Origin of the sequence: Nocardiopsis sp. LDBS0036 (assembly GCF_041228755.1) — a bacterium.
GTDB lineage: Bacteria > Actinomycetota > Actinomycetes > Streptosporangiales > Streptosporangiaceae > Nocardiopsis > Nocardiopsis dassonvillei.
On record NZ_CP141103.1, the window covers coordinates 5,968,741 to 6,084,083 of the forward strand.

Annotated in this window: 91 protein-coding genes, 3 tRNA genes and 1 riboswitch (2 of these 95 only partly in view); of the genes, 63 read left to right on the forward strand and 31 right to left on the reverse strand. The window is 72.5% G+C overall.

Annotation, left to right across the window (positions count from 1 at the left end; translation table 11 throughout):
- On the reverse strand, positions 1-371 hold the 5' end (the start) of the coding sequence (locus tag UIS43_RS25385) for a CAP domain-containing protein (RefSeq protein WP_071621577.1). 496 nt of this gene lie to the left of the window's left edge; 371 of the gene's 867 nt are visible here — the first part of the coding sequence; the start codon lies at positions 369-371; its stop codon lies off the left edge, out of view.
- Between the two features lie 320 nt (positions 372-691).
- Between UIS43_RS25385 and recO the strand changes: the two genes are divergently transcribed.
- The 5 genes from recO (at position 692) to UIS43_RS25410 (ending at position 5,368) form a co-directional block, all read left to right on the forward strand.
- Positions 692-1,423 carry a DNA repair protein RecO gene (gene recO / locus UIS43_RS25390; RefSeq protein ID WP_013151781.1) on the forward strand — a complete coding sequence of 244 codons (732 nt, stop codon included), beginning with the start codon at positions 692-694 and terminating at the stop codon, positions 1,421-1,423.
- The gene (locus UIS43_RS25395) at positions 1,420-2,241 is read left to right on the forward strand and encodes an isoprenyl transferase (RefSeq protein WP_013151782.1); all 822 of its coding nucleotides are present in this window, start codon (positions 1,420-1,422) and stop codon (positions 2,239-2,241) included. The genes recO and UIS43_RS25395 overlap by 4 nt, the downstream gene beginning before the upstream one ends.
- Positions 2,241-3,038 carry an SGNH/GDSL hydrolase family protein gene (locus UIS43_RS25400; protein WP_013151783.1) on the forward strand — a complete coding sequence of 266 codons (798 nt, stop codon included), beginning with the start codon at positions 2,241-2,243 and terminating at the stop codon, positions 3,036-3,038. The genes UIS43_RS25395 and UIS43_RS25400 overlap by 1 nt, the downstream gene beginning before the upstream one ends.
- A gap of 95 nt (positions 3,039-3,133) precedes the next feature.
- Positions 3,134-3,946 carry an SGNH/GDSL hydrolase family protein gene (locus tag UIS43_RS25405; protein WP_026337915.1) on the forward strand — a complete coding sequence of 271 codons (813 nt, stop codon included), beginning with the start codon at positions 3,134-3,136 and terminating at the stop codon, positions 3,944-3,946.
- A gap of 129 nt (positions 3,947-4,075) precedes the next feature.
- Complete coding sequence (locus UIS43_RS25410; RefSeq protein WP_370011937.1) at positions 4,076-5,368, forward strand: hypothetical protein; 1,293 nt, start codon at positions 4,076-4,078, stop codon at positions 5,366-5,368.
- Positions 5,369-5,380: 12 nt separating this feature from the next.
- Here UIS43_RS25410 and UIS43_RS25415 read toward each other — a convergent pair whose 3' ends face one another.
- The 4 genes from UIS43_RS25415 to UIS43_RS25430 form a co-directional block, all read right to left on the reverse strand.
- On the reverse strand, positions 5,381-5,752 hold the full coding sequence (locus UIS43_RS25415; RefSeq protein WP_013151786.1) for a Fur family transcriptional regulator: 372 nt from the start codon (positions 5,750-5,752) through the stop codon (positions 5,381-5,383).
- Entirely contained in the window at positions 5,749-6,651 is a 903-nt protein-coding gene (locus UIS43_RS25420; protein ID WP_013151787.1) for a metal ABC transporter permease, read from the reverse strand. Before UIS43_RS25420 ends, UIS43_RS25415 begins: the two co-directional genes overlap by 4 nt.
- On the reverse strand, positions 6,644-7,477 hold the full coding sequence (locus UIS43_RS25425) for a metal ABC transporter ATP-binding protein (RefSeq protein ID WP_013151788.1): 834 nt from the start codon (positions 7,475-7,477) through the stop codon (positions 6,644-6,646). Before UIS43_RS25425 ends, UIS43_RS25420 begins: the two co-directional genes overlap by 8 nt.
- A gap of 72 nt (positions 7,478-7,549) precedes the next feature.
- Entirely contained in the window at positions 7,550-7,921 is a 372-nt protein-coding gene (locus tag UIS43_RS25430; protein ID WP_071621579.1) for a DUF6703 family protein, read from the reverse strand.
- A gap of 325 nt (positions 7,922-8,246) precedes the next feature.
- Between UIS43_RS25430 and UIS43_RS25435 the strand changes: the two genes are divergently transcribed.
- The 6 genes from UIS43_RS25435 (at position 8,247) to UIS43_RS25460 (ending at position 16,695) form a co-directional block, all read left to right on the forward strand.
- Complete coding sequence (locus tag UIS43_RS25435; RefSeq protein WP_013151790.1) at positions 8,247-11,936, forward strand: CDP-glycerol glycerophosphotransferase family protein; 3,690 nt, start codon at positions 8,247-8,249, stop codon at positions 11,934-11,936.
- A gap of 112 nt (positions 11,937-12,048) precedes the next feature.
- Entirely contained in the window at positions 12,049-12,345 is a 297-nt protein-coding gene (locus UIS43_RS25440) for an antibiotic biosynthesis monooxygenase (protein WP_026337919.1), read from the forward strand.
- Between the two features lie 244 nt (positions 12,346-12,589).
- Positions 12,590-13,978: a glycine--tRNA ligase gene (locus UIS43_RS25445; RefSeq protein ID WP_013151792.1), complete on the forward strand. Its 1,389-nt coding sequence runs from the start codon at positions 12,590-12,592 to the stop codon at positions 13,976-13,978.
- Positions 13,979-14,104: 126 nt separating this feature from the next.
- Complete coding sequence (locus UIS43_RS25450) at positions 14,105-14,665, forward strand: pyridoxamine 5'-phosphate oxidase family protein (RefSeq protein ID WP_071621580.1); 561 nt, start codon at positions 14,105-14,107, stop codon at positions 14,663-14,665.
- Between the two features lie 273 nt (positions 14,666-14,938).
- On the forward strand, positions 14,939-15,313 hold the full coding sequence (locus UIS43_RS25455) for a PadR family transcriptional regulator (RefSeq protein WP_013151794.1): 375 nt from the start codon (positions 14,939-14,941) through the stop codon (positions 15,311-15,313).
- The gene (locus tag UIS43_RS25460; RefSeq protein WP_370011940.1) at positions 15,313-16,695 is read left to right on the forward strand and encodes a permease prefix domain 1-containing protein; all 1,383 of its coding nucleotides are present in this window, start codon (positions 15,313-15,315) and stop codon (positions 16,693-16,695) included. Before UIS43_RS25455 ends, UIS43_RS25460 begins: the two co-directional genes overlap by 1 nt.
- Before the next feature lie 161 nt (positions 16,696-16,856).
- On the opposite strand, the gene UIS43_RS25465 is transcribed toward UIS43_RS25460, so the two are convergent.
- A complete protein-coding gene (locus UIS43_RS25465; RefSeq protein WP_013151796.1) occupies positions 16,857-17,663 on the reverse strand; it encodes a hemolysin III family protein in 807 nt (268 codons plus the stop codon).
- A gap of 420 nt (positions 17,664-18,083) precedes the next feature.
- On the opposite strand from UIS43_RS25465, the gene ppdK reads away from it, so the two are divergent.
- The 14 genes from ppdK to mmsB all read left to right on the forward strand — a co-directional run bounded on the left by ppdK (position 18,084) and on the right by mmsB (position 37,509).
- A complete protein-coding gene (ppdK, locus tag UIS43_RS25470; RefSeq protein WP_071621581.1) occupies positions 18,084-20,780 on the forward strand; it encodes a pyruvate, phosphate dikinase in 2,697 nt (898 codons plus the stop codon).
- A 371-nt stretch (positions 20,781-21,151) separates the two neighbouring features.
- Positions 21,152-22,264, forward strand: coding sequence for a YdcF family protein (locus UIS43_RS25475; protein WP_370011941.1), 1,113 nt, complete (start codon positions 21,152-21,154; stop codon positions 22,262-22,264).
- A 51-nt stretch (positions 22,265-22,315) separates the two neighbouring features.
- Entirely contained in the window at positions 22,316-23,566 is a 1,251-nt protein-coding gene (locus UIS43_RS25480) for a deoxyguanosinetriphosphate triphosphohydrolase (protein WP_013151799.1), read from the forward strand.
- 173 nt (positions 23,567-23,739) lie between these two features.
- Positions 23,740-24,750 carry a LacI family DNA-binding transcriptional regulator gene (locus UIS43_RS25485; RefSeq protein WP_041552309.1) on the forward strand — a complete coding sequence of 337 codons (1,011 nt, stop codon included), beginning with the start codon at positions 23,740-23,742 and terminating at the stop codon, positions 24,748-24,750.
- A gap of 89 nt (positions 24,751-24,839) precedes the next feature.
- Positions 24,840-26,513: a ribulokinase gene (gene araB / locus UIS43_RS25490; RefSeq protein WP_358168870.1), complete on the forward strand. Its 1,674-nt coding sequence runs from the start codon at positions 24,840-24,842 to the stop codon at positions 26,511-26,513.
- Entirely contained in the window at positions 26,510-27,202 is a 693-nt protein-coding gene (locus UIS43_RS25495; RefSeq protein WP_013151802.1) for an L-ribulose-5-phosphate 4-epimerase, read from the forward strand. The genes araB and UIS43_RS25495 overlap by 4 nt, the downstream gene beginning before the upstream one ends.
- Before the next feature lie 67 nt (positions 27,203-27,269).
- Positions 27,270-28,706 carry an L-fucose/L-arabinose isomerase family protein gene (locus UIS43_RS25500; protein WP_013151803.1) on the forward strand — a complete coding sequence of 479 codons (1,437 nt, stop codon included), beginning with the start codon at positions 27,270-27,272 and terminating at the stop codon, positions 28,704-28,706.
- A 90-nt stretch (positions 28,707-28,796) separates the two neighbouring features.
- Positions 28,797-30,116 (forward strand): extracellular solute-binding protein, encoded by a 1,320-nt coding sequence (locus UIS43_RS25505; protein WP_013151804.1) that lies wholly within the window; start codon positions 28,797-28,799, stop codon positions 30,114-30,116.
- 11 nt (positions 30,117-30,127) lie between these two features.
- Entirely contained in the window at positions 30,128-31,066 is a 939-nt protein-coding gene (locus UIS43_RS25510) for a carbohydrate ABC transporter permease (protein WP_013151805.1), read from the forward strand.
- 6 nt (positions 31,067-31,072) lie between these two features.
- Positions 31,073-31,942 (forward strand): carbohydrate ABC transporter permease, encoded by an 870-nt coding sequence (locus UIS43_RS25515; RefSeq protein WP_013151806.1) that lies wholly within the window; start codon positions 31,073-31,075, stop codon positions 31,940-31,942.
- Between the two features lie 27 nt (positions 31,943-31,969).
- Complete coding sequence (locus tag UIS43_RS25520) at positions 31,970-33,493, forward strand: alpha-N-arabinofuranosidase (protein ID WP_071621585.1); 1,524 nt, start codon at positions 31,970-31,972, stop codon at positions 33,491-33,493.
- A gap of 52 nt (positions 33,494-33,545) precedes the next feature.
- On the forward strand, positions 33,546-34,640 hold the full coding sequence (gene chvE, locus UIS43_RS25525; protein WP_013151808.1) for a multiple monosaccharide ABC transporter substrate-binding protein: 1,095 nt from the start codon (positions 33,546-33,548) through the stop codon (positions 34,638-34,640).
- Positions 34,641-34,684: 44 nt separating this feature from the next.
- Positions 34,685-36,214, forward strand: coding sequence for a sugar ABC transporter ATP-binding protein (locus UIS43_RS25530; protein WP_086000751.1), 1,530 nt, complete (start codon positions 34,685-34,687; stop codon positions 36,212-36,214).
- Positions 36,211-37,509, forward strand: a complete 1,299-nt coding sequence (gene mmsB / locus UIS43_RS25535; protein ID WP_013151810.1) for a multiple monosaccharide ABC transporter permease — start codon at positions 36,211-36,213, stop codon at positions 37,507-37,509. Before UIS43_RS25530 ends, mmsB begins: the two co-directional genes overlap by 4 nt.
- Positions 37,510-37,537: 28 nt before the next feature.
- Here the strand turns inward: mmsB and UIS43_RS25540 are convergent, their stop codons facing one another.
- The gene (locus tag UIS43_RS25540; protein ID WP_370011943.1) at positions 37,538-39,181 is read right to left on the reverse strand and encodes a substrate-binding domain-containing protein; all 1,644 of its coding nucleotides are present in this window, start codon (positions 39,179-39,181) and stop codon (positions 37,538-37,540) included.
- Between the two features lie 33 nt (positions 39,182-39,214).
- On the reverse strand, positions 39,215-40,381 hold the full coding sequence (locus UIS43_RS25545; protein ID WP_370011944.1) for a hypothetical protein: 1,167 nt from the start codon (positions 40,379-40,381) through the stop codon (positions 39,215-39,217).
- Positions 40,382-40,591: 210 nt separating this feature from the next.
- Here UIS43_RS25545 and dnaG point away from each other — a divergent pair, with 210 nt between their 5' ends.
- The 5 genes from dnaG to UIS43_RS25570 all read left to right on the forward strand — a co-directional run bounded on the left by dnaG (position 40,592) and on the right by UIS43_RS25570 (position 49,544).
- Positions 40,592-42,463 carry a DNA primase gene (gene dnaG / locus UIS43_RS25550; RefSeq protein ID WP_370011945.1) on the forward strand — a complete coding sequence of 624 codons (1,872 nt, stop codon included), beginning with the start codon at positions 40,592-40,594 and terminating at the stop codon, positions 42,461-42,463.
- 119 nt (positions 42,464-42,582) lie between these two features.
- Entirely contained in the window at positions 42,583-43,677 is a 1,095-nt protein-coding gene (rpoD, locus tag UIS43_RS25555) for an RNA polymerase sigma factor RpoD (RefSeq protein ID WP_013151814.1), read from the forward strand.
- Positions 43,678-43,846: 169 nt separating this feature from the next.
- Complete coding sequence (locus UIS43_RS25560) at positions 43,847-45,166, forward strand: glycoside hydrolase family 18 protein (RefSeq protein ID WP_370011946.1); 1,320 nt, start codon at positions 43,847-43,849, stop codon at positions 45,164-45,166.
- Between the two features lie 234 nt (positions 45,167-45,400).
- Positions 45,401-48,364: an FAD-binding and (Fe-S)-binding domain-containing protein gene (locus UIS43_RS25565; protein WP_117199073.1), complete on the forward strand. Its 2,964-nt coding sequence runs from the start codon at positions 45,401-45,403 to the stop codon at positions 48,362-48,364.
- Between the two features lie 292 nt (positions 48,365-48,656).
- Positions 48,657-49,544: an endo alpha-1,4 polygalactosaminidase gene (locus UIS43_RS25570; RefSeq protein WP_013151817.1), complete on the forward strand. Its 888-nt coding sequence runs from the start codon at positions 48,657-48,659 to the stop codon at positions 49,542-49,544.
- Between the two features lie 85 nt (positions 49,545-49,629).
- Here the strand turns inward: UIS43_RS25570 and UIS43_RS25575 are convergent, their stop codons facing one another.
- Together UIS43_RS25575 and UIS43_RS25580 are read right to left on the reverse strand one after the other, a co-directional pair.
- Positions 49,630-50,151, reverse strand: coding sequence for a hypothetical protein (locus tag UIS43_RS25575; protein ID WP_071621590.1), 522 nt, complete (start codon positions 50,149-50,151; stop codon positions 49,630-49,632).
- Positions 50,151-50,492 carry a hypothetical protein gene (locus tag UIS43_RS25580; protein ID WP_013151819.1) on the reverse strand — a complete coding sequence of 114 codons (342 nt, stop codon included), beginning with the start codon at positions 50,490-50,492 and terminating at the stop codon, positions 50,151-50,153. Before UIS43_RS25580 ends, UIS43_RS25575 begins: the two co-directional genes overlap by 1 nt.
- 155 nt (positions 50,493-50,647) lie before the next feature.
- On the opposite strand from UIS43_RS25580, the gene UIS43_RS25585 reads away from it, so the two are divergent.
- The 4 genes from UIS43_RS25585 (at position 50,648) to UIS43_RS25600 (ending at position 52,439) form a co-directional block, all read left to right on the forward strand.
- A tRNA-Asn gene (locus UIS43_RS25585) sits at positions 50,648-50,720 on the forward strand.
- Between the two features lie 166 nt (positions 50,721-50,886).
- Positions 50,887-50,959: transfer RNA gene (locus tag UIS43_RS25590), tRNA-Asn, on the forward strand.
- A 320-nt stretch (positions 50,960-51,279) separates the two neighbouring features.
- Positions 51,280-52,062 carry a hypothetical protein gene (locus UIS43_RS25595; protein WP_358455230.1) on the forward strand — a complete coding sequence of 261 codons (783 nt, stop codon included), beginning with the start codon at positions 51,280-51,282 and terminating at the stop codon, positions 52,060-52,062.
- The gene (locus tag UIS43_RS25600; RefSeq protein ID WP_197724871.1) at positions 52,035-52,439 is read left to right on the forward strand and encodes a hypothetical protein; all 405 of its coding nucleotides are present in this window, start codon (positions 52,035-52,037) and stop codon (positions 52,437-52,439) included. Before UIS43_RS25595 ends, UIS43_RS25600 begins: the two co-directional genes overlap by 28 nt.
- Before the next feature lie 382 nt (positions 52,440-52,821).
- On the opposite strand, the gene UIS43_RS25605 is transcribed toward UIS43_RS25600, so the two are convergent.
- Positions 52,822-53,709 carry an SAM-dependent methyltransferase gene (locus tag UIS43_RS25605; RefSeq protein WP_013151820.1) on the reverse strand — a complete coding sequence of 296 codons (888 nt, stop codon included), beginning with the start codon at positions 53,707-53,709 and terminating at the stop codon, positions 52,822-52,824.
- Between the two features lie 595 nt (positions 53,710-54,304).
- On the opposite strand from UIS43_RS25605, the gene UIS43_RS25610 reads away from it, so the two are divergent.
- Positions 54,305-55,009 carry a RibD family protein gene (locus UIS43_RS25610; RefSeq protein ID WP_013151821.1) on the forward strand — a complete coding sequence of 235 codons (705 nt, stop codon included), beginning with the start codon at positions 54,305-54,307 and terminating at the stop codon, positions 55,007-55,009.
- Positions 55,006-55,476 (forward strand): dCMP deaminase, encoded by a 471-nt coding sequence (locus UIS43_RS25615; RefSeq protein ID WP_013151822.1) that lies wholly within the window; start codon positions 55,006-55,008, stop codon positions 55,474-55,476. Before UIS43_RS25610 ends, UIS43_RS25615 begins: the two co-directional genes overlap by 4 nt.
- Positions 55,477-55,503: 27 nt before the next feature.
- Here UIS43_RS25615 and UIS43_RS25620 read toward each other — a convergent pair whose 3' ends face one another.
- The 3 genes from UIS43_RS25620 to UIS43_RS25630 all read right to left on the reverse strand — a co-directional run bounded on the left by UIS43_RS25620 (position 55,504) and on the right by UIS43_RS25630 (position 59,746).
- A complete protein-coding gene (locus UIS43_RS25620) occupies positions 55,504-55,848 on the reverse strand; it encodes a hypothetical protein (protein WP_013151823.1) in 345 nt (114 codons plus the stop codon).
- A 258-nt stretch (positions 55,849-56,106) separates the two neighbouring features.
- Positions 56,107-58,599 (reverse strand): RNA helicase, encoded by a 2,493-nt coding sequence (locus UIS43_RS25625; protein WP_041552316.1) that lies wholly within the window; start codon positions 58,597-58,599, stop codon positions 56,107-56,109.
- 157 nt (positions 58,600-58,756) lie between these two features.
- Entirely contained in the window at positions 58,757-59,746 is a 990-nt protein-coding gene (locus UIS43_RS25630) for a malate dehydrogenase (protein WP_013151825.1), read from the reverse strand.
- 267 nt (positions 59,747-60,013) lie between these two features.
- On the opposite strand from UIS43_RS25630, the gene UIS43_RS25635 reads away from it, so the two are divergent.
- Positions 60,014-60,087: transfer RNA gene (locus tag UIS43_RS25635), tRNA-Ile, on the forward strand.
- 656 nt (positions 60,088-60,743) lie between these two features.
- Positions 60,744-62,684 carry a GDSL-type esterase/lipase family protein gene (locus UIS43_RS25640; protein WP_370011949.1) on the forward strand — a complete coding sequence of 647 codons (1,941 nt, stop codon included), beginning with the start codon at positions 60,744-60,746 and terminating at the stop codon, positions 62,682-62,684.
- Between the two features lie 40 nt (positions 62,685-62,724).
- Here UIS43_RS25640 and UIS43_RS25645 read toward each other — a convergent pair whose 3' ends face one another.
- A complete protein-coding gene (locus UIS43_RS25645) occupies positions 62,725-63,345 on the reverse strand; it encodes a TetR/AcrR family transcriptional regulator (protein ID WP_013151827.1) in 621 nt (206 codons plus the stop codon).
- Positions 63,346-63,428: 83 nt separating this feature from the next.
- On the reverse strand, positions 63,429-64,148 hold the full coding sequence (locus tag UIS43_RS25650; protein ID WP_370011951.1) for a glycerophosphodiester phosphodiesterase: 720 nt from the start codon (positions 64,146-64,148) through the stop codon (positions 63,429-63,431).
- Between the two features lie 245 nt (positions 64,149-64,393).
- On the opposite strand from UIS43_RS25650, the gene UIS43_RS25655 reads away from it, so the two are divergent.
- Positions 64,394-65,164: a DeoR/GlpR family DNA-binding transcription regulator gene (locus UIS43_RS25655; RefSeq protein ID WP_013151829.1), complete on the forward strand. Its 771-nt coding sequence runs from the start codon at positions 64,394-64,396 to the stop codon at positions 65,162-65,164.
- Between the two features lie 107 nt (positions 65,165-65,271).
- Here the strand turns inward: UIS43_RS25655 and UIS43_RS25660 are convergent, their stop codons facing one another.
- Entirely contained in the window at positions 65,272-65,739 is a 468-nt protein-coding gene (locus UIS43_RS25660; protein WP_019606964.1) for a VOC family protein, read from the reverse strand.
- A 99-nt stretch (positions 65,740-65,838) separates the two neighbouring features.
- Complete coding sequence (locus UIS43_RS25665; RefSeq protein WP_013151831.1) at positions 65,839-67,101, reverse strand: MFS transporter; 1,263 nt, start codon at positions 67,099-67,101, stop codon at positions 65,839-65,841.
- 315 nt (positions 67,102-67,416) lie between these two features.
- Between UIS43_RS25665 and UIS43_RS25670 the strand changes: the two genes are divergently transcribed.
- The 3 genes from UIS43_RS25670 to UIS43_RS25680 are packed head-to-tail and all read left to right on the forward strand — an operon-like array spanning position 67,417 to position 70,431.
- Complete coding sequence (locus tag UIS43_RS25670) at positions 67,417-69,027, forward strand: histidine kinase (protein WP_358168810.1); 1,611 nt, start codon at positions 67,417-67,419, stop codon at positions 69,025-69,027.
- 40 nt (positions 69,028-69,067) lie between these two features.
- A complete protein-coding gene (locus tag UIS43_RS25675) occupies positions 69,068-69,730 on the forward strand; it encodes a response regulator transcription factor (protein ID WP_013151833.1) in 663 nt (220 codons plus the stop codon).
- Positions 69,731-69,774: 44 nt separating this feature from the next.
- Positions 69,775-70,431 (forward strand): metal-dependent phosphohydrolase, encoded by a 657-nt coding sequence (locus tag UIS43_RS25680; RefSeq protein ID WP_370011953.1) that lies wholly within the window; start codon positions 69,775-69,777, stop codon positions 70,429-70,431.
- 10 nt (positions 70,432-70,441) lie between these two features.
- Here UIS43_RS25680 and UIS43_RS25685 read toward each other — a convergent pair whose 3' ends face one another.
- Positions 70,442-70,723, reverse strand: coding sequence for a DUF4031 domain-containing protein (locus UIS43_RS25685; RefSeq protein WP_013151835.1), 282 nt, complete (start codon positions 70,721-70,723; stop codon positions 70,442-70,444).
- A 205-nt stretch (positions 70,724-70,928) separates the two neighbouring features.
- Complete coding sequence (locus UIS43_RS25690) at positions 70,929-71,402, reverse strand: Lrp/AsnC family transcriptional regulator (protein WP_013151836.1); 474 nt, start codon at positions 71,400-71,402, stop codon at positions 70,929-70,931.
- 208 nt (positions 71,403-71,610) lie between these two features.
- Here UIS43_RS25690 and UIS43_RS25695 point away from each other — a divergent pair, with 208 nt between their 5' ends.
- The 5 genes from UIS43_RS25695 to UIS43_RS25715 all read left to right on the forward strand — a co-directional run bounded on the left by UIS43_RS25695 (position 71,611) and on the right by UIS43_RS25715 (position 77,196).
- The gene (locus UIS43_RS25695) at positions 71,611-72,498 is read left to right on the forward strand and encodes a tryptophan 2,3-dioxygenase (protein WP_013151837.1); all 888 of its coding nucleotides are present in this window, start codon (positions 71,611-71,613) and stop codon (positions 72,496-72,498) included.
- A gap of 38 nt (positions 72,499-72,536) precedes the next feature.
- Complete coding sequence (gene kynU, locus UIS43_RS25700) at positions 72,537-73,775, forward strand: kynureninase (protein WP_370011954.1); 1,239 nt, start codon at positions 72,537-72,539, stop codon at positions 73,773-73,775.
- Between the two features lie 728 nt (positions 73,776-74,503).
- Positions 74,504-75,388 (forward strand): hypothetical protein, encoded by an 885-nt coding sequence (locus UIS43_RS25705; protein ID WP_013151839.1) that lies wholly within the window; start codon positions 74,504-74,506, stop codon positions 75,386-75,388.
- Between the two features lie 498 nt (positions 75,389-75,886).
- Positions 75,887-76,324 carry an Lrp/AsnC family transcriptional regulator gene (locus UIS43_RS25710; protein ID WP_013151840.1) on the forward strand — a complete coding sequence of 146 codons (438 nt, stop codon included), beginning with the start codon at positions 75,887-75,889 and terminating at the stop codon, positions 76,322-76,324.
- Positions 76,325-76,404: 80 nt separating this feature from the next.
- Positions 76,405-77,196, forward strand: a complete 792-nt coding sequence (locus tag UIS43_RS25715; RefSeq protein ID WP_013151841.1) for a PhzF family phenazine biosynthesis protein — start codon at positions 76,405-76,407, stop codon at positions 77,194-77,196.
- Positions 77,197-77,662: 466 nt separating this feature from the next.
- On the opposite strand, the gene UIS43_RS25720 is transcribed toward UIS43_RS25715, so the two are convergent.
- From UIS43_RS25720 to UIS43_RS25745, 6 genes are all read right to left on the reverse strand, one after another.
- Positions 77,663-78,886, reverse strand: a complete 1,224-nt coding sequence (locus UIS43_RS25720; RefSeq protein ID WP_013151842.1) for a beta-ketoacyl synthase — start codon at positions 78,884-78,886, stop codon at positions 77,663-77,665.
- Positions 78,886-80,991 carry an ABC transporter permease gene (locus UIS43_RS25725; protein ID WP_232051637.1) on the reverse strand — a complete coding sequence of 702 codons (2,106 nt, stop codon included), beginning with the start codon at positions 80,989-80,991 and terminating at the stop codon, positions 78,886-78,888. The genes UIS43_RS25720 and UIS43_RS25725 overlap by 1 nt, the downstream gene beginning before the upstream one ends.
- A gap of 32 nt (positions 80,992-81,023) precedes the next feature.
- Entirely contained in the window at positions 81,024-81,713 is a 690-nt protein-coding gene (locus tag UIS43_RS25730) for an ABC transporter ATP-binding protein (RefSeq protein ID WP_013151844.1), read from the reverse strand.
- Complete coding sequence (locus UIS43_RS25735) at positions 81,710-82,924, reverse strand: cyclopropane-fatty-acyl-phospholipid synthase family protein (RefSeq protein WP_013151845.1); 1,215 nt, start codon at positions 82,922-82,924, stop codon at positions 81,710-81,712. The genes UIS43_RS25730 and UIS43_RS25735 overlap by 4 nt, the downstream gene beginning before the upstream one ends.
- Entirely contained in the window at positions 82,921-84,291 is a 1,371-nt protein-coding gene (locus tag UIS43_RS25740) for an aminotransferase class I/II-fold pyridoxal phosphate-dependent enzyme (protein WP_117199296.1), read from the reverse strand. Before UIS43_RS25740 ends, UIS43_RS25735 begins: the two co-directional genes overlap by 4 nt.
- A 112-nt stretch (positions 84,292-84,403) precedes the next feature.
- Positions 84,404-85,591: a glycosyltransferase gene (locus UIS43_RS25745; RefSeq protein WP_370011958.1), complete on the reverse strand. Its 1,188-nt coding sequence runs from the start codon at positions 85,589-85,591 to the stop codon at positions 84,404-84,406.
- Positions 85,592-86,344: 753 nt separating this feature from the next.
- On the opposite strand from UIS43_RS25745, the gene UIS43_RS25750 reads away from it, so the two are divergent.
- The 3 genes from UIS43_RS25750 to UIS43_RS25760 all read left to right on the forward strand — a co-directional run bounded on the left by UIS43_RS25750 (position 86,345) and on the right by UIS43_RS25760 (position 90,522).
- A complete protein-coding gene (locus UIS43_RS25750) occupies positions 86,345-88,096 on the forward strand; it encodes an ATPase (protein WP_013151848.1) in 1,752 nt (583 codons plus the stop codon).
- Positions 88,097-88,429: 333 nt separating this feature from the next.
- Positions 88,430-89,356, forward strand: coding sequence for a proteasome assembly chaperone family protein (locus UIS43_RS25755; RefSeq protein WP_041552322.1), 927 nt, complete (start codon positions 88,430-88,432; stop codon positions 89,354-89,356).
- Positions 89,353-90,522, forward strand: a complete 1,170-nt coding sequence (locus UIS43_RS25760; protein ID WP_071621597.1) for a quinone-dependent dihydroorotate dehydrogenase — start codon at positions 89,353-89,355, stop codon at positions 90,520-90,522. Before UIS43_RS25755 ends, UIS43_RS25760 begins: the two co-directional genes overlap by 4 nt.
- Before the next feature lie 171 nt (positions 90,523-90,693).
- Here the strand turns inward: UIS43_RS25760 and UIS43_RS25765 are convergent, their stop codons facing one another.
- On the reverse strand, positions 90,694-92,253 hold the full coding sequence (locus tag UIS43_RS25765; protein WP_358455216.1) for a polysaccharide deacetylase family protein: 1,560 nt from the start codon (positions 92,251-92,253) through the stop codon (positions 90,694-90,696).
- A gap of 271 nt (positions 92,254-92,524) precedes the next feature.
- Entirely contained in the window at positions 92,525-94,114 is a 1,590-nt protein-coding gene (locus tag UIS43_RS25770) for a polysaccharide deacetylase family protein (protein WP_071621599.1), read from the reverse strand.
- A gap of 278 nt (positions 94,115-94,392) precedes the next feature.
- A riboswitch (cobalamin riboswitch) is annotated at positions 94,393-94,556 on the forward strand.
- 164 nt (positions 94,557-94,720) lie between these two features.
- On the opposite strand from UIS43_RS25770, the gene metE reads away from it, so the two are divergent.
- A complete protein-coding gene (metE, locus tag UIS43_RS25775) occupies positions 94,721-97,021 on the forward strand; it encodes a 5-methyltetrahydropteroyltriglutamate--homocysteine S-methyltransferase (RefSeq protein ID WP_071621600.1) in 2,301 nt (766 codons plus the stop codon).
- A 323-nt stretch (positions 97,022-97,344) separates the two neighbouring features.
- Here metE and UIS43_RS25780 read toward each other — a convergent pair whose 3' ends face one another.
- Together UIS43_RS25780 and UIS43_RS25785 are read right to left on the reverse strand one after the other, a co-directional pair.
- Positions 97,345-98,406, reverse strand: a complete 1,062-nt coding sequence (locus UIS43_RS25780) for a hypothetical protein (protein ID WP_013151854.1) — start codon at positions 98,404-98,406, stop codon at positions 97,345-97,347.
- 452 nt (positions 98,407-98,858) lie between these two features.
- Positions 98,859-99,908: a coiled-coil domain-containing protein gene (locus tag UIS43_RS25785; protein WP_370011959.1), complete on the reverse strand. Its 1,050-nt coding sequence runs from the start codon at positions 99,906-99,908 to the stop codon at positions 98,859-98,861.
- Between the two features lie 655 nt (positions 99,909-100,563).
- On the opposite strand from UIS43_RS25785, the gene UIS43_RS25790 reads away from it, so the two are divergent.
- The 7 genes from UIS43_RS25790 to UIS43_RS25820 all read left to right on the forward strand — a co-directional run bounded on the left by UIS43_RS25790 (position 100,564) and on the right by UIS43_RS25820 (position 107,183).
- The gene (locus tag UIS43_RS25790; RefSeq protein ID WP_041552331.1) at positions 100,564-101,520 is read left to right on the forward strand and encodes a methionine ABC transporter ATP-binding protein; all 957 of its coding nucleotides are present in this window, start codon (positions 100,564-100,566) and stop codon (positions 101,518-101,520) included.
- Entirely contained in the window at positions 101,517-102,257 is a 741-nt protein-coding gene (locus UIS43_RS25795; protein ID WP_013151857.1) for a methionine ABC transporter permease, read from the forward strand. The genes UIS43_RS25790 and UIS43_RS25795 overlap by 4 nt, the downstream gene beginning before the upstream one ends.
- 72 nt (positions 102,258-102,329) lie before the next feature.
- Complete coding sequence (locus UIS43_RS25800) at positions 102,330-103,190, forward strand: MetQ/NlpA family ABC transporter substrate-binding protein (protein ID WP_013151858.1); 861 nt, start codon at positions 102,330-102,332, stop codon at positions 103,188-103,190.
- 242 nt (positions 103,191-103,432) lie between these two features.
- Complete coding sequence (locus UIS43_RS25805; RefSeq protein WP_013151859.1) at positions 103,433-104,833, forward strand: GH1 family beta-glucosidase; 1,401 nt, start codon at positions 103,433-103,435, stop codon at positions 104,831-104,833.
- Positions 104,834-105,078: 245 nt separating this feature from the next.
- The gene (locus UIS43_RS25810) at positions 105,079-106,113 is read left to right on the forward strand and encodes a LacI family DNA-binding transcriptional regulator (protein ID WP_013151860.1); all 1,035 of its coding nucleotides are present in this window, start codon (positions 105,079-105,081) and stop codon (positions 106,111-106,113) included.
- 142 nt (positions 106,114-106,255) lie between these two features.
- On the forward strand, positions 106,256-106,474 hold the full coding sequence (locus UIS43_RS25815) for a hypothetical protein (protein ID WP_013151861.1): 219 nt from the start codon (positions 106,256-106,258) through the stop codon (positions 106,472-106,474).
- A 43-nt stretch (positions 106,475-106,517) separates the two neighbouring features.
- Positions 106,518-107,183: a hypothetical protein gene (locus UIS43_RS25820; RefSeq protein ID WP_370011960.1), complete on the forward strand. Its 666-nt coding sequence runs from the start codon at positions 106,518-106,520 to the stop codon at positions 107,181-107,183.
- Positions 107,184-107,354: 171 nt separating this feature from the next.
- Here the strand turns inward: UIS43_RS25820 and UIS43_RS25825 are convergent, their stop codons facing one another.
- Positions 107,355-108,437, reverse strand: coding sequence for a M15 family metallopeptidase (locus UIS43_RS25825; RefSeq protein WP_071623150.1), 1,083 nt, complete (start codon positions 108,435-108,437; stop codon positions 107,355-107,357).
- A gap of 804 nt (positions 108,438-109,241) precedes the next feature.
- Between UIS43_RS25825 and UIS43_RS25830 the strand changes: the two genes are divergently transcribed.
- From UIS43_RS25830 to UIS43_RS25850, 5 genes are all read left to right on the forward strand, one after another.
- Positions 109,242-112,484, forward strand: coding sequence for a nitrate- and nitrite sensing domain-containing protein (locus tag UIS43_RS25830; protein WP_358454892.1), 3,243 nt, complete (start codon positions 109,242-109,244; stop codon positions 112,482-112,484).
- Positions 112,485-112,716: 232 nt separating this feature from the next.
- Positions 112,717-113,118: a roadblock/LC7 domain-containing protein gene (locus UIS43_RS25835; protein WP_013151865.1), complete on the forward strand. Its 402-nt coding sequence runs from the start codon at positions 112,717-112,719 to the stop codon at positions 113,116-113,118.
- Between the two features lie 98 nt (positions 113,119-113,216).
- Positions 113,217-113,633: a DUF742 domain-containing protein gene (locus tag UIS43_RS25840; RefSeq protein ID WP_223839293.1), complete on the forward strand. Its 417-nt coding sequence runs from the start codon at positions 113,217-113,219 to the stop codon at positions 113,631-113,633.
- Between the two features lie 34 nt (positions 113,634-113,667).
- Entirely contained in the window at positions 113,668-114,261 is a 594-nt protein-coding gene (locus tag UIS43_RS25845; RefSeq protein WP_013151867.1) for an ATP/GTP-binding protein, read from the forward strand.
- Positions 114,262-114,382: 121 nt separating this feature from the next.
- Positions 114,383-115,343, forward strand: the 5' portion of a protein-coding gene (locus UIS43_RS25850; protein ID WP_370013276.1) for a DUF885 domain-containing protein. The gene runs 686 nt beyond the window's last position; only the first 961 of its 1,647 coding nucleotides appear in the window; it begins with the start codon at positions 114,383-114,385; its stop codon lies off the right edge, out of view.

Sequence of the window (115,343 nt, forward strand, 5' to 3'; positions counted from 1 at the left end):
TCCCCGCTGTCCTCGGGAACGGAGGAGGCCTGCGCGCTCTGCGGCTCGACGCCCTCCCCGGAGGGCGCGGGCTCGCGCTGAGGCGTCGCGGTGGGCGAGGCGAAGAAGTCGGCGTCCTCGGAGGCCTCGGGCACGAGCGAGTCGTCGGTGACCGCGGTGCCGAGCCCTCCCTCCCGCGCCTGGCCGTCCGCCGTGTTCCGGAAGGGGTCGAGGCCGGACTCCGCGCCGGTGAACAGCAGAGCGCCCGCCACGACCAGGCCGACGGGCACCGCGGCCATGGGTACCGCGAGCGGTATCGAGCGCAGTCCGCGCCCGGAACGGCGGTGTCGGTCGGCGCTCTTCCTGCGCCTGCCTCGGCGACCACGCGCCATGGGGCCCTCCTCGGGAAGTGGGACGTCGGGGCACGGGCGCGACGGGGCGCCGCTCGCGCGGGGTCCGCGCTCAGGCCGGCCCTCGCTCGTGCCCCGCGGGTCTCGGGTGAACCCGTGTCGGGGAGCGCGCGGGATGCGCGCGGCTGCTCCGGGAGAGTGCCGCGGGGGAAGGGCGGCGGGCCCGACGCGGAGCGCCTAGCGCGTGAGAGTAGAGCAAATGTCGCAAAAAGGGAAACCAAACTGTAATAAAGCTGGTCATAGAGGGGTTTCGTGCTCCACCGTCCGCGTGGACGGTCCGTGGTATCCGCGACAATGGGGATGTGAGTCTCTACCGCGACGAGGGTGTCGTCCTGCGCAACCAGAAGCTGGGCGAGGCCGACCGCATCATCACCCTCCTGACCCGGCGCACCGGCCTGGTCCGCGCCGTCGGCAAGGGGGTGCGCCGCACCAGGTCCCGCTTCGGCGCCCGCCTGGAGCCGTGCACCCACGTCGACCTCCAGCTGCACGCGGGCCGCACGCTGGACGTGATCACCCAGGCCGAGACCGTGCGGGCCTACGGCGAGGCGGTGGTGTCGGACTACTCCCGCTACACCGCCGCCACCGCGATGCTGGAGACCGCGGAGAAGGTCGTCTCGGTCGAGAAGGACCCGGCGCTGCGCCAGTTCCTCCTGCTCATCGGCGCGCTGCGTACCCTGGGTGAGGGAAGCCACGACTCCCGGCTGGTCCTGGACGCCTACCTGCTGCGCTCGCTCGCCGTCGCCGGGTACGCGCCCTCGCTGGCCGAGTGCGCCCGCTGCGGCAGCCGGGGGGAGCACCGCGCGTTCGCGGTCCACGCCGGAGGTATGGTCTGCACGGTGTGCCGTCCCCACGGCTCCGTGCACCCGTCCCCGGACACGCTCCGACTCATGTCGGCACTGCTCGGAGGGGACTGGGAGAGCGCGGACGCCAGCGAGGACAGGCAGCGCTCCGAGTGCAGCGGGCTGGTCGCGGCCTACCTACAGTGGCACCTGGAAAACGGAATCCGATCACTGCGCCATGTGGAGCGTTCTTGAGTCTGTTCAGCTTCGACACCGGTAAACGGCGGGAGTACGCCGCGCCCGTTCCGCACCCCAGCGGCGCGCGTCCCCCCGAGCTCCCCGCCCAGCTGGTGCCCCGGCACGTGGCCGTGGTCATGGACGGCAACGGCCGTTGGGCCAAGGAGCGCGGGCTGGCGCGCACCGAGGGGCACAAGGCCGGTGAGTCCTCGCTCTTCGACGTGATCGAGGGCGCCCTGGAGATGGGCGTGGCCAACCTGTCCGCCTACGCCTTCTCCACCGAGAACTGGAAGCGCTCGCCCGACGAGGTGCGCTTCCTCATGGGCTTCAACCGCGACACCATCCGCAGGCGCCGCGACGAGCTGCACGCGCGGGGGGTCCGCGTCAAGTGGGCCGGGCGCGCGGGGCGGCTGTGGAAGAGCGTCATCCGCGAACTCCAGGACGCGGAGGAGATGACCAGGGACAACACCGCGCTCACCCTCCAGTTCTGCGTGAACTACGGCGGACAGGCCGAGATCGTCGACGCCGCGCGCGAGCTGGCCCGCAGGGCGGCGGCGGGTCTGCTCTCCCCGGAGAAGATCACCGAGGACACCCTCGCCCAGCACCTCTACGCCCCCGACGTGCCGCCCGTGGACCTGTTCGTGCGCTCCTCCGGCGAGCAGCGCACGTCCAACTTCCTCCTCTGGCAGTCCGCCTACGCCGAGTTCGTCTTCCTGGACACGCTCTGGCCCGACTTCGACCGCCGCGACCTGTGGCGGGCCTGTGAGATCTACGCGAGCCGGGACCGCCGCTACGGCGGTGCCGTGCCCAACCCCGTGTCGGAGGAGAAGAAGTGATGGCAGGTTCGGACGGCCCGCTGCTCAGGCCGGGCATGTCGCTCGTCTCGGTGGGCGACAGCTTCACCGAGGGCGTGGGCGACCCCTACCCGGAGCCGGGCGCGGGCTTCCGCGGCTGGGCCGACCGGCTGGCCGAGCACCTGGCCGACGAGCTGGGCGAGGTCATGTACGCGAACCTGGCGGTGCGCGGCAAGCTCATGCGCCAGATCGTCACCGACCAGCTCCCGCCCGTCCTGGCTATGGCCCCGGACCTGGTCACCCTGAGCGCGGGCGGCAACGACCTGCTGCGCCCGGGCGGGGACCCCGAGCGGATGGCCAGGATCCTGGACCACACGGTGGGCCGCCTGCGCGCCGCGGGGAGCCAGGTCGTGCTCTTCACCGGCGTCAACATCACCACGGGTTACATGCGCGGCACCATCGGCCTGTTCGCGCGCTACTACATGCACGTGCGCGCCGTCGCCGACAAGCACGGCTGCCTCCTGGTGGACCAGTGGCCGATGAGGGTGCTCACCGACCCCCGGGCCTGGGACGAGGACCGGCTGCACATGTCCCCCGAGGGGCACCGCCGCCTGGCGCTGCGCGTGGCCGAGGTGCTGGGCGTGCCGGTGACGGAGCGCTGGGACGAGCCGTGGCCGCACAGCGAGCCGGTCGGCTGGACCCGTGCGCGCCGGGAGGACCTGACCTGGGTCAGGGAGTCGCTCGGCCCGTGGATCGGCCGCCGCCTGACGGGGCGCTCCTCCGGCGACACGGTCACGGCCAAGCGCCCGGAGCTGACCCGGATCACCAAGGACCGCTGACCGCCGCCGAACCGGTGTGAGGTGGCTCCCAAAACGCCGAAAACGATCAACCTACTGTCGCGTAACCCTGGCGCTGAGTTGGATGATCGGGCATTATGAGCGGTTTTGGGACGAACTTGGTGCACCAGGACATCCTGTCCTACGTCGCCCTCGGTGACAGCTTCACCGAGGGCATGAGCGACCCCTACCCGGACGGCGGCGGCGCGCCCGACGGCCGCTACCGGGGATGGGCCGACCGCCTGGCCGAGCACCTGGCCGACCACGTCGCGGAGGTGCGCTACGCCAACCTCGCGGTGCGCGGCAAGCTCATCGGCCAGATCGCCGAGGAACAGGTCCCCCGGGCGGTGGAGCTCTCGCCGGACCTGATCACGCTGTGCGCGGGCGGCAACGACATCATCCGCCCCGGCAGCGACCCCGACGCGGTGGCCGTGGCCTTCGCCGCGGCGGTGGAGGAGCTCAGCCGGACCGGTGCGCGCATCGTGGTCTTCACCGGGTTCGACACCAACTGGCAGCCCGTGATGCGCCACATGCGCGGCCGGATCGCCACGTACAACATGCACCTGCGGGCCATCGCCGACCGCTACGGCTGCGACGTGGTGGACGTGTGGAGCATGCGGGTCCTGGACGACGCCCGCGCCTGGAGCTGGGACCGCCTGCACCTGTCCCCGGAGGGCCACCGCCGCATGGCGCTGCGCGTGGCCGAGGTGCTCGGGGTGCCCGTGGAGGGCGACTGGAGGCAGCCGTGGCCGCCCGCCGACCCCCGCGACTGGCGCTCCGCCCGCCAGGAGGACCTGCACTGGGCGCGCGAGTTCCTGGTGCCGTGGATCGGCCGCCGCCTCACCGGTCGCTCCTCGGGGGACAACGTCAGCCCCAAACGCCCCAGCCTGGACCCGCTGCGCCGGGACTGACGCCCCGCGGGGCGCCGCGCGCACGACGCGTCGGCGCTCCGGGCGTGGACCCGCCGGGGCAGACAGCCCCGGCCGGGCCGGGATAGTGTTCCGCTCGACGGAGCCCACCGGTCCACAGCGGGGAACCCCATGCCCGACGAGTCCGCGCGGCGACGCGAGTCCGCACGCGTCCTCAGGACGGCGCTGCGCAGACTGCGTTGGGAGCGCCTGAAGTTCCGGTTGCGGCTCATAGGGCCGCTGCGGTACTACGAGTTCTTCGAGAGCCTCGGGACGGTCGAGGCCCGTTCGGACGAGTCCTACCTGCTGGTGATGGCCTCCCACCCGGGGAACGGGCGGCCCCCGCTCCTGCTGACGCCGGGCTACCACTGCCGCTTCGGGCAGTTCGTCAGGGGGACGGGGGAGGTCAGGTACGCCGAGATCACCCTGACGGTCGACGACGCGGGCAGGCCCCGGCTGCGCTCGGTCGGCCGCACCCACCCCGGCGACCGGGCCGGATGGCGCGCGATGGTCCGCGACATCCGGGCCCTGTGGAGCACCCGGGGGAGCGGCGCCGCCCACGAGGAGGACACCTTCGAGGCGGCCGTGCGCCGCTACCACGCGCGCTGGCCCTCGCCCCGGCGCGGATCGGGGGCCTCGGCGCGCTCCGGGTTCTCCGAACCGGGGGAGGGCAACGCCGACGGGGGGTCAGCCGACGGCACAGCCCGTACCCCGCGGGCGAGCGCCCTCGGCACCGCGCCCCCGCCCTCTTCCGCCCCGCTCGGCGCCGAGGCGTTCACCGCCGCCGCGGTGTGGGGTTCGGAGCGGCCCGCCGACCGGGACTGGCACGTTCGCGCCGTGGTGCGCGACGGGGCCGGGCAGACGTCGGTGGCCCGAGCCTGGGGCGGGGCCCGCCGGAAGCCCGACCTGGTGTGGTTCCAGGACAGGGGGGCGCCCAGACCGATCGCGGTGCGCAGTGTGCGGCGCGTGCTCGAGTGGGCTTCGCCCTGGGCCGCGGAGCCCGACCTGGTCCCGAACCTGTCCGGTCCGGCGGGCGGCAGACCGGTCTCCCGGCCGTCGGACCCCTCGCCGGAGGAGGGCCCGCTGACCGGTCGGGCGGCTCCCGCCCCCGCGAGCGGCCCGGCCTCCGACGCCCCGCCCTCCCCTTCCAGCGCGGTGCGGCGGGTGCGGGTGCGCCTCAGGTACCGGGACGCCGACACCGCGCTCATCTACGTGGACGGCGTCGAGCTGGGAACCCTGTGGCGCGGCGGCGGATACGGGTGGGAGCTGCTGGTGGAAGGCTCCGAGCCGGACCTCTTCGTGCCCCTGGAGTCCGCCTTCGACCGGACCGACCTCGGCCAGGCCCTGCCCGAGCTGCTGGCCGAGCACTTCGGCGAGCCGGTCACCGTGTTCTCGGTCATCACCGAACAGGCCCACCGGCCGTGACGACCGCTCCGCCTAGGAGCAGTTGGCGCAGGTCCCGAAGACCTCCACGGTGTGCGTCACACCGGTGAAGCCGTACCGGGCGCCCATCTCGGCGGCCCACTTCTCCACCGTGGGCCCCTCGATCTCCACCGCGGTCGCGCACACCCGGCACACGATGTGGTGGTGGTGGCTCTCGGTGCCGCACGCCCGGTAGACGGCCTCGCCCTCGTCGGTGCGCAGCACGTCCACCTCACCGGAGTCGCTCAGCGCCTGGAGCGCCCGGTAGACGGTGGTCAGGCCGATCTTGGAACCGTCGGCGCGCAGGTCCGCGTACAGGTCCTGGGCGCTGCGGAAACCGTCGGAACCGGTCAGCGCCTGGCGGACCGCCTCGCGTCGTGTACTCATGGTCTCACCTTCCCCCGCTCAGTCTGGGGCATCGTACCGGTCGAACTCCCACCGGCGGGATCGAAGACCGCCGCGGAGCGGCGCCCCGAGGTGCGGCGCAGCACGCCGCCGACCGCCACGGCCACGCCGAAGACGGCCAGGGCCAGCAGCACGATCGTCGCGCCGGGGGAGAGTTCGGCGTAGAAGGACGTGGTCAGGCCGCCCACCGAGGACAGCAGTCCGATCAGCACGGCCAGGAGCATCGTCACCCGGAAGCTCTTGGTGAGCTGCTGTGCGGCGGCGACCGGGACGATCATCAGCGCGCTCACCATGAGCACGCCCACGACGCGCATCGCGATCACCACCGTCAGCGCGGCGGTCACGGCCAGCAGCACGCTCAGGAAGCGCACCGGCAGCCCGTGGGCCCGCGCCACCTCCTCGTCCTGGCACAGCACGAACAGCTCGCGGCCGAACACCGCCACCACCGCGATCACCCCGGCGGCGAGCACGCCCACCACCCACAGGTCGGACTCCTCCACCGTGCTCACCGAGCCGAACAGGTAGGAGACCAGCGTGGCGTTGCTCGCCCCGGGCGTGAGCCCGATGAGCAGCACGCCACCGGCGATGCCGCCGTAGAACAGCAGCGCCAGGGCCACGTCCCCGCTGGTGCGGGCGCGTACCCGCACCAACTCGATGAGGACGGCGCCCAGCGTGGCCACCACGGCCGCGGTGAGCACCGGAGAGGTGCTGGTGAGCAGGCCCAGCGCCACCCCGGTCAGGGCGACGTGGCCGATCCCGTCGCCCAGCAGGGCCAGACGTCGCTGGACGAGGTAGGTGCCGATGATCGGGGTGACCAGGCCGACGAGCACCGCCGCGACCAGCGCGCGCCGCATGAACTCGTAGTGGAGCAGCTCAGTCACGGCCGGGTACCTCGAGTCGGATCATCTCCGCGGCCGTGGTGCCCGCGGAGTCGGGAGCGTTGGGGTCGGGGTGGGGGTGCTGGTGCTCGTGTCCGGGCCGCGCGCACTCGCCGGTGGGCGCGGGCGCGGCGCCGTCGTGCACCACGCGGCCCGACTCCAGCACCACGGCCCGCTCGATCACGTCCTCCAGCGGGCCCAGTTCGTGCAGGACCAGGACCACGGTCGCGCCGCGCTCGCGCAGGCGGGTGATGGTCCCGGCCAGCGCGCGCTGGTTCTCGGCGTCCACACCGGCCATGGGCTCGTCCATGACGAAGGTGTCGGGCCGACCGGCCAGGGCGCGGGCGATGAGCACGCGCTGCTGCTGGCCGCCGGAGAGCTCGCGTACCGCGTCGCGGCCCCGGTCGGCCAGCCCGACGGTCTCCAGGGCCTCGTCCACGGCCGCGCGGTCGGCGCGGGTGGGCAGGGACAGGCGGCGGCGCGAGGCGACCTGCCCGGAGGCGACGATCTCGCGGACGGTGGCGGGGACGGCGCCGCCGGCGGTGAGCCGCTGGGGCACGTAGCCGATCCGGCGCCAGGCGCGGAACCTGCGCAGCGGGACGCCGTGCACCAGGACCTCGCCGGAGGTCAGGGGCACGATGCCCAGCATCGAGCGCATCAGGGTGGACTTGCCGGAGCCGTTGGGGCCCAGGACGGCCATCGTCTGGCCCGCGGGCACGTCGAGACTCACACCGTCGAGCACAGGGACGCCGTCGTAGGCGACGCGTGCGTCGACGGCCTGGAAGGCGGGCGGCGCGTCGCCCGCGACGGCCTTGAACTGGTCAGACACCGTTCCATTATCACGAAAACGAAAATGATTGTCAAAATATGGCGGATTCGTGATCTTTTCGGTGTCGTCCTGTCAGTAGCCCAGGATCCGCGCCACCGCCAGCACCAGCACGACCACCACCATGAGCACCCGCGCGGCCCGCGGCTGGCCGCCGAGGGAGGGCCAGGTCAGGAACGCCAGCCACGCCACGAACGCGGCGACCAGCAGCAGGCACACCGCGCCGACCGGGCCGGGCGCCACCAGCCCCGCGATGAACAGGGCGCCCACCACCAGCGGCGCCAGCCACCGGGGGCCCTGGTGCAGCCACACGAGCGGCACCGCGCTGCGCTCCTCCACCGCCCTGCGCAGTCCGCCCGTCCTCCTCGCGCGGGGGGAGCCCCCCTCGCGCCGGGGTCGGTCCTGGTCTGGACGCCGCTTCTCGTCACCGTGTTCGGGAGGGGCCATGCTGTCCGTGTCCGCTTCTGGTCCGTGCCGCCGCCGGACAGGCCCGCGCGGGGGCGCGCCCATCCCGAAAAGGTGGGCGGTGGGGCCACCGGGCCTGTGATACTTGTGTCCTGAACCCTAGTGCAGGACCCCGGTCCGCCGCCGGGCGCCGGTGCGGCTGCGCCGAACACCCCCTCCCGTCTTCCGCGCGGCGCACAGCCATCGGTACCGTGTTGACTCTGAGCCACAAAATCCACACCCGCAGTCATCAATCGTCTGATGCACGCGGCCAGCGCGCCCAGTCGCCCGCGCGGCCCGTCGAACCCTCCGGAGGGTGTCAACTTCCGTGCCCGAAGCCACTGTCATCGTGACGTTCGACGTCACCGAGCCCCACCTGCAGCACTGCCTCGACTCCCTGGCCCGCCAACGCGACGACGGCGGGACCGGCGAGCCCCGGGCGGACGCGCAGGTGGTCCTGGTCCCCGTCCGCGACGGTGACCGCCTCCGCGCCGACGGCGCCGAGCCCGCGGCCGAGTCCGACCCCGAGAACACCGACGCCGACAACGGGGGCGACGAGGACGCCGCCGAGAACACCGAGGGCGACACCCGAGGGGAGGAGAACGAGCAGGGGGACGAGGCCGTCGAACCCGCCCGCGAGGACGCGCTCGCCCTCGCCGCCGCGTTCGCCGCCGCACCGCCGCCCGGCCTCGCCGCCACGCTCCTGACCGGCGAACCCGCCCCCGACCGCCCCGCCGCCCGCGCACGCGGCGCCGCCGCCGCGCACGGCACCCACCTGCTCTTCCTGGAGGGCTCCGACGCCCTCACCGGCTACGCCCTGGCCTACCTCCTGCGCAGCGCGGGCGACACCCGCTCGGACCTGGTCGTCGGCAACGCGTACAGGTTCGACGAGCTGGGCGCCTCCCCGTCCAAGGCGCACCGCAGGTACTGCGGCAGGCACCGCATGGCCGAGGACCCCCGCGCCGTCCCCGGACTCGCCGCCGACGCCACCCTGGGCAACAAGCTCTGGCGCAGGGAGTTCTGGAACTCCCTGCCCGACCACTCCCTGGACCCCGAGGACGCCGACCTGGGCCTGCGCCGGGCCGCCCTGTCCGCGGAGACCGTGGACACCCTGCCCGGCCCCGTCCTGCTCATGCGCCGACGCGAGGCCGCCCGCCGGCCCCTGGACAAGGCCGCGCTCACCCGGCGCCTCACCGCGATGGGCGACCTCGCCGCCGGACTCGCCAGCGCCGACCGCGAGCTGTGGGACCGCACCCTGCTCGGCGGCGAGCTGCACCAGCTCCTGCTGCGCCTGGACGACGCCGACGAGGAGGCCCGCGAGGCCGTCGTCGACTTGGTCAACGCCTACCTCGACCACGTGCCCGCGCGCCTCCTGCGCGGCCTCAACGTGCTCGACCGCCTCCTGTACCACCTGGTACGCAAGCGGCGCACGGCCGACGTCCTGGAGGTCGCGACCTTCGCCAAGAGCGTCGAGATCAAGAAGGCCACCGTCGTGCGGCGCGGCCTGGGCTACTACGTCAGCTACCCCTTCTTCGAGTCCCAGGAGCCCGACCGGGCGGTGCCGCGCGAGGTGTACCGGCTCGGCGAGGACATCCGGGTCCGCCAGAAGACCGAGGACGTCCGCTGGTCGAGCGGGCGCCTGCACGTCAGCGGCCGCGTCGGCATCCGCCACCTGCGCGCCCGCAGACGATGGCAGCAGCACCTGGCGGCCTTCGCGGTCAACACCGCCACCCGCCGCCGTGTCCGCGTGCCCGTGCGGGTGCGGCTCGCCGCCGAGTACCGCCTCCCCGACGTCATCGACGCCGCCCGCCACGACCACGGGGGCTTCACCGTCATCGTCGACCCCCGCAAGCTGCGCTCCTCCGGCGGTTGGGAGCCCGGAGACTGGAAGCTGGAGCTGGTCGTCCTCAACCGCGGGATCACCCGCCGCAGGATCGTCGCCAACCCCGTCCCCGGCCCGGCCGAGCGCCCGGGCTACCACCGCGTCGAGGGGGACGTGTGGGTGCGCCCGCACTGGAGCAGGGACCGCCAGCTGCTGATCAGCGTCGAACCGGCCCGCGCGCGCGTGGCCGAGCACCGCTTCGACGCCCGCACCGGTGTGCTGGAGCTGGAGGGCGAACTGGTGTCCGCGCCCGCGGCCGAGGCCACCGGGCTGCGCCTGACCCGCCGTCCCGGCACCGCCGCGCTCACCTACCCGGCCACCGTCCACGGCGGCCGCGTCACCGCCCGCGTACGCGCCGACGAGCTCTTCGACCGCAGCGTCACCGAGTGCGGCGGCGTGATCCGCCAGGAGGAGTGGGACGTCCACCTGGTGACCCCGGACGGGCGGGCCGTCGCCCTGATCCTGCCCGACGAGACGGCCACCGCCGCCTACGCGGCCGAGGACGGCCACCGCGAGCTGGCCGTGCTGCGCACCGCGACCGGTCACCTCAAGCTGCGCGCGGGGCACGCCCGGCCCGTGGTCGACCGCGCCCGCTGGGAGGGCCGCGCCCTGCTGCTGGAGGGGGAGTTCTCCGCCGACGCCGAACTGGACCTGGTCGCCCGGGCGCGCGGCCGCGACGAGGAGCACCCGCTGCGGGTGGAGCGCTCCGGCAGCCGCTTCACGGCCCGCTTCGCCCCCGCCGACGTCCCCACCCTGTCCGGCGAGCTGTCCCTGCCCGCGGGCGCCTACCAGCTGGGGGGCCGGGTCAGCGAGGCCGCCGGGGGCGGCGCCGACGCGACGGACGTGGGCGTGGAGTTCTCCGACGCGCTCATCCCCGGCCTGCCGCTGGAGATGCAGACCGGCGAGCGCGCCTACACCCTCTCCTGCCAGGGGCGCGGTGTCCCCGTGCTCCAGGTGGGCAGCGACCTGCGCCCCGCCGAGCGCGGCACCTTCGCCCAGCGCGAGCTGCGCGAGCGCCACTACCCGGCCCGGCGCCGCGAGTCCGTCACCGAGGGCGTGCTCTTCGACAGCTACACCGGCCGCCAGTACTCCGACAGCCCGCAGAGCGTCTACGCGGAGCTGCGGGGGAGGGCGCGCTGGGCGCAGTACCCGATGTCGTGGCTGGTCGCCGACGGCCAGGTGCGCCTGCCCGACGACCTGACCGCCGTGCGGCACCGGGGCCGGGAGTACTACGAGGCGCTGGCCCGCACCCGCTACCTGGTCACCAACTCCCGCCAGCCCCCGTGGTTCCACCGCCACCCCGACCAGGTGGTCGTGCAGACCTGGCACGGCTCGATGCTCAAGCGCATCGGCTTCGACGTCGAGAACATCCGCGGCAAGTCGCGCGACTACTTCGACAAGCTCGCCTGGGAGACCGCGCAGTGGGACTACCTGGTCTCGCCGAGCCCGTGGGCGACCCCGATCCTGCGCAGCGCCTTCCGCTTCGAGGGCGAGGTGCTGGAGACCGGCTACCCGCGCAACGACATCTTCTTCGCCCCCGACCGCGAGGCCGTCGCCGAGCGCACCCGCCGCAGGCTCGGCCTGCCCGAGGGCAGGAAGGTGGTGCTGTACGCGCCGACCTGGCGCGACGACAAGTACTACACGCGCGGCAGGCACAAGCTGGACCTGCACCTGGACCTGCGCCGGATGTACGACAAGCTCGGCGACGACCACGTGCTCCTGGTGCGCAGGCACCCGCGGGTGGTGGACAGCGTGCCGATCGTGGGCAGGGACTTCGTCCACGACGTGTCCCTCTACCCGGAGATCATGGAGCTCTTCCTCATCACCGACGTGCTCGTCACGGACTACTCGTCGATGATGTTCGACTTCGCCAACACCGGGCGGCCGATGCTCTTCTTCACCTACGACCTGGAGAGCTACCGGGACAACCTGCGCGGGTTCTACTTCGACTTCGAGGAGACCGCGCCTGGCCCGCTGCTGACCGAGTCCGACCAGGTGGTCGAGGCCCTGCTCGACATCGACGAGGTGGCCCGGCGCAGCGGGGACGCCTACCGCTCGTTCGTGGAGCGGTTCTGCCCGCTCGACGACGGCCGGGCCGCGGCCCGCGTCGTGGACCGGGTCTTCGGCCGGGAGTGATCCGGGGCCCGTGTCCCGGGGGCCGCGCGCCCCCGGGACGAGGGCCGCCCGGAGCGGGATCCGCGCCTGTGGACAACCGTCCGGGGCCTCCCGGGTGGGCCACAATGGGACCGTGATCGTCATCACCCGCTACTCCGTGCCCGAGGCCGACACCGCGGCCTTCCAGACCGACGCCGCCACCGCGATCGAGGTGCTCTCCCGCCGCCCCGGCTTCCGAGGCCACCGGGTGGGCCGCGCCGCGGACGACCCCTGCCTGTGGACCGTGGTCACCGAGTGGGACGGCGCCGGCTTCTACCGCAGGGCCCTGTCCGACTTCGACGTCAAGGTCAACGCCGTGCCGCTGCTCTCGCGCGCCATCGACGAACCCACCGCGTTCGAGATCGTGACCGGGGGTGGGGCCCCGACCTGAGACCCGTCCGGGCGGCTTCCGCACGCTTGGGTACGGTTCCCGCACCTCCAGGGATGGTTTCCGCACCCCTGAAGAGGGTTGCCGCACCCTCGAAACGTGCGTGCGGGCACCCCTGGTTGCTCTAGCCTGGGTGGACGCGGTCGTCGCTGTTGCCGCTCCCTGGTTTCGGCGGCGCCGCATTTCCACACCAACCGATGTATCGCGCACGCGATCCACCGACACCCAGCCGGATGGAGAGTTCCCCATGGCCGCCAAGTCAGAGGCAATGGACGCACTGGTCAACCTCGCCAAGCGCCGAGGTCTGGTCTACCCCTCCAGCGAGATCTACGGGGGTCTGCGAGCCGCCTGGGACTACGGCCCCCTCGGCGTCGAGCTCAAGAACAACGTCAAGCGCCAGTGGTGGCGCTCCATGGTGCAGGAGCGCGACGACATCGTCGGCCTGGACTCCAGCGTCATCCTGGCCCGCGAGGTCTGGGAGGCCTCCGGCCACGTGACGGCCTTCGTCGACCCGCTCACCGAGTGCCAGTCCTGCCACAAGCGCTTCCGGGCGGACCACCTCGTCGAGGCCTACGAGGAGAAGCACGGCCACGAGCCCGCCGAGGGCCTGGCCGCCATCGCCTGCCCCAACTGCGGCGCCAAGGACTCCTTCACCGAGCCGCGCATGTTCAACGGCCTGCTGCGCACCTACCTGGGCCCGGTCCAGGACGAGAAGGGCCTGGCCTACCTGCGCCCGGAGACCGCCCAGGGCATCTTCATCAACTACAAGAACGTCGAGCAGAGCGCCCGCCGCAAGGTTCCCTTCGGCATCGGCCAGATCGGCAAGTCGTTCCGCAACGAGATCACCCCGGGCAACTTCATCTTCCGGACCCGCGAGTTCGAGCAGATGGAGATGGAGTTCTTCGTCAAGCCCGGCAGCGACGAGGAGTGGCACCAGCACTGGATCGACATCCGCCACCAGTGGTACGTCGACCTGGGCATCGCCAAGGACAACCTGCGCCTGTACGAGCACCCGCAGGAGAAGCTGTCCCACTACTCCAAGCGCACCGTCGACATCGAGTACCGCTTCAACTTCCAGGGCTCCGAGTGGGGGGAGCTGGAGGGCATCGCCAACCGCACCGACTACGACCTGCGGACGCACTCCGAGGCCTCGGGCGTGGACCTGTCCTACTTCGACCAGGAGAGCAACGAGCGCTACATCCCCTACGTCATCGAGCCCGCGGCCGGTGTCGACCGGGCGGTGCTCACGTTCATGCTGGACGCCTACAACGTGGACGAGGCGCCCAACGCCAAGGGCAAGCTGGAGAAGCGCGCCGTTATGCGCCTGGACCCGCGCCTGGCCCCGGTCAAGGCCGCGGTGCTGCCGCTGTCGCGCAACGCCGACCTCTCGCCCAAGGCCCGCGACCTGGCCGCCAGGCTGCGCAAGCGCTGGAACGTGGAGTTCGACGACGCCGGGGCGATCGGCCGCCGCTACCGCCGCCAGGACGAGATCGGCACCCCGTTCTGCGTGACGGTGGACTTCGACACCCTGGAGGACGACGCGGTGACCGTGCGCGAGCGCGACACCATGTCCCAGGAGCGCGTGTCCCTGGACCGCGTGGAGACCTACCTGTTCGAGCGCCTGCCCGGCTGCTAGCCATCGGCGCGGCGAGGGCCGTCCGTCCCCGACCGGGGCGGGCGGCCCTCGTGCTTTCGCGGAGCCCGGACCCTCCGGCGGGGGCTGTCCGGAGCGCGGAACCGGTCGGGTGGAAAGCTCGGTGCCATGGGAAAGATCCACGACTCCATCGGTGACCGGCTCGCGCGCTTCCTCCTCGCCCAACCGGTCTTCTTCGTGGGGACCGCACCGCTCGCCGGGGACGGCCACGTCAACGTCTCACCCAAGGGGATGAGCGGGACGTTCGCTGTGCTCGGCGAGCACCGGGTGGCCTACCTCGACTACACCGGTTCCGGTGTCGAGACCATCGCCCACCTGCGAGAGAACGGCCGGATCGTGCTGATGTTCTGCGCCTTCGACGGGCCGCCGAACATCGTCCGCCTCCACGGCACCGGCCGGGCCGTGCTCCCCGAGGAACCGGGGTTCGATGAGCTGCGTGCCCACTTCCCCAAGGAACGCACCCTGGGCCAGCGCGCGGTCATCGTGGTCGACGTCCGGCGTATCTCCGACTCCTGCGGGTTCTCCGTGCCGCTGATGGACCTGCGCGGCGACCGGGACCTGCTGGACCGCTACCACGAACGCCGCGATCCCGCCTACTTCGACGACCATCGGCTCACCCGCAACTCCGCCAGCGTCGACGGACTGCCGGGCCTTCCGCCGACCGCCTGAGGGGTGGGCTCGGGGCTGAGGGCACGGCGAGACGGCCGGACCCGGGGGGATTGGATTCCGGCCGCCTCTTCGGCCCCCCGGCCGCACACGACCGCGGGAACCGGTTCTCAACCTAGCGGTAGGGGGTGCGCGTTACGCGGTCGTTTGGTGTGTCTTGTCCTGTCGTGTGAGCGAATCGTGACACCGGCGGAGATCCAACTCGATACCTCGCTCTACTATGCCTAGCTCTGCTAGGGTAAATAACCCTAGCGGAACTAGGTATAGGAAGTGCGCGTGCACATCGACAAGGACCTGGTCGCGGCGTCGGCCACACCGCTCGTCCTGGGCATCCTGGCCGAGGGCGAGTCCTACGGATACGCCATCGTCAAACGCGTCAAGGAGCTCTCCGACGGCCGGATGCAGTGGACGGACGGCATGCTCTACCCCCTGCTGCACCGCCTCGAACGCAACGGCTACGTCCGGGCGTCCTGGGGCGCGTCCGAGACGGGGCGCCGCCGCAAGCACTACGCCATCACGGAGGCCGGGTTGGAGACGCTGGCCGAGCGGCAGAAGCAGTGGGACGTCGTCGCCGACGCCCTCCAGCAGGTGTGGCAGGCCGCGTCGCGCCCACCGGTCCTCGGGGACGCCGCGGCGGGGGGGATCGCCTGATGAGCGGGAACACACGCGGTGACGTCCTGGAGGAGCAGATCGACCAGTGGCGCGGCTTCGTGCGCCGCCGCCGGGCCATCTCCTCCTCCGACATCGAGGAGATGGAGGACCACCTGCGCGAACAGATCGCCGATCTGGGGGCGAGCGGCCTGGACGACGAGGAGGCCTTCCTCGTCGCGGTCAGGCGCATGGGCAACCTGGACGAGGTGTCGCGGGAGTTCGCGCGCGAGCACTCCCACCGGCTCTGGAAGCAGCTGGTCCTGGTCCCCGAGGCCGAGGACGGGGCGGGCGGCCTCGCGCGCTGGCGCGAACTCGGCGTGGTGATCGCCTTCGCGCTCGGCGCGGGGCTCGCGGTCAAGCTCCTGTTCACGGCGGTCGACGACGAGTTCGCGCAGTTGCGCAACGTCGCCTTCGTGGTGCTCCCGTTCCTGGCGGGGTGGTTCGCCTGGAAACGGCGGGTCACCTGGCGCGTGTGCGCGGCGCTGGCCGCCGTCGCGGCGGTACCGGCCCTGGCCGTGAACCTCTACCCGTTCGAGACGGCCCCCGGGCCGTTCCCGGGCCCCGGCATGACCGCCGTGCTCGCGTTCACGCACGCCCCGGTCCTGCTGTGGCTGCTCGTGGGCGTCCTGCACACGGGCGGGCAGTGGCGGTCCCACGACCGGCGCATGGACTTCGTGCGCTTCGTGGGCGAGCTGGTGATGTACCTGGCGCTGATCGTGCTGGGGTCCGCGGTCCTGGTCGGCCTCACCTTCGGGGTGCTCTCCCTGGTGGAGGTGGACCTGGAACCGTTCATGGAGGACTGGCTGCTGCCGTTCGGCGTGCCCGGCGCGCTCCTGGTGGCCGCGTGGCTGGTGGAGGCCAAGAAGAGCGTGGTGGAGAACATCGCGCCCGTCCTGACCCGGGTCTTCACGCCGCTGGCGGTCCTGATGCTGCTCGCGGACCTGGTGGCGCTCCTGGTGAACGGTCCGCTGACCACGGTGGACCGCGAACTGCTCATCATCATGGACGCCGTTCTGGTGCTGGTCCTGTTCCTGCTGCTGTACTCGGTCTCCGCCCGCGCCCCGCTGTCCCCGCCGGGTGTGTTCGACTGGCTCCAGCTCGCGCTGGTCGGGGCGGCGCTCGCGGTGGACGCCGTCGCGCTGACGGCGATGCTGACCCGTATCGCCGAGTTCGGGTTCACCGCCAACAAGACCGCCGCGCTCGGTCTCAACCTCGTGCTGCTGGTGCACCTGGCGTGGTCGGCGTGGCTGATGGCGGGTTTCGTACGGGGCACCCGCCCGTTCGCCGCGATCGAACGGTGGCAGACGGCCTACCTGCCGGTCTACGCGGTCTGGGCGGGGCTGGTCGTGCTGGTGTTCCCGCCGGTGTTCGGTTTCGCCTGATCCGGGTGGCGGTCACGCCCCCGTGTGCCGGGCCCCTCCCCGAGGGACCCGGCACACGGGGGCGCGCGGCCTGCGGTCAATGGACCGGGAGACGCGGTGCCCGGTCTTTCAGCCCGTGGTGTGGGCCGCGAAGGGCACCCCCGGTCGCGGTGCCCAGTTTTTCAGCCCGTGGTGTAGACCACGAACGACACCGCGACATAGTGGCAGACGAACGCCGCGATGGTCAGCGAGTGGAAGATCTCGTGGAAGCCGAACCAGCGCGGCGCCGGGTCGGGCCACTTGAGCCCGTAGACCACCGCGCCCACGCTGTAGAGCACCCCGCCCACCAGGATGAGGATCCACGTCGCCGGGTGGGTGCCGCCGATCAGCTGGGGGATGAACAGCACCGCCACCCAGCCGATGGCCAGGTACAGCGCGGTGGACAGCCAGCGCGGTGCGTTGAGCCACAGCATCTTGAAGCCGACCCCGGCGATCGCCCCGCCCCAGATCAGCGCCAGCATGGCGGTGCGCAGTGTGCCTTCGAGCACGAGCAGCACGAACGGCGTGTAGGTGCCCGCGATGATCAGGTAGATGTTGGAGTGGTCCATGCGGCGCAGCACCTTCTGCGCGCCCGGCGACCAGCGCCCCACATGGTAGACCGCCGAGGTGGCGAAGAGCATCACCGCGCTGAGCGCGTACACGGCGCTGGCGATCATGGCGGGCGTGGTGGGGGAGAGGGACACCAGGACGATGCCCGCCGCCAGGGCGAGCGGGGCCGTCCCCAGGTGCAGCCAGCCGCGCAGCCGCGGTTTGACCGCCTCCAGCAGCTCCTCGGCCGCCGCCGCGGCCCTCTCGGGCACGGACGCGTCCGAGGGGGTGCCGGATCCCGGTTTCCGCCCGCCGTCGCGCGGGGCCCCGTGGTCCTTCCGGTCGGCCTCCGTACGCCCGGTACCCCGCGCCTGTTCCTCCGACACGCTGCACTCCTCCATCCCGCGGTCCGCCCCGCTGCGGGCCCACCCGAAGCCTAACCTACGGCTCCGTAGGTTACTGGTGGGTAGACCTGTGTTTCGCGGCACAGGCATTCTCCCGTGGCGGATGTGGCACAGGATTGGTCGTGTGCGCTCCCGTGGCGGAGTTCGCCGGGGAGCCGGAGCTTCCGGGTGCCTCGGCGCCTCCGTGAACAGGGGGTTCGTCTTCGCCGGTGGCCCCGCGCGCCGGATCGGGGTGTCCGGAGGCTCCCCTTTCGCTGAACCATTGGTATAGACCTCTTTAATAGCTGTGAACTGGGGATATGACGAAAAAAGGGAGTTCATGGGCGAGTGATGATGCGGAGTGTGGATAGAGTCGCGCCCATCCGGGCACAGGCGCCGACCCAGCACTGCGCCGTCGAGAAGCGAGGGAGCACCCCCGTGGCCAAGTACGTCTACACGTTCACCGAGGGCAACAAGGACCTGAAGGATCTCCTCGGCGGTAAGGGGGCCAACCTCGCTGAGATGACCAACCTCGGCCTGCCCGTTCCCCCCGGGTTCACCATCACCACCGAGGCGTGCCGCCACTACCTCTCCCACGGCAGCATGCCCGCCGGACTCGACGCCGAGATCGAGGCCAACCTCCAGGAGCTGGAGAAGGCCATGGGGCGCCGCCTGGGCCAGGCCGACGACCCGCTCCTGGTGAGCGTGCGCTCGGGCGCCAGGTTCTCCATGCCCGGCATGATGGAGACCGTCCTCAACATCGGCCTCAACGACGAGTCCGTCATGGGCCTGGCCGCCCGGGGCGGTGACGAGCGCTTCGCCTGGGACTCCTACCGGCGTCTGATCCAGATGTTCGGCAAGACCGTGCAGGGCATCGACGGCGAGCTCTTCGAGGACGCCATCGAGGAGGTCAAGGCAGCCAAGGGCGTCACCAGCGACCTGGACCTGGACGCCGCCGACCTGCGCCGGCTCGTGGACCGCTTCAAGGAGGTCGTGCGCGAGCGCACCGGCGGCCCCTTCCCGAGCGACCCCCGCGAGCAGATGCTGCTCGCGGTCCGGGCGGTCTTCGACTCCTGGAACGCCCCCCGCGCCGTCCTCTACCGCCGCCAGGAGCGCATTCCCGCCGACCTCGGTACGGCCGTCAACGTCTGCTCCATGGTCTTCGGCAACCTCGGCATGGACTCGGGCACCGGCGTCGCCTTCACCCGCGACCCCGCCACCGGCCAGCCCGGCGTCTACGGCGACTACCTCCAGAACGCCCAGGGCGAGGACGTGGTGGCCGGGATCCGCAACACCGTCCCCCTCGCCGACCTGGAGGGGATCGACGCCTCCAGCTACGGGGAGCTGATGGGCATCATGGACACTCTGGAGAACCACTACCGCGACCTGTGCGACATCGAGTTCACCATCGAGCGCGGCAGGCTGTGGATGCTCCAGACCCGGGTGGGCAAGCGCACGGCCGCCGCCGCGTTCCGTATCGCCGACCAGCTCGTGGACCAGGGTCTGATCACCCTGGACGAGGCGGTCCAGCGGGTCACCGGCGACCAGCTCGCCCAGCTGATGTTCCCCCGCTTCGACGAGGAGGCCCTCTCCGGGACGGACGTCCACCGCCTCGGCCGCGGCATGAACGCCTCGCCCGGCGCCGCCGTCGGCAAGGCCGTCTTCGACTCCTACACCGCCGTCAAGTGGTCGCGCAGCGGAGAGAGGGTCATCCTGTGCCGCCGCGAGACCAACCCCGACGACCTGGAGGGCATGATCGCCGCCGAGGGCATCCTCACCAGCCGCGGCGGCAAGACCTCGCACGCCGCCGTGGTCGCCCGCGGTATGGGCAAGACCTGCGTGTGCGGCGCGGAGGAGCTCGACATCGACACCAAGAACCGGCGCATGACCGCGCCCGGCGGCGAGGTGGTCGAGGAGGGCGACGTCATCTCCATCGACGGCACCAGCGGGGAGGTCCTCCTCGGCGAGGTCCCCGTGGTGGACTCGCCCGTCGTGCGCTACTTCGAGGGCGAGATCGACCCCGCCTCCGACGAGGCCGACGACCTCGTGCGCTCGGTGGACCGCCTCATGCACTACGTGGACGCCGCCCGCCGCATGCGCGTGCGCGCCAACGCCGACACCGCCGAGGACGCCGCCCGGGCCCGCCGCATGGGCGCGCAGGGGATCGGCCTGTGCCGGACCGAGCACATGTTCCTGGGCGACCGCCGCCAACTCGTGGAGCGGCTCATCCTCGCCGACACCGCGGAGGAGCAGGAGCAGGCCCTCGACGCGCTGCTGCCGCTCCAGCGCGAGGACTTCGGCGGCATCCTGGCGGCGATGGACGGCCTGCCGGTGACCGTGCGCCTGCTGGACCCGCCGCTGCACGAGTTCCTGCCCGACATCACCGAGCTGTCGGTGCGCGTGGCCGTGGCCGAGGCGCGAGGGGAGAGCCACGAGAACGACCTGCGGGTGCTCCAGGCGGTGCACAAGCTGCACGAGCAGAACCCGATGCTGGGCCTGCGCGGCGTGCGCCTGGGCCTGGTCGTGCCGGGGCTGTTCACCATGCAGGTGCGCGCCATCGCCCAGGCCGCCGTCGACCGGATCGCCGCGGGCGGACGCCCCCGCCCCGAGATCATGATCCCGCTGGTGGGCACCGTGCAGGAACTGGAGATCATCCGCGAGGACGCGCTGCGCGTGCTGCGCGAGGTGGGCCGGGAGAACGGCGTCGAACTCGACTTTCCCGTCGGTACGATGATCGAGCTGCCCCGCGCCGCGCTGACCGCCGGGCAGATCGCCGAGAACGCCGAGTTCTTCTCCTTCGGCACCAACGACCTCACCCAGACGGTCTGGGGCTTCTCGCGCGACGACGTGGAGGCCTCCTTCTTCTCCGCCTACCTGGAGAAGGGCGTGTTCGGGGTCTCGCCCTTCGAGTCCCTGGACGTGGACGGCGTGGGCCGCCTCGTGCGCATCGCGGCGGAGGAGGGGCGCGCCGCGCGCCCGGGCATCAAGCTCGGGGTGTGCGGTGAACACGGCGGCGACCCCGCCTCGGTGCACTTCTTCCACCGCGTGGGCCTGGACTACATCTCGTGTTCCCCGTTCCGGGTACCCGTCGCCCGCCTGGAGGCGGGCCGGGCCGCCGGACACACCGCGCCCTGACCGGGCCGAGGACGCACGCGGGTGCGGTGGTCCCCACGGACCGCCGCACCCGCCCTTCTCCGACCCCCAAGGCCGTGGAAGTCCCTGCCCAGAGGGGAAACGGCACCTCCCCGACGCCCTAGACTCGTCCCGGTCGGCCGCACGCGTGGAAAATGCGCTGTGATCTGTTCGTGATGTATTCTGGCCGCCAGCCGGGCCACCACTTCCCCGCCCGCCTCCCCGTGCCCGCGGAACCGGGTACGGGGTGCGCTGACACCACCCTCCGCCACGGTCCTCCCACGGACCGAATCGCTGAGAACCGGCGGTGGGCGGAGGCCGTCCCAGTGGGGGTGACACATCCCCCCGACCAGAGAATGTGCGGAGGTGAGCCGGTGCGAACGGCGAACGACGGCCGCGGTGACGAGCCGTGGGACGACCCGACCACCGCTCCCTCGTCCGACGACGAGGCCACCCAGGTCTTCTCCCGGGGGGCCTACCTCACCGCGTCCTCCGGTGCCGAGGGCGCCGAGAGCACCCGCGCGTTCTCCGTGGATGACGCCACCCCCGGCTTCTCCGCCGACGACGACGCCACCCGCGCGTTCTCCGACGACGAGACCACGCGGGAGTTCCGGCGCGACGAGGTCCTGACGCCCGGGGCGACCGCCCCGCAGGGCGTGCCCGCCGACCTCGCGGCGGCCGACGACGCCGTCTTCACCCGCCGCTTCGTCCGCGAGCGTCCGCGGCCCCGCGCCCGCGTCTCCCCGCCTCCGGCGCCCGCACCCCCCGAGGCGGGGTCCCCGGAGGAGGAGTTCCCGCGCGCCCCGGAGACGGCGCCCCGCCGCCGCCCCGAGCCGCCGTCCTTCTCCCGGCCGCGCCGCCGCGGTCGGCGCCGCTTCCGCCTGCGCTGGCTGGTCAGCCTGCTGCTGGTCACTGCCCTGGCCGTCCCGGTCGGCACCTGGGCCTGGGTCTGGTACGTGGCCCGCCAGGACGAGCGCACCCCCTCCGACGCCATCGTCGTGCTCGGCGCCAGCCAGTACAACGGCGTGCCCTCGCCCGTCTTCGAGGCCCGGCTGCGCCAAGCCCAGGTCCTCTACCTGGAGGGCGTGGCCCCGGTCATCGTCACCGTCGGCGGCAAGCTGCCCGGCGACAACTTCACCGAGGCCGCCTCCGGACGCAACTGGCTGATCGAGGTGGGCGTCCCCGGCGACCAGGTCATCGCGGTGGAGGAGGGGAGTGACACCCTCCAGAGCATCGAAGCCGTCGCCGGGGTCTTCGAGGCCAACTCCTGGGACACCGCCATCCTCGTCTCCGACCCCTGGCACAGCCTGCGCTCCGAACGCATGGCCGCCGCCCACGGCATCGAGGCGGGCACCTCGCCCTCGCGGTCGGGGCCCGCGGTCATCGAGCGCCGCACCCAGCTGTGGTACATCACCAGGGAGACCGCGGCGCTCTGGTACTACTGGATCTTCAACGACAGCAGCGACATCCAGGTCGATGCCGCCTGACCAGCGCGGACGGCGCCCGGGTCGTAGCTGGGAAGTAGGCTCGCACACACGATGACGAACAATCCCCGCGAGGGCGGAGCGCTCGGCTACACCGACCAGGACACCGAGCGCATGGCCCTGGAGAACCGCAAGAACCGGGCCCGCGACCCCTTCGAGCGGGACCGGGCCCGGGTCCTGCACAGCGCCGCCCTGCGCCGCCTGGCCGCCAAGACCCAGGTCGTCCAGCCCGGTGTGAGCGACTTCCCGCGCACCCGCCTCACCCACTCCCTGGAGTGCGCCCAGATCGGCCGCGAACTCGGCCAGGCCCTGGGCTGCGACCCCGACCTGGTGGAGGCGGCCTGCCTGTCCCACGACCTGGGCCACCCGCCCTTCGGCCACAACGGCGAGCGCGCCCTGGACGAGGCCGCCGCCGACTGCGGCGGGTTCGAGGGCAACGCCCAGAGCCTGCGCCTGCTCGTGCGCCTGGAGGGCAAGGTCATCGACCCCGACGGGCGCAGCGCGGGGCTCAACCTCACCCGCGCCACCCTCGACGCCACCGTCAAGTACCCCTGGCTCCGGGGCGAGGGCGGCGACACCCACAAGTTCAACTGCTACCCCGACGACACCGAGGTGTTCGACTGGCTGCGCAGGGACGCGCCCCCGGGCCGCACCTGCTTCGAGGCCCAGGTCATGGACTGGGCCGACGACGTCGCCTACTCCGTGCACGACGTCGAGGACGCCCTGCACGCCGGGCTGGTGGACCCCGCGGCCCTGCGCGGCGCCGCCGAGCGCGCCGAGGTCGTGCGGATCGCCGCCGCCGACTACTGCGACGCCGACCCGGCCGAACTCGACGAGGTCTTCACCGACCTGATCGCCCACCCCGCGTGGCCGCGCGAGTTCACCGGGGACCTCGCCTCGCTCGCCGCGCTCAAGAACCTCACCAGCGGGCTCATCGGCCGCTTCTGCCGGGCCGCGGAGGAGGCCACTCGCGCCGCGTACGGTCCCGGGCGCCTCACCCGTTACGGCGGCGACCTCATCGTGCCCCGCCGCCCCCTGCTGGAGTGCGCCCTGCTCAAGGCGGTCGCCGCCCACTTCGTGCTCTCGCGGGAGGAGGCCCGGGTCTACCAGGCCGAGGAACGCCGCCTGATCACCGAGCTGGTCGGCCTCCTGTGGAAGAACGCCCCCGAGGGCCTGGACCCGCAGTTCCGCGCCGCCTTCACCGGGGCCGCCGACGACTCCGCCGCCCTGCGCGTGGTCATCGACCAGGTCGCCTCGCTCACCGACACCTCCGCGACCGCGCTGCACGCCAGCCTCACGGGCTGAGCGCGGGACCGCGCCCGCGTCCCCGGCCCCTTCCCCCGTTTCCACGACCGGGGTGAAGGGGGGTTGACTTCACTGATGTGAGCGCTAACAATGTTGCGCACATCACAGAAGCCCCCCTTCCTGTGTCCGGAGGTGTCGTCCCGGTGAAACCCCCAGGTGGCCGTACCCCCGTCATGGCGGACGTGGCCCGGCTGGCCGGAGTCTCCCACCAGACGGTGTCGCGCGTGGTCAACGGCCACCCCAACGTCCGCGAGGAGACGGTGCTCCGGGTACGCGACGCCATCGAGGAGTTGGGCTACCACCGCAACTCCACCGCGCGCGCCCTGGTCACCCGCCGCACCAACGTGCTCGGCGTCATCGCCTTCGACCCCACGCTCTTCGGCCCGGCGCAGACCCTGGCGGGGATCGAGCGGGCCGCGCGCGAGGCGGGCTACTTCCTGAGCATGGTCAGCCTCGACGACGTGTCTCCCGAGGGCGTGGTCGCGGCCGCCGACTACCTGATCCAGCAGTCGGTCGAGGGCTGCGTGGCGATCGCCCCCCAGCGCGCCCTGGTGGAGGCGCTGGCCGCGCTGCCCGGCCCCGGGCCCCTGGTCGCGGTCGAGGGCGGAGAGGGCTCGGGCCTTCCCGTCGTCTGCGTCGACCAGGCCCAGGGCGCCCACGACGCCGTCCGCCACCTGCTCGACCTGGGCCACACGACCGTCCACCACGTGGAGGGCGACCCCCTGTGGCTGGAGTCAGCGGCCCGGGTGGTCGGGTGGCGCCGGGCACTGGAGGAGGCCGGGGCGCCTGTCCCCGAACCGCTCCAGGGGGACTGGAGCCCCCGGTCGGGCTACGAGCTGGGCCTGGCGCTGGTGCGCAGGCGCGCCTCGGGGGAGCGGGTCACGGCGATCTTCGTGGGCAACGACCAGATGGCCATCGGCGTGCTGCGCGCGCTGCACGAGGCGGACCTGCACGTCCCCGGCGACGTCAGCGTGGTCGGCTTCGACGACATCCCCGAGGCCGAGTACCTGACCCCGTCCCTGACCACCGTCCACCAGGACTTCGCCCAGGTGGGCCGGGAGAGCCTGGCCCTGCTGCTCGCCGAGATCGCCCGGGAGGGTTCGGCCGACCCCGCCGGGGCCGCGCGCCGGGTCGTCCCGGCGCGGTTGCGGGTGCGCGGCAGCAGCGGGCCCCCGCCGCCGTGACCCCCTGAGACCTCCCTGTCCGCCCCCTCACGGAGGAGCTTCCCTTGGTCCAGAATGTTAGCGCTAACAATTCACGTTCCCCCGATCCGGTGGTCGTCGGCGTCGACTTCGGCACCCTCTCCGGCCGCGCCGTCGTCGTCCGGGTCAGCGACGGCGCCGAACTCGGCTCCGCCGACTCCGTCTACCGGCACGGCGTCATCACCGCGCACCTACCCGGATCGGCCGATCCCCTCGAACCCGAGACCGCGCTCCAGCACCCCGAGGACTACCGCGAGGTCCTGCGCACCGCCGTCCCCGAGGCGCTGCGCGCCGCCGGGGTCGCGCCGGAACGGGTCGTCGGCATCGGCACCGACTTCACCGCCTGTACGGTCCTGCCGGTGACCGCGGACGGCACGCCCCTGTGCGAGCTGCCCGACCTGGCCCGGCGCCCGCACGCCTGGCCCAAGCTGTGGCGCCACCACGCCGCCCAGCCCGAGGCCGACGAGATCAACGCCCTGGCCGCCGAACGCGGTGAGAAGTGGCTGGCCCGCTACGGCGGGAAGATCTCCTCCGAGTGGGAGTTCGCCAAGGCCCTCCAGGTCCTGCGCGACGACCCCGGCGTGTACGGGCGCGCCGACCGCTGGATCGAGGCCGCCGACTGGATCGTGTGGCAGCTGTGCGGGCACGAGACCCGCAACGTCGCCACCGCCGGCTACAAGGGCATCCACCAGGACGGGGAGTGGCCCTCGGCGGACTTCCTGGCCGCCCTGGATCCGGGCTTCTCCGGTTTCGTCCGCGACAAGCTCGCCCACCCCCTGTCCCAGCTCGGTGAGCGCGCGGGCGGCCTCACCGCCCGCGCCGCGGCCTGGACCGGGCTGCCCGAGGGCGTCCCCGTCGCGGTCGGCAACATCGACGCGCACGTCACCGCCGCCACCGCCCAGACCACCGGCAACGGCCGGATGCTCGCCATCATGGGCACCAGCACCTGCCACGTCATGAACTCCGACGTCCTCGCCGAGGTCCCGGGCATGTGCGGCCTGGCCCACGGCGGCATCACCCCCGGAGCGTGGGGCTACGAGGCGGGCCAGAGCGGCGTCGGCGACGTCTTCGCCTGGTTCGCCGACTCCTACGTGCCCCCCGCCTACCACGAGGAGGCCCGCGAACGCGGCCTGTCCGTCCACGACCTGCTCTCGGAACGGGCCGCCGACGCCGCGGTGGGGGAGCACGGGCTCCTCGCCCTGGACTGGCACAGCGGCAACCGCTCGGTCCTGGTCGACCACGACCTGTCCGGCGTGCTCGTCGGACTGACCCTGGCCACCCGGCCCGAGGAGGTCTACCGGGCCCTGGTCGAGGCCACCGCCTTCGGTACCCGCACCATCGTCGAGGCCTTCGCCGACGCCGGGGTCCCCGTGTACGACCTCACCATCGGCGGCGGCATGGTCCGCAACCCCTTCGTCCTCCAGGTCTACGCCGACGTCCTGGGCCGGCCGCTGCGCGTCGTGGCCTCCGAGCACAGCTGCGCCGTGGGGGCCGCCATCCACGCCGCGGTCGCCGCCGGGGCCCACCCCGACATCCACGCCGCCTCCGCCGCCATGGGCGGGGTGCGCGAGGGGACGGTCGACCCCGACCCGGTCCGGGCCGCCGCCTACGACGGGCTCTTCGCCCTCTACACCGAACTCCACGACCACTTCGGCCGGGGCGGCAGCCGCAGTCTGCACCGCCTGCGGGCCCTGCGCAACGCCGCCCTGGCCGCCGCCGCGAGCGGCGGGGAAGGAGAACGATGACCGCCCCCACCCCCACGGCCGTGCCCGAGGAGCACCGGGAGGAGGTGGAGCGCCTGCGGGCCCTGGTGTGCGCCCTGCACGCCGAACTGCCCCGGTGGAACCTCGTCACCTGGACCAGCGGCAACGTCTCCGCCCGGGTCACCGGCGCCGACCTGATGGTGATCAAGCCCAGCGGCGTCTCCTACGACGACCTCTCCCCGGCCGACATGGTCGTCTGCGACCTGGACGGCCGCCCGGTGGAGGGCGCGCACAAGCCCTCCAGCGACACCGCCGCCCACGCCTACGTCTACCGCGCCCGCCCCGACGTCGGCGGCGTCGCGCACACGCACAGCCCCTACGCCACCGCCTGGGCCGCGCGCGGCGAGGCCATCCCCTGCGCGATCACCGCGATGGCCGACGAGTTCGGCGGCGACATCCCCGTCGGCCCGTTCGCCCTCATCGGCGGCGACGACATCGGCAGGGGCGTGGTCGCCACCCTGGAGGGCCACCGCTCGCCCGCCGTCCTCATGCGCGGCCACGGCGTGTTCACCGTCGGAGCGGGCGCCAGGGCGGCGGTCAAGGCCGCCGTGATGTGCGAGGACGTCGCCCGGACCGTCCACATCGCCCGCCAGGGCGGCCCCCTCCAGCGCCTTCCCCAGGAGCACATCGACGCCCTCCACGACCGCTACCAGAACGTCTACGGCCAGTAGGGCGCCTCCAGCGGCACCCGCCGCGCGACGGCCCCCGGCACCACCGAACACGCCCTAAGGAAGCACCGTGACCGTACCCACGCCCCCCGCCACCGAGCACCCTCCCGTGCGCGCCCGCGCCCCCCGCGTCGGCCTGCTCGGCATCATGCAGCCGCTCTACGACGACATGATCCCCGGCATCACCGAGCACCAGGCGGCGTACGCGGCCCGGGTGGCCGAACGCCTCTCCGGCGTCGCCGAGTGGACCGTGGCCCCGCCGGTGCGCGGGCGCGCCGACGCCGAGGAGGCGATCCGCGGCTTCGAGGCCGCCGGACTCGACGGGGTCCTGGTCGTCATGCTCACCTACGGCCCCTCCCTGCGCGTCACCCGCGCGCTGGCCCGTACCCACCTGCCCCTGGCGCTGGCCAACATCCAGCCCGACCCTGCGGTCAGCCCGTCCTGGGACATGGACGACATGACCTACAACCAGGGCATCCACGGGGCCCAGGACACCGCCAACGCCATGGTGCGGGCGGGGCTGCCCTTCGAGGTCCTCACCGGCGAGTGGCAGAGCCCGGAGTTCGCCGCGCGCGTGGACCGCTGGGCGCGGGCGGCCCGCGCCGTCACCGCCCTGCGCGGGCTGCGGGTCGGCGTGTTCGGCTACCCCATGAACGGCATGGGCGACGCCAGGGTGGACGAGACCGCGCTGCTGCGCAGGCTCGGCCCCGAGGTCCACGTCATCGCGCCCGGAGCCCTGCACCGGACCATGGCCGACCTGCCCGAACAGGCCGTGCGCGACCTCATGGCCTGGGAGGACGGGGCCCTGGAGGTGGACGGCCGCCTGTCCGAGGAGGAGCGCGAGGACCACGCCCGCATGCAGCTGGGCATCGAACGGCTGCTGGAGGAGTCCGGGTGCGGCGCCTACTCCACCCACTTCGACGCGATCGGGGAGGACGGCCGCTTCGCCCGGCTGCCGATGGCCGCCGCCTCCACCCTGATGGCCCAGGGGTACGGGTTCGCCGGTGAGGGCGACGTCCTGGCCGCCTCGATCGTCTACGCCGGGCACCAGCTCGCCGGGGACGGCCACTTCACCGAGATGTACGCGATGGACTTCCCCAGCGACTCCATCCTCATGAGCCACATGGGCGAGGGGAACTGGAGGGTGGCCCGCGAGGACGAGCCCATCCGGCTGGTCAAGCGCCCGCTGGGCATCGGCGGCCTGGGCGACCCGCCCACCATCGTGTTCCGCTACCGGCCGGGCCCGGCCACCCTGGCCTCCCTGGTCGCCCTCGGCGGAGAGGAGTTCCGCCTGGTCGTGGCCGAGGGCGAGGTCATCGACGCCCCCGAACTGCCCTCCCTGGAGATGCCCTACGGCCAGTTCCGCCCCGAGACGGGTGTGCGGGCCTGCATGGACGCCTGGCTCCGCGCGGGCGGCACCCACCACATGGTCATGAACACCGGGGCGCGTGCGCAGGACTGGCGGGTCCTGTGCGAGCTGTCCGGAATCGAGTACGTCCGGGTCTGACCCGGACGCCGAGCGCCCCGGCGCGTCCACACCCCCCAGACGGAGGGCCCCGGGCGGTCCCTCCCGGCCCCCAGGCGCAAGGAGAACACCGTGCGCGACACCACCCCCCACCACCCCCCACCACACGTCGGGCCCGGTCGCCGGGCCCTGCTCACCGGCGCCCTGGCCGCGGCCGGACTGGCCGCCGCGGGCTGCGCGCCCCCCGACGCACTGCTGACCGGGGACACCCGCCTGCGGCAGTGGAACCTCTTCTCGGGCGGCGACGGCCTGCGGATGATCGAGATGCACGACGCCTACCGGGCCGAGCACCCGGAGGTCGACTTCCGGGCGACCACCTTCACCTGGGGCTCCCCCTTCTACACCAAGGTCGCGATGGGCGCGGCGGGAGGGCGCGGCGCCGACATCGCCACCGTGCACGTCTCCCGCCTGGAGAGCCTGGCCCCCGGGAGGCTGCTGGACCCGGTCGACCCGGCGCTGCTGGCCGAGGCCGGGATCGACGACACCGTGATCCCGCCCAACGTCTGGGAGAAGTGCTTCTTCGACGGGCAGCTGTACGCGGTCCCCATCGACACGCACGTCCTGATCCAGTACCACAACCTCGACGTGTGCCGCGAGGCCGGACTGCTCGACGCCGACGACCGGCTGGTCCAGGTCAGCGGGCTGGACGACTACATGGCCATGCTCCGCGAGATCAAGGCGGTCACCGGGGCCTACGGCCTGTCCGTCGACACCTGGCAGCCCTGGCCCAACTTCTGGGCGCTCTACCGCCAGCAGGACGGGGAACTCCTCCTGGGCGAGGACGACTTCACCATGGACGACGACAAGGCCCTGGCGGCCATGGAGGTCATGTACCGGCTCTCCGAGGAGGAGCTGGCGCCCCGCCACTCGATGCTGGCCGACACCGCGGCCAACCTCTCCAACGGCAGGGCCGGGCTGATGATCCACGGCAACTGGGAGATCCCGACGCTGGAGGCCGCCGGAACGGCCTTCTCGGCGTCCCAGTTCCCCGACGTCTTCGGCAACCGCCGCACCCGAGGCGACTCGCACTGCTACGTGTTCCCGCACCAGCGCGACCCCGACCCCGAGCGGATCCGGGCCGCCGTCGGATACGCCGCATGGATGCTGCGCCACAGCCTCACCTGGGCCGGGGGCGGCCACATCCCCGCCTACCGGCCCGTGGTCGAGAGCGCCGAGTACGAGGCGCTGCACCCCCAGTCCGCGTACCGCGAGGCGGCCGAGAACGTGCAGTTCGAGCCCGAGGCCTGGTTCAGCGGCTCGGCGGGGCGCCTCCAGGAGGAGGCCAACGGCCCGCTCACCACCCTCCACCAGGGGACCCAGACACCCGAACAGGCGCTGGAACAGCTCAAGGGAGCCATCCGCGACCTGCTGACCGTGCCGTCACCGGTGTGAGGGAGTCCGCCATGACCGCCCAGACCCCAGCGCCTCCCAGGACCGCGGCCTCCGGTCCCTCCGGCCGCGGCCCCGTGGACGTGCGCCGCAGGCCCGCCGTGTGGACCGGGCTGTGGTTCGTCCTGCCCTTCCTCGCCTTCTACCTGCTCTTCCTCCTGTGGCCCGCCCTCGTCGGGCTCGTCTACTCCTTCACCGACCGCAGCCTGGCCGGGGGGCCGGTCTCCTTCGTGGGACTGGACAACTGGCGGGAGAGCCTGACCGACCCCGACATGTGGGACGCGCTGTGGAACACCCTGTGGTTCACGGTGCTGAGCGTCCCCCTCATGGTCGCGCTGGCCCTGGCCCTCGCCCTGCTGACCGACCACGCCCGGCGCCTGGGGTGGTTCCTGAGGCTGTCGTTCTTCGCGCCGTTCGTGCTCCCGGTCGCGGTGATGACCCTCGTCTGGAACTGGATGTACAACCCCAGCCTGGGCCTGTTCAACGGCGTCCTGGGACAGCTCGGGCTGGACGGCGTCGAGTGGCTCTTCAGCGAGGACACGGCGATGCTCTCGGTCGTCGTCGCCACCGCGTGGTGGCAGGTCGGCTTCAACTACCTGCTCTACCTCGCGGCCATGCAGTCGATCCCCAAGGACGTGTACGAGGCCGCCGCCATCGACGGCGCGGGCGCCTGGCAGCGCGTCGGCCGGATCACCCTGCCCATGCTGGCGCGCACCACCGCGCTGATCACCGTGCTCCAGCTCATCGGCTCCCTGCGCGTGTTCGAGCAGATCTACCTCATGACCTCGGGCGGCCCGAACTTCGCCACCAGGACCGCGATCCAGTACATCTACGACTCCGGTTTCGTGGGCCTGCGCATCGGACTGGCCTCCTCGATGGCCTACGTCTTCATGGCCCTGGTCGTCGTCGCCTCCATAGCCCAGTTCCGCCTCTTCGCACGGAAGGAGGCCTGACCGGCCATGGCAGCCCCCACCGCCCCCGCCGCGCGGCGCGTCCACCGGCCCCGGCGCGCGCCCTCCCCCGGGACGATCGCCCTCTACACGGTCTCCGCCCTGGCCGGAGCCCTCTGGCTCGTCCCCCTCCTGTGGGCCTTCGCCACCTCGGTCAAACCCGAGGGCGAGACCACCGTCATGCCGCCCTCCTGGCTCACCGACAACGCCACCTTCGAGGCGTACGCCCTCGTGCTGGGGCGCGGGGACATCCTGCGCTGGACGGCGAACTCCCTCATCACCACGGCCATCGTCACCGCCCTCACCCTGGTGGTCTGCGTCCTGGCCGCCTACGGGTTCTCCCGCTTCGACTTCCGCGGCAGGCCGTGGCTGTTCACGCTCGTCATCGGCGGCATCCTCATCCCGCCGCAGACCCTGATCGTGCCGCAGTTCGTCCTGATGACCCAGCTCGGACTGGTGGACACCTACTGGGGTGTCGCGCTGCCGCAGGTGGTCGCGCCGGTGTTCGTGTTCATCCTCAAACGCTTCTTCGACGCCATCCCCCGCGAGTACGAGGACGCCGCCAGGATGGACGGCGCCGGAGCGCCGCGCGTCCTGTGGAACGTGATCCTGCCGCTGTCGAGGCCGGTCCTGGCCGCGGTCGGCATCTTCGCCTTCATCGGCGCCTGGAACAACTTCCTGTGGCCCTTCCTGGTCACGAACGACCCCGAGATGATGACGCTCACCGTCGGGCTGGGCACCGTGGCCGGACAGTACGGGGTCCAGTACGCCCAGGTCATGGCCTCGGCCGTGCTGGGAGCGGTCCCGCTGCTGGTCGTCTTCCTGCTCTTCCAGCGCCACATCGTCACCGGTGTGGCCGGAGCGGGCATCAAGGGCTGACCCCACCAACCACCCCGAGGAGAACGCATGCTCCGAGCCTCCGTCACCGTCGACCCGGCGGCCATCGTCTCCCCCGTGCACCGCCGCACCTTCGGCTCGTTCGTCGAGCACATGGGCCGCTGCGTCTACACCGGCATCTACGAACCCGGGCACCCGACGGCCGACGCCGACGGCTTCCGACGCGACGTCGCGGACCTGGTCCGGGAACTGGGCGTCACCACCGTGCGCTACCCGGGCGGCAACTTCGTGTCCGGGTACCGGTGGGAGGACGGCGTCGGCCCCCGGGACCGCCGACCGGTCCGCCGCGACCTGGCCTGGCACAGCATCGAGACCAACCAGTTCGGCCTCGACGAGTTCACCGCCTGGTGCCGCGGCCTGGACATCGAGCCGATGATGGCGGTCAACCTCGGCACCCGCGGCCTGGCCGAGGCCCTGGACCTGCTGGAGTACTGCAACCACCCCGGCGGCACCCACCTGTCCGACCAGCGCGCCGCCAACGGGCACCCCGAACCGCACGGCATCCGCATGTGGTGCCTGGGCAACGAGATGGACGGCCCCTGGCAGATCGGCCACCTCGACGCGCGCTCCTACGGACGCAAGGCCGGGCAGGTGGCGCGCGCCATGAGGATGGCCGACCGCGACCTCGAACTGGTCGTCTGCGGCAGCTCCGGATCGGCCATGCCCACCTTCGGCCAGTGGGAGGCCACCGTCCTGGAGGAGACCTACGACGCGGTGGACCACATCTCGCTGCACGCGTACTACGAGGAGCGCGACGGGGACCTGGCCGACTTCCTCGGCTCGTCGACCGACATGGACCGCTTCATCGACTCCGTCGTCTCCACCGCCGACGCCGTCGGCGCGCGCCTGCGCGACCCCAAACGCATCCAGCTCTCCTTCGACGAGTGGAACGTGTGGTACCTGAGCCGCCACCAGGCCCGGGCCGCCGCGCAGCCCGCAGACGACTGGCAGGTGGCGCCCCGCGTCATCGAGGACCGCTACAGCGTCGCCGACGCCGTCGTCGTGGGCAACATGCTCATCAGCCTGCTCCGGCACGGCGACCGGGTCACCGCCGCCAGCCAGGCCCAGCTCGTCAACGTCATCGCGCCGATCATGACCGAGCCCGGCGGCCCCGCGTGGCGCCAGACCGTCTTCCACCCCTTCGCCCTGACCGCTCGGGCCGCACGGGGCCGGGTGCTGCACACCGGCGTCACCGCGCCCCGGTACACGACCGCCAGCCACGGCGAGATCCCGCTCCTGGACGCCGTCGTCACCTTCGACGAGGAGGAGGGCACCGCGTCGCTGTTCGCGGTCAACCGCTCCACCGACCAGCACCTCGCCCTCGACGCCGACCTGCGCGGCCTGGCCCCGACGGCCGTCACGGACGCCCGGACCCTCAGCGACGAGGACCCCTACGCCCACAACACCATGGACGCCCCCGACCGGGTCGTCCCGCGACCGGCCGGGGGCGTGACCCTGGACGGCGGCAGGCTCTCCGCCGTCCTGCCCCCCGTGTCCTGGTCCGTCATCACCCTCTCGACCAGTCGGAACTGACCGGAACCCCGGTGCGCGTCCGCGCCCGGACCACGCCCAGAAAGGCGAACGCATGACCCCCCATCCCCGACGCACACCCCTCCTGGCCGCCGCACTGTGCGGCACACTCCTGCTCACCGCCTGCGGAGGCGTCGGCGACGCCGCGCGGCCCGAGGGCGAGGCCGGCGTCGTCGGCATCGCCATGCCCACCCAGTCCTCCGAGCGCTGGATCAACGACGGCGAGAACATGGTCGCCGAGTTCGAGGCCCGCGGCTTCGGCACCGACCTCCAGTACGGCGAGGACGTCGTGGAGGACCAGGTCTCCCAGATCGAGAACATGATCACCCGGGGCGCCGACGTCCTGGTCATCGCCTCCATCGACGGCGAGGCCCTCGGCGACGTGCTCGACATGGCCGCCTCCAGCGACATCCCCGTCATCGCCTACGACCGCCTCATCCTCGGCAGCGAGCACGTCGACTACTACGCCACCTTCGACAACTTCCAGGTGGGCGTCCTCCAGGGTGAGTACATCGTGCGAGCCCTCGACCTGGAGAACGAGGAGGGTCCCTTCAACATCGAGCTGTTCGGCGGCTCGCCCAACGACAACAACTCCTCCTACTTCCTCGACGGGGCGATGTCGGTGCTCCAGCCCCACATCGACGACGGCCGCCTCGTCGTCCGCAGCGGCCAGACCTCCATGGAGCAGATCGCCACCCAGGAGTGGTCCGGCGCCGTCGCCCAGGACCGCATGGACAACCTGCTCAGCGCCCACTACTCCGAGGAGGAGGTGCACGCGGTCCTGTCGCCCTACGACGGCATGAGCCTCGGCGTGATCGAGTCCCTGCGCGCCGTCGGCTACGGCACCGAGGACCGGCCGCTGCCCGTCATCACCGGCCAGGACGCCGAGGCCGCCTCGGTCCGGTCCATCATCGCCGGGGAGCAGACCCAGACCGTCTTCAAGGACATCCGGACCCTGGCCACCCAGACCGTGGACATGGTCGAGGCCCTGGTACAGGGTGAGGAGGTCCCGGTCAACGACACCGAGAGCTACGACAACGGGGTCAAGGTCGTCCCCTCCTACCTGCTCGACCCCGTCTCGGTGGACGCCGACAACTACCACGAGGTCCTGGTCGAGAGCGGCTACTACGAGGAGTCCGAGCTCCAGTGACGACGGAGGAGAGGCGGCCAGCCCCCGGCGGGCCGCTCCTGACGATGCGCGACATCCGCAAGGACTTCCCCGGCGTGCGGGCCCTGGACGGGGTGTCGCTGACCGTCGGCCACGGCCGCGTCCACGCCCTGATGGGGGAGAACGGCGCGGGCAAGTCGACGCTGATGAAGGTGCTCAGCGGGGTCCACCCCACGGGTTCCCACGGCGGCGAGATCCTCATGGACGGACAGCCCTGCTCCTTCTCCGGCGTGGCCGACAGCGAGCGCGCGGGCATCGCCATCATCCACCAGGAACTCGCCCTCATCCCGCAGCTGTCCATCAGCGAGAACGTCTTCCTCGGCCACGAACAGGCCCGCTACGGCGTCCTGGACTGGGGCGCCACCCACGCCCGGGCCCGCGAACTCCTGCGCCGGGTCGGCCTGGACGAGAACCCGGCCACGCCCGTCTCGGCGCTGAGCGTGGGCGCCAGACAGCTCGTGGAGATCGCCAAGGCCCTGGCCAAACGGGTGCGGCTGCTCATCCTGGACGAGCCCACCTCCGCGCTGAACGAGGCGGAGAGCACCCGGCTGCTCGAACTCCTCCTGGACCTGCGCGACCAGGGCGTCACGTGCATCCTCATCTCGCACAAGCTCGGCGAGGTGGTGCGCGTGTGCGACGAGGTCACTATCCTGCGCGACGGCCGCGCCGTCGAGACCCTCGCCGTGGAGCGCGACGCCGACGGCAACCCCTCGATCGACGAGGACCGCATCATCCGCGGGATGGTCGGCCGCGCTCTGGACCAGCGCCACCCCCCGCGCACCGGCGAGGTCGGCCGGGTGCGCTTCGAGGTCCGCGACTGGACGGTGGACCACCCCACCCAGGCCGGACGGCGCGTGGTGGACGGGGTCGACCTGACCCTGCGCGCCGGGGAGGTCGTGGGCATGGCCGGCCTCATGGGCGCCGGGCGCACCGAGTTCGCGATGAACCTGTTCGGCCGCTCCTACGGGCGCCGCGTCCGCGGCACCCTGCTCAAGGACGGCGCCGAACTCGCGACCGCCAGCGTCGCCGACGCCATCCGCGGCGGTCTCGCCTACGTGCCCGAGGACCGCAAGACCCTCGGCCTGCTCCTCGACGACGACATCCGCCACAACACCACGCTGGCGGCCCTGGACCGCGTGTCCGCGCGCGGCGTCCTCGACCCCGGCCTGGAGGTGGTGGAGGCCGCCCGGATGAGCCAGAGCATGCGGGTCAGGAGCCAGGGCCCCGCCCAGACCGTGCGCACCCTCAGCGGCGGCAACCAGCAGAAGGTCGTCCTGGGCAAGTGGATGTTCACCCGACCCGAGCTGCTGATCCTCGACGAGCCCACCCGCGGCATCGACGTCGGCGCCAAGTACGAGATCTACCTCATCGTCCGCCGCCTGGCCGCGGAGGGCGCCTGCGTGCTGCTGATCTCCTCCGAACTCCCCGAGATCCTCGGCATGTGCGACCGGATCTACACGATGTGCGAGGGGCGCATCACCGGAGAGGTCCCCGGTGAGGGGGCCGACCAGGAAACCCTCATGAGACTGATGACGCGAACCGGGGGACACCCGTGAAAGAGCCCACCGCAACCTCCCGACTCTCCCGGCTCGGCGGCGCGCTGACCCGCGGCAACTCCCGCCAGTACGGCATGGCCGCCGCCCTGGTGGCCATCATCGTGCTGTTCCAGATCCTCACCGGGGGCCTGCTCCTCACCCCGCTCAACGTCACCAACCTGATCATGCAGAACTCCTACATCCTGATCCTGGCGATCGGGATGATGCTGGTCATCGTCACCGGCCACATCGACCTCTCGGTCGGCTCGGTGGTGGCCTTCACCGGCGCGGTGTCGGCGATCATGCTCACCTCCTGGGGGCTGCCCACGGTCGTGGTCGTGCCCGTCGCCCTGCTGCTCGGCGCGCTCATCGGCGCCTGGCAGGGCTTCTGGGTGGCCTACGTGCGGGTCCCGGCGTTCATCGTCACCCTCGCCGGGATGCTCGTCTTCCGCGGCGCGACCCTGGCCGTCCTGGGCGGGGAGTCCGTGGCGCCGCTGCCGCCCTCCCTGCGCGACATCGCCAGCGGGTTCCTGCCCTGGCAGGCCGGGGACGGCCTCCACCTGCCCACCCTGCTGCTGGGCGCGGCGGGGGCCGCCGCCCTGGTGTGGATCCAGTGGCGCTCGCGGTCCCGCTCGCTCGGGTACGGGCTCCCGGTCCAGTCCGCGCCGGTCACCGCCGCCTCCTCGGCCGTGATCGTCGCGGCCATCCTGGCGTTCACCTACGTGCTCGCCGACTACAACGGGCTGCCCGTCGTGGGCGTGCTGCTCGTCGCGCTCATCGCCGGGTACTCGTTCGTCATGCGCTCCACGACCATGGGCAGGCGGGTCTACGCCGTCGGCGGCAGCGAGCAGGCCGCCGCGCTGTCGGGGATCCGCACCCAGCGCACCACGTTCTGGGTGTTCGTCAACATGGGCGTGCTCTCGGCGCTGGCCGGACTCGTCTTCACCGCCCGGCTCAACGCCGCCACGACCGGCGCCGGGACCATGTTCGAACTCGACGCCATCGCCGCGGCCTTCATCGGCGGCGCCTCCGCCTCCGGGGGCGTGGGCACCGTCGTCGGAGCCGTCGTCGGCGCCCTGGTCATGGGCGTGCTCAACAACGGCATGTCCCTGATCGGCCTGGGCGTGGACTGGCAGCAGCTCATCAAGGGACTGGTGCTGCTCCTGGCGGTCGCCTTCGACATCTACAACAAACGCCGCGTCAGCGCCGGGCCCGTCACCGTCCCGGTCCCCCCGCCCTCCTCCGGGGCGGGCCGGGGCGGGGACGGGGCCCAGGGCCCGCCGCCCACGGCGGACCGGGCCCGGGCCTCCTCCTGAGGAGACCGCCTCCGGGAGGTCCGGGGCCCTACTGGTATCCCCGGATCTCCCGGAAGACCTGCTCCAGGTCCTGCTCGCGGGCGTCGAACACCCGGCCGCCCGTCAGCTCCGCCAGCTCGGTCATCTCCGGCACGTCCGACTCGCCGAACAGCACCGTGAACACCGGCACCCGCGCCACCGGCTCCGAACGCGCGGCCAGCGACTCCCGGAAGCCCTCCAGCCCCACGCCCCGGTTCACCTCGCCGTCGGTCATCAGCACCACCGACATCAGGGGGTCGCCGTCCGAGCCCGTGTCGCTCTCCAACAGCTCGTACGCCCGCACCAGGGCGTCGTAGGCGGCCGTGTCGCCCTCGGCCTCCAGCCCCTCCACCGCCGCGGACAGGTCCGCGTTGACCTCGTCCACCGAACCCGGCTCCACCACGAAGGTCCGCGGGTCGGCGGGCCACGTGGAAAACGGCAGCAGCGTCACCACCTCCCGCTCCTGGAAGGCCTGCGTGCTCCGGGCCAGCGAACCGCCGTCCGCGCCGGTCAGCGCGCCCAGGGCCGACTGGAGCTCGGCGAGCCGGCCGCCCTCCATCGACCCCGACACGTCCAGCGCGTACACGGTGCGCGCCGGACGGCGCAGCGAGGCCGAGTAGTCCGCCACCAGGCCGTCCACCACCTCCCGGCTCGCCGGGAACGGCAGCTCCACCAGCGGGGGCACCGGCGGGGACAGCTCGGCCCCGGCCGTGACCGGGCGCCGCCACGTCCGGTCGGCGATCTGCTGCTGCGTCTCCTCCGACGTCAGGTCCCCCACCAGCCGCTCGTACCCGTCCAACGCCTGCTCGGAGGGGTCCGACAGCAGCGTCAGCGGGTAGTCGGCCGTCACCACGCCGTCGGCCGGGTACACGACCGTCAGGGGCTCCTCCAGCGCGCCGGAGGCGTTCAGCGACAGGATCACCGACTCGTAGTTGACCAGCCCGTCCACCGGCCTGCCGCTCTCCGCGCGCCGCACGAACGCGTCCGTGAGCCACCCCGACGACCCCGCCGTCACCTCCTGGCCCGCGAAGAACTCCGCCAGCTCCGGCCCCACCCGCTCCACGTCCTCCGACCTCAGAGCCGCGCCCGTGTCGGCCAACGCCGAGGCCACCCCGATCAGCGCGGAGAAACCCGAGTTGGAGGCGCCCGGGTTGGTCATCCCGTAAATCAACTCTTCTTCTACGACCGCCCGGTGCACGTCCGACCAGGTCACCTCCGCGCCCCCGTCCCAGCCCAGCTCCCGCGCGCGGTCGGCGGCCACGCCCAGCACCACGGGGGAGACCATGACCGGCGTCTCCTCGTGCACCGCCGACCGGCCGTCGCCGTCCAGGTTGAGGTAGCGGTTGGAGGCGAACCACACCGCGTCGTACTCCCCGCCCTCGCCCTGCCGGTCACCCGCGGCGATCCGGGCCATGCCGTCCAGCGTGCCGGTGTACTCCAGCTCCACCGTCACCCCGGTGCGCTCCCCGGCCTCCTCCAGCAGCGGCTCCAGGTCGGCGACCTCGCTCCCGGCCAGGATCCGCAGCGTCACGTCCGGGTCCGCCCCCGGGGCGGAGCAGCCCGTCGCCGTCAGGGCCGCCGCGAGCACCGCCGCGCACGCGCCGCGGACCCCGCGTCCCCCGCGGATCCTCCCGGTTCCCGTTCCAGCCGCCATCGCCGTCCCGCCTCCGTGTCCGCCCGCCATGCCCTAGCTCCCGCCCCCGGCGCCGTGCACCGACGCGTCGGGGGCGGGCGGGCGCATCCCGTTGCTGCTGTAGGAGTCCTCGATCCCCGTCAGCAGGGCCTCCAGGACCTCGTAGGTGGGCGTGTTCACCACGTCCGCGACCCGGGTGCGCACCGGCAGCCCGTGCTCGGCCACCAGGTCCTCGAACCGGGTGCCGCCCTCGGTGCGGAACCCGTGCGCGGCGGCCAGCTCCTGGAGCCGCGGGTCCTCGGTGAGGAGGCGGCCGACCGCGTCGCCCTCCTCCGTGAACGGCACGACGGTGTGCACCGCGTACACGGTCGGCCCGGGGTAGAGCACCACCGCGTCGTCGGCCAGCGCGGGCCCGTTGACCACCGCGTCCACGTACTGCGCCTCGTAGGCCCACAGCAGCGGAGTGTGCCCCGACCCCAGGTCGCGGTACTGGTCGAAGGGCTGCTGGGAGGACTCCGGCGGCTGGCCCTGGGCCAGGAACAGGCGCGACAGCGTCCGGGTGAGCTCCTCGTCCACCCCGCCCGGCGCCACCACCTCCTCACCGTTGAGCAGGTAGGACAGGGCCGCCACGTGCATCGCCGCCGAGTTGGAGGTGCGCGGGTCGGTGGTGCGCACCAGCACCTCGTTGCGGTTGCTGGAGCTGACCGCGTCCCCGGGCAGGTCCCGCCAGCGGGTGCGCTCCTCGGTCAGCTCCAGGTAGGCGGCCAGGTCCAGCGACCACGTGCCGTCCCCGGCCTGTTCGGCGACCCCGGCGCCCTCCAGGGCGTCCACCATCGGCTGGTAGCTCAGCAGCACCATCGGGGTGCTGAAGGGCCGGTACTCGGCGGAGATCCCGTGCCGCTCGCGCACGTGCTCGGAGGCCGGGCCCGAGCCGGGGGAGACGAAGTCGGCGCCCTCGGCGTCCTCGGCCATCAGGCGCGAGCCCCGGGGGCGCACCCGCACCTCGTACCCGAGTTCGGCGAAGCGCTCCACGACCCGCTCGTCCCCGAACAGCTCCACCTTCTCCGAGCCGACCACGCCCTCCACGAGGACCGTGCCGCCGCCGGTCAGGCGGTTGACCACGACGAAGCCGAGCGCCACGGCCAGAACCACCGCGATGACCGAGGCGACCACGACGAACCAGAAAGCGCCGCGGCCGGACGTGTGGGGGAGTCCGCGCACCTGTGCCGAGCCTCCTCGGGGAACCGGTCATCGGGGGAGCCCGATGATCCCAGGGCCCGCGGGCGCGGAGCCGACCGGCAGGTGGCCGTCCGGTGGCGCGGCGGGAAACCCCGGCGCCGGGGCCGGAGGCGGGCCCGGGAACGGGCGGGACCGCGGAACGGACTGCGGACGGCGGTCGCGGCGTCGGCGGGGCGAACTACCCTGGAGACCGTGGCAGGCCGGATCAGAGACGAAGACATCGCCCTCGTACGCGAGCGCGCGCCCATCGCCGACGTGATCGGCGAGTACCTCCAGCTCCGCAACGCCGGGGGCGGGTCGCTCAAGGGCCTGTGCCCCTTCCACGACGAGAAGTCCCCCTCCTTCAACGTCACCCCCTCCAAAAATCTCTGGTACTGCTTCGGCTGCGGAGAGGGCGGGGACACCATCTCCTTCCTCCAGAGGATCGACAGCCTCAGCTTCACCGAGGCCGTCGAGACGCTCGCCCGCCAGGCCGGCATCACCCTGCGCTACGAGGAGGGCGGGCGCAGCGCCGCCAGGCACGACACCGGCAAGCGCCAGCGCCTGCTCGACGCCCACCGCGCCGCCGCCGAGTTCTACGCCGAACAGCTCCTCTCCCCGGGCGCGGTCACCGCCCGGCGCTTCCTGGACGAGCGAGGGTTCAACCGCGCGCACGCCGAGCACTTCGGCCTCGGCTACGCCCCCGCCGGATGGGAGAACCTCACCGCGCACCTGCGCCGCAAGGGCTTCACCGACGCCGAACTGGTCGAGGGCGGCCTGGCCAGCCAGGGGCGGCGCGGTGCCTACGACCGCTTCCGCAACCGGCTGCTGTGGCCCATCCGCGAGGTCACCGGCGAGGTGGTCGGGTTCGGCGCCCGCAAACTCGATCCCGAGGAGGACGGGCCCAAGTACCTCAACTCCCCCGAGAGCCCCGTCTTCCACAAGGGGCGGCTGCTGTACGGGCTCGACCTGGCCAAGCGCAACATCGCCCGGGAGGGCAAGGCGGTCATCGTCGAGGGCTACACCGACGTCATGGCCTGCCACCTCGCCGGGGAGGACACCGCCGTGGCCACCTGCGGCACCTCCTTCGGCGAGGACCACGTCAAGATCCTGCGCCGCATGCTGCTGGGCCGCACAGGACAGAGCGGCAGGGTCGTGTTCACCTTCGACGGCGACAAGGCGGGCCAGAAGGCGGCCGTGCGCGCCTTCGCCGAGGAGCACGGGTTCGCCTCCGAGACCTTCGTCGCCGTGCAGCCCGACGGGCTCGACCCCTGCGACCTGCGCCTCCAGCACGGGCCGCAGGCCGTGGTCGACCTCGTCAAGGACGCCGCCCCGCTGTACGAGTTCATGATCCGCAACGTCATGGAGAGCTACGACCTGTCCACCCCCGAGGGCAGGATGGCCGCCCTGGACGCCGCCGCCCCGGTGGTCGCGAGCATCCGCGACGAGGGCGTGCGCCGCGACTACGGCAGGAACCTGGACCGCTGGATCGGCATCCTGGACGAGGCCTTCGTGCTGCGCCGGGTCAACCAGCACATGCGCGGCGCCCGGGGCCGCGGTCCCGGGCCGCGGACGGCCCCCGCGCGGCCCGTGCCCACCCCGGACGCGCAGGAGGCGCCCTACAACCTGGGCGACCCCTCGGTGCAGCGCGAGCGCCAGGCGCTCAAGATCGCCCTGCAGTTCCCCTCACTGGCCGTGGGCTTCGACGCGTTCACCGAGGAGGACTTCACCGTCCCCCAGCACCGCGCGGTGCTGGGGCTCATCACCGCCGCGGGCGGGGTGGCCGCCGCGCACGACCCCGCCGCGTGGGTGAACGGCCTGCGCGAGGCCGCCCCCAATGACACACAGCGTGATTTCCTCACCCGTTTGGTGGTGGAACAGCTGGAGTTCTACGGAGAACTCGACGAGCATTACGCCTGGCAAATACTGGGCACAGTCAAGACTCATTCCATCAACCGGCGCGAGTCAAACCTGAGATCGGAACTGTCCCGCCTGGAGGGAACTCCCCAGGTGGAGGAACAACAACGGCTGCTGACCGAACTCATGGCGCTCCAACAGCAAAAACGCGCTCTCCAGGAGATGTGACGGGGCACTATGTAGCACCGGGGTGACAATAGTAGTTCTCCCTTCCAGGGTGCCCGAAAGGGCACAATGGGCGGGTGGCTCCAACAGTTGTGACCAACGAAACGCCGTCCATTCGACAGGTGGTCCGGCTGCTCCCCGACACGGGGCCGGTCAGCCGCGGCGAGGTCGCCTCGGCCCTGGAGCGGCTGGACGCGCCCCCCGACTACCTGGACCAGGCGGTCGCCCACCTCGCCCGGATCGGTGTGGAGGTCGCGGGCCCCGAGGACACCGGTTCCGAGGACCCCGGCCCCGTCGCCGACGGCGGCAGGCGCTCCGGGTCGGACCTGGTCCGCCTCTACCTGCGCGAGATCGGCCGGGTACCGCTGCTGAGCGCCGAGCAGGAGGTCGAACTGGCCAAGGCGGTCGAGGTCGGCCTCTACGCGCAGCACTGCGCGCCCGTGGAGGGCGTGCGCACCGCCGAGGAGCTGGCCTGCCTGGTCGAGGAGGGGCGGCGGGCCAAGAGGAGTCTGATCGAGGCCAACCTGCGCCTGGTGGTCTCCATCGCCAAGAGGTACATGGGCCGGGGCCTGCTCCTGCTCGACCTCGTCCAGGAGGGCAACCTCGGCCTGATCCGCGCGGTGGAGAAGTTCGACTACGGCAAGGGCTTCAAGTTCTCCACCTACGCGACGTGGTGGATCCGCCAGGCCATCACGCGGGCGATCGCCGACCAGGCGCGCACGATCCGCATCCCCGTGCACATGGTCGAGACGATCAACAAGGTCGTCCGGGTCCAGCACCAGCTGCACCAGCAGCTCGGCCGCGAACCCAGCGTCGAGGAGATCTCCTCGGCCGCCGGGTTCGTCGGCCAGCGCGTCGTGGAGATCCAGCGCATCGCCCGGGAGCCCGTCTCGCTCCAGTCGCCCATCGGCGAGGAGGAGTCCGACTTCGGCGACTTCATCGAGGACTCCGACGCGGTCGCCCCCGTCGAGGCGGCGGCCTTCACCGTCCTCCAGGAGCAGCTGGGGGCCATCCTCGGCGGCCTGTCCGACCGCGAGCGGCGCATCATCCGGCTGCGCTTCGGGATGGCCGACGGCCACCCGCACACGCTGGAGGAGGTGGGGCGCGAGTTCGGGGTGACCCGTGAGCGCATCCGCCAGATCGAGGCCAAGACCCTGGCCAAGCTCCGCCACCCCTCGCGGGCCGGGAGCCTGCGCGACTTCATCCGCACCGACTGAGCGGGGGCGCGGGGCGTTCGACGGCGCCGGACCGCGTTCGGACGGTCGGCGGTCACCACCAACGCGTGGGCCGCCCCCGGGGTTCCCGTCCGGCGGACGGTCGGCCTGATGTGGCCGAACCGGTGTCGACCCGCCGCATCCGACGCGCTCGGCGTCTAACGTCGTGGGTGTGAGAACCACGCCAGCCCCGCCGGACGGCGCGTCGCCCCCGCGGCGCCGACCCCTGCTCGTCCTGGGCGCGGTCGTGGCCGCCGCAGTGCTGATCACGGGGGTCTTCGTGGCCGCGACCGGAAGGAACCCCGAGCGCCTCGGGTACTTCGCCGACTGGAACGTGGCCAACCGCGGCTACACCGTCAAGGAGCTGGAGGACAGCGGAGCCCCCGAGCACCTGACCCGCCTGATGTGGGCGTTCGGCGACATCAGCTCCGGGGGCCTGTGCCGCATCCCGGGCACCCACGACCAGCCCTGGGAGCTGTACCAGCGGCGCTACGACGCCGACGAGAGCGTCAGCGGGCGGGCCGACGAGTACGAACAGGAGCTCGCGGGCAGCCTCAACCAGCTGCGCCAGCTCCAGGAGAGGCACCCCCACCTGAGGGCCAGCCTGTCCCTGGGCGGCTGGAACTGGTCCACGCACTTCTCCACCGCGGCCCGCACCCCCGAGTCCCGGGAGGCCTTCGTGGCCTCCTGCCTGGACCTGTGGCTGCGGGGAGACCTGCCGGTGTTCGAGGACGAGCCGCAGGGCGGCGACGGGGCGGCGGCCGGGATCTTCGACGGCATCGACCTGGACTGGGAGTGGCCCGGGGGAGCGGGTCACCCGGACAACGTGGAGCACCCCGACGACGCGGCCAACTTCACCCTCCTGGCGGCCGAGTTCCGCCGCCAGATGGACGCGCTGTCCCGGGAGACCGGCGAGGAGTACGTCCTGTCCGCGTCGCTGCCCGGAGGGGCCGCGGCCAGCCAGGCCTACGACGCGCGGGTCTTCGAGTACCTGGACTTCGCCACCGTGCAGGGCTACGACTTCGCCGGCCCGTGGAGCGAGCGGACCGCCTACCACTCCAACCTGTACACCTCCGACGCCGACGCCAACAGCGTCGACCGGGCCGTGCGGCGCTACGTGGACCTGGGCGCGCCGCCGGAGCGGCTCGTGATGGGCGTTCCGGCCTTCGGCCGCGGCTGGCGGCTGGAGGACCCCTCCGAGCCCGGGCCGGGGCAGCCGGTCGCGGGGTCCGCCGAGGACCGCTACGACGGCCCGACCATGGCCTTCTCCGAACTCCAGGAGATCGAGGGCCCCCGCGCCCTGGACGAGGAGGCGGGCGCCTCCTGGGTCCTGGACGGCGACGAGTGGTGGGCCTACGACAACCCCGAGGTGATCCGCCTCAAGGGCGAGTACGTGCTCGAACGGGGGCTGGGCGGGCTCATGGTGTGGAACCTGGACATGGACCCCCGCGGCGAACTGGTGCGCGCCATGGACGAGTCCCTCGGGGGCTGACCCCCGGGGATGTCCGGCGCGGACACCGGTTCCGGAGGAACCCGGGCACCGGACCCGGCCCCGACCCCGGGCCCCGGCTCCGCGTACCCGACCAGGTTCCCGGTCACCGGCCCCGGTTCCGCGCCCCCGGTCCCCGCCCCCCGTGCCCCCGGCTCCGGACGGCGCGGCGGGGCGGTGCGGCCGGGCAGCGCGGCACGCTTGCGGCGCCGCGGCCGAAGCCGCCACGCTGGCACCATGGCCGACCCGCACAGCACCACCACAGCCCGAACCGACGTCGCCGCCCTGCGCCGCGACCTGGAGAGCCGTGTCCGGGGCACGGTCGCCTTCGACGCGGGCACCCGCGCCCTCTACACCTCCGACGCCTCCAACTACCGCAGGGTCCCGCTGGCCGTGGTGGTCCCCGAGACCGTCGAGGACTGCGTGGCGGCGGTCCGCGCCTGCGCCGAGCACGGTGTGGCGATCGTGCCCCGGGGCGGCGGCACCTCCATCGCGGGCAACGCCATCGGTACCGGCGTCGTCATCGACACCTCCCGCCACCTGCGCGCCATAGAGCACATCGACCCCGTGGCGCGCACCGCCACGGTGCAGCCCGGTGTCATCCTCGACGACCTGCGCCGCGCCGCCGCCGAGCACGGGCTCACCTTCGCCCCCGACCCCTCCACCCACAGCCGCTGCACCGTGGGCGGCATGGTCGGCAACAACGCCTGCGGCTCCCACTCGGTCGCCTGGGGCACCACCGCCGACAACATCGTCTCCCTCGACGTGCTGCTCAGCGACGGGACCCGGCTCACCGTCGGCTCCAGCGACGGCGACGAGGAGCACCGCGCCCTGGCCGCGCGCCCCGGACGCGAGGGACAGATCCACGCCGCCCTCGCCCGCCTCGTGGACGCCCACCGCGCCGAGCTGCGCACCGCGATGCCCGACTTCCGCCGCCGCGTGTCCGGCTACTCCCTGGACCGCCTGCTGCCGGAGAAGGGCCGCGACGTCGCCGCCGCCCTCGTGGGCACCGAGGGCACCTGCGTGTTCGTCCTCGGCGCCACCGTGCGCCTGGTCGAGTCGCCGCCAGCCCGCGCCCTGGCCGTCCTCGGCTACCCCGACGCCCCCGCGGCCGCCGACGCCGTCCCCGACCTGCTCGGCCACGGCCCGCTCACCGTCGAGGGCATCAACCACCGCATGGTCGCCTCCCTGGACCGGTTCGGCTCCGGCTCGCGCGTACCGCTGCCCGAGGGCGGGGCCTGGCTCCTGGTGGAGGTCGCCGGGGAGGACCCCCAGGACGCCGCCGACGCCGCGGAGGGCATGCTCGCCGCCCTGTCGGGCGCCTCCCGCCCCCGTGACGCCCTCGTCGTCTCCGACCCCGCCCACCAGAAGGCGCTCTGGCGCATCCGGGAGGAGGGCGCCGGGCTCACGCAGCGCACGCCCTCGGGGGCCGAGGCCTGGTCGGGCTGGGAGGACGCCGCGGTGCCGCCCGAGAACCTGGGCGACTACCTGCGCGACTTCGAGGCGCTCATGGAGCGCCACGGCCGCTTCGGCGTGGTCTACGGCCACTTCGGCGACGGCTGCCTGCACGTGCGCATCGACTTCGAGCTCACCACCGAGCGGGGACGGCGCGAGTACCGGGAGTTCATGGAGGAGGCCGCCGACACCGTGGTCCGGCACGGCGGCTCCCTGTCGGGCGAACACGGCGACGGCCAGGCGCGCTCGGAGCTGCTGGCCCGCATGTACCCGGCCTCCCTCATCCGCGCCTTCGGCGAGTTCAAGCGGATCTGGGACCCCGCCGGCCTCATGAACCCCGGCGTCATCGTCGATCCGCTGCCGCTGGACGCCGACGTCCGGGTGGCCGCCGTCCCCGGCCCCTCCGGTCCCGGCCCGGTGCTGCCGCTGCTCTCGCGGGCCGAACTGGCCTACCGCGAGGACGGGGGCGACCTCGCCAAGGCGCTGCGCCGCTGCTCCGGGGTGGGCAAGTGCCGCCGCCAGGAGGGACCGGGCGTCATGTGCCCCAGCTACCAGGTCACCCAGGAGGAGAAGCACTCCACCCGCGGCCGCGCCCACCTGCTGTTCGAGATGGCCAGCGGCGACGTCATCACCGACGGCTGGCGCTCGGAGGAGGTGCGCGAGAGCCTGGACCTGTGCCTGTCCTGCAAGGGCTGCCTGAGCGACTGCCCGGTCAACGTGGACATGGCCTCCTACAAGGCCGAGTTCCTGCACCAGCACTACCGGGGCAGGATCCGCCCGGCCGCCCACTACTCCATGGGCTGGCTGCCCCTCTGGGCGCGCCTGGCCGCGCTCGCCCCGGCCGAGGCCAACCGGGCCGCCCGGCTGCCGGGGGTGTCGCGCCTGGCCAAGAGGGTCGCGGGCGTGGCCGCCCAGCGCGACCTGCCCTCGTTCGCCCGCACCACCTTCACCCGCGCCTTCCGTCGGCGCGCCGCGCGCGGGCGGGCACGCGTCGGCGGACCGAGGGTGGTGCTGTGGCCGGACACCTTCGGCAACCACCTCAACCCGAACGTGCCCGCGGCCGCCGTGCGCGTGCTGGAGGACGCCGGGTTCACCGTGGTGCTGCCCCGGGGGCAGGTGTGCTGCGGCCTGACGTGGGTGTCCACCGGGCAGTTGGACACCGCCCGCGCGGTGATGCGCCGCGCGGTGCGGGCGCTGGAGCCGCTGGTGGAGGAGGGGCTGCCCGTGGTGGGCCTGGAGCCCAGCTGCACCGCCGCGCTCCGCCACGACCTGGTCGAGCTGCTCCCGGGGGAGCGCAGCGAGCGGGTGGCCGCGGCCGTGCACACCCTCGCGGGCTTCCTCAACGAGTACGCGCCGGACTGGCGGCCGCCCCGGATCGCGGCCTCGGCCCTGGCGCAGGTGCACTGCCACCAGCACGCGGTGATCGGCTTCGACGCCGACCGCGAGCTGATCGCCCGCGCGGGGATCGACGGAGAGGTGCTGGACTCGGGCTGCTGCGGGCTGGCGGGCGACTTCGGGTTCACCGAGGGCCACTACGAGGTGTCCGCGGCCATCGGCGAACGCGAGCTGCTGCCCCGCGTGCGCGGCGCCTCCCCGGACACGCTGGTGCTGGCCGACGGCTACAGCTGCCGCACGCAGATCGAACAGGGGGCGGGCCGTCGGGCGCTGCACCTGGCCGAGGTGCTGGCGCGGGGGCTGGCCGAACGCGACGCACGGGAGTCGGCCGGGCGACCCGACCGTGTGTGACTCCTGACGTGTCCTGGGAGGCGTGTGACCCTGCCGACACCCCCGGCGGGTTCCCGCAGTTCCGGGCCCTCCGGGGGACGCGTCCGGCCGGTGGCCCGGAGGCTGAGCCTTTCGTCGGACCGCGTCCGTGGCTAGGGTGACCGTGCGTTCCGGCGCGGGCCCCGCCCGTGACCCCCTCCGCGTCCCGCGGACCGGGCGCGAGCACCTACCGTAGGCGTCGTCCCGCCCGCGCGGCGGGACCGCCGACCACCAGGCGGCGGAACACCCCACCGCCGCAGAACGGGGTTCCTCCATGTCCACACCCACCGGACTCCGCGCGGCCGCGGCCGTCGGACTGACGGCGCTCCTGGCCGCGGGCTGCGCGAGCCAGGGCGGAGGCGAACTCGCCTCGTCCACCTCCTCCACCGCGGGCACCGCCGACACCGCCGCCGAGGCGGCCGCCTTCGAGGGCTTCCCCGAGGGGGCGTTGGACTACCAGCTCGGCGCCTCCTACACCCCGCCCCCGGGCGTGGGCACGGTGGTGCGCGACTCCACCTCCGAGCCGGCGGAGGGGATGTACTCCGTCTGCTACGTCAACGGCTTCCAGACCCAGCCCGGCGACCTGGAGTGGTGGCTGGAGGAGCACCCGGACCTGATCCTGCGCGACGCCTCGGGCGAGCCCGTCATCGACGAGGACTGGGACGACGAGCGCCTCCTGGACACCTCCACCGAGGACAAGCGCTCCGGCATCGCCGCCGTCCTCGGCGAGACCATCGCCGACTGCGCGGACAAGGGCTTCGACGCGGTCGAGTTCGACAACCTCGACTCCAACCTGCGCTCCCAGGGCCTGCTCACGATCGACGACAACCTCGCGCTGGCCGCCGAACTGGTCGAACTCACCCACGGACACGGCATGGCCGCGGGCCAGAAGAACGCCGCCGAGGACACCGAGCGCGGCAGGGAGGAGGTCGGCTTCGACTTCGCCGTGACCGAGGAGTGCGCGGTGTGGAACGAGTGCGAGGCCTACACCGGCGTCTACGGCGACGCCGTCCTGGCGGTGGAGTACCCCCACGCGCTGGAGGAGGCGGGGATGACCTTCGAGGAGGCCTGCGCGGCTCCGGGCGCGCCCTCCCGGATGATCCTGCGCGACCTGGACCTGGTCGGCCCCGAGCACGGGGACTACGTCTTCGACGTCTGCTGACCGGTTCCGGTCACCCGGCGCCGGGCGGACGGGGCCGTCCCGCCGCCCGGCACCGGCCGGGCGGCGAGGGGCCCTCGGACGCGGCTCACACGCCCATCTGGTCGTGGAGGGCGTCCAGGGAACGGGAGACGGCGTCGGGCAGGCGGGGGTCCCCCTGGTCCACCCCCTCGCCCAGATGGATGCGCCAGGCCACGTCGGCGCCGCCGGGCGGCCGCCGCGCCACCAGGCGAAAGCCCGTGGAGGAGTCCGGATCGGGGAAGGGCACGAAGCGGTTGACCAGGATGGTCGCGGTGACCCGCTCGGAGACGGTCTCGGCCAGGCGGCGGTAGTCCACGCCGTCCGCGTCCGGGTCCGAGCGCAGCCGCACCGTGTGCTCGCCCGCGCCCTCCTCCATGAAGGTGAAGGCGTCGGGGCTCCAACTGGCCTGGTCGATGTCCTGCCAGGGCACCGCGCGCCCGTCGGGCAGGTGCAGGGCCCGGGTGGTGGCGGCCAGGACGGGCGCCGCCTCCCCGGCCGGAGAGACGACGGGCGCGTGGGCCAGCACGCGCTCGCCCCGCTCCAGCCGGGCGCGCAGCGCGGCGGGTACGCGCCGGGAGAACAGGGCCACTAGCGGTTCCCGCCGTTGCCGGGGGAGCCGTTCTCCTCCGGAGGCTGGGTGCCGTTGGACCTGTGGCTCTCCCACTCGACGAGTTCGATCTCCTCGTCGGTGGGCCGCGCGAGGAAGTCGCGCACGGACGTGACCGGCATCTTGTCCACGGCCTTGTCGTAGACGGTGCGGCCCGCGTTGCTGACCTGGGCGCCGACCAGGCCGGCGACCTCCTGGACGACCGGGCTGTCGGCCACCTTGCGCGCGGTGCGCGCGAGCTGCTCGTAGCGGGCCCTGCCCGCCCGTGCTCCCAGGACGTAACCGATGGCGAGTCCGGCGGCGAACGTGATCCGGTAACGCATGGTCTACCTCTTCACCCTTTGGAGACGATCGGCGTGATCCGTGCTCGACGTTACCCCGTCGCGACCCCGCCACACATGCCGACACCGGTCACGAGCACTCCGCGGGGACGCTACGCTTGATGTGTCGCCGCGGCCCCGCCGCGGGGCGCACGCCATCCCGCGTAGCTCAATCGGCAGAGCAGCCGGCTGTTAACCGGCAGGTTATTGGTTCGAGTCCAATCGCGGGAGCGCCCGGAGGGCCCGTCGGAAGCATCCGGCGGGCCCTCGGTCTTTCGGGTGGTCGGGCGGGTGAACGGAGCCGGTGCGCAGGGGCGGAAACACGTCGCGAGCACCCTTCGGAAGGCGCTAGGCTAGGGGACGTCGCCGAGCCCCCGGGGTTCGGGGACCAGCGCGATCCCGCGTAGCTCAATCGGCAGAGCAGCCGGCTGTTAACCGGCAGGTTATTGGTTCGAGTCCAATCGCGGGAGCGGCGGGACAGGGTCCTTCCCCCACACGGGAGGGGCCCTGTCCTTTTTTGTGCCCGGCCTTCGGGCGCACAGAAAGTACCGGTGTCCACAGAAGGCACTGCGATTCCCCGAATCCCAGGCACCCCTGCCATCTCACGCGTCCGCGCCCGCGCGCCTGGCTTCCGAGGGTATTCCGGAAGACTTCCGTTACTCCACTGGAAAAAGCCGAAAAACCTTCCTGCCATGGAGCCTCGCACCACCGGTTCCGGCCCGAGACCCCCGCCTCCACCGTAAGTCCGCGGGCCGCTCCCGCCGCCGAGCACAACGGCGCCGACTGCGCGGTGCCCGACCCCGGCCACCCGGCCGCCGACCCCCTGCTTCCCGACCCCTTCACCAGCCTGGGCGGCACCCGCGTCTCCACCCTGGAGGAGTGGGAGTGCCGCCGGGCGGAGATCCACGAACTGGCGGAGCGCTCCGTCTACGGGGACAGACCCGCGTCGCCCGACAGCGTCACGGGCGCGGTCGCCTCGTCCGGCATCACCGTGAACGTGACGGACCGGGGACGCAGCACCAGCTTCTCGGCGTCGGTGGACCTGCCGAGCCGTTCGGGCCCCTTCCCGGCCGTCATCGTCTACGGCGGGTTCGGGGCGGCCACGGCCGCCATCAACGCTGCGGGTGCCGCCGTCATCAGCTACGACCCCTTCGCGGTCGGGGCCGAGGGCACCTCGCGGGGCGACAAGCGGGGCGCGTTCTACGACATCTACGGCTCATCCAGCGGTACGGGGCTGCTCATGGCCTGGGCCTGGGGCGCCAGCCGCGTCATCGACGTCGTCGAGCAGTCGGGCGGCGGCGTCCTCCGGGCGGACGCGACCGGTGTCACCGGGTGCTCGCGCTACGGCAAGGGCGCCCTCGCGGCGGGCGCGTTCGACCAGCGCATCGACCTGACCATGCCGATCGAGTCGGGCACCGGCGGTGTCCCCGCCTTCCGCGCGGTCGCCCGGGAGAGCGGAGCCCGGCCCCTGAGCAGCGCCTACGGCGAGCAGCCGTGGCTGGGGGACGCCTTCGGCTCCCACACGGGCGACCGAGCACGCTGCCGGTGGACACACACCAGATCCTGGGCATGATCGCGCCGCGCGGGCTGTTCGTCATGGACAACCCCCACATCGACTGGCTGGGTGCCCGCTCCGGGAGTGTGGCGGCCCTGGGCGGAGCGCAGGTGTACCAGGCGCTCGGCGCCCAGGACAACATCAGCTACTGGGCCGACGTCCAGGACGGCACCCACTGCGCCGCCAGGCCCGAATGGCGGGCCCCGCTGCGACAGAGCATCGAGGCGTTCCTGCACGGGACGGGCGAGGCCCCCGGCGCGCTCCGGCCCGCCGGGGCGGGCTCCGCGGCGGACGGGACGTGTGCCGGGTCCCGGTCGGCAGGTGCCGACGGGGAGCAGGGGGACGGCACGCGCGTGGACGCCGGATCCCCGGTACACCGGGGCGTTCGGCGGTGACGGCGCGTGTGGGCACCGGGCCCGGTCCGACCGGCTTCCCGGTCGGCCGGGACGGCGGCATGGCCCGTTGGGCGGGACCGCGCTCGGAGGGCAGTGGCTCGGGGGCGGCACGCGCCCGGTCATCGGCGAGGAGAGCGGCACCGGGTCCGCGCCCGTGTTCTGGGGCGCCATCCGTCGGTGCCGGGGCGGCCGGGACGCCCCGCCGGACATCCACCGTCCGCGCCAGCGGTTCGGGGCCGCTGGAGTACTCCGAGGGTTCCCGTGGTCGGGACACGGGACCGCTCGGTGTCGGGGCCACTGGGCTGAGCGGCCCGGTGTGCGCGGTGGCGGACCTCGCCCGCTGCCGGTCCGGGCGGCTGCGACGCGGGGCGGAGGTAACGCCTCAGATTCCGGCGACGCCGCCGATGAGCAGTCGGCGGTTGCGCTGGGGCATCTGGTAGCAGCCGGGCACCGGCGGGGCCACGGGCAGCGTGCGCCACCGCTGGACCTCGATCACGCCGGGTTCGGCGACGCGCCAGCCCTCGAAGAAGTCGAGGATGGCCCGCCGCGAGCGCCAGCGGCCGGACCGCAGGCGTTCGGCGAACACCTGCTCCAGCTGCTCGGCCCGCGCCGCGTCCTTGGGGAAGACGGCGGAGTCGGGACGGCAGTAGTGGCTGAGGACCATGTGGCTGCCGGGAGCCAGGGCGTCGCGCAGGGCGGCTATGTGCTCGGCCGGGTGGTCGGCGTCGGAGGTGTGCGTGACGGCACCGGCGAGCAGCAGGCCGACGGGCTCGTCCAGGTCGAGGAAGCTCCGGGTCTCGGAGCTGTCCAGGAGCCTGTCCGGGCGGGTGAGCGAGGCGCGCACCGCGGTGGTGGTGCGCCGGTCGCGGAGCAGGGCGAGGTGGTGGGTCAGGACCACAGGGTCGTCGGTGGCGTAGACGACGCGCGCGCGGGGGTCGCTCTCGTGCGCGATCTCGTGCGGGTCGCCCGGTGCGGGCAGTCCCGCGCCGAACTGGATGAACTGCCGGATGCCCAGGTCCGCGCACAGGTGGCGGACGGCGCGCTGGAGGAAGGCCCTCTCGCCCAGCACGAGGTCCTGGAACCCGGGCGCGGCCCGCTCGGCGCGGCCGGCCAGGTCCCGGTCCGCCTCGAAGTGGTCCTTGCCCTTGAGGTGGAAGGAGTGCAGCCGGGCCACGCTGGGCCGGGTCAGGTCAACGGCGGGCGGTGGGTGGGCGCGGACGTGTTTGCCCCCCGCCTGCCTCAGGAAAGGGGGGGAGGTGAATCGAGACATCGCCGTCCTCTTGTCTGAGGTGGGAAGAGTGGTCGACCACTGGATTGTATTCCGCGTGAGAGGTGTTGTTAACCGAGTCACAGACTCCGGTCATAAAAATCGGTGTTCGCGATGCCCGGGAAGTACTGCGGGGTGTGGCGAAGGGTGGTCCTGGGTGGGCTAGGAGTTATATACCTAATGTCCATTATGGGAGGAATCAGGGTGAGGACTCGGAACCCGTAAGCCCGTGGCTACGGGCTTCCCGGGTTTCGTGAGTGCGCGTGTGTGACAGTGGAGACGTGTGGGTACGGGTGGTTGTGTCCCGTCCCCGGAGCGTGAGCGCGGGCTCCTCCGCCGTGCGGGAACGGAGAAAAGCGTTCCCCGCGCATATCGGAGGGAAATTCCGCGCACGCAGTCGCCACCTGCGGGAATTCCTTGCCGTGCCCAGGAATGCGGCGCGACCGGTGAACGGTGGAGCGGCGGGCCGAAAACACCGGAACGCCGTTGGGACGCCGGCCCTCCCGACCGCCGACCCTTCCGGTCGCGGGCTCCCGCGGACGCGGGCGCTCCCCGAGCGCGGACCGCCCGGCTCCGCGCCGTGGCCTAGCCTGGGGCCATGGACCGCCCGTACACCATCCTCAGCTGCGCCATGTCGGTCGACGGACGCATCGACGACACCGGGCCCGAGCGGCTGCGCCTGTCCAACGAGGCCGACTTCGCCGAGATCGACGAACTACGGGCGGAGTGCGACGCCATCCTCGTCGGCGCGGGCACCCTGCGCGCCGACAACCCCGGGCTGTTGGTGCGCTCCCCGCTGCTGCGCGAACGCCGCCGGGAGCGCGGGCGCACCGCGCACCTGCTCAAGGCCCTGGTCACCCGCAGCGGCGAGTTCGACCCCGCGGCCCGCTTCTTCTCCACCGGGGACGCGGGAGCCGTCGTCTACACCGGCGGGGCGGGCGTGGACACCGCCCGGCGCGCGCTGGCCGACCGGCCCGCCGCGGACCCGCCCGCCGAGGTCGTGGACGCCGGGGACCCGCCCACCGTCCGGGCCGTGCTGGCCGACCTGGCCGACCGGGGCGTCGGCCGCCTGCTGGTCGAGGGCGGCGGGCACATCCACACGCTCTTCCTCACCTCGGGGCTGGTCGACGAGCTCCGGTTGGCGGTGGCCCCCTTCCTGGTGGGGCAGGAGGACGCCCCGCGCTTCGTCGTGCCCGGCGCCTTCCCGCAGACCCCCGACGCGCCGATGCGGCTGGTGGAGGCCAGGGCGCTGGGCGACGTGGCGGTCCTGCGCTACCGGCTGGACCGGGGAGCGCGCGCGTGAGCGCCGGTCCGCCCCCCGCCGAGGGGGAGTCCGACGCCCGGTGGCTGCGCCGCACCGTCGAGCTGTCCCGCTCCTGTCCGCCCTCGGACACGGCGTTCTCGGTGGGCTGCGCCGTGGTCGCCGCCGACGGCACCGTCCTGGGCGAGGGCTACTCGCGCCGCGACGACCCGCACGACCACGCCGAGGAGGCGGCCCTGCGGGAGGTGGACGCCGACGACCCCAGGCTGGCCGGAGCCACCCTGTACTCGTCCCTGGAACCGTGCAGCTCCCGTGCCTCCCGGCCGCTGTCCTGCTCGGCGCTGATCCTGGCCACGCCCGTCGCGCGCGTGGTGTTCGCCTGGCGGGAGCCCTCCGTGTTCGTGGACTGCGACGGCGCCGAGCGCCTGCGCGCGGCGGGCCGGACGGTCGTGGAGCGGCCCGACCTGGCCGACGGCGTGCGCGAGGTCAACGCCCACCTGCTGGGCTGAGCGGGAGCCCGGTGGAGGGCGGCCGCGTCATCTGAGCTTGCCCGCGTAGGAGTACAGGCGGCGCGTCCGGGCCTTGGTCTCCTCGTCCTCGTAGGGGTTGGTGACGCGGGCGTGCACCGCTCCGGAGAAGTCGTCCCACTGCTGGGCGCTCATCCGGGGCGCCCTGGCGTCGAGGTGGCGCATGGCGACGGGCTCCTCCATCTCCAGGAGCCTGTCGAGTTCGTCGCTGGCCGACACCGACCTGGCGAGGGAACCGGCGACATCGCGGACCCTTCCGGCGAACTCCTCGTCCCTGGACATCCGGCGGGCGACGTAGGCGGCGGCCGCGGCGCCTCCCGCGGCGACGGCCCAGGCGATGAGGGGGAGGGGCATGGTCGAACCTCCTGTGTGTGAAGGTCCGCACGACCGCTGGGACGGGAGGGGTCGGCGGGCAGGGGAGCGGGTCCGGCGGCGCCGGACCCTGTGCCGTCCTTTCTACCCGCCGGAGGCGGCCCGACCCGGGTTGTCCACAGGCCGGATCCGGCTGTGGCGCGGCCCGGGTCCGGGGGTGTTCCCTTGGTACAGGGGGCCCATCCCCGGAGACGGCATGGGCGTGCCCGAAAACGGCCCTTCCCCGAGGACCGTCCGCCCCTACAGCCGGTCCACGTCCGCCACGTGCACCACCGCGCGCCCCTCGGCGTCGGACGCGGCCAGGTCCACCTCGGCGCTGATGCCCCAGTCGTGGTCGCCCGCCGGGTCGGCGAAGATCTGGCGGACCCGCCACAGCTCCGGCTCCCGCTCGATGAGCAGCATCGCCGGGCCGCGCGCGTCCGGCCCGGTCCCGATCGCGTCGTGCTCCTCGAAGTAGGCGTCCAGGGCCTCCTCCCAGGCCTCGGCGTCCCACTCCCCGTCCTCGTCCAGCCGCCCCAGTTCGTCGTGGCGGCGCAGGGCGGCCAGCTCCACGCGGCGGAACATCTCGTTGCGCACCAGCACCCGGAACGCCCGCTCGTTGGTGGTGACGGGCCGCACCTTCTCCTCGGCGGCGGCCGCGTCCTCCGGCACCTCCGCCTCGGGGTTGGTCAGCTGCTCCCACTCGTCCAGCAGGCTGGAGTCCACCTGGCGGACCAGCTCGCCCAGCCACTCGATGAGGTCGCGCAGCTCCTCGGTCTTGGCGTCGTCGGGCACCGTCTGGTTGAGCGCCTTGTACGCGCTGGCCAGGTAGCGCAGCACGAGCCCCTCCGAGCGGGCCAGTTCGTAGAAGCCCACGTACTCGGTGAAGGTCATCGCCCGCTCGTACATGTCCCGGGCCACCGTCTTGGGCCGGAGCGGGTGGTCGCCCACCCACGGGTGGCCGCGCCGGTACACCTCGTAGGCGTGGCTGAGCAGCTCCTCCAGCGGCTTGGGGTAGTCGACCTCCTCCAGCCGCTCCATGCGCTCGTCGTACTCGATGCCGTCCATCTTCATCTGCTGGACGGCCTCGCCGCGCGCCTTGTTGAGCTGGGCGCCCAGGATCTGCCGCGGGTCGTCCAGGGTGGACTCCACCACGCTGAGCACGTCCAGCGGGTACGTGGGCGACTCCTTGTCCAGCAGGTCCAGCGCGGCCAGCGCGAACGTGGACAGCGGCTGGTTGAGCGCGAAGTCGGCCTGGAGGTCCACGGTCAGCCGCGCGGTGCGCCCCTGCGCGTCGGGCTCGGGGAGCGCCTCCACGATCCCGCCGTCCAGCAGCGACCGGTAGATGGCGATGGCCTCGCTGATGTGGCGGCGCTGCCTGGGGCGGTCGTCGTGGTTCTCGGTGAGCAGGTGCTTCATGGCCGGGAAGCAGTCGCCGGGGCGGGCGATCACGCTCAGCAGCATGGCGTTGCTGACCCTGAACCGCGAGGTCAGGGGCTCGGGGTCGGACTCGATCAGCTTGGTGAAGGTGGCCTCGTCCCAGGAGACGAACCCCTCCGGGGCCTTCTTGCGCACCACCTTGCGCCGCTTCTTGGCGTCGTCGCCGACCTTGGCGAGCGCCTTCTCGTTCTCGATGACGTGCTCGGGGGCCTGGGCCACCACGTTGCCCACGGTGTCGAACCCGGCCCGGCCCGCGCGCCCGGCGATCTGGTGGAACTCGCGGGCGCGCAGGCGGCGCACGCGCACCCCGTCGTACTTGCTCAGCGCGGTGAACAGCACCGTGCGGATGGGCACGTTCACGCCCACGCCGAGGGTGTCGGTGCCGCAGATGACCTTGAGCAGCCCCGACTGCGCCAGGCGCTCGACCAGGCGCCGGTACTTGGGCAGCATGCCCGCGTGGTGCACGCCGATGCCGTGCCGCACGTAGCGGGACAGGTTGCGGCCGAACTTGGTGGTGAAGCGGAAGTTGCCGATCTCCGCGGCGATCGCCGCCTTCTCCTCCTTGGTGCACATGTTGATGCTGGTCAGCGACTGCGCGCGCTCGACCGCCTGCGCCTGGGTGAAGTGCACGATGTACACGGGGGCGTTGCCGCTGCCGAGCAGCTCCTCCAGCGTCTCGTGCAGCGGGGTGACCCGGTAGTCGTAGTAGAGGGGGACGGGGCGCTCGGCCGAGGACACCACGGCGGTGGAGCGCCCGGTGCGCTTCTCCAGGTCCTCCTCGAAGCGGCTGACGTCGCCCAGGGTGGCCGACATCAGCAGGAACTGCGCCTGCGGCATCTCCAGCAGCGGCACCTGCCACGCCCACCCGCGGTCGGGCTCGGCGTAGAAGTGGAACTCGTCCATGACGACCGTGTTGATGTCGGCGTTCGCGCCCTCGGCCAGGGCGATCTGGGCCAGGACCTCCGCCGTGCAGCACACGATGGGCGCGTCGGCGTTGACGCTGGCGTCGCCGGTCATCATGCCGACGTTGTCGGTGCCGAAGATCTTGCACAGGTCGAAGAACTTCTCCGACACCAGCGCCTTGATGGGCGCGGTGTAGAACGCGCACTCGTCGCGGGCCAGCGCGGCGAAGAGCGCGCCGGTGGCCACCATGCTCTTGCCCGAGCCGGTGGGGGTGTTGAGGATGACGTTGGACCCGGAGACGACCTCGATGAGGGCCTCCTCCTGGTGCGGGTAGAGGGTGAGGCCCCGCTCCTCGGCCCACAAAGCGAACGCCTCGAAGAGGGAGTCGGGTTCTGGTTCGGCCGGAAGCACATCGATGAGACTCACAGTCTCTATACTGCCTGCTTCCCGGCCCCCTTCGGGACGCTGGCCGCGGCGCGCGACGTCCGGGGCCCCGCGACGGCGACGGGCGCACCCCGCGCGGGGTGCGCCCGTCGTGTCACCGGTCTCGCGGTGCGCGTCTCGGCGGTCAGACCAGGCCGAGCTGCTTGACGGTGTCGCGCTCCTCGACCAGCTCCTTGACGGAGGCGTCGATGCGTGCGCGGGAGAAGTCGTCGATCTCCAGGCCCTGCACGATCTCCCACCTGCCGCCGCGCGAGACGACGGGGAAGGAGGAGATGATGCCCTCGGGCACGCCGTAGGAGCCGTCGGAGGGGATGGCCGCGGAGGTCCAGTCGCCCTCGGGGGTGCCGTTGACCCAGTCGTACACGTGGTCGACGGCGGCGTTGGCGGCGGAGGCCGCCGAGGAGGCGCCCCGGGCCTCGATGATCGCGGCGCCGCGCTTGGCGACGGTCGGGATGAAGTCGTTCTCCAGCCAGGCCTGGTCGCCGACGGCCTTGGCCGCGTTGGCGCCGTTGACCTCGGCGTGGAACACGTCCGGGTACTGGGTGGCGGAGTGGTTGCCCCAGATGGTGAGCTTCTTGATGTCGTTGATCGACACGTCGAGCTTCTTGGCGAGCTGGGTGAGCGCGCGGTTGTGGTCCAGGCGGGTCATCGCGGTGAAGCGCTCGGCCGGGACGTCGGGGGCGTGGCTCTGCGCGATGAGGGCGTTGGTGTTGGCGGGGTTGCCCACCACCAGCACGCGGATGTCGTCGGCCGCACCGGCGTTGATCGCCTCGCCCTGGGGCTTGAAGATGCCGCCGTTGGCCTCCAGCAGGTCGCCGCGCTCCATGCCCTTGCCGCGCGGGCGGGCGCCGACCAGCAGGGCGACGTTGGCGCCCTGGAAGGCCTGGGTGGCGTCGTCGAAGATGTCGATGCCCTGGAGCAGCGGGAAGGCGCAGTCGTCCAGCTCCATCGCCGTGCCCTCGGCGGCCTTGACGGCCTGCGGGATCTCCAGCAGGCGCAGCTTCACCGGGGTGTCGGCGCCGAGCAGCTGGCCGGAGGCGATCCGGAACAGCAGCGCGTAGCCGATCTGGCCGGCGGCGCCGGTGACGGTGACGTTGACGGGTGCTTTGGACATGACGTGAACTCTCCCTGACGACGTTTCGCGACCCGCGATGCTCACAACGGGTTCGACGCGGCTTCGGTACCGGGCGCTGGGGGCCGTCCAGGCTCGCGCCGCACCTCACCACCCTAGACCGCGCGCTCCCGCGTGCCGTGACCCAGGTGCGCGCTACGTGTCCCCGCGCCGTCCCGGGCGGGCGGCCGGGAGGTCCTGTCCGTTAACGGATTTAGGGCGGGGAAACGTCGGACCCACCCTGTTAGGATGGCGTTTGCCGATCACGGCGGGCCGGTAGCTCAGTTGGTTAGAGCAGGGGACTCATAATCCCTGGGTCGCGGGTTCGAGTCCTGCCCGGCCTACCCTCTCCGAACACGAAAAAAGCGCCTCCCACCTGTGCATACAGGCAGGAGGCGCTATCGCTTTCCCTACGGTTGGCTACGGGCTTCTACGGCCCCGTCCGGTCGGCCACGGGGAATACACGTTGAAGTTTCAGAAGCCCTCGAACCCGGCTGCCGCCCGGCCGGCGGCGCCGTTCCGCGGCGCGGCGGCCGTCCGTTCCCGCCAAAGGCGCCGGACACGCGCGCCACGTGCCCCGCCGTCCCCGCACAGCCCCCCGTGACCCGCCGCCTTGCGGGTGCGGGCCGGGTCGGCGGCGCCACGGGCCCAGGGGCGCGGCGTCCGTTCTTCGTTTGTGTTTTGTCTACTTATAGGGCCTTTGGTATGTTCCTTCCCTCCGGGGAAGTCCTCACTGCGGTATCCGAATAACGGACGTCCGATTTCCCGGGCTGACATCGGACGAATATGGCGGCACTCCTGCCCGAATCCGAAGCTCCTGCGCGTTTTCCCGTTCCGTGCAGGTCGCAGGCCATACGACCCGCCGTCCAGTACATCCCGGAACCTCCGCGCCCGGCGGTGGCCGCTCGTTTACACTGGCGGCCGCTCCGAGGGGCGCGGTGGTCCACGTCTCAACAACCACGGCGCGCCCGGCGGCGTCCGACAGTCGGTGGACAGATGCATGCGGGGGGAGAGGCGAGCGTTGGGAGCGGACGGCACACGGCTGCGCGGAACCCACCGGCACGGGGTGGGCCTCCATCCCCGTCTGCTGTACGCCCTGGCCGCGGCGGCCGTGGCGGTGCTCCTCGTGGTCGTGGTCAACACCGCCGTCTCCCGGGACGACGGCACCGGGCCCTCCGAGTCCAGGGAGCAGGCCGTCCCCGCGGTGAACGCGGTCCCCTTCAGCGGTCTCGTCGACCGGATCGGCGTCTCCCGGGACACCTCCGTCGCCACCGTCGACCTCGACGGCTCCGGGAACAGCCTGTCCTCCCAGGCGCTGGCCGCCGCCGGGTGGACGCCCGGCCGCGAGGTGGTCCTGCTCGGCACGCCCATGGAACTGCCCGACTACGCTCCCGGCCGCCCCGACCACCTGGTCTCGGACGGCCAGTTCCTGCGGCTCGCGGACGAGCACTACCGGTCGCTCACCTTCCTGGCCACCGCGACCCGCACCGACGGCATCGAGGCCGAGGTCACCGGAACCGGCCGCGTGGTCTACGCCGACGGCCGGGAGCAGGAGTTCACCCTGTCCGTGCCGCACTGGACCGCCGGACCCGCGAGCGAGGCCGCGCTCACCCTGCCCTACGCCAACTCCGCGCGGCACGCCGGCCCCAGTCCCACCCTCGGCGCGGCGCGCCTGTACGCGCGCGGCGTCACGGTCGACCCCGCCCGTGAGATCTCCCACGTGGTGCTGCCCGAGACCGCCGACGAGGCGGGCCGCATCCACGTGTTCTCCGTGGGCGGGCGCGCCGCGGAGACGGAGTGGACGGGCACCTGGGCGCGCGCCACCTCCGGCTACATGGAGGTCGGGCCCTGGCGGGACCAGACCCTGCGGCTGTCGGTGCGCACGACCACCGGCGGCCACACGGTCCGCATCCGCCTGGACAACACCTTCGCGGCCGCCCCCGTCACCGTGGGCGCGGCCTCCGTCGCGCTGCGCGGAAGCGGCGCGGCCTCCCGCGGCGCCGCGGTCCCGCTCACCTTCGAGGGGCGCTCCGACACCGTCATCCCGGCTGGGGGACAGGTGTTCAGCGACCCCGTCGAGATGCTCCTGCCGCCGCAGACCGACGTGCTGGTCAGCATCCACCTGCCCGAACGGGTGACCACCGCGCCGGTGCACTACGCCTCGGTGGACACCAACTACACCAGCGCGCCCGGAAGCGGCGACCTGACCCTGGACACCACGGGGGAGCCGTTCACCGGCCGGGTCGCGCAGTGGCCCTTCCTCACCGCGGTGGAGGTCTCCGGGGGGCCGGGCGCGATCGCCGCCTTCGGCGACTCCATCACCGACGGGATCCGCTCCACCCCCGACGCCCACGCCCGCTGGCCCGACGTGCTCAGCGCCCGCCTGTCCGAGCGGCCGGGGCTGCCCAACCCGGGCGTGCTCAACCTCGGCGTGGCCGGGAACCACGTGATCCGGGACGGCTACCCGGGTGAGGGCGTCTCCACCAACCCCACCGGGGTGGCGCTGACCCACCGGGTGCACCGGGACGTGCTGGCCCAGAGCGGGGTGAACACCCTGGTCGTCTTCGCCGGGATCAACGACCTGCGCTGGAGCACCCCGCCCGAGTCGGTGATCGCCGGGATCGAGGAGATCACGGGGCTGGCCCGCGAGAACGGCATGCGGGTGTTCGTGGCCACGCTCGGCCCCTGCGGGGGCGAGGCGCGCTGCACCGAGGAGGTCGACCGGGCCCGCCAGCAGGTCAACGACCACCTGCGGGCGCGGGCGAACGATCCCCTGTCGCCCTTCGACGGCGTATGGGACTTCGACGCGGTTCTGCGCGACCCGCAGGAACCCAGCCGCATGCTGCCCGCCTACGACTCGGGCGACCACCTCCACCCGGGGGACGCCGGACTGCGCGCGCTGGCCGAGTCCGTGGACCTCTACCAGCTCGTCGGCGGCTAGCGCCGGCCGCGGGAGCGCGTGGCCCGCCCAGGCCGTCCGGTCAGCGCGGGCACCCCAGGTGGTGGTGGATCACGAGGTCGACGTAGACGGCGCCGAGGTCGTCCAGGCTCAGCCCGGCCCCGGGGTCGTACCAGTGCAGCAGGGAGTCGAAGGTCTCCAGCACGTCGTCGGCGACCCGCCCCGGCTCGCGCACCCCGAAGTCCCCGCGGGTCACGCCGTCCAGGATGATGCCGCGCACGTGCTCGCGGTACGCCCGGGTCAGGGAGGTGATCTCGCGGTGGCGGGCCGGGTGGATGGCGCGCAGCACCGGCAGCAGCTCGTGCCCCAGCGCGGTCGCCGCGCGGTGCCGCCAGCCGGTCTCCACGTGCCGCCTGACCAGCGTCGACATGCGTTCTGTCGCGGGTCGGTCCGGCCGGTCCGCGGCCAGCTGCCCGTGCACCCGCTCCCGGGTGGAGCGCAGCACCACGGCGTAGGCCAGGTCCAACCGGGTGGGGAAGGCGCGTCTGAGCGCGGCGGGGGCGGTCCCGGTCTCGGCCGAGATCCGGGAGGTCAGTTCGGACATCGCCAGGCCTTGTGAGCCGTGCTGGGCGAACAGGTGCGCCGCGCAGTCCAGGACGGGGGCCGTGGTGCGGAGCGCGTGAGGGGATGTGTCGGCCGTCATGTGGTGTCTCATCGCTCGGAGTACGCCCCCGGAGAGGGGGAGGGCGTGCGGTCTTCGGCGGATCGGTTCCGCGACCCCCGCTCTCAGACCGGACCGGCGGCCGGTGCCCGCCGCTCACGGCTGCTGGTCAGCGACACCAGGTCCTCGATCCGCTCGGTGGCGAGCGCGTCCACGCCCATGCCCACCACGCGCGCCATCTCGGGGAAGTCGTTCACCGTCCACGCCGTGACGAGGTGGCCGCGCAGGTGTGTCTCCGAGACCAGGTCCCGGGTCAGCAGCGTGTAGTGCATGCCGAGGAAGGTCGGACGCAGGGTCCGCACCACGTCCTCGGGCGGCGGCCCCGGCTTGTCCCAGGCCAGCATCAGCCGGGCCTCGGAGCTGCAGCCCCGCAGGGCGTCGAGGGTCTCGGTGGAACCGGTGAAGAGCACCTGGTCGCCGAACCCGCGCGCCCGCAGCAGGCTGTCCGCCGCCAGCGCCGCCTCGGGCGTGCCGGCGTCCACGAGCAGGGGAGGGGGAGCGTCGCCGGTGTACTCGGCGAGCACCTCCATCAGGGTGGGCACGCGGTGCTCCACGTCGTCGCGGGCGGCGGCGATCTCGGCCAGGGTCAGCTCCCCCACGGGGCGGGGCGGGGAACCGGGAAGGGCCATGAGTCGTTCGTCCACCAGGACGGGATAGCCGTCGGAGGTGAGGTGGACGTCGATCTTGACCAGGTCGGCCCCGGCACGCGAGGCTGAACGCAGGGCCGGGAGGGTGTTTCCCGGGAAGCGTGCGGTGTCTCCGCGCAGTGCGATGGACAACGTCATGTGGTCAAGGGTGGCAAAGACTTCCGCTTTACGTGGTGCAAACAGGAAAAACGCCCGCCGGGGGCGGGCGCGGACGGGCGTGCGGCGCCCCGCGCGGCCCGGTGCCGCCGTTACGTGGCGTCGCGATTGCGAGCGGACTCACGTCGTCGGGGACGCCGACGGGGTGCGGCGAGCTGGGAAACTTTGTTACACGGCGTCGTGACCGCACGGTGCCCCATGACCGTCCCTGGAGTGTGAGGCGAACGATGATTCCGGACCAGAGACGAGAGCACATCCTCAAGCTCCTTCAGGAGCGCCACGTGCTGAGCATCAACGAGCTCACGTCGATGCTGTCCGTGTCCCACATGACGGTCCGGCGTGACATCCAGGCGCTGGAGAACGACGGCAAGGTGCTGTCGGTCACCGGGGGGGTGCGGCTCGCGGCGCGGCTCAAGAGCGAGCCCTCCTACCTGGCCAAGGCCCAGCTGGAGGTACCCGCCAAGCGGGCCATAGCGCGCGCGGCGGCCGACCTGGTCCGGGAGAACTTCACCATCTACCTGGACGCGGGCACGACCACGCTGCAGATGGTCCCCCTGCTCACCGACAAGGTCGGCCTGACCGTCATCACCAGCGACTTCAACGTCGTGGGCCACCTGATGGAGTACCCGGGGATCGAGCTGATCCACACCGGCGGGGTGGTCTCGCACTCCGACCACTCCTCGGTCGGGCGCTTCACCGCCGACTTCCTGCGCCAGGTGAACGTCGACCTGGCCTTCATCGCCAGCAGCTCCTGGGACGCCGAGCGCGGCTCGACCACGCCCTCCGAGGCCAAGGTGGTCGCCAAGCAGGCGCTGCTGCGGATCGCCTCCAAGAGCGTGCTCACGGTCGACAGCACCAAGTACGGCAAGTTCGGCACCTTCAGGGTGGCCAGCCTGGAGGAGTTCGACCTGATCATCACCGACGACCGGCTCCCGCGCTCGGCCGTGGACGACCTCGCCGAGCGCGACGTGCGCCTGAAGCTGGTCGAGGTGGAGTAGAGGGGGCGCCCACCGGGCGCCCGGCGGCTCGGGGCCGCCCGAGTCCGCCGTTCATCGCCTGGTCGGCGGCGTGCACGGCCGAGGCCCCGGCTACGGCTCCACGCGGCTCAGTCCTCGTCGGCGTCGAGCTCCGCGTGGGCGAACAGGGCCAGTTCGGTGCCGTCCGGGTCGTAGAAGAGCAGGGTGGAGCCCTCCTCGCCGTGCATCACCGGGGAGTGCTCCACGTCCATCTCCGCGAAGCGCTCCTCCCAGGCCTCCAGTTCGCCCAGGTTCTCCACGCCCAGGGTGAGCCGGTCCAGGCCGCAGTGCCTGCGGTCGAACCTGCCCTTGAAGTTGTCGCGATGCTGGATGAGCGCCAGCAGCAGCCCGGAGGCCGGGTGCTGGCACTCGGTGCGCCGTGTGCCCTCGTGGTCGCTCTTGCCGAGGACCCGGAAACCCAGGACCGTGCGGTAGAAGCGCACACTCTCGTCGCGGTCGCGGACCGACAGGGTGACGCGGGCGAGCCCGTTGAGCTGGGGCACGGGCACCTCTCTGCGGCGGGGGCCGATGGTGGCCAGTAGATCGAGCACGATCATCGAGCCTAGGTCGGAGTCAGAATGATGGGTTCCTCTTTAACGCGGGTTTAACGCCTGATGTTCCCCGAATCACCCCGACACGCTCCCTGACCTCCCCGGTCACCCCTCTCCGACGCCCGGAGCGGAACGTGTCACCGTCGCCGGAGAGGACGGTTCGCCGCGCACGTACCAGCGGGCGCGCATCACCAGGACGGTCACCGCGAAGGAGACCAGGCCGCCCAGCGTGGCCAGCACGAACGCCCCCTGGTGGCCGTGCGCGTCGGCGAGGACGCCCGCGACCGACGACCCCAGCGCCTGGCCCAGGATCAGGCAGCTCAGGATGACGGCCATCGACTGCGACAGGCGGCTGGCCGGGGCGGCCCTCTCGATCAGCCCGAACAGGCTCACGATGTGCGGGCCGATGGCGGCGCCCAGGACGAAGATGGCCACCGCCAGGGCGGCCGCGCCGTGGGCCGCGTACAGCGGCAGGGTGAGCAGGAACAGCGCGCCCGCCGCGATCCGGGCCCGCGCCGTGAGCGGGAAGCCCACGGGGACGGAGGCCATCAGCAGGCCCGCGACGGCGCTGCTGGTGCCCATCACCGCGTACATCAGCCCGGACAGGTCCCCGTGCCCGGAGGCGGCGGAGAAGGCGGTCACGCCGGTGGACATGCCGCCGAAGAACAGGCCCTGGCAGAACATGGGGACGGCCAGCACCAGCAGCGCGGGCGTGGCGATGCGGCCCCCGGCGCCGCGCACCGGCGGGGTTCCGGGCGGCGCGGTGGGGTGCAGGGCGAACACGGTCCCGAACACGCCGATGAGCACGGCCGCGCCCAGCACGCTCGCCGCCGGGGAGAGCGTCACGGTGAGCAGGCCCACCAGGGCGGGGCCCAGGACGAACGCGGCCTCGTCCAGCACGCCCTCGACCGACATCGCCGCGGACACCGACCGCTCGCGCTCCTCGCCCCGGTGCGGCCCCCGACGGATGAGCACCACCCAGCGCGTACGCGCCATGGGGCCGATCTGGGGCATGCACAGACCCGCCGCGGCGGCGAGCACGGCCAGGACCGGGGCGGAGGCCTCCGCCAGGACGGCGGTCACGAGCACGGTGATGAGCACGGCGTCCACGAGCGAGGTGACCAGCACCGGTACGCGCTGCCCGCGCCGGTCGGCGAAGCGGGCGATGACGGGCCCGCCCACGGTCTCCCCGAGCGCGAAGGCGCCGGTCACCGCACCGGCGGCGGCCACGCTCCCGGTCGTGGTGGTGACCAGGGTGAGCAGGCCGATCAGGGACATGGAGATGGGCAGGCGGGCGAGGAAGGTGCTCAGGAGCAGCGGCCACCCGGCGATGTGGTGCATGCGTCGCAGCGTGTCCAAAGGTGACATCCGGCCCCTGTCCGCGGTCGTGGTCGCCCACCCCGGCTCCCGGCACGGCCGTATGGCTCGGGCCGTCGCGGAAGGGCCAAAATTCATCCCATGATATGGCCGTCGTCGGCGGGCGGGGCCTTCCGGCGCCCGGGTGGGGGCTTTCGGGGCCCCGGCGGATCCCCCGGTACCCGTGCGGGGACCTCCGTGGCCCCGGCGGGCCCCGCGGTGCTCCCACCGGGCGCGCCGAGCGGGGGCGCGCCTGTCGGAGGGGGTGGCCCCACCCTGACTTTCGACGGTGCCGCCGACCCGCCCCCGGTGTGTAGGTTCACCGGCATGGACCTCTCCGTACCGCGCGCGGGCCTCCGGCGTGCGCTGACCCCGCTCGGGGGGTGGCCCACCCGGGGCGCCGTCTGGCGCGACGTGCTGTTCGGGGCCGCGATCGCCGTCCTGTGCCTGGGGGAGATGCTCATCCGCTGGCGCGCCGGTGAGACGTCGGCCGCCGAGGCGCTCACCACCGCGTCCGCCGCGGTGGCGCTGACCGCGCTGACCGTGGTGCTCTGCCGCCTCTACCCGCTGCTCGCCCTGACCGTGGCGCTGCTCGGCTCGTTCTGGGTGTACGGCTTCGGCGTCCTGCTGCTGTGCGTCGCCTACCTGGTGGGCCGCCGCCTCCCCACGGTGTGGTCGGCGCTGGCGCTCTTCACGTCCGTGACCGTCCTGTGGACGGCGGTCGGAGCGCTGCTGTGGCCCGAGGCGCCCGCGGCGTGGCCCGCCACCGTGAGCACCGTCGTGTTCACCCTCGTGCTCCCCTGGCTGGTGGGCGTCTACCGGCGCCAGCACGTGGCCCTGGCCGAGGCCGGATGGGAGCACGCCCGCCAGCTCCAGCGCGAGCACCGCCTCACCGTCGACGAGGCCAGGCTCCGCGAGCGCTCCCGCATCGCCCAGGACATGCACGACTCCCTAGGCCACGAGCTCAGCCTCATCGCCCTGCGCGCCGGGGCCCTGGAGGTCAGCCCCGACCTGGACCAGGAGCACCGCCGCTCCGCGTCCGAGCTGCGGATCACCGCGGTCGAGGCCACCCGCAGCCTGCGGGAGATCATCGGCGTGCTGCGCGCCGACACCGAACCCGCGCCCATGTCCCCCGCGGGCGAGGGCGTTCCCGCGCTGGTCGAGCGCGTCCGCGACTCCGGCATGCGGGTCGTGCTGGTGCGCGACGGGGACACCGGCGGCCTGCCGCCGATGGTGGACCGCGCGGTCCACCGGGTCGTCCAGGAATCCCTCACCAACGCCGCCAAGTACGCCCCCGGCGCCGACGTGACCGTGTGGCTGACCGCGAGCGGGGAGCGGGTGGAGGCCAGGGTCACCAACTCCGCGTCCCCCGAGCCGTGCCCCGACACCGGTCCGGGCGGCAGGCGCGGACTCATCGGGCTGCGCGAGCGCGTCCGCCTGACCGGGGGCTCCTTCGCCGCCGGGCCGAACGGCGACGGCGGCTGGGAGGTCTGCGCGATCATGCCGCTGGACGGCACCGCCGGGGCGGGGCCCGACGAGGACGGGGAGGCGGCCCAGATCGACCAGCTCCAGCTCGCCGCCCACCGCCGGGTGCGCGGCTGGACGATGGCCCTGGCCCTGGTACCGGTCACCGCCGCCGTGGCGCTCGTGCTCGGGCTGGGCTGGATCGGCGTCACGAACATGGAGAGCAGCACCCTGACCCCCGAGGAGTTCGCCGACCTGACCGTCGGCGACCCCCAGACCGAGGTCGAGGAGGCCCTGCCGCCGAACTCGGTGTACATGGACGCGAGCGTCCTGGCGCAGGACGCCGTCCCCCCGGGCGCCACATGCAGCTACTACCGCAGCAACGGCGTGTTCCTCGGCGAGGAGACGGTCTTCTACCAGCTGTGCTTCTCCGAGGGGCGCCTGCTGACCAAGGGCGAGGCGCCGCTACGGTGACCACGCGAACCCGCTGCGGACACAGGGAAGAGGGACACACGTGATCAGGGTGCTGCTCGCCGACGACGAGGCGATGATCCGCGCCGGGGTGCGGGCGATCCTGCGCAGCGACCCGGAGATCGACGTGGTGGCCGAGGCCGCCGACGGCCGCGAGGCCGTGGACCTGGTGCTCTCCCACCGCCCCGACGTGGCGCTGCTGGACATCCGGATGCCCCGGATGGACGGCCTCGCCGCCACGGCGGAGATCCGCAGGGTCGCGCCCGGGACCGCCGTGGTCATCCTCACCACCTTCGGGGAGGACAGCTACATCTCCCAGGCGCTCGGCGGCGGCGCCAGCGGCTTCCTGCTCAAGGCGGGCGACCCGCGCGAGCTGATCGCCGGGGTGCACGCGGTCGCCGACGGAGGCGCCTACCTGTCCCCCCAGGTGGCGCGCCAGGTCATCGCCCGGTTCGGCGGGCCCCGGGCCGCCCGGGAAGCGGCGGCCGTCGCCCGGGTCGAGGAGCTCACCCAGCGCGAGCGCGAGGTGCTGGCCCTGGTGGGGGCGGGCCTGTCCAACGCCGACATCGCCGACCGGCTGTTCCTCGTGGAGGGCACCGTCAAGAGCTACGTCAGCGCCATCCTCAACCGGCTGGAGATGCGCAACAGGGTCCAGGCGGCCATCCTCGCCCACGAGGCCGGACTCGTGGACACCTCCGCCACCTGACCCGGTGCCGGGCGGACCGGCCGCGATGGGGGAGACTGGGGAGCATGGACGACGCGTGGCTGGAAGCCGCCTGGCGCGGCCTCGCCGGGGACGGACCCGAGGCGGTGGCGGTCGGCGCCGAACTCCTGGGCCGCTGGAACGAGCCGCACCGCCGCTACCACACGCCCGCCCACCTGGAGGCCGTGCTGCGCGCGGTCGACCTGCTGCTCCGCGAGGAGAGGGTGCGCGACGCCGACCTGGTGCGCTACGCGGTCTGGTTCCACGACGCCGTCTACGAGGGGGTCCCGGGCCGCGACGAGCGCGAGAGCGCGGGGCTCGCCGAGCGGCTGCTGCCCCTGACGGGGATGGGGACCGCGCGGGTCCGCGAGGTCGTGCGCCTGGTCGGGGCGACCGCGACGCACCGGCCGAGCAGGTGGGACGCCGACGGCGCGGTGCTCTGCGACGCCGACCTGTCGGTGCTGGCCGCCCCGGCCGACGAGTACCTGGCCTACGCCACGGCGGTGCGCGCCGAGTACCGGCACGTTCCCGACGGGGACTTCCGCGCGGGCCGGACCGCGGTGCTGCGGTCGCTGCTGGAGGCGCCGCACCTGTTCCACACCCCGGCCGGGCGGTCGCGCTGGGAGGCGCGGGCCCGGGTGAACGCGCTCGCCGAACTCGACCGGCTGAACGCCCCGCCCCCGGTGGAGCCGCCCCCGCCCTGAACCGGCCCTGTCAGGCCGTGCCGGTCAGCCGGGCGGCCTTGGGCCGCCGCAGCCCGGACGCGCGCAGGCGCGTGACCAGCTCGCGCCCGCTGACGTGCTCGGCACCCAGTTCCAGGGCCCGGGCGTGCAGGTGCTCGGGGATGTCGTAGTGGTCGCGTTCGAACGCCCGCGGGTCCACCCCGAGCGCACGGGCGAAGGCGTGCAGCTCCTCGTAGGAGCTGTCGCTGACCAGGTGCGCGAACAGCCAGCCGCGCGGCCCCGGCCAGACCGGGGTGTCGATGAGAACGCTCATCCGGAAACTGTAGGGCCTGTCCGGCCGGAACCGGTGCGGCCCGTCGCCGCCCCGCCCGCCCCGCTCCCTCCGATCCGCCTCAGGCGCCCAGCACTCCCGTCCACGGGCACGATCATGCCCGTCACCATCGAGGCCCGGTCGCCCAGAAGCCACGCGGCCCGGCCGCCTGGAACCCGCGTGGGTCGAGCCCTCGGGCGGTGTCCGGTCAGGGCCGCCCGGTCACCGGGGCGCTCACCGGGCGCCAGGGCACGGGGCTGGACATCACCATGGTGCTGGAGGGGCGGCCGTGCTCGGCGAGCCTGTCGATGACCTCCTCGAAGTGCTCCATGGAGCGGACCGCGATGAGCAGGACGCAGCAGTCGTCGCCGGTCACCCGGTGCACCTGGAGGATCTCCGGCATCTCCAGCGACGCCTCGTCGCGCAGCAGGCAGTGCGCGCCGAAGCACTCCATGCGCACCAGGGCGGTCACGGGCAGTCCGGCCGCGGCCGGGTCCACGTGCGCGTGGTAGCCGGTGATCACCCCGCGGTCGGTCAGGCGCCGTACGCGGTCGGCGACGGCGGGCGCGGACAGGTTCACCCGGCGGGACAGTTCGTTGAAGGACAGGCGCCCGTCCCGTTGGAGTTCGGCGAGGATGCGCTGGTCAACGCTGTCCAGCGGGGTTGCCAACCGTGAGGCCATGCTTTGCGTTCCCAAAGTCGAGAGTCACAATGACTTACGAATGCTAGGCCAATGTCCCCTTCGCGTGCCTGTCGGCCCTTCCTGTCCGGGGTGCGGGTGCCCGATGATGTCACCTCACGCGCCCGGCGGCCGTGCGCGGGGGCGGACCCCTCCGCCCGCGGCGCCGAGGACGCGCCGCCGTACACGCGATCGCGACAAGGGGTTTCGCATGCTCACCACGACCGCCCAGCAGTGTCCGTACGCCGGTGGCCCCGGCGGGGCCGAGGCGGCCCGGAGCGCCGGGGACGACAGCCCGACCCTGTCCTTCGACCGCGCGACCCCCTACGTCGACTACGCCGGTATCGACACCCTGCTGTCCCTGCAGAAGCCGCGCACGGCCGAGCCCGCCGAGCCCTCGTTCATCATCGCCACCCAGGTCATGGAGCTGCTGTTCGCCCTGGTTCGGGAGCGCTGGGAGGCCGCACGCGACGCGCTGGAGGCCGACGACGTACCCGAAGCCCTGGCCTGGCTGCGCCGCGCCCGCAACGCCCAGGACGTGCTCAACGACTCCTGGGGCCTGCTCGCCGACATGACGCCCACCGAGTTCAACCGCTTCCGCGACTCCTTCGGCGAGGCCTCGGGCTTCCAGTCCTACGGCTACCGCAAGCTGGAGTTCCTGCTCGGCAACAAGTCCGCCGCCATGATCCGCCCGCACAAGGCCATGGACGGCGTCGCCGACGACCTCACCGCCCTGCTGGAGCGGCCCGGGCTCTACGACGCGGCGCTGCGGCTGCTGCACCGCCGCGGCCTGCCCGTCCCCGAGGACCGCGTCGAGCGCGACTGGACCCTGCCCTACGAGGCCAGCCCCGCTGTGGAGGAGGCCTGGAAGGCCGTCTACGCCCACGACGTGCCCGGCAACGAGCTGTTCCTGCTGGCCGAGGCGCTGCTCGACGTCGCCGAGCGGGTCACCCGATGGCGCCAGCGCCACCTGGTCGCCGTCAAGCGCACCCTGGGCGGCAGACCCGGCAGCGGCGGCTCCAACGGCCTGAGGTGGCTGGCGCGCAACGCCGAGCAGGACGTCTTCCCCGAGCTGTGGTCCCTCCGCAGTACCGTCTGACCCGTTCCCACCCGCCGCCACGAGGAAGCAGGACCCCGATGACCCCCGCCACCCGCGCGGACTGCGCCGCGCTCGACGCGGCCGACCCTCTCGCCCCCTTCCGGGAGGAGTTCGTCCTCCCCGAGGGAGTGGTCTACCTGGACGGCAACTCGCTGGGCGCGCTGCCGCGCTCCACCCCCGGCCGGGTCGCCGACATGATCGAACGCGAGTGGGGGCGCGACCTCATCCGCAGCTGGAACGACGCCGGGTGGTGGGACAAGCCGCGCACCCTGGGCGCCAAGATCGCGCCGCTGGTCGGCGCGGCGGCCGACGAGGTGGTCGTCGGCGACGGGACCTCGGCCAACCTGTTCAAGACCCTGGTCACGGCGCTGCGCATGTCCGACCGCTCGGTGGTGCTGGGCGAGGCGGGCAACTTCCCCACCGACCTGTACGTCGCCGAGGGGGCGGCCTCGCTGACGGGGGCGACGCAGAGGCGCGTGGACCCTGACGGCCCCGAGCTGGCCCGGGACCTGGAGCGGGGCGACGTCGCGGTCCTGCTGCTCAGCCACGTGGACTACCGCAGCGGCACCCTGCGCGACATGCCCGGCATCACCCGCCTGGCCCACGAGCACGGCGCCCTGGTGGTCTGGGACCTGTGCCACAGCGCGGGCGCAGTCCCCGTCGACCTGTCCGGCAGTGGTGCCGACTTCGCGGTGGGGTGCACCTACAAGTACCTCAACGCGGGTCCGGGCGCCCCCGCGTTCCTGTACGCCGCCCGCCGCCACCACGCCGTGGCCGACCAGCCCCTGAGCGGCTGGCACGGGCACGCACGCCCCTTCGACTTCACCGCGGGCTACGAGCCGGCCGAGGGGGTGTCGCGCTTCCTGAGCGGTTCGCAGCCGCTGGTGGCCGACGCCGCCCTGGAGGCGAGCCTGGACGTGTGGGCGCGGGCGGACATGGGCCTGGTGCGCGCCAAGAGCCTGGCCATGACCGACCTGTTCCTGGAGCGCGCGGCCCGGGCGGGGATCTCCTCGATCACCCCGGCCGAGCACGCGCGGCGCGGCAGCCAGGTGGCCCTGGTACAGCCGGAGGAGGGCTCCGGGTACCCGATCGTGCAGGCGCTCATCGCGCGCGGTGTGATCGGGGACTTCCGCGCCCCCGACGTCATGCGGTTCGGGTTCACCCCGCTCTACCTGCGCTACGTGGACGTGTGGGACGCCGCGCAGGCCCTGCTGGAGGTCGTGGAGACGGGGGAGTGGCGCCAGGAGCGCTTCTCCCGCCGAGGCCAGGTGACCTGAGGCCCGGAGGTCCGGTCCCGGGGCCGGACCTCCGCCCCGTCGCGGCGGCCGGGCCCGTAGGCCGGGCGACCTTCCGGGGCTCCTTCGCCCGTGCCTGGAGCCGACCGGAGCAGCGCTGACCGTTCCCGAATGTGTGGTTTGCGTGGACTTGACCACGTTCGTTGGCGTCCGGCGTCCGCCGCGGCTCCCCGTACGGCCCCGTGCCCGTGCCGCCCGCGAGCGCCCGCGGGCGGGTGGAACCGAAACTATGACGAGGGCCACGGAAAGGCCCGTCCGCTGCTCCGGGACGGTCCGTAAATCCCCTGCCGCCAGGGCTTTTCGCGTTTTCGGTCCCTTGCGCACCCCGTTTCGTAACGTATTGCGAGAGACACGCAAAGTTATTTTACCTCTGCGGATTGCGTGCTTTGCCTAAACGTGGGTTAGTGTCCTCGTGATCGGTTCGTTATTGCTGTTTGACGAACCGATGCCGAGCCCTTGACCGGCCGAGAGCCGCAAGGGAGTCGAGACCTCTTTCCCCGGGAACAGGGCCGCGCGAATCCACGCGTCTGCGCCAGCGGAGAAGCCGAATCCCATCGGTACATCCCGTTCCCGCCCGCCACTCGCCGCCAGCGACGCGGGAGAACCCTGCCTTGACCACGCCCTCGCGGGGGCGCACCGAGCGTGCCCGCATGCCGGGCGAGTCATGCCCGCGGTCTTCTCGGCCCTGTCGTCAACCTGGCTTCCTACTTATGAGCAACGACACTCCCATTCAGCACGGCGAAGTTACCGCGACCTACTTCTGGGACGACGGTTCCGGCATCAACGGGGACACAGGAGCCCCCGCGAGCGGGGAACCCATGCAGAAGGGGCTTTTCTCCAGCCCCAGCTGGCCGCTCGGCACCGAGGGCTATGTCGTACACGAGGGCAAGAAAGCCGAGTTCTTCATCGGCGACCGGGGCCCGGGCGCCCCCTCCGAGGGTTGTGACGTCCTCCTCGACATGGACGGCAAGACCTTCGCCGAGATCACGGGCGAGACCTGGAACGACAGCGACTACACCGTCAGCGGCGGCAACGGCCACCTCGAGGTGGAGTACTACATCACCAAGTGGGGCGACGGCGCGGGCACCGAGGGCGCACCGCACCCCTTCCAGCAGCCCGGCAACAAGTGCGAGGACGCGGTCTCCCCGATCCCCGAGGACGCTCTTCCCGAGGAGGAGGCAGAGGAGCCCGCCGAGGAGAGCGCGCAGAAGGCCGAGGAGAGCGAGGAGCCCGCCCCGAAGAAGGCCGAGGGCGAGCCCGAGCAGAGCGCCAAGGAGGAGCAGCCCGAGGAGGGCGCCGCCGGGGACGGGGGCGAGGACGGTGACGGCGGCGTGACCGCCGAGACCGCGGCCAACGACCTCTCCGGCTTCCAGCTCATGGGCTCCGACGGCGTCATCAGCGGCACCGGGCTGCTGGCCCTGGCCCTGATCCCGGCCGTGCTGCTCGCCGTGTTCTTCGCCTGGACCCGCCGTCCGGCCGGCGCCCACGCCGGAGCCGAGGACGACGGCGGAAGCCTGACGGACGCGAGCAACGGCCGCCACAGCCTGGGCACGCGGCTGAACTCCGTGATCGACAGGCTGCGCGGCGGGCGCTGACCCGCACCGGGACGGCCCGTCGGCCGGGACACGTGTTCCGGCGCATCGCGGGGGCCGCGGCCGACCGGCCGCGGCCCCCGTTCGCGTCCGCGGCGCCGCGCGGGCCCGCCCGGTGCGCGGGGTCCGCGCGCTCCGTCCCGTGCCGTGGCCCCGGTCCGGAGTCCGTGTCCGCCGTCCCGGCGGCGCCGTTGCCGCCCGCGGGTCCGGAGCCCTCCCGCGTCCGCGGCACGGAGGTCCGCACCGGCGGGTTCGCCGTTCATGCCTCCCGCGGCCCGCGGGCCGCGGCCGGACGCCGGTCCACGGGGCGCCCCGGCTCCGTCGGGGGGAGTGGAGGAGCCGGGGCGGATCGCTCATCGGTGCGCTTCATGTCTTGAATATGAGGTGAATCACCCCATATTGTCGAGAAGTCCATCCGGATACTGGACGAACTGCCCAGTAGTGCGGTGCGGCGGCCCGGATGTTCTCCGTCGATGATCGTGTGAGCGGTATGAGGTAAGTATGGCCGTGCAGCTGGACGACACCGACCGTCGCATCATCTCCCTGCTCCGCGGCGACGGGCGCATGTCCATCCGCGCGGTCGCCGAGCAGGCGCACATCTCCCGCGCCAATGCCTACTCGCGCCTCGAACGCCTGCGCTCGGAGGGCGTCATCCGCGGCTTCACCGCCGTCATCGACCCCGAGAAGTACGGCACCGCCCTGTCGGCCTACGTGTCCGTGCGCATCGAGCAGCACTCCTGGGAGCGCTTCCGCGGCTACCTGCGCGACATCCCCGAGGTCGACCACGCCGCACTCGTCTCCGGGGACGTGGACCTGCTCCTGCTGGTCCGCGTCGCCGACGCCGCGGCCCTGCGCACCTTCGTGCTCGAACGCCTCCAGCGCATCCCCGAGGTCAAGAGCACGCAGACCATGTTCATCCTCGACGAGCCCCCGCTCTAGACGGGGGCGGGGCGGGGAAGGGGCCACCGTCCCGGGAAGTGGCCCTTGGGGCGGCGCGGGGAGGCTCCTAGTCTGGGCCCATGCCTGAGTACCGCGTGGTCGACGCCTTCACCGACCGGCCCCTGGCCGGGAACCCCGCCGCCGTCCTTGTCCTGGACGAGGCCTACTCCGACGACTGGGCCCAGGGTGTGGCCGCCGAGTTCAACCTGTCCGAGACCGCCTTCGCCCGGCCCGTGCACGAGTCCGGCGCCGACTACGAGCTGCGCTGGTTCACACCCACCGTCGAGGTCGACCTGTGCGGGCACGCCACCCTGGCCACCGCGCACACCCTGTCCGAACTCGGGGTCCCCGGCCCCTACCGCTTCACCACCCGCAGCGGTGTCCTCACCGTCACCGAGCGGGACGGGCGGATGTGGATGGACTTCCCCGCCGCGTGGCCCAAGCGCGTCGAGGAGCCCGAGGGACTGGCCGAGGCCCTGGGCTCGCGCCCCCTGTGGACCGGCCTGGGCCTCGGCGGCCAGGACCTGATGGTCGAGCTCGCCGACGAGGACGCCGTGCGCGGGCTGTCGCCCGACATCGCCGCGCTGGGGCGGATGCCGTACCACCTGGTCATCGTCACCGCCCGGGCCGACGAGGGCCCCGACTTCGTCTCCCGCGTCTTCGGCCCCAACGTCGGCGTGCCCGAGGACCCGGTCACCGGCAGGGCGCACACCGTGCTCACCCCGTTCTGGGCCGACCGCCTGGGCCGCAGTGAGCTGAGCGCCCACCAGGCCTCCGCGCGCGGGGGCGACCTGCTGGTGGAGGAGCGCAACGGGCGCGTACTGATCGGCGGCGAGGCGGTCACCGTGGCCACCGGCACGCTGCTCCTCTAGGTTCCGGCCGGGGGCCCGATGCGGGCGCGGGGACGGAGGAATCCGGGTTTCCCCCTCACGGAGGCCCGAGTTCCGGTAGAACTGGTCCGAGGCACCTCCCCACCCCTCCCGGGGAGGTGCCCGCCGCGGCCCCTCCGGCACACCCCCTTGGTATCGGGGGGGCGCGGCGCACCCCCCGGAAGACCGGCCCCGCCGCCCCAGCGGGGCCGGTCCTCTCCGGCGGACGGCCACCGTCGCCGACGGAGCCGTCCCACCGGCGCTCCCCGCGTCCACTCCCGGACCGGGCGCCCGCGCCGGGGTGCCGCCCGGGCGGGCGGGACCGCGGGGTTCAGGGCGCGCTGAACCCCCAGGTCCTCGCCCGGGCGTGCGGCGTCGGAGCACCTGGTGCGCTCGTCCACGGGCCCCACAGCGGATCCGCGGAACACCCCCCGGGGACGGGTCCCCCCGCCCCGGCGGGACCGCTTCCTCACCCCGCCCGGGACAGCAGGAGCGAGGAGTTCTGCCCGCCGAAGGCGAAGGAGTTCGACAGGGCCAGTCCCTCGGGCATCGGCTGCGGATCCCCCAGGAGCAGGTTGAGGTCGATGTCGGGATCCACGTCGTCCTTGCTCACGTTCAGGGTGGGGACGGCCACGCCCCTGGCGAGGCTGAGCAGGCACACGATCGCCTCCAGCGCGCCCGCCGCTCCGAGCGGATGGCCGTAGTACGACTTGGTCGACGACACCAGCGGCCGGTGCGGGAACAGGGACGCGATCGCCGACGCCTCCGTCCGGTCGTTGAGCTGCGTCGACGTGCCGTGCGCGTTGACGTATCCGACCTCGGACACCCCGTGGTCGGACCTCGGCGAGAACAGCCCCGCCATCGCACGGGTGACCCCGTCCAGGTCGGGGGCGAGCAGCGAGCCCGCGTCCGAGGTGCCGTGGTAGCCCACCACCTCGCCGAGGACGGGCGCGCCCCGCCGCCGCGCGTGCTCCCACGACTCCAGGACGAGGACCCCCGCGCCCTCCGCCATCACGAACCCCGAGCGGTTGCCGGAGAAGGGCACCGACGCGCTGTCGGGATCGGACGAGGAGGTCATGGCGCCCAGCTTCCTGAACGGTTCGAGGACCTGGTCGATGACACAGGCCTCGGCGCCTCCGGCGACGGCCACTTCCAGGTCGCCCGCGCGCACCCTCCGGAACGCCTCGCCGATCGCCACGCTGCCCGAGGCGCACGCGGAGGCGTAGCTGAGCGCCTCGCCCCGCAGTCCGAACTCGATGGAGATGTTCGCCGCGATCATGTTCATGAGCCCCTTGGGCACGATCAGGGGGGAGATCTCCCGTACCCCGTGGAGGGCCCCGTCACCGAACTCGGAGGCGAGGGTCTGCACGCCGCCGATCGAGCTGCCCATGAACAGGCCCGCCCCGTGGAGCACCTCGGGCAGATCGAGCAGGCCCGCGCCGGTCAGGGCCTCCTTCGAGGCGCGCAGCGCCAGGCGGGTGACCCGGTCGGTGTGGCGGCGGACGCGGGTGGGGAACCCCTCCTCCCAACCGTCGGGCACCCGGGCGACGAGGGTCACACCCTCGATGTCCGGTTCGGTGAAGTTCGTCCTGCCGTTGAGCAGCGATCCCCAGAACTCCTCCGTGTCAGCGCCGATCGGGCTCACCACGCCGGTACCGGTCACCACGACGCGTCGTTTCGTTTCGGACACCATCAACTCCTTCTCAGGCGGGATCGCGACCTGATGAGGACGACCGCGAAGAGCACGAGCACGGTCGAGCAGGTCAGGGCGAACGGCAGATAGGACGTGCTCGCGGGGACGAAGGTGACGAAGGTGGACATGATCCGGTCGAAGAACGCCCGGACCACGGCCGAGGCGGTGAACGCGGTCAGAGCGACGAGCGACACGACCAGGGGGACCGTGTAGCCGAACACCGCCCGGTTGAGGACGCCGGGCGAGTAGCCGTTCATCCGCATGATCCTGACGAACTCGCCCTGGGTGGCGAAGGTGAAGCGGTAGATGGACAGGAGCATGATGGCCAGGAGGGCCACCGCGATACCGATGAGCAGCGACACCTGGATGTTGATGATCTCGACGATGCTCTCCCCGGAGGAGGCGATGCTCTCCCGCGAGACCGAGGGGACCGCGTCGTGCAGGTCGGGATGGCGCGACCCGGTGAACACGACCGGGACGGACGGGGCCCGCGTTCCGGAGTCCTCGATCCGCTGGTCCTCGGGTACGTACACCAGCGCGGAGGTCGCGTTGTCGGTGACGGCGCCGACCTCCAGCGTGTACTCGGCCTCGCCCTCGATGTCGGTGAACCGGAGCTCGCTGCCCTCGCCCACCCCGTACTTGTCGGCGAACGCCTCGGTGACGGTGGGTCCGTCCACCTCACCGAAGAAGCGCGAGTCCGACGGTACGGAGAACACCATCTGCGCGACGTGCTCGTCGTCGTACAGGGTGGTGAGCCGGGCGGGCTCGTCCTCGTCCCTTTCCAGGCCCGCTTCGGCCACGGCGTCCGACAGCACGTACATGTACTCGTAGTCGGTGTCCGTTTCGAGCATCGCCACGTACTCGTCCACCGAGATCTTCAGCATGAACGAGAAGTTCACGAAGAGGCTGACGATCAGTACGAGCGCGACCAGGGACAGCGGCTCCCGGGGGTTGCGCAGGGCCTTGACCAGCCGTAGCCGCAGCCCGAAGTCGGGGATGAACCGCAGCCCCGAGGTGGACACACGGGGCTCCCGGCGTACCCTGCGGCGCTGGCGGGGCCTTCGGTGGACCATCCGGTAGCAGGCGTAGTCCACGAGGAGCAGCACGGCGAGGGTGACCAGGGAGACGGCGACCAGCACCGGGACGTCGACCGAGAGCGGCGGATAGTTGTAGAGCCTGCCGTTGATCGACATGATCGGTGTCGCCGCTACCGCCGTCAGGGCCGTGCACACGGCCCAGGCCGCGACGAGTGTGAGCACCGTCTCGACCCGGTAGTGCCCGCGCAGGCGGGAGGCGAGCCCGAGCCGCTCGAAGGTGGCGATGTCGCGCTGTTCCCTCCTGCGCGTCTCGAAGTGGTACACGGACACCAGGGCGACGATGATGGCCGTGAAGATGACGAAGATGAGCGCGGCCAGGTCGCGCGGGGCGGCGGAGTCCCCGATGACCTGCTGGATCCGGGAGTTGTTGTCCGAGTCGCGTATGAGCGAGGGAGCGTACTCGTCGATGACGGACGCGACGTCGGTGCGCTCGTCGAAGGAGAACTGCCGGGTCGCCTCGTCGAGGAACTCCGCGTCGAAGGTGTCGCCGGTGACGAACGCCATGCCGAAATCGTCCGCGTTCGGCTGGAGGACCAGTTCGCTGCTCTTGGTGGTCATGTAGTCGGGTGCGGTCGCGAAGCCGACCACTTCGAGGTCGAGGGACCCGACGGTGACGCGGTCGCCGACCTCCAGCCCGTGGGCGTTGGCGTACTGCTCGTCGAGCAGCACGTCGTCGTCGGCCTCCAGGTCCCGTCCGGCGACCACCGCGTGCAGGTTGATCGACTCCCGGGGAGGGAACAGCCGCAGCGTGGAGTCGTCCGGTCCCGGCACGTCGGCGCTGAGCACCGACTCCACTCCGTCGGCCACCTCGCCCCGTACCTGCTCCCCCTCCCCGTCGTCGGCGAGGAAGTACCCCTCCTCCTGGTTGTTCTCCTGGGCGAAGCGTTCGAGGTCGCCGAGCACGCTCGTGGACGCCACGAAGAAGGAGTTGCTCAGGGTGAACCCGATGACCGTGATGAGGAAGAGCGTCACGAGTTCGGGCCAGTTGCGTTTCGCTCGTCGACGCACACGCTTGCGCAGCGTGTCGCGGAGGGCGGGGCTCACCATGCGACCGACGAGGCGTCCACGGGGGCCAGGCCCCGGTCGTCGGAGACGACGCGGCCGTCGTGCAGGCGCACGACCTGGTGGGAGATCCCCGTGACCAGCTCGTTGTGCGTGATCATCACGATGGTGACACCGAACCGCAGGGTCAGGTCCTGGAGCACCGAGAAGACCTCGCGGGTCGACACCGTGTCGAGCGCGCCCGTGGGCTCGTCGCAGAACAGGATCGCGCACTCCTTGTTGAGCGCCCTCAGGATCGCGCACTTCTGCCGCTGGCCGCCGGAGCACTCACCGGGGAAGCTGTCCACCACGCCGCGCAGGTTCCAGCCGTCGATGAGCTCGTCCACCTTCGGGATGAGCGGCCGGTCGAGCACGATGTTCTCGTGGAGCGTCAGGTCCCCGACCAGGTTGTACTCCTGGAAGACGAACGCGATCTCGTCGCGGCGGAAGCGGTCGACCTCCCGGCGTGACAGGGAGTGGACGTCGCGGTCGGCGACGGTGACGGTGCCGGAGTCGATCCCCTCCAGACCGGACAGGCAGTTGAGGAGTGTGGACTTCCCGGACCCGGACGGGCCGAGGATGGTGCAGAGCGTCGCCTCCTCGATTTTCAGGGACACCCCCTTGAGCACGGTGGTGCCGTGCTCCCCGCCGACGGGGAACGACTTGACCAGGTTCTCCGCCGCGATCACGAGGCGCCCTCCGCCCGCCGCACGAGCAGGAAGTACGAGTAGTACATGCTGTCCGCCGGAACGATCTCCTCCACGGCCAGGCCGGCCTCCGAGAGCTGGTCCTGGAGCGTGCTCCAGTAGGCCACCGACCGGAAGTCCGACAGCACGCGGTTGAGGAGAGCCTCGGCCTTGACCAGGGAGTTGCCCACACCGGACAGGTAGAGCTGGATGCCCGGCACCGGGGAGGTCGAGCGCACGAGGACCTCCTGGACGTCCTCGAAGTCGGGGAAGTACTGGCCGATGACGTAGGTGCCCGTCGGCGACAGGACCTCACGGACCCTGCGGAAGAACGGGACGCGCTCCTCCTCGGGCATGTAGAAGATCATGAAGCTGCTCAGGACCATGTCGAAGCGGTCGGTGGTGTCGTGGTCGGTGAACCGGACCGATTCCACGCGTGTGTTCGGATGGCCGGACAGCCGCTCGCGTGTGGCGTCGGCGACCTTCACCTGGGGTTCCAGACCGACCATCCGTGCGGTGGGCAGGGTGGAGAGCACCGAGCTCATGTGCAGGCCGTCACCGCAGCCGATGTCCAAGACGGACGCGGGGGAGAGGCGGCGGCAGAGCCGTTCGAACGAGCGCTTCGTGTAGAGCTCGTAGGCCAGGGCCCCGAGGTCGGAGTAGAACTTCTCGGAGAAGGAGGGCGCGACCTGGGCGTCGAACCCCATGCCCTCCAGTTCGAGGATGTACCGGCTGAGGACGATCAGGTAGCGCACGTCCGGTCGGTGGAGCGGCCCGGTCTCCCCGTCCGCCTCGGCCTTGCGGATGAGCCCTCGGACGAACACGTAGTCCTTCTCGGCCTCGGCGCGCGGGCGCGTGGCCGAGTCGCCGCCGAAGCCGGGGAACCCGGTGGTGTAGGCGGGTTCGGGGACGACGGCGCCGTCCACCCGTGCGGCGACGCCCAGCTCCAGGGCGAGCCGGAGGAAGTCGTCGAGGATCCGGGGGTCGGTGTCCGGGCGCGCGGACAGGTCGCCGTCGGGGAACTCCCGGTCCATGAGGGTGAGCACGATGTGCCGGAGGAACCCCTGGAGCTTGGACAGGAGGAGGAGCTGGAGCAGGGGGCCGCCGCGCAGGCCCAGCCCGTTCGCCGCCGCCAGCGCCGCGCGGACGACGGGCGTCTGCCGGGAGCGGAGCGCCAGGTCGTGCCGCCTGAGGGCGATCTCGCTGTGCCTCATCGGGTGGCCTCCAGCTCGTTCAGCGCCTTGAAGGTCACCTCGAGGTCCTCCTCGGTGTGCAGGCGGGACAGGAAGAAGCGGAGCCTGGCCTCGTCCTCCCGGACCGCCGGGTGCAGGATGGGCGCCACGTTGATGCCGCTGACGTGCAGCTGTTCGGAGAACCTCAGGGCGAGGGCGGAGTCGCCGGTGATGAGCGGGACCACGGGCGTGCCCCCGCTCTTGCCCGTGTCCAGGCCCATGTCCCTCAGGGTGTCGAGGAAGCGCTGGGAGATCCCGTGCAGCTCGTCGATCCAGTGGGGGTTCTCCTGGCACAGGCGGATCGACTCCAGGGCCGCCGCGGTGTTGGCGGGGGTCATGCCCACGCTGAAGACGAAGCCGGGGAGGTTGTAGCGCAGGTACTCGACGAACCCTCGGCTTCCGGCGATGTAGCCCCCGCAGCTGTTGAAGGCCTTGCTGAGGGTGCCCATGTGGATGTCGACGCGGCGCGGGTCGACACCGAAGTGGCTGGCCACGCCGCGGCCCGCGCGCCCCACGGTGCCGATCGAGTGGGCTTCGTCGATCATGAGGAAGGCGTCGTGGTGCTCCTTGATCCGCAGCAGCTCCGGCAGGGGGCACAGGTCGCCGTCCATGCTGTAGACGCCCTCGACGACGATGACGACGTTGCGGAACCTGGGGCGCAGCCGTGCCAGCTCCTGCTCCAGGTTCTCCATGTCGTTGTGCTTGAAGGGCTTGCGTTTGGCGTCGGAGAGCAGCGCGCCCTGGATGAGGCTGTTGTGGGCCAGGGAGTCGTGGAGGATCAGGTCGTCCTCACCGAACAGGTTCCCGAGGATGTTGACGTTGGTGCTGTGTCCGCCGACCTGCACGAGCGCGTCGTCCACGCCGATGAAGTCGGCGATCGTGCGCTCCAGTTCCCCGTGGAGGCCGATCTCGCCGCCGATGAGCCTGCTCGCCGAGACCGAGGTCCCGTGCTCCGCGACGGCGTCGTCGACGGCCTTGCGGATACGGGGGTGGCCGTTGGTGCCGAGGTAGTTGTAGCTGGAGTAGTTCACGAACGTGCGGGCGCCGACACTGATCGTGTTCGCGGCGATCCCGCGGTAGGCGGCGAAGTAGGGCAGGTCCTCCTGTCCGCGGAGGAAGTCCCCGAACTGGACGATCTTCTCCATCCGTGCGATGCCCTCGGGAGCCGCGGGGGCGTCCGCCGGGGTGTCCTCGACCAGCGCGTGCAGACGGAGTTCGAGGTCGGCGTAGGTGATGTCGTCCTGGAAGTCCTCCCACGGGTCGATCGAGCGGATCTGGGGGTAGTTCTTGGCGAGGCTGGAGACGAGGTCCATGATCATGATCGAGTCGAACCCGAGGTCGTCGATCATGAGTTTTCCAGGGTCGATTTCGTGGGTTTCGTACGAGGCTATTTCGGCGACGGTCTTGAGTAGATCGGTACTCATGTTACTCGTGTGGCTCATGGGGGCTCCAAGTCGTTCTTCACGGCTTCTGAGACACGTGTTCGTGAATGTGTTCCGCTGCTGACGCCGCCCCGTCGACTCCGGAGAGGAGTTCGCGGAGGGTGCGTGCGCGGGAACGGGTGCGGGGGTCCGTGAGGACCTTCTCCACGGCATTGCGGAAAGAGGCTCCGGAAACGTCCTTGGGGGAGACGGCGACGGCGTTTCCGAAGCGGACGCAGTCCGCCACGTTCCACCGCTGCTCCATCTGCAGGCCGATTCCGACGAAGGGTTTTCCGGTCGTGACCGCGGTCTGCACGGTCCCCTCGCCCCCGTGGATCACGGAGGCGTCGATGAGGTCGCCGAGCAGGTGTGCGGGGAGGAGGTCGCGCACGTGGATGTTGTCCGCGACCTGGGGGAGGTCGCTCTCCTCCAGGTAGGAGGCGACGGGGGCGATGACGGTGACGGGCATCCGGGAGAGCTCGGTGAGGACCCGGAGCACCACTTCCCGGTTCCCGGAACTGCCCATGGCGAAGTAGACCACCGGGCGCTTCGCCCGCGCCGAGGCCTCGGCGACGCGGACCACGTCCGGAGGGATCTCCCGGTCGATCCGGGCGAAGACCGGGCCGACCAGGCGGTAGTTCGCGGGCATCCGGTAGGGGCGCAGGTAGCAGGAGAGGGAGGCGATCAGGTTGAGGTCGGCGTCGAGCGCCTGGATGGTGCGACCGGGCAGCCTGACCCCGTGCTCGCGCGCGACTGCCCGGAAGGCCGCGGGCTTGTAGGTGGTCACCCGGGCGGCCTCCCGCAGGAGCGCGGCGGCGCCGGTGTTGACCGCCCGGGGGAGCGGGCCGTCCCCTTCGGCGAGCGGCAGCGACCGCGTCTGGAGGATGTGGGGCCAGCTGTAGGCGAAGGGCTTGACGTAGACGAGCGGCACGCCGGCGGCACGGGCGGAGACGAACTGGCTGAGCGTCGTGCCGATCACGACCGCCGCCGGGCGGAGCGTGCCGATGAGGGCGAGTTCACTGGCGACGCGGGTGCGGAGCATCGCGGCGGTGAAGGGGTGCCGGACCGCCTTCCCCTGGTCGACGCGGATCAGCTGGTCCGCGTCCTCGTCGGTCAGCGCGGGGGCCAGGCGGTGAAACGTGAACCCGGCCTCTTCAATGAGGCCGGAGTATCTTTCGGAATACCCGGAAAAGACGCATTCATATGTTTCACGGAGGTGTTTCGCCACCTCGATGGACCGGGTTGTCTCCGCGAGATTGAATGTCTCGGGGGCGAACAATATAACGCGCACCAGTAAACGCACCTAAGCAAAATTTATGGGACGTCCACGAAAGTAGCATTGGCGAATATAAGCGTCAAATGTGACGCGTATCACACTAAAAGTCTCATGTTTTGGAGGGCCAGGTGGGGAAGGCGTGGGGCAGGGGCGTTGCGTCGGGCCGGTGCGTGTTCCCTGGTGAAGGTTTTCCGTCCTCGGGGCGGAGGAATCGGTGGATTCACGTTCTGCTGTCACTTCTTGCAGTATTTCGACCACGAAGAGAAATGTTGGATTCGCGTTTCTCGCTTTTCCGCGGTCATGTTGCGCGCTTGTTACCGCGGGGCGGCTTCACTGTGCCACTGCCGGGGCGCGGGGGTGTTCGCACCGGTGCGCCGCCGGGCGGCGGGTGGGAGCGCGGCGTTCGGGGCGCGCCGATTCCCCGGTTCCCGTCCCACCGGTCGGCCACCGGGGCTCCCGTCGCGCGTCCCACGGGGGGCGAGGCGCCCGGTCGGGTCCGCCCGGGCCCCGGGCCAGCGGATCGGACGGGTCCGCCCTCGGAGGGTCCGGAGGAGGGCGGGGCGCGTGGTGTCCGCGCCGGACGGACCGGTGGGGACGGCCAGGGCTCCGAACAGGGCGGACGCGGTTGTCCACAGGCTTTCTGCGGCGAATCCGCCCAACGCCTAACCTGGCCGGAGCAGAGGAAACGACGTCTGGGGGACAGCGATGACGGGACGGTACGGAGGAGGCCAGGGGCGCCGGTACGGGGGCCGCGGGGGCCGCGGCGGCGGGCGCGGGCCCGAACCCGAGCCGATCCGCGGAGTCCGCGACGAGGCCCGGCTCTCCGAGGAGCTCCTGCGCATGGACGGCGCCTCCTACGGCCGCTACAAGTCACTCAGGGGCGACTGGGACTTCGGCGACTTCACCCTGACCGTGCAGCGGGTCCAGGCCGACCCCTTCGCACCGCCCTCGCGGGTGCGCGTGCTCATCCCGGACGCCGGCGTCCCCAAGAGCGCCTGGGGCGACCCGGTGCGCCGCCGCGCCACCGCCGACTACCTGGGGCGGCGCGCCCGCCGGCTCCTGCGCGGATCGCTGCTCAGGATCGACACCGGCGGCCAGGAGGTGATCGAACGCTCCTCCTGCCAGCTCACCGACGGCGGTATCGACCTGCGCATCGGCATCGACCTGCCCGGCCACGGCCGCCGCATCGACGGACGCACCGCCGAGCGGGAGCTGTGCCGCACCCTGCCCCGCCTGGTGGACGACCTGGACTGGGAGGAGGTCGACGCCGAGGAGGCCGCGGCCTTCGCCGACACCGTCGCCGACACGGTCGCCCTTCGCTCCCAGCTGGAGGAGAGGGGCCTGGTGGCCTTCGTCGCGGACGGCGCCGTGCTGCCCCGGCGCAGCGGTGTCAGCGACGAACCCATGACAGGCGGCGCCGTGCCCTTCGCCTCCCCCGAGGGCCTGCGGGTCAGCGTCGACCTGCCGCACCGGGGCACGGTGAGCGGCATGGGCGTGCCCGAGGGCATCACCCTCATCGTCGGCGGCGGCTTCCACGGCAAGTCCACCCTGCTGCACGCCCTGGAGCGCGGCGTCTACGACCACGTTCCCGGCGACGGCCGCGAACTGGTGGTGACCAGGGGCGACGCCGTCAAGATCCGCGCGGAGGAGGGCCGCAGGGTCGAACGCGTGGACGTGAGCCCCTTCGTGCGCAACCTGCCCACCGGCGCCGACACGAGCGACTTCCGCACCGAGAACGCCTCCGGGTCCACCTCGCAGGCGGCCAACATCTGCGAGGCGGTCGAGGCGGGGGCGCGCACCCTGCTGGTGGACGAGGACTCCACCGCCACCAACCTGATGATCCGCGACGAGCGCATGCAGGCCCTCGTGCACGGTGACCGGGAGCCCCTCGTCCCCTTCATCGACCTCGTCCGGCCCCTGCGTCGCGAGCACGGGGTGTCCACGGTCCTGGTCATGGGCGGCAGCGGCGACTACTTCGACGTCGCCGACCACGTCGTCATGCTCGACGCCTACCACCCGCACGACGTCACCGAACGGGCCCGCGAACTCGCCCGCGAGCGCGTGGACGCGGACTTCGCCCTGCCGCGCCCCCGCGTGGTCGATCCCGCCTCCGTGGACGACGGCACCTCGCGGGGCCGGGGCCGGATCAAGCGCCGCGACATGGACGTGCTGGTGTTCGGCGACCACGACGTCGATGTGCGCGCGGTGGAGCAGTTCGTCGACCCCGGGCAGATCACCGGTGCCGGGCTGGCCCTGCGCGAGCTGGTCGCCGGACGCCACCTGGACGGCGGCCGCACCCTCGCCGAGGCGCTCGACTCCCTGGAGGAGGCCCTGGACAGAAGGGGCGTCACCCTGCTGGGCTCCGACTTCGGCGGCGACTACGCCCTGCCGCGCCGCTTCGAGGTAGCCGCCGTCCTCAACCGGCTGCGCTCGCTGCTGGTGGCCGACCTGCACTGAGCCGAGGTGGCGGGGCCGGGGTGTGGCGGTCCTCTCATGCCCCGGTTGCAGGAAGCTCCCTCCACCGGTCGGGGTTGGTAGGGGTGTGGGCGAGCGTCCTCGCACGGCTCCACCGGCCGGGGTTCCCTTTCCGCGCCGACCGGTGGCGGTGGTGTCGTGGGGCGTGAGCGCCCTCGCGCGGCTCAGTCGGTGGGCTGGTGGGTCGGTATTCTGGAGAAGCAGGGCACAGCCTCCCAGGCGGTGCGAATCGGGCCTCCCCGGCCGTACCCCGGCGCCCGACCGCCGCGCGAGCGCGGCCCTGTGATCCCGACCAGTTTTGGAGACGAGAACCCGGTGCGTGATTCCGCAGATCTGTACGAACTCCACCCAGGCTTCGAGGATGTCGCCGGCCTGGCGATGCTGGTCTGTCTGGACGGCTTCGTGGACGCCGGACACGCCGGGCGCCAGCTGATCACGTCGCTGTTCGAACGGTTCACCGCGGAGGAGGTCGCGACCTTCGACGCCGACCGCCTCGTGGACTACCGCTCGCGCCGTCCGACGATGACCTTCGTCGAGAACACCTGGACCGCCTACGACGCGCCCAAGATCGCCCTGTACCGGCTGCACGACGACGAGGGCGCCCCCTTCCTGGTCCTGCACGGCCCGGAGCCGGACCGCGAGTGGGAGGCCTTCGCCGCCGCCGTGGGCCGCCTCGTCGACCACTTCTCCGTCACGCTGTCCGTCAGCGTCCACGGCATCCCCATGGCGGTCCCGCACACCCGGCCGGTCACGGTCACCCCGCACTCCACCCGCCCCGAGCTGGTCGAGGGGCACACCCCGTGGATCGGCCGCGTCGAGGTGCCCGGCAGCGCCACCTCACTGCTGGAGTACCGGCTCGGCGAGCGGGGCCACGACTTCGTGGGCTACGCCGTCCACGTGCCCAGCTACCTGGCCCAGGCCCAGTACCCGCGCGCGGCCATCGCCGCCGCCGAGTACGTGGCCGGGGCCACCGGCCTGGCCCTGGCCACCACGGAGATGGAGGAGGTCGCCGCGGCGACCGACGTCGACATCGCCGAACAGGTCATGGCCTCCGAGGAGATCCAGCGCGTCGTGGCCAACCTGGAGCGCCAGTACGACGACATCATGTCCTCCCGGACCGACCCCGAGGAGCGTCCCACGCTCCCGCTGGCCGACGACGACGCCCAGCTGCCCACCGCCGACGAGCTCGGCGCCGAACTCGAACGCTTCCTCGCCGAGCGCGAGGGCGAGGGAAACGGATGACCGTGTTCTACCAGATGCTCTTCCGCTCGGTCCTGCGCCACATGGACGCGGAGAAGGTCCACAGGCTCAGCTTCGCCGCGCTGCGCGGCGTGACCTCCCTGCCCGCCGTGGCCTCCGCCATGAAAGGCGTGCTCGGGCCGCGCGAGCCGGAGCTGACCGTGCACGCCCTCGGGCAGGAGTTCCCCGGCCCGCTGGGGCTCGCGGCCGGTTTCGACAAGAACGCGGAGAGCCCCTCCGGGCTGGCGGCGCTCGGCTTCGGCTTCGTGGAGGTGGGCACCGTCACCGCCCAGCCCCAGCCGGGCAACCCGCGGCCGCGCCTGTCCCGGCTGGTGGCCGACCGCGCGATCGTCAACCGCATGGGCTTCAACAACGAGGGGTCGGCCCTGGTCGCAGAACGCCTCCACCACCGGCGCGGCGGCCGCCGTCCCGTGCTCGGCGTCAACATCGGCAAGACCAAGGTCACGCCCGAGGAGGAGGCCCCCGCCGACTACGCCCTCAGCGCCCGGCGCCTGGCCCGCTACGCCGACTACCTGGTGGTCAACGTCAGCTCGCCCAACACCCCCGGGCTGCGCAACCTCCAGGGCGTGGAGCGGCTGCGCCCGCTCCTGGCCGCCGTGCGCGAGGCCATGGCCGAGGCCGGTCGCCCGGACCTGCCCCTCCTGGTGAAGATCGCCCCCGACCTCGCCGACGAGGACGTCGACGCCGTCGCCGACCTCGCGCTGGCCGAGGGACTCGACGGCATCATCGCCACCAACACCACCATCTCCCGTGAGGGCCTGACCACCCCCGCGGCGCAGGTGGAGGCGGCCGGTGCGGGCGGCCTGTCCGGCGCCCCCCTCAAGCGGCGCTCCCTGGAGGTGCTGCGCCGCCTGCGCGCCCGTGTGGGCGACCGGGTGACCCTGATCGCCGTCGGCGGCATCGAGACGCCCCTGGACGCTTGGTTCCGCATCCGGGCGGGGGCCAGCCTCGTGCAGGGCTACACCGGCCTCATCTACGGCGGTCCGCTCTGGCCCCGCCGCATCAACCGCGGCCTCGCCCGGCTGGTGCGGGCCTCCGGCCACCGTTCCATCAACGAGGTCGTCGGAGCCGACGTCCCCTCCCCGGCCGCCCCGGCGGCCGACACCGGGCAGGGGACGGACCCCGCCGCGGCCACAGCCAAGGGCTGAGCCCGCCGCCGGAGCCCGGGTCCGCGGACCCGCCACCGACGAACGGACCCGCGGTTCCGCCTCCCGGGGCCGCGACCGCCACCCAGGGGCGCGACGCGGCCGCACGGACGCGGCGGCCGGTGGGACCCTTCCCACCGGCCGCCGACACGCGTGCCCCGTCGCCCGCGGACCTCAGGAACCGGCGGGCGCGGACAACCCCTCGGGCGGGTAGCTCTTCCCGGCCTCCGGGCCGTCGTAGACCTGGCTGACGGTCGCGAACTCGTACCCGTCGGCCCGCAGCCGCTCGATGATCTCCGGGACCGCGGCCAGGGTCGGCTCCAGGGTGTCGTGCAGCAGTACCACGCCCCCGGGGCGGGCGCCGTCCACCACGCTCTCCACGACCTCGTCGCGGCTCATGCCGGTCCAGTCCTTGCTGTCCTGGCTCCACAGGATCTCGGCCATGCCCTGACGGCCGATCTCCCCCAGCACCTCCGGTGAACTGTCGCCGAACGGCGGCCGGAACAGCTCCACGGTGTGGCCCGTCTGGCGGCGCACCATCGCGCTCACCGCGGCCACCTGGTGGACCAGTTCCTCCCCCTCGAAGGCATCGGGCATGCGTTCGTGCAGGTGGTTGTGGCTGCCGATCTCGTGCCCCTCGGCGTAGGCGCGCCGGATCACGCTGGGCCGGGTCAGCGCCGGGTTGCCGTTGAGGAAGAAGGTGGCCGCGACCTCCTCCTCCGCCAGCAGGTCCAGCAGCCGCGGAGTCGTCGCCACCGGTCCGTCGTCGAAGGTCAGCGCGATGCACTTGGCCCCGGCGCAGTCCAGGTCGGGGTCTCCCGCCGAGACCGCCCCCGGCACCGGCGGGTCGGCCGGGGGCTCGGCGTCGGGGGCCTCCACGGCCAGCACGGGTTCCTCCGCCATGGCGGCCTCCCGCGCCCGCTCGCCCAGGCCGGACAGCAGGGGCGCGGCCTCCTCGGCGGGCACCACCGCGACCATCCGCCCCGGCTCCGAGGACGGGGGGTGGCCCTCCACGATCGGGGACAGGTGCCCGTCGTCGAACTCCACCACCAGGTCCCCGTCGCCGTTGAACCCCATCGAGTCGTAGGTGCGCATCACCGGTTGCAGCCCCCGCGCGTCCACCGCCTCCTCGTCGGCGAACGAGGCGCGGACGATCCCGTTGAGCTCCCGGAGCGCCGCGTCGTCGGCCAGCAGCTCCGTGGAGTAGGCGGTGTGGCCGGTGGACGCGTCGTACCAGTACGTCCCGTACCCCTGGCGCAGGCCGTGGAAGTCCTCCTCGGTGCGCACCAGGCGCACGCCCAGCACCCCGTCCCCGGCGGCGACCACCTCCCAGTCGACGCCCAGACTCACCGGATCCCGGCTGGCGCCCCGGTAGTCCCGCACCTCCTGGTCCACCCGGGCGGCCAGTTCCTCGGCGAAGGCGTCGGCACCCGAGAACACCGGGTAGGCGACGTCGATCGTGAGCCCCTCGGGCTTGTACGGGTGGTCCTCGAAGTCGGAGGCGTCCCCGCGCCACTCGGTGACCCCGTCCCCCGGCTCCGCCGCCACCACCGTGATCAGTTCCGGGTCCTCACCGCCCCCGGAGGCGATCCCCTCGGTGCCGCACGCGGCCAGGGGCAGGACCAGTGCGACCAGCGCCGCCCCGGGCCACCGGGCTCTGCGTTCCCACGGCCGGTTCCCCCCGGCCCCGGGGCAGGGGGCGGCCTCGTTCGGGTGGACTCGAGTCGACGACAACACCGGACTCCCTCATCCCTCAGCGGGTGGCCAACACGGCTGCTGCTGGGAGCAACATAGGGGACGCCGTCACCCGTCCCGGAGCGGTGACCACATGTGGTCACCGCTCCGGGACGGGCAGCGCGCCGGAGACCGGGAACACCCGTGCGGGTCGTCCTTTCCGTCCCCACCCGGTGCTCCGCACCCCGTGCGTCCCACCGGCCGCGGCCCCGAAGCCCTCCCGGGGCCATCCTCACCCGGAACCGCCCGCCGCGCCGTGACGCCGCGCCCTTCAGGCCTCCTCGGAAGCCTCCTCGGCCCCCTCAGCGGGCTCACCGGCCTCCTCGGAGGGGTCGGCGTCCTCCTCCGGGGCGTCGGGGACCCCGTCCATGTAGCTCTGGCCGGGGGTCGTGGTCCCCAGCAGCTGGGACACCGTGACCATGGTGTACCCCTGCTCGTCCAGTTCCCGGATGGCCGTGCGGGAGGCGTCGACGGTGGTGCCGTGGATGTCGTGCATGAGGATGATCGCCCCGTCCGAAGCGCCCTCCAGCACCCGGTCGTGGATCACCGAGGCCTTGCGGTCCTTCCAGTCGAGGGTGTCCACGCTCCACAGGATCTGGGCCAGGCCCATGTCCGCGGTCACCGAGGCCACGCCCTCGTCGGTCGAGCCGTAGGGCGGGCGCATGAGGTTCATGGTGTAGCCGGTCTCGCGGTACACCAGCGCCTGCACGACGTCCAGGTCCGCGCGCACCCCTCCCGCGCCCAGACCGGCCAGGTCGGGGTGGTTCAGGGTGTGGTTGGCGATCTCGTGCCCCTCCGCGTAGGCGCGCCGCACCGTGTGCGGGTGCTCCATGACGGGGTTGCCGGTGACGAAGAACGTGGCCCGCGCGTCGTACTCGGCGAGGGCGTCCAGCAGTTCGGGGGTGCGCCCGCCGGGCCCGTCGTCGTAGGTCAGCGCCACGCACTTGGTTTCGGGGTCGGAGCAGTCGACCTCGGGGTCCACCGCGGGCACCTGCCCGGGCACGGCGCCCTCCTCCTGGCCGTCCTTGTCGGCCTGGGGCGGGGCGGCGATGGAGAAGTCCTCCACGCCCACGGTCGCGGCGTCGCGCACGCGCAGGCCCAGTTCGGACAGCAGGCCCTCGGCCTCACCGGCGGCGACCACCGCGCGCGTGCGGCCCTCCTCCGCCGGGGCGACCTGCCCGGCGTCGAACTCCACGACCAGGTCGCCGTCGGGGTTGAAGCCCACCGAGTCGTACAGGGAGCTGATCGGGTGGACGACGCCGGGGTCGGCCGGGCCCTCCCCGCCCTCCCCGCTTCCGACGGCGCCGCGCACCAGGCCGTTGAGCTCCTCCAGCTGCTCCTGGCCGCCGACCAGTGCGGCGGAGGGGTGGTGCGCCGCGGTCTCGGTGTCGTACCAGTAGGTGGTGTACCCCTCCCGGGACCCCTCGGAGTCGGTCTCCACCCGGGTCACGCGGACCCCCAGCAGGCCGTCGCGCGCCGCGGTCAGGTTCCACCCCGCCTCGAAGGAGACCGCGCCGGGGCTGGCGGCCTCGAAGGCGTGCACCTCGTCGGTCAGCTCACGCTCCAGGAAGTCGGCCAGCGGCTCGGCGTTGGGGATCACCGGATAGGTCACCGCGACGGAGATCTCCCCGTCGTAGGGCAGTTCGGCCTCCTCCAGGCCCGCCACCGCGGCCGCGTCCACCTCGGTGAGCCCGTCGGGCTCACCGGAGGCCGGGGGCGACGGCTCGCTCTCGGAGACCGGCGCTCCATGCGTCCGCGGCCCGGGCTCGGGCTCCCCGGAGGAGCGGGTGGCCAACAACACCATGCCCGCCAGGACCGCCAGGGCTACCACGACCGTGATCAGGGGGTGGTCCGGTGCCATGGCGAGGCGGGACTGCTTACTCACGAGGGAATCTCCACGTTCATCGCTCAGACGAACGTCCGCGGGGAGCAGAGGGGAGCTCACCCGCGCAACGCTTGACTTCGTGTGTGACGCCGGTCGAAGGACGGGGGTTCTCACCGTCCGGGCCGGGCGCATGGGGCCGCACGCCGGGTACAGGGGCGAAGGGGGCCCTCCCTATACTTGCAGCCGTGGAAGGTACATGATCCACCCCCGCGTCCCGGGTCCGGCCCGGAACGGGCGGGGCGGAACCATGTCGCAAGAGGGAACCCGGTGCGAGTCCGGGACTGCCCCGCAGCGGTATGGGGGAACGAACGTCGCCATGAGCACTGGTAGTGCCGGTCGCGGAGACCGCACACCGGGAAGCGGCGGCCAGTAGGAGGAGCGGTGTCGGCACCGCCCGCGCCCCCGAGTCCGAAGACCTGCCTCCACCCGGCGACGCACCCGCGGCGCCGGTGGTCCCGCGCCCCGAGGGAGGGCCGGAGGCGGTGGCAGGTCCGGTGCGCGCCCGCGGCGCGTCCGTCGGCGTGTCCTCCCCTCTTCTCCCCTCGCGGCCGGTACCCGGCTTTCGACGAGGGAGAGAAGCTCATGACCACGACCCCCGCGCCGTCCGCGGCCCCGGGCGGACCACGCCCCTCCGTGCGCTCGACCGTGCACGGCTACCCGCGCATCGGCCCCGCCCGCGAGCTCAAGCGCGCCTGCGAGTCCCACTGGAGGGGCCGCACCACCGCCCGCGAACTGGACGAGGTCGCCGCCGGGCTGCGCCTGGGCGTCTACGCCCAGCTGCGCGAGGCCGGTGTCGACGACATCCCCTCCAACACGTTCTCCTACTACGACCACGTGCTGGACACCGCGGTCCTGTTCGACCTGGTCCCCTCCCGCTTCGCCCCTCCCGCCGCGGCGGCGGACCGCGAGGAGGAACTGCGCCGCTACTTCGCGCTCGCCCGCGGCGAACAGGGCGCCCCGCCGCTGGAGATGACCAAGTGGTTCGACACGAACTACCACTACCTGGTCCCCGAGCTCTCGCCCGGCAGCCGTCCCCGCCTGGTGGGCGACAAGCCCGTCGCCGAGTTCCGAGAGGCGGCCGAGGCGGGTTTCCACACCCGCCCGGTCCTGGTCGGTCCGCTCACCTTCCTGCTGCTGGCCAAGCCCGCCGACGGCGCCCCCGAGGGCTGGGAACCCGTCCAGCTGCTCGACCAGCTCCTGGAGGCCTACGCCCAGCTGCTCGGCGACCTGCGGGCCGCGGGCGCCACCGAGGTCCAGCTGGACGAGCCGATCCTGGCCACCGACGAGGGCCGCGCCGCCGTCGGCCACCTGGAGCGCGCCTACCAGTACCTGGGCGCGGTCACCGACCGCCCCTCCCTGCTGGTGTCCACCTACTTCGGCTCCATCGGCTCCGCCGCCCTGCGCGTCCTCAAGGACTCCGCGGTCGAGGCGGTCGGCCTGGACCTGGTCACCGACGACGAGGGCGTGGACGACCTGGTGCGGGTCTCCGGCCTGGGTGCCACCCGCCTGGTCGCGGGCGTGGTGGAGGGGCGCAACGTCTGGCGCACCGACATCCCGGCCGCCGTCGCCGCGCTCGGTACCCTGCTCGCCCTCACCGACGAGCTGACCGTGAGCACCTCCTGCTCCCTGCTGCACGTGCCCCTGGACCTGGACGCCGAGCCCTCCCTGGCCCCCGAGCTGCGCGGGGCCCTGGCCTTCGCCAGGCAGAAGGCCGAGGAGACGGCCCTGCTCGGCCGCGTGCTGTCCGAGGGCGCCGAGTCCGAGCACACCGGACGGGGCGGCGTCCGTCCCCCCGCCTTCACCGACGCGCGCGTGCGCGCCCGCCTCGACGCCCTGGGCCCGGACGCCTACGAGCGCCCGCGGGAACGCGGCAGGCCCACCGACACCCCGCTCACCACGACCACCATCGGGTCCTTCCCGCAGACCGCCGAGCTGCGCCGCGCCCGCGCCGCGCACCGCAGGGGGGAACTGGCGGAGGACGCCTACAAGGCCGTCCTGCGCGAGGAGATCGACCGGGTCGTCGCGCTCCAGGAGGAGATCGGACTGGATGTGCTCGTGCACGGCGAGCCCGAGCGCAACGACATGGTCCAGTACTTCGCCGAGCAGCTGGAGGGCTACGCCACCACCGAGAACGGCTGGGTGCAGTCCTACGGTTCGCGGTGCGTGCGCCCGCCGATCCTGTTCGGCGACGTCTCGCGCCCCCAGCCGATGACGGTCGAGTGGACCACCTACGCCCAGTCGCGCACCGACAAGCCGGTCAAGGGCATGCTGACCGGTCCGGTCACCATGCTCGCCTGGTCGTTCGTGCGCACCGACCAGCCGCTGGGCGAGACCGCACGCCAGGTGGCCTTGAGTTTGCGCGACGAGGTCGCCGACCTGGAACGCGCCGGGATCCGCCATATCCAGGTGGACGAGGCGGCCCTGCGCGAACTGCTGCCGCTGCGCTCGGAGCACCGGGCGCGGTACCTGGACTGGGCGGTGGGCTCCTTCCGCCTGGCCACGTCGGGGGTGTCGCCGTCCACGACCATCCACACGCACATGTGCTACTCGGAGTTCGGGCTGATCGTCGGCGGCATCGAGGCGCTGGACGCCGACGTCACCAGCGTGGAGGCCGCCCGCTCGCGCATGGAGCTGGTGCGGGACCTGGGCGAGCGCGGCTACGGGCGCGGGATCGGCCCGGGCGTGTACGACATCCACTCCCCGCGGGTGCCCTCGGTGGAGGAGATCGAGGGGGCGCTGCGGCTGGCGGTCGCGCACATCGACGCCCGGAACCTGTGGGTGAACCCCGACTGCGGCCTCAAGACGCGCGGTTACGCCGAGGCCGAACAGGCCCTGCGCAACATGGTCGAGGCGGCCCGCCGGGTGCGCGCCGACCTGGCGTGAGCCCGGCGGTGTTTTTGTGGACCTCCGCTTCGCCTCGGTCCGTGTCCGGGCGCCCGGAGAACGGGAATCGGGTTGAAGCAGGCACAGTGGCGCCTCCGGTGAGACGGCTCGTGCCCACACCGTCGCCCGCCACCACCCTCAACGGACGCCTACGGCGCAGTCCTGCTTGCAGTCTCACCTCCAGCCCCTCCAGAACCCCGTGGGCGCCCGAACCGGCCCCCGCAAGCTGAGGCCGATCCACAAGGAGTCCCCAGGAGGCTGAAACACGGGAGGGGGCCGCGGCGAACGCCGCGGCCCCCTCGTGCCGTGTCCGGTCAGCCCCCTCAGGCGCCGACCAGGGCCAGCGCCTCGGCGCCGGCGTTGAGCATGATCTCCTCGACGTTGTCGGGCATGACCAGGTCCTCGGCGGAGGCGTCCTCGGTGAAGGGCGGGTGCATCTGGTACTGGACCCGGATGTTGAGGTTGGCGGTGCGGATCACCAGCGTGGCCTCGGGGATGTCCTCACCCAGGAAGTCGTACTTGGTGAGGACGTAGTGGGCCTCGTCGCCGAGGTCCACCTCCTTGTCCTCCTCCACGTTCGCGGCGTCGTAGAAGGTGTTGTAGTCACCCTCGCCCCGGAGCTCCTGGACCGCGGACTGGAAGTCGGTGGTGGCGGCCTCGACGGAGTCGGCTGCGGAGTAGGGGACCTGGTAGCTGATCTCGAACATCGCGTAGCTCTCGGCCGGGTTGCCCTCCGGGGCGGCGCCTTCCAGGCTCTCGCAGTAGGAGTTGTTGTCCTGGACGTACTTGTCGCCCTCGTCCTGGATCAGGAAGTCGGAGAGCACCTGGTCGGTGAAGGCCTCGCAGGGCTCGGCGGGGACGGCGTAGGGGGGCTCGCCCGCGGGGGCCGCCTCGGGGGCGGGCGCGGCCGTCTCACCGCCGCCGGTGGTCGCCTCCGTGCTCGGGGCGGGCTCGGGCTCGGGGGAGACGGTCTGCTGTCCGCCGTTGTTGGTGACGAGCACGACCAGAACGGCGATGACCAGGACGACGATCACGGCGCCGCCGCCGATCACGACCCACAGGCCCGCCTTGCTGCCGCCGCCCTGGGGCTGCTGCGGCGCAGGGGGATATCCGGGACCGCCGGGGCCGCCGCCGTAGGGCGGCTGGCCGCCCGCGTACATCTGCTGGTCCTGGGGGCCGGGGAAACCCGCGGGGCCGCCGCCGTAGGGCGGTTGGCCGCCGGTGCCGGGGTCGCCGTAGGGACCGCCGTGGGGCGGCTGTCCTCCGGTGTTGGGGTCACCGTAGGGGGCGCCGTGGTGCGGGCCGTAGGGCGGCTGGCCCCCACTGTTGTCCCCACCGCCGTATGGGTTCTGCGGCGGCTGGTTGTATGGTCCGTTTTCGCTCATGGCTCCCCTCGCCCGTGTGTGATGACCGTGTTGTCTGGGACGCGTGTGTGCGCCGTTGGGTTCTCACGACTTCCCGTGCCGCCCCGGAAGGGGCACGGTGGCCGTGTGGGGGAGGCGCACCTGTCGCCACTGCCGTCCCGCGGGCGAGGGCGGGGGAGTGGGCGGGCGTTCCCCGCCTCCGTGCGGAGGTTGCGGTGGACCGGGGGACCGGCCACCGGGGGCGGTGGCCGGGCGGAGCCGAAGGCGTCCTTCGGTCCGGGCCGGGACGTGTGCATCCTAGCTGTGAGTGGTGTCCCCTGGGCAGGTCAGACCGGGGGTAGCAGGGTGAATCGTCACTGTTTTGTGTCGGTTGTGCAGGAACTCATCCCGCACGTGACGCAATCGTGACGCCGTTCCCCGCGCGGTCGCGCCCCGCGCGGGGTAATGGGGCGTCCGTCGCGGGCGCCGCCGGATCAGAACATCGAGATGTGCACGTGGTCGAAGTGGTTCTCGGTGATGCTGCCGCGGTCGGCCATGTCGCGCCAGCCCTCGTCACCACGGCGGATGTCCCAGATCTGCTGCCGGTAGATGATGTACATGATGCCGAGGCGGTCGGCGTTCTCCTGGGCCCACTCGGCGATCGCGTAGCCGCGGTCGATCTGCTCCTGTGAGGGCGTGTTCCCGTTGGGGTCCACCATGAAGTCGCAGGCGCGGCCCTTGGGGTGCTCGCCGACCACCCAGCCGCCGACCTCCCGGTAGCAGCCCACGCCGCCCACGTCTGTGCCCTCGCCGAACTTCTCGATGATCAGCTCGCGCATCTGCTCGGTGCGCGGGGTGATGTTGTACTGGCCGCCCATCGGCTGCACGGGGTGGTCCGCGATCATCTCCTGGACCTCCTCGCGGCGCCCCTCCAGCTCGTCCAGGTCCTCCTCGGCCGCGGCCAGCTGCTCCTCGGCGTTCTGCTGCGCGGTCTCGTCGCGCTCCAGGGCCTCACTGAGCTGGTCGATCTTGTCCTGGTTGCTGGTGGACAGGTAGTTGATCACCACCGCGCGGTCGATGACCTCGTCGGGGTCGGCCTCGACGAACAGCGACATGGACAGGCCGATCCCGCTGCTGGTGTAGGTGGCCACCGCCAGGGCGCGCACCTGCTCGCGCGCCTCCTCCACGTCCTCGCGGGTGCTCTGGGCCCGTTCCTCGGCGCGCTCGGCCTCCTGGATGACGCCCTCCATGTCGCGCAGTTCGCCGTTGAACTCCTCGCTCAGGGCCTCCGCGCGATCCTGGAGGGCGCCCATGTCCTCCGGCTCGGCGGGCACCGGCGCCGCCACCGCCGTGCCCTGGGGCGCGAACAGGAAGTTCCCCAGCACGGCCACCGCCAGCGCGGCCACACGCGCGCGGCCCGGGCGCGCCGCGGCGGCGAGGAACCCCGCCAGGGCCCGGGCGCGGTCCGGCCAGCTGAGTTCGGGAGGGTCGGGAGCCCAGAAGTCGGCGAATTCGTCCACTCGGCTCAGGTCGTCGGGCTGCACGGTGTGGTCGCTCCTCGGGCCCGCGCGGCCCCCTGGCACGGGAGCGGAGCGGGCGCTGTTTCTCGTTGTTTCCCCAGGGGGCCGACAGCCGCGGGAGCGGCCTTCGGCCCTGGCCTCCCGCGCACACCCGTGAGCCGGGGGCGGGAGTAAAGGGACCGTCATGAGTGTAGGCACTCGCGCGGTTATTCGGGAGGGACGGGACGAATCCACCGTGCCACGGGAGCCCCGATGTGGTGGAGGTAACCCGGCGCGAACAGCGAAATCGGGTGAACCGACCCTTTTCCCCGTGGTTGAGTAGGAAACGTGAAGGCTCCCGTGCACGACCCAGCGACCACCGCTCCCACGCGGTCGGACACCGCCGAGCGGTGTCTTCCGCTGCCCGGCGGACGCTGTCGTGTCCGCCCGGTCCCGTGGACCCGCCCTCAGCCCCCGGACACCGGGGAGTAGGGGGAGACCGCCGCCGGGAGCGGCGCGTCCCCCGACCGGCCGCCCCGCGCGGGCGCGCCGCCACCGGCGCCCGCCCGACCACCGGCGCGCCGCCGCCCGCGCCCGCGGGGCGCTCCGTACGCTCGGACGCGGGCGACGGACCCGCGCCGGATCCCCGCCGGGCGCCACACCACCGCCAGACGTCGATGGGAACACCGTGATTGACGCAGTGGGCCTCCACAAGGCCTACAGGTTGAAGAAGCACCGGGTGACCGCTCTGGACGGGGTCGACCTGCACGTCGAGCCCGGCGAGATCTTCGGTGTGGTCGGCCAGAGCGGCGCGGGCAAGAGCACCCTGCTGCGCTCGGTCAACCTCCTGGAGCGCCCCGACGCCGGAACGGTCCGGGTCGACGGCGAGGAGCTCACCGCGCTGCGCGGCGCGCGGCTGCGGGTCGCCCGCCGCCGCATCGGCATGGTGCACCAGCACTTCGCCCTGCTGTCCTCGCGCACCGTCGCGGGCAACGTGGCCTTCCCCATGGAGGTCTCCGGCGTCGACCGCGCCCGCCGCAGGAGGCGCGTGGGCGAACTCCTCGAACTCGTGGGCCTGGGGGACAAGGCGCGCGCCTACCCCTCCCAGCTCTCCGGCGGCCAGAAGCAGCGGGTGGGCATCGCCCGCGCGCTGGCCTCCGACCCCAAGGTGCTGCTCAGCGACGAGGCCACCTCCGCGCTCGACCCGGCCACCACCGACGCCATCCTCGCCCTGCTGCGCCGCCTGCGCGACGAACTGGGCCTGACCATCCTGCTGATCACCCACGAGATGGACGTGATCAAGCGGATCTGCGACTCCGCGGCGATCATGGACAGCGGCGCGTTCCTGGAGTCGGGCCGGGTGCTCGACCTCATCGGCACCCCCGGCTCGCTGCTGGCGCGCTCGCTCTTCCCGCTGCCCGCGCACGGCGGACCCGACACGGTCTACGTCACCTACCCGCGTTCCTTCGACGAGCCGCTCATGTCCGAGCTGACCCGCCGCTTCGACGTGGACGTCAACATCCTGGGCGGCGGCGTGGAGGAGGTCGCCGGGCAGTCCGTGGGCCGCCTGAGCGTGGACCTGCGCGGCGACCGCCGCGACCAGGCGCTCGCCTACCTGTCCGAGCACGGCCTGCTGGTCGAGGAGGCCCGCAAGTGAGCACCAACCCCGCCGACGTCCTGCACCTGGCCGCCGCCACCGGGGCGGCCGGACCCTGGGACGCCGTCGTCGCGTTCGTCCAGGCCTGGCCCGCGATGTGGCCCGACCTGTGGCTGGGCACCCTGGACACCGTCTACATGGTGTGGTGGGCCACCGTCGTCAGCGTCCTGTTCGGCCTGCCGCTGGGCGTGCTGCTGGTGGCCACCGACCGGGGAGGGCTCATCCCCGCCCCCGCCGTGCGCGCCGTGCTCAGCGCCGTCGTCAACATCGGCCGCTCCCTGCCGTTCATCGTCCTGATGGTGGCCGTGCTCTCCCTGACCCGCCTGCTGGTGGGCACCACCCTGGGCCCCACGGCCGCGATCGTACCCCTGAGCATCGGCGCGATCCCCTTCTTCGCCCGCCTGGTGGAGACCTCCCTGCGCGAGGTGGACCGCGGGGTCGTGGAGGCCGCGCACGCCATGGGCACCCGCCGCGTCACCATCGTGGGCAAGGTGATGCTGCCCGAGGCCATGCCCGGCCTCATCGCGGGCCTGGTGATGACCGTGGTCACCCTCATCTCCTACTCGGCGATGGCCGGAGCCATCGGCGGCGGAGGCCTGGGCGACCTGGCCATCCGCGAGGGCTACCAGCGCTTCAACGACCACTACCTGTGGGCCACCGTCATCCTGCTCATCGTCATCGTGCAGATCGCGCAGAGCCTGGGCGACCTGCTGGTGCGCCGCCTGGCGCGGCGCTGACGCGACGGGGTACACACAGAGGACGACCCCCTCCCCCCACCAGTTGTCCCGGCGACACGGAGGGAGACGGCGATGACCGAGGACGCGAGGAGGCGCGCGGTGCGGGGCGCCGCCGCGGCGACGGCGGCGGCCCTGCTGGCGGCCTGCGGCAGCCCCAGCGAACGGGCCCGGGAGGAGACCGGCGGGGAGGACGTGACCGTCCTGAGGATCGGCGCCACGCCGATGCCGCACGCCGAGATCCTGGAGTTCGTGGACGAGAACCTGGCGGCCGACGCGGGGCTGGCCCTGGACGTGTCCGTGTACACCGACTACAACCAGCCCAACGCGGCGCTGGCCGAGGGCGAACTGCACGCCAACTACTACCAGACGCGGCCGTTCCTGGAGGAGTACCTCCAGGGCAACCCGGACGCGGACCTGAGCTACGTGACGGACGTGCACCTGGAGGCCTTCGGCGTCTACTCGCAGGAGCTGACCGACCTGGCCGACCTGCCCGAGGGCGCGCAGATCGGCGTGCCCAACGACACCTCCAACATGGGCCGGGCCCTGGACCTGCTCGACACCGAGGGCGTCATCACCCTGGCCGACACGGGCGAGGAGGCGCCCTCGGTCGACGACATCGAGGACAACCCGCTCGACGTCACGGTCACCCCGGTGGAGGCCGCCCAGCTGCCGCGCTCGCTCCAGGACCTGGACGCGGCGGTGGTCAACGGCAACTACGCCCTGGAGGCCGACCTGGTCTCCACCGCCAACGTGCTGGCCTGGGAGGAGACCGAGGACAACCCCTACGCCAACGGGCTGGTGGTGGCCACGCACGACATCGGCGACGAGGAGATCGCCCGGCTCGACGAACTCCTGCACAGCGACGAGGTGCGCGCGTTCATGGAGGAGCGCTGGGAGGGCGTCGTGGTCCCCGTCGGCGGGGAGGGCGACTGAGGGCGGCCCCGGGGGGCTCCGCGGGCCGCACCGCGGGGTTTCGCCGCGCGGCGGCCGCGCCGCGGGTCCGCTTCCGGGACGCCCGGGCGGGGCGTTCCGGAACCGTCCCCGTCACCGCCTGCCCGTAACGTTTGGATTGCGGTGACAAGGCTGTTGATTGACATCAAGGTACTTCTCTGTTTCTTTTATGGGAGCGCTCCCAAAACGATGTCCCCTCGTCATGGAAGGTGCGTACACCAGCAGTGAACAACCGCAACGATTTCCCTGAGGGCTTCCTCTGGGGGGCGGCCACCGCCTCGTTCCAGATCGAAGGCGCCACGACCGCCGACGGCCGCGGCCGCAGCATCTGGGACACCTTCGCCGAGACGCCCGGCAAGGTCCTGGGCGGAGACACCGGCGACCCCGCCGACGACCACTACAACCGCTACGCCGACGACGTCGCGCTCATGACCCAGCTCAACCTGGGCGCGTACCGCTTCTCCGTCGCCTGGCCGCGGATCATCCCCGAGGGCACCGGCGCCGTGAACCAGGCCGGGATCGACTTCTACGACCGCTTGGTGGACACCCTCCTGGCGGCCGGGATCCAGCCCTGGGCGACCCTCTACCACTGGGACCTGCCCCAGCCGCTGGAGGACGCGGGGGGCTGGCCCCACCGCGACACCGCCTACCGCTTCCGCGACTACGCCCAGGTCGTGGCCGAGGCCCTCGGCGACCGCGTCAGCAACTGGATGACCATCAACGAGCCCTGGTGCTCGGCCTTCCTCGGCTACGAGAACGGTCACCACGCGCCGGGCCACAAGGACCCGGCCGCGGCCCTGGCCGCCGCCCACCACCTGCTGCTGGGCCACGGCCTGGCCGCCGAGGCGATCCGCTCCACCGGCCACCCCGCCCGGGTGGGCCTCGCCCACAACCAGGCGGTCATCCGGCCCCACGGCCCCAGCGCCGCGGACGCCCGCGCCGCCCGCCGCGCCGACGGCGTGCGCAACCGCATCTTCACCGACCCCCTGCTCAAGGGCCGCTACCCCGCGGACGTCAGGGAGGACCTCGCCGGCGTCAGCGACTTCTCCTTCATCCAGGACGGCGACCTGGAGATCACCTCCGCCCCCCTGGACTTCCTGGGCGTCAACTACTACTCGCCCGAGTTCGTCGCCGCCTCGGCCAAGGGCCTGGACCCCGCGCTGGTCAGCGGCGAGGGCGGCGCGTGGCTCGGCGCCGAGCCCGAGGAGGTGCACGTCTCGCAGGGGCTGCCCGTCACGCACATGGGCTGGGAGATCGACCCCACCGGCCTGTACGACGTGCTCTCCCGCCTGGCGGGGGAGAGCGGCGGCATCGACCTCTACGTCACCGAGAACGGGTGCGCCTTCGAGGACACCGTCACCGAGGCCGGCGAGGTCAACGACACCGACCGGATCGACTACTACGAGGGCCACCTGAGGGCGGCCAAGGAGGCCGTCCTGGCCGGAGTGCCCCTGCGGGGTTACTTCGCCTGGTCGCTCCTGGATAATTTCGAGTGGGCGTGGGGGTACTCCCGCCGGTTCGGCATCGTGCACGTCGACTACGAGACGCAGCGCAGGATCATCAAGGACAGCGGTCACTGGTACGCCGAACTGGCCAAGACGGGGCAGTTCCCCGAGCGCCAGTAACGCGTCCGGCGGACGCCGCCCGCCGCGTGGCGGGCGCCCCGCCGAGCACGTCCTGGATTGCGCCGGACCGCCGCCGTGCACGCGGCGGCGGTCCGGCGAACCGCGGAAGGACCGTGGGGTGTCCCAAGGGGCACCCCACACAGTCGTTCCGGGCGGGTATGACCGTGGATGCCCGTCGCACACGCCGCCGCCCCGGGGAAGCAGCCCCCGGGACGGCGGGACACGATCCCAGAGGGAGCCTCGAAGTGGCCAAGACCGGTGCTGGTCGGAAGCGTCCGACCCTGGAGATGGTGGCGCAGCGCGCCGGGGTCGGACGAGGGACCGTCTCGCGGGTGATCAACGGGTCCGCGCAGGTGAGCCCCCGCACCCGGGAGGCCGTGCACGCCGCGATCGCCGAACTCGGCTACAGCCCGAACCAGGCCGCGCGCACCCTGGTCACCAGGCGCACCGACACGATCGCGCTGGTCGTCTCCGAGCCCCGGGACCGGCTGTTCTCCGACCCCTTCTTCGCCGACATCATCCGCGGAGTGAGCTCGGTCCTGCACGAGCGCGACCTGCAGCTCATGCTCACCACGGCCCGGACCGAGGCCGAGCACAAGCGCGTGGGCGACTACCTCAGCGGCTTCCACGTGGACGGCGCGCTGCTGATCTCCCTGCACAGCGACAATCCGCTCTCGGCCCGTCTGGACGAGGCCGGGGTGCCGGTCGTCCACGGCGGTCGCCCGCACTCGCCCGAACAGCCCGCGCCCTACTGCGTCGACATCGACAACATCGGCGGGGCCCGGATGGCCATCCGCCACCTCCTGGAGCGCGGATGCCGACGGGTGGCCGCCATCACCGGCCCCCTGGACATGAACGCCGGTGTGGAGCGCCTGCGCGGCTACCGCGAGGTCATGGCCGCCGCCGGACTGGAGGTGGACGACAGGCTCGTCGTGCAGGGCGACTTCAGCGTGGAGGGGGGAGCCGAGGCGATGGAGCGGCTCCTGGGCACCGGGCTGGAGCCCGACGCGGTGTTCGCGGCCTCCGACATGATGGCGCTCGGCGGGCTGCGGGTGCTGCGCGCACGCGGCCTGAGAGTTCCTGAGGACGTGGCCCTGGTGGGTTACGACGACACCGTCATGGCCCAGCACAGCGACCCGCCGCTGACCACCATCCACCAGCCCACGGTGCAGATGGGGCAGGAGATGGCGCGGCTGCTGGTGGACGTGGCGATCCCCCGCACGACGGAGGCCGAGACCGTCATGCTCGGCACCCACCTGGTCGTGCGCGAGTCCGGCTGAGCCGCCGGGCCTCCCGGAGCCGCCGGGGCCCGCGCGCACCCTCCCGCAGCGCTCTGACCCGCCCGTTCACGCCCTCCCGGGTGGACGCGGCGCGGTGACTGTGCAAGGCTGGTCGCGATTTCGCGGGAGACGGTGGGAGCGCATGGAGCGGGAACCGACACACAGCAGGTGTGCGATTTCCTCGTGCGGATGGTGCGAGCGGGACGGCGTCGAGTGCCGGTTCTGCTCCGGCACGGGCTGGTGGCGACCCGAGCGGCCGCACCGCGACGGCAGCGGGGTGATCGTCTGGCTGCGCGTCGACGAGCCCTGCCGCGGGTGCGCGGGCACGGGCAAGGAGCACAGTCCCACCGCCGTCCTCTGAGCGGGGGCGCGACGCCCCTTCCGCGGTGGACAAGGAGAAGCACATGCGCTGGGTGACCTACCTGTCGCCGAGCGGCGGCAGCGAGCGCGTCGGAGCCCTGGACGACGGCGACGTGCTGGGCAGCCCCGACCCCGTCCGCCTCGCCGACCTGCTGGAGGCGGGTGGCGACGCCCTGGCCGGGGCCCACGAACGCGCCGTCGCCGCGCCGATCGAGATCATCGTCGAGCCGGAGGCGCGCATGTGCGCCCCGCTGGTCCCCGCCGAGCCGGTGCCGGTCCGGGCGGGCGACGACGTCTGGCGGATCCCCCCGGAACTGGTGCGGGGCTCGGACGACGCCGTGCCGCCCCGGGCGAGTTCGGCCCGCGTGGGCGTGGCCGCCGTCGCCGGGGGAGGGGCGTCGGTGAGCGCCTACACGCCCGCCTGCCTGTGGTTGGACGGCGAGGGGCAGCCGGTGCAGCTGGCCCTGGGACCGGTGCTGACCACCGCCGACGAGGTGCCCGGGGAGCCGCTGAACGTGAGCGCCTCGGTGGAGGAGGGGGAGCTGGGCCGGGGCCTGGCCGACCCCGCGCACGAGTGGCTGGTGTCGGGCCCCGGGCGGGTGCGCGCGCTGCTGCCGGTGGCGACACCGCCGCTGGAGACCGACGACGAGCTGTTCGTGGACGCCGACGTCCTGGGCACCTTCGAGGTCCGGGTCGGCTCCCAGGTCTGACCGCGACCGCGGCGCTCCCCGGTGGGCCGGCCAGAAACGCTGTTGGCGTGTCACGGCAGTCCCGACCCGCGGTGATCCCGTACCGGTGGCCGCGGTCGGCGTCCGGAGCCCGCCACGGGTACGGGATCCCGGCGGAAGGGGCGGGCCCCGGCGCACCCTGGTGGTCAGGCGCTACGGCGTGAACTCCCAGTGCCAGGGTTCGAAGCCGCCCCGGGCCCAGGGCGGGTTGTGCCAACCGTGGTCGGGCGCGTGGGCCAGCATCCACTGGTGCTCGGCGGTGCCGAGTCGGTTCACGCCGCCGCACAGGTCCACGGCCAGACCCAGGCCGTGCTGGCTGGTGCCGGGCCGGGCGGCCATACCGGGCACCATCTCCTGGAACAGGCGCACCTGCTCGTGGTAGGGCCGGTAGGAGTCGGCCACGCACATCGGCCGTCCGAACGCCTCGCGGTAGTCCCCGTCGAGTTCGATGAAGGCCTCGGCCGCGTCGGCGCGCAGCCGCTCGCCGGGCTGGGGCAGGGGGCACAGCACCGACTCCGGGATCCGCCCGTTGGCGTGAGCGGTCGCGACGCCCCCGGTGCAACCCCGGTCGGCGCCCTCCGCGGACGGAGCCTCCTCCCCGCCCTCCTGCTCCTCCGCCGAAACGGCGGTGACGGCGGACTCCGCCGACCCCCCGGAGGAGTTCGCCGCCCGCGCGTCGCGCAGGGCCTCCTCACGGCGCCTCTCGGCGGCCTCGGCGTCGCGCACCTCCGCGAGCCGGGCCTCCAGCCGGGTCTGCTCCTCCAGCAACTCCTCCAGTGCCGCCTCCTGGTCGGCCACGGCCTCCACCGCGTCCTCCCGGGCGCTCCTGGCGTCCTCGACCGCCTCGGCCTGCTCCGTCCGCGCGGTCTCGGCGATCCCGGCGAGGGTGTCGGTGGCCACCCGAGCGGCCTCGGCGCGGCCCACGTCGGCCTCCCGGTGCGAACCGAGCAGGGTGAGGTAGGCGCCCCGTTCGAGCATCCCGGTGGGCCCCTCGGGTCCGGCCCAGGCGTTGACCATGCCCAGCTCGCCGCCCTTGTAGGCGGTGGCGGCCTGCCGGGCGGCGGCCAGGCGGGCCGTCTCGCCGCGCTCGTCGGCCTCCCCCGCGCGCTCCTGCGCCTCGCGGCTGCGCTCGGTCAGCTCGGTGAGGCGTTCGCGCTCGGCCTCGTAGTGCTCGATCTTCTCCGACGCCTCCTGGCGCAGGGTCTCCATGCCCGCGCGCAGCGCGGCCAGTTCCACCCGAACGCTCCCCAGCGCGCTCCCCGACGCGTCGCCGTCGGAGGCGGCGCCGGGCGCGGCGGTGGAGAGGCAGAGCAGCACCGCGAGGCCGGCCGGGAGCGCGGTACTGACCGAAAAGGCGCGTACGGAGGGTCCGCGGGTTTTCCCGCGAGCGGGACCCTCCGTTTTCGTTTTGTCACCGAGAGTGTGTGATCCAGGACATGACGAGGTACGCATTTCCGCTTCCTCCCCGGGACCTGCGTCTACCGTCTTGTCACGATGTCATGTCGGTGGGGTGTTGGTGGGGAAGCTGGCGGTGTGTCCAAAAAGTTACCTCAGTCCCGGGGTGGTTTCGGACGCTATCCCTGACCTGGTGCATCGGCCATAATGCCGACAATGGCGGGCATTATGTACCGGTCGAGGGAAGAAGATCCCACCGATCGCCGTCAAACGGCCGAAGCGAGTCCTTCGCGCCCATTGGTACGCTATCCACCGCACGCGCACCTACGGAGATCTTCGGGTGCGCGGCTCCTCTCATCCCAGGCGAGTCCAGCGGACAGTCTTCACATCTCCCCACATTCCCGCCGCTTCCGGCTCGGCGGACCACCTGGTCTGTACCGATTTCCCCGAAGAGCCTTCGGTTGGAGCGGTCAACCCTGGGGTCCAACCAGCCGCCCGAAGCGGTGACACGAAAGGTTGCGAGGGTCCGTGTCGACACGAGCGACGAAAAACGGGGCCGGCGCGCAGAGCGAGGCAGCGCAGGCCGAACATGCCGATGCCACGCCCAAGCGCAGAGCCGACTGGTGGCGGCCACGTAACTGGCGGGTGCGCTCCCGACTGGTGGCCCTCATCGTCATCCCCACCGCGGTAGCCCTGGCACTCGGCGGCCTGCGGGTCTACGAGGCGGCGGTCTCCACCGTCACCCACGCGCACATCCAGGACCGCGCCGAGGTCGGCGTCCTCATCGTGGAGCTGGCCAACCAGCTGGGCCACGAGCGCAGCGCCAGCGCTGTCTACATCTCCGACAACGCCGACCCCGCGCGGCGCTCGGACGAGCTGCGCCAGCGGATGGAGGAGGAGCGCGACGCCTCCCGCGACCTCCAGCAGACCCTCACCGCCCGCCTGGACGACATGGGAGAGGTGGACACCGAGACCGCGTCGAGCCGCCTGTCCAGCATGCGCAGCCAGCTCTCCACGCTGGACGCCCTGCGCACCGAGGTCGACGAGACCCGTATCACCGTCCTGCCGGTGGTCACCAAGTACCGCACGATCACCCGCTCGCTGGCCGAGTTCAACCAGACGATGGCGGACGAGACCGGCGACACCGACCTGCGCGAGAGCGTGCGCACGCTGACCGCGCTCTCCACCGCCCGGGACCAGCTCTCCTACGAGACCGCGCTGATGGGCCACTCCCTGGCCCGCAACACGATGACCGGCGGTATCGCCGAGGCCATCGACTCCGCTCGCGCCCGCTACGAGAGCGAGATCTCCAACTTCGTCCAGGCCGCCTCCGAGGAGCAGCGGCAGATCTTCGACGACAACTTCACCGGTCTGGAGGTCAGCCAGGTCTCCACGATGCGCATGCGCGTGATGTACCGCGCCGACCGCGGCGACGACCTCACCGGTGTGACCGCCAACGACGGCCCCGAGGACTACCGCGAGATCGCCGACGTGGCCCTGGGACGCCTCCAGACGGTCGAGGAGGGCATCGCCGAGGGCATCGCGGCCGACGCCAACACCCTGCGCGACGAGGCCATGGGCCGCGCCCTGATCGACCTCTTCGTCGTCGCGGGCGTGCTCCTGGCGGTCTTCGTCCTCACCTCCCTCGTGGTCCGCTCCCTGGTGCGCCCCCTGCGCGCCCTGGAGGACGGCGCGCGCCGGGTCGCCGAGCGCGACCTGCCCGACGCGATCAACCGGATGCAGGAGGCCGGGACGGTCCCCGAGAACGTCAAGGTCACCCCGATCGAGGTCGACACGCACGACGAGATCGGCGAGGTGGCCCGCGCCTTCGACGACGTCCACCGCGTCGCGCTCACCCTGGCCTCCGACGAGGCCGCGCTGCGCAGCAACGTCAACGCGATGTTCGTCAACCTGTCCCGCCGCAGCCAGACCCTGGTGGAACGGCAGCTGCGCCTCATCGACGGCCTGGAGCAGTCCGAGCAGGACGCGGACCGCCTCTCCGACCTGTTCCAGCTGGACCACCTCGCCACGCGCATGCGCCGCAACAACGAGAACCTGCTGGTCCTGTCCGGCCAGGACAACACCCGCAAGTGGGCCCAGCCCGTCCCGCTGGTCGACGTCCTGCGCGGCGCCGTCTCCGAGGTCGAGCAGTACGAGCGCGTCAACGTCCGCGCCCCCTCCCACATCTCGGTGCTCGGCCGCCCCGTCAACGACGTCATCCACCTGGTCGCCGAGCTGGTGGAGAACGCCACCTCGTTCTCCCCGCACGACACCGAGGTCCTGGTCAGCGCCAAGACCCTCGACAACGGCGGCGTCCAGGTCGACGTCACCGACAGCGGCATCGGCATGGCGCCCGAGGACATGGCGGCGATCAACGCCCGCCTGGCCGCCCCGCCGGTCATCGACGTCGCGGTCTCGCGCCGCATGGGCCTGTTCGTGGTCTCGCGCCTGGCCCACCGCCACGGCGTCAGGCTGCGCCTTGAGGAGGCGCACGGCGGCGGGACCACCGCGCACGTCATCTTCCCGCCGGACCTGCTGATCACCCCGGTCGAGGGCCAGCACGCCCTGGGCGGCGCGGACAGCCGTCCCGAGCTCACCTCGGGTGCGCCCAACACCTACGCCGACGCCGAGGCGGCCTTCGCCTCCACCCCGGCGCCCGTCGAGCCGAACGACCCCTGGCAGACCCAGGAGAGCGGCAGCGTCCCGGGCGACCTGGGCGGCCTGCCCAGGCGCCAGACCACCGGCTCCCACACCGAGGAGCACCCGCCCAGCGGCCAGGACCTGTGGGGCAACACCGGCACCGGTTCGGTGTGGGACACCACCAGGGGAGCCGGGACCACCGGCTCCCCCTCCGGCGGAGCCAACGGCCGGCCCGTGGTCGACCCCTACGACGCCTCCGAGGACGACGAGCCCCAGCGCCCGCAGCCCGAGACCGGCGGACGCAACTTCTTCGACCCGAGCCCCCGCGGCGACTCCTTCGGCGGCGGCTCCGTGGGCCGCTCGACGGACACCGGGTCCTTCAGCAGGCCCTCCGACACGGGGTCCTTCCGCCGTCCCACCGGCGACACGGGCGAGTTCCGCCGACCCGACACCGGCGCGTTCCGTTCCACGGCGAACGAGTCCTACGACGCGTTCGGCGGCGCCGGCGCGCAGTCGGGCGGCCACACCGGAGCCCCCGCCGACAACGGCGCGTCCGCGGGCAACGGGGCCTTCTCCGGCAACGGCTCGGGCCACGCGTTCGGCGGCCGCGACATGGGCGCCCACGAGCGCCCCGCGGCCCGCGGGCGCGACGACAACACCGAGACCTTCCCGGCGATCCCCTCGTCCCAGGACGGCGGGAACTGGCGCTCCGGCGGCATCGACTCCCGCGAGGGGTACGGCTCGACCGCCTACCTCTCCCGCCGCTACGGTGGCGCCCAGGGGCCGAACAACACCGTCGTGCCTCCCACCCCGTCGGGTGAGGAGAGCGACTCGCTGCCGATCTTCGACGCGATCGAGTCCAACTGGTTCAAGCGCCGCACCGGCGGCCCCACGGTGGACACGACCGAGACCGGCCCGATCCAGCAGGTCCCGGCGGCCCAGGAGCAGCGCTCCCCGGCCAGCACCGACCAGGCCCCCCGCTCCACCCAGGAGTGGACCTCCGAGGCCGACCGCGGCTGGAAGGCCGCGCGGACCGCGGCGGAGCCCAAGGCGGACGGACTGACCCCCTCGGGCTTGCCAAAACGCGTTCCCAAGGCAAACCTTGTTCCGGGGACGGCGCCCAAGCCGGAGAACTTCAAGCAGATGCCCACGCGCAGCGCGGACCGCGTCCGCAACCGCTTCTCCGGCTTCCAGAAGGGCGTCCGCGAGGGACGGGACCGACTCGGGGAAGGCTCGACGGAGGGGTGACCTCAGTGGAACCTGGCGGGACGGGGTCCCCCTTAATCCCGGGGGCTGGATGCAATAGCATCTACCGAGCTTCTCGGACGCGTCTTACCCACAGCTCGACGAGAGCAGAACACCAGACTCCCGGCCACCCCCACGGGAGGGGCCGGGCAGTTCGTAGAGGCAGTGCTGTCACATGCCGTGCCGGCGGTAGCAGTGCCCAGAGACCAGCCGGCGAAACTGGACAGGAGATCAGATGAGTCGACAGGTGAATGAACTCAACTGGTTGATCACTGACTTTGCCGACCGTGTCCCCGATGTCGCCCACGCGATCGTCGTCTCCTCTGACGGCCTTCCGTTGGCCTCGTCGGCGGGCTTCCCAGCGGACCGGGCCGACCAGCTGGCGGCCATCGCCTCCGGTCTGTCGAGCCTGACGCAGGGTGCTGCCCGGGTGTTCGAGGGTGGAGCGGTCGCCCAGACCGTCGTGGAGATGGAGCGGGGGCTGATGCTCATCATGGCCATCAGCGACGGCTCCTGCCTGGCGGTCCTGGCGTCGGCTGAGAGCGACCTGGGTCTGGTCGCGTACGAGATGACCCTGCTCGTCGAGCGGGCGGGGCGGGCGCTGACACCAACGGCGCGCACCTCGGGAATCCACTGAACCACCACCGACAGGAGGAAGTGGTGGCACCTCACAGTAGAGATGCCGGGAGCGCCTCGTGGTTCGGACAACAGCCGAGCGGTCCCCCCACGGGGGGAATGCCGGCGGTTCCGGGCGGCGGAGATGTTCCCCGACCAATCCAACAACCATACGACCAACGATCCGCTGCGGGGAGCGCGCCCAGTTCTCTGGTCCGTCCCTACGCGGTGACCAAGGGCCGCACCAAGCCGAAGTCGCAGCTTCCCCTGGAAGCCCTGATCTCGGCCACCGCGGCGGCCCGCAACGAGTCTGGGACGCTGACGCCCGAATGGCAGGCGATCAGCGACCTGTGCCGGGAATGGCGTTCCGTGGCGGAGATCTCCGCGCTGTTGCGGATGCCGCTCGGTGTGGCGCGGGTGCTTGTGGCGGACATGTCCGAGCAGGGACTGGTCCAGATCAGGTCCTCGCTCAACAACGACGCCCGTCCCAACACCAACCTGCTTGAAAGGGTGCTCAGTGGACTTCGCAAGCTCTAGCCCAGCCGAGGAAGGCGGTGCTGGGGGGAACGCGATGACGTCGGTCAAGATCGTCGTCGCCGGGGGCTTCGGTGTCGGGAAGACGACATTCGTTGGCTCCGTCTCCGAGATCGTGCCGCTGACCACCGAGGCGGTCATGACCAGCGCCAGCGTCGGGGTGGACGACCTCGCAAAGACGCCGGACAAGCAGACCACCACCGTGGCGATGGACTTCGGCCGCGTCTCCCTCGACTCCGACCTGATCCTGTACCTGTTCGGCACCCCCGGACAGCACCGGTTCTGGTTCATGTGGGACGACCTGGTCAAGGGCGCCATCGGCGCCGTCGTCCTGGTGGACACCCGCCGTCTGGCGGACTGCTTCCCCGCGATCGACTACTTCGAGGAGGCGCGTCTGCCCTTCATCGTGGGGATCAACGGGTTCGACGGCTACTACCCCCACGCGGCCGACGAGGTCCGGGACGCGCTGACGCTCAGCCCGGAGATCCCGATCGTCCAGGTGGACGCCCGTGACAAGGCCTCCACCAAGTCGACGCTCATCACCCTCGTCGAGCACGCCATCACGGTGGGGGACCCCGAGGGCGCGGCCGGACAGCCCACTTCCACGGGCGGCCAGAGCTCCTGGCGCTAGGAGGGCCACCCGGGCCGGGGTCCCGCACAGAGCACGGCCCGGTTCCCGTCGGACGGGAACCGGGCGTCCGTGCTGGCATCATGGCGCCATGAGCTCTTCCTCCCAGCCCGACCCAGAGGCGATGACCCGGCGGTTCCGCGAGGTGGCCGAGCGCGTGCTCGACTCCCTGCTCCACGACGCCCCCGAGTGGGCGCTGGACCTGGGCGACACCCGTGGCGCCTCCCGTCTGTCCGACCACTCGGCCGAGGCCGACGTGCGCCGCGTCTCCGTGCTCACCGACGCCCTCGGATCCCTGGACGAGATCGACCCCGACCTCATCCCGGCCGGCGACCGGGTCGACCTGGAGGTGCTGCGGACCCGCGTCAGCGCCGACCTGTGGCACACCGCGGAACTGCGCCCGCACACGTGGGATCCGCTGCTGTACTCGCCGGGCGAGGCCCTGCACGCCCTCGTGGAGCGTGAGGTCCTGCCCCTCCCCGAACGCCTGTCGGCGCTCGCCGCGCGCTGCGCGGCCCTGCCCGACCACCTCGCCACCGCGCGCTCGCGCCTGTCGGAGGGCCCCGGCATGCCCCGCGTGCACGTGGAGACGGCCCTGGCCCAGGCGGCCGGGGCCCGCGCCATGCTCACCTCCGACGTGCCCGCCCCGGCCGAGGGAGCGCCCTCCGCCCTGGAACCGGCCCGCGAGGCCGCCCTGGCCGCCGTGGAGGAGCACGCCGCCTGGCTGCGGGACCGTCTGGAGACCGCCACCGCCGACCCCCGTCTGGGCGAGCGCGACTTCGCCGCCCAGCTCTGGTACACCCTCGACTCCGAGCTCTCGCCCGAGGCGCTGCTGGTGCGCGCCGAGAGCGACCTGCTGGCCACGGAGGAGGCGATCGCCGAGACGGCGGCCGAGTACCTGGGCGGGGCGCGCCGCCGGGAGGGGGTGGCCGAGGCGCTCGCCGAGCTGGCCGCACGGGGCGCCACCGACGCCGACACCGTCCGCCCCGCCTGCGCCGACGCCCTCCTGCACCTGAACGAGCGGGTGCGCGCGCTGGACATCGTGACGGTCCACGACGACCCGGTCCGGATCGTGCCGATGCCCG

Bases quoted from the DNA above. Each gene is read 5' to 3' on its own strand.
- UIS43_RS25710 (WP_013151840.1), top strand. From the start codon at position 75,887: ATGGCCGTGCAGCTGGACGACACCGACCGTCGCATCATCTCCCTGCTC.
- UIS43_RS25610 (WP_013151821.1), top strand. From the start codon at position 54,305: ATGGACCGCCCGTACACCATCCTCAGCTGCGCCATGTCGGTCGACGGA.
- UIS43_RS25840 (WP_223839293.1), top strand. From the start codon at position 113,217: ATGCCGGCGGTTCCGGGCGGCGGAGATGTTCCCCGACCAATCCAACAA.
- UIS43_RS25465 (WP_013151796.1), bottom strand. From the start codon at position 17,663: ATGGAGGAGTGCAGCGTGTCGGAGGAACAGGCGCGGGGTACCGGGCGT.
- UIS43_RS25480 (WP_013151799.1), top strand. From the start codon at position 22,316: ATGACGAACAATCCCCGCGAGGGCGGAGCGCTCGGCTACACCGACCAG.
- UIS43_RS25415 (WP_013151786.1), bottom strand. From the start codon at position 5,752: ATGAGTACACGACGCGAGGCGGTCCGCCAGGCGCTGACCGGTTCCGAC.
- UIS43_RS25660 (WP_019606964.1), bottom strand. From the start codon at position 65,739: ATGATCGTGCTCGATCTACTGGCCACCATCGGCCCCCGCCGCAGAGAG.
- UIS43_RS25430 (WP_071621579.1), bottom strand. From the start codon at position 7,921: ATGGCCCCTCCCGAACACGGTGACGAGAAGCGGCGTCCAGACCAGGAC.
- UIS43_RS25605 (WP_013151820.1), bottom strand. From the start codon at position 53,709: ATGTCTCGATTCACCTCCCCCCCTTTCCTGAGGCAGGCGGGGGGCAAA.
- UIS43_RS25410 (WP_370011937.1), top strand. From the start codon at position 4,076: ATGCCCGACGAGTCCGCGCGGCGACGCGAGTCCGCACGCGTCCTCAGG.
- UIS43_RS25760 (WP_071621597.1), top strand. From the start codon at position 89,353: ATGACCGTGTTCTACCAGATGCTCTTCCGCTCGGTCCTGCGCCACATG.
- UIS43_RS25650 (WP_370011951.1), bottom strand. From the start codon at position 64,148: ATGACGTTGTCCATCGCACTGCGCGGAGACACCGCACGCTTCCCGGGA.
- UIS43_RS25485 (WP_041552309.1), top strand. From the start codon at position 23,740: ATGGCGGACGTGGCCCGGCTGGCCGGAGTCTCCCACCAGACGGTGTCG.
- UIS43_RS25630 (WP_013151825.1), bottom strand. From the start codon at position 59,746: ATGTCCAAAGCACCCGTCAACGTCACCGTCACCGGCGCCGCCGGCCAG.
- chvE (WP_013151808.1), top strand. From the start codon at position 33,546: ATGACCCCCCATCCCCGACGCACACCCCTCCTGGCCGCCGCACTGTGC.
- UIS43_RS25750 (WP_013151848.1), top strand. From the start codon at position 86,345: ATGACGGGACGGTACGGAGGAGGCCAGGGGCGCCGGTACGGGGGCCGC.
- UIS43_RS25460 (WP_370011940.1), top strand. From the start codon at position 15,313: ATGAGCGGGAACACACGCGGTGACGTCCTGGAGGAGCAGATCGACCAG.
- UIS43_RS25680 (WP_370011953.1), top strand. From the start codon at position 69,775: ATGGACGACGCGTGGCTGGAAGCCGCCTGGCGCGGCCTCGCCGGGGAC.
- UIS43_RS25620 (WP_013151823.1), bottom strand. From the start codon at position 55,848: ATGCCCCTCCCCCTCATCGCCTGGGCCGTCGCCGCGGGAGGCGCCGCG.
- metE (WP_071621600.1), top strand. From the start codon at position 94,721: ATGACCACGACCCCCGCGCCGTCCGCGGCCCCGGGCGGACCACGCCCC.
- UIS43_RS25695 (WP_013151837.1), top strand. From the start codon at position 71,611: ATGCTCACCACGACCGCCCAGCAGTGTCCGTACGCCGGTGGCCCCGGC.
- UIS43_RS25715 (WP_013151841.1), top strand. From the start codon at position 76,405: ATGCCTGAGTACCGCGTGGTCGACGCCTTCACCGACCGGCCCCTGGCC.
- UIS43_RS25530 (WP_086000751.1), top strand. From the start codon at position 34,685: ATGCGCGACATCCGCAAGGACTTCCCCGGCGTGCGGGCCCTGGACGGG.
- UIS43_RS25845 (WP_013151867.1), top strand. From the start codon at position 113,668: ATGACGTCGGTCAAGATCGTCGTCGCCGGGGGCTTCGGTGTCGGGAAG.
- UIS43_RS25520 (WP_071621585.1), top strand. From the start codon at position 31,970: ATGCTCCGAGCCTCCGTCACCGTCGACCCGGCGGCCATCGTCTCCCCC.
- UIS43_RS25835 (WP_013151865.1), top strand. From the start codon at position 112,717: ATGAGTCGACAGGTGAATGAACTCAACTGGTTGATCACTGACTTTGCC.
- UIS43_RS25800 (WP_013151858.1), top strand. From the start codon at position 102,330: ATGACCGAGGACGCGAGGAGGCGCGCGGTGCGGGGCGCCGCCGCGGCG.
- UIS43_RS25665 (WP_013151831.1), bottom strand. From the start codon at position 67,101: ATGTCACCTTTGGACACGCTGCGACGCATGCACCACATCGCCGGGTGG.
- UIS43_RS25645 (WP_013151827.1), bottom strand. From the start codon at position 63,345: ATGACGGCCGACACATCCCCTCACGCGCTCCGCACCACGGCCCCCGTC.
- UIS43_RS25815 (WP_013151861.1), top strand. From the start codon at position 106,256: ATGGAGCGGGAACCGACACACAGCAGGTGTGCGATTTCCTCGTGCGGA.
- UIS43_RS25580 (WP_013151819.1), bottom strand. From the start codon at position 50,492: ATGCGTTACCGGATCACGTTCGCCGCCGGACTCGCCATCGGTTACGTC.
- UIS43_RS25565 (WP_117199073.1), top strand. From the start codon at position 45,401: ATGGCCGACCCGCACAGCACCACCACAGCCCGAACCGACGTCGCCGCC.
- UIS43_RS25445 (WP_013151792.1), top strand. From the start codon at position 12,590: ATGGCCGCCAAGTCAGAGGCAATGGACGCACTGGTCAACCTCGCCAAG.
- UIS43_RS25735 (WP_013151845.1), bottom strand. From the start codon at position 82,924: ATGAGGCACAGCGAGATCGCCCTCAGGCGGCACGACCTGGCGCTCCGC.
- UIS43_RS25740 (WP_117199296.1), bottom strand. From the start codon at position 84,291: ATGATCGACGACCTCGGGTTCGACTCGATCATGATCATGGACCTCGTC.
- UIS43_RS25495 (WP_013151802.1), top strand. From the start codon at position 26,510: ATGACCGCCCCCACCCCCACGGCCGTGCCCGAGGAGCACCGGGAGGAG.
- UIS43_RS25670 (WP_358168810.1), top strand. From the start codon at position 67,417: ATGGACCTCTCCGTACCGCGCGCGGGCCTCCGGCGTGCGCTGACCCCG.
- UIS43_RS25690 (WP_013151836.1), bottom strand. From the start codon at position 71,402: ATGGCCTCACGGTTGGCAACCCCGCTGGACAGCGTTGACCAGCGCATC.
- UIS43_RS25770 (WP_071621599.1), bottom strand. From the start codon at position 94,114: ATGGCACCGGACCACCCCCTGATCACGGTCGTGGTAGCCCTGGCGGTC.
- UIS43_RS25780 (WP_013151854.1), bottom strand. From the start codon at position 98,406: ATGAGCGAAAACGGACCATACAACCAGCCGCCGCAGAACCCATACGGC.
- UIS43_RS25400 (WP_013151783.1), top strand. From the start codon at position 2,241: ATGGCAGGTTCGGACGGCCCGCTGCTCAGGCCGGGCATGTCGCTCGTC.
- UIS43_RS25685 (WP_013151835.1), bottom strand. From the start codon at position 70,723: ATGAGCGTTCTCATCGACACCCCGGTCTGGCCGGGGCCGCGCGGCTGG.
- UIS43_RS25640 (WP_370011949.1), top strand. From the start codon at position 60,744: ATGCGGGGGGAGAGGCGAGCGTTGGGAGCGGACGGCACACGGCTGCGC.
- UIS43_RS25655 (WP_013151829.1), top strand. From the start codon at position 64,394: ATGATTCCGGACCAGAGACGAGAGCACATCCTCAAGCTCCTTCAGGAG.
- UIS43_RS25450 (WP_071621580.1), top strand. From the start codon at position 14,105: ATGGGAAAGATCCACGACTCCATCGGTGACCGGCTCGCGCGCTTCCTC.
- UIS43_RS25820 (WP_370011960.1), top strand. From the start codon at position 106,518: ATGCGCTGGGTGACCTACCTGTCGCCGAGCGGCGGCAGCGAGCGCGTC.
- UIS43_RS25515 (WP_013151806.1), top strand. From the start codon at position 31,073: ATGGCAGCCCCCACCGCCCCCGCCGCGCGGCGCGTCCACCGGCCCCGG.
- UIS43_RS25510 (WP_013151805.1), top strand. From the start codon at position 30,128: ATGACCGCCCAGACCCCAGCGCCTCCCAGGACCGCGGCCTCCGGTCCC.
- kynU (WP_370011954.1), top strand. From the start codon at position 72,537: ATGACCCCCGCCACCCGCGCGGACTGCGCCGCGCTCGACGCGGCCGAC.
- UIS43_RS25720 (WP_013151842.1), bottom strand. From the start codon at position 78,886: ATGGTGTCCGAAACGAAACGACGCGTCGTGGTGACCGGTACCGGCGTG.
- UIS43_RS25705 (WP_013151839.1), top strand. From the start codon at position 74,504: ATGAGCAACGACACTCCCATTCAGCACGGCGAAGTTACCGCGACCTAC.
- UIS43_RS25540 (WP_370011943.1), bottom strand. From the start codon at position 39,181: ATGGCGGCTGGAACGGGAACCGGGAGGATCCGCGGGGGACGCGGGGTC.
- UIS43_RS25405 (WP_026337915.1), top strand. From the start codon at position 3,134: ATGAGCGGTTTTGGGACGAACTTGGTGCACCAGGACATCCTGTCCTAC.
- UIS43_RS25570 (WP_013151817.1), top strand. From the start codon at position 48,657: ATGTCCACACCCACCGGACTCCGCGCGGCCGCGGCCGTCGGACTGACG.